This is a genomic window from Pseudomonas sp. TE12234, from assembly GCF_054061835.1.
This window is the reverse complement of the sequence record NZ_JBSSEP010000007.1, coordinates 1-110,714: the sequence shown is the minus strand read 5'-3', so window position 1 is coordinate 110,714 and position 110,714 is coordinate 1. Positions and strand designations below refer to the sequence as shown.

The following is a 110,714-nucleotide window of genomic DNA, read 5'->3' as shown; positions in this document are numbered from 1 at the left end:
ATCGTCGGTTTGCAGTCCGGGCCCAATGTCTGGATGGCGGCGCTGGGTTTCCTGGTCACCGCCGTCGGTCTGCCGGTGATCACCGTTGTCGCACTGGCCAAGGTCGGTGGTGCGATGGATGCCTTGAGCAGTCCGATCGGTAAAGTCGCTGGTGGACTGCTGGCGGCGGCGTGCTATCTGGCTGTTGGTCCGCTGTTCGCGACACCACGTACCGCGACCGTATCGTTCGAAGTGGGCCTGGCGCCGTTGACCGGCGAAAGCCCGCTGGCGCTGTTCCTGTACAGCTCGGTCTACTTCCTGCTGGTGTTCTTCATCTCCCTGTACCCGGGCCGCTTGCTGGACACGGTCGGGCGCTTCCTCGCGCCCTTGAAGATCATTGCCCTGGCGGTGCTGGGCATCGCGGCATTCGCCCTCCCGGCCGGTGACATCGGGCACGCAACGCCCGAATACGTTGCGGCGCCATTCTCCCAAGGCTTCATCAATGGTTACCTGACCATGGATACCCTGGGCGCATTGGTGTTCGGCATTGTCATCGTCAATGCCATCCGCTCCCGTGGCGTCGAATCGCCGGCCCTGATCACCCGCTACGCGATCATCGCCGGTTTGATTGCCGGTGTGGGGCTGGCGCTGGTTTATGTCAGCCTGTTCCGTCTGGGATCGGGCAGCCATGAAGTGGCGGCTGGTGCTACCAACGGTGCGGCGGTGCTGCATGCCTACGTGCAACACACCTTTGGCTCCCTCGGCAGCGGTTTCCTTGCGGTACTGATTTCTCTGGCGTGCCTGGTGACGGCGGTGGGCCTGACCTGCGCCTGTGCCGAGTACTTCAGTCGTGTACTGCCACTGTCCTATAAGGCGCTGGTCATCATCCTGGCTGCGTTTTCCCTGTTGGTGTCCAACCTGGGCCTCACCAAGTTGATCGCATTCTCGATTCCGGTGCTCACGGCGATCTACCCGCCGTGCATCGCCCTGGTGGCGCTGAGCTTCTGCAAGGACTTCTGGCACGAGCAAGGCCGCATTGTCGGCCCGGTGATGCTGGTGTCGTTCCTCTTTGGCCTGATCGACGCCCTCAAGGGCGCGGGTCTTGCGGACTGGATGCCGTCCCAACTGTCCCATTTGCCCCTGAGTGAGCAAGGGCTGGCCTGGCTGGTGCCTTCGGTGATGACTTTGGTGGTCGCCGTAGTCTGTGACCGTATGTTGGGCAAGCGCCAGGAAGCCCTGGCCTAAGCTTATCCGGCCCGTCACGAGCGGGCCGATCAAGCAGCAAACCGAAATGCCCCGTATCAATCGATACGGGGCATTTTTTTATGGTGGGATGCGGTGCCTTTTCTTCTGCGCTAACGTCGAAGGGTTGCGCAATCCACTTGCAGGAGCGAGCTTGCTCGCGAAGAACCTGAGAGCAACGCGTTTATCCAGAAAACACGCGCCATTATTCGCGTCCTTCGCGAGCAAGCTCGCTCCTGCAAGGAAACGTGTCCCTGCCACTACATCACAAGGACCTGCATGTCGTTCATCCAAGCCAACCTGATCCACATCCTCGCCGCCCTCTGGTTTGTTATCTGTTGGGGTGGCTACACCCGGTACGCGACATGGAAGGGCCGCGATACCGCGTGCCTGGCCAGCGTGCTGCACCTGTATCGTGAAGACTGGATGCGCCGCATGTTGCTGCGCGATAACCGCATTGCCGATGCCAGCGTGATTGGTAACCTGGAGCGCAATGCATCGTTTTTCGCTTCGAGTACGCTGATTATCCTGGCCGGTATTCTCACGGTACTCGGCGCTTCGGAAAGGGCGCTGTCACTGCTGGCGGATATCCCGATGGTGCAGCAGGCTTCCCAGGGGATGTCGGAAATCAAGTTGCTTTGCCTGGCGCTGGTGTTCGTCTACGCGTTCTTCACGTTCAGCTGGTGCATGCGCCAATACAACTTTGCGGCCGTTCTGGTGGGGTCGGCCCCCATGGTCGGTGAGCGCCAGGTGTCCGAACAGGAGCGCAAGGCTTTTGCGGCCCGGGCTGCCCGGGTTATTTCCATGGCGGCCAACCAGTTCAACTTTGGCCTGCGTTCTTATTATTTCGGTATGACCATGTTGGCCTGGTTCGTCAGCCCCTGGTTGTTCATGTTGATGAGTGCCGGTGTCGTGTTTGTGCTGTATCGCCGGGAGTTTCACTCCGACGTTCTCGACGTGATGGTCTATACCCCTACAGAGGCACCGTTGCCCGAGGTGAATAAAGAGGCTGCTTGATGAGTATTCCATTCTGGTGCGTGTTTATCAGTGCCTTGCTGATTTATATCGCGCGAATACCCGTGACCAAGGCCATGAAGGAGCAGGGCGGTTACAACAATCACCTGCCGCGCCAGCAGCAGGGGCAACTGACTGGCTTGGGGGCTCGTGCATTGGCGGCTCACCAGAATAGTTTTGAAGCCTTCATATTGTTTGCAGTGGGTGTGCTGATGGCGCACACCACGCAAACGGCGGGATGGCTCATTGATTGGCTGGCGATCATCTTTGTCATCTCGCGAGTGATCTATTTACTGTGTTACTGGAAAGATCTGCCATGGCAGCGCAGCCTGGTTTGGCTAGTGGGACTCGTCTGTTCGCTATTGCTGATGATTAGTCCGACTTTTCGTACGATTTTGCTCTAACGAGGTTATGGCTAATCATATTGCAGGCAAAAGAAAACCCGCACTTGGCGGGTTTTCTTTATCACGCTAAAAACCGTTTCAGTTTTTAGGCGCGGCTTCTTTTGCCGCTGCTTCGTTCGATTCAGCCTGAGCTTTGGCAGCTTCAGCGTTTTCTTTCGCAGCGTCGTTCACTTTATCCTGAGCTTTGTTCATGTATTGCTGAGCTTGCTCAGCATGTTTGGCAGCATCTTGAGCTTTGTCCTCGGATTTTTTATCGCAGGCAGCGAGACCGAGGGAAGCGGTCAACATCAAGGCAATAGCTAAAGTCTTACGCATGGGGTGTTTCTCCTTATGGAAAATATCTACTGGCCTTTCGAGCGCAGCCATCAAGGTTAAGTTCCTCAAAACGTTCAGATATATAAGTTTGTTCTAATGCGGAACTTTTGCCGGGACCGTTACTTCACTGCACGAATTTTAAATGTGAGTTTCTATCAAATGGCCGAAAACCCCGTTTTTGAGCGCGCCACACGATTCTTGTCGGCACTGCGCCATTGCCAGGTCCTTGGGCTTCGCGTTCACAGTGCCAGCAGCGAAGGGCTGACGGTGGTGCTGCCCTATAGCCCGCAAATCGTCGGAAATCAGCAAACCGGAGTCATCCATGGCGGTGCGCTGACCACACTGATGGACACCGCCTGCGGCATGTCCACCCTCTGTGTACTGCCGGAGTTCGAGGTCTGCCCGACCCTCGACCTGCGCATCGACTACATGCACGCCGCCGAGCCGAATAAAGATGTCTTCGGTTTCGCCCAGTGCTACCGCGTGACCACCGATGTGATCTTTGCCCGCGGCTTCGCCTATCAGGACGATCCGGAGCAGCCCATTGCCCACGTGGTGGGCACCTTCATGCGGATGGGCAAGGGCATCAAGGGCGCCAAAGGCTTTGGTGGTGCGATCACAGGAGGCGCAAAAAATGACTGATTCCTTCAAGGAGCAACTGCGGCTGGCTCATGAGCGGGGCGACTATGCCGTGCTGTTGCAGCGCATTCCCTATGCCACGCTGATCGGCGTTGAATGCTCGCGGGTGGGGGACGAACTGCTGTTTCGTCTGCCGGCCAACAAGGACAACATCGGCAATCCCTTATTGCCGGCCATCCACGGCGGAGTGATTGCCGGTTTCATGGAGCTTGCTGCTGCGCTGCACCTGCTGGTGTTCACCGGTTCGCCAGGTGTGCCGAAGATTATCGACTTCTCCCTCGACTACCTGCGCGCCGGGCAGTTTCGCGATACCTGGGCCCGATGCCAGGTATGCCGCCAGGGACGCCGGGTCGCCAACGTCGCAATCACCGCCTGGCAAAGTACCGAAACCGAACCCATCGCCACGGCCCGGGCACATTTCAAACTTGAGGAGCCCTTGAAATCCTGAACACCGCCCCCAACTCTGATCACATCCCGCTGCTGGCCCTCAGGGTCGCGGCTTAGCCATCTGATTGGAGTTTGATGACCATGAGTGTGGAAACTCAAAAGGAAACCCTGGGCTTCCAGACCGAGGTGAAGCAACTGCTGCACCTCATGATCCATTCGCTGTATTCCAACAAGGAAATTTTCCTTCGCGAACTGATCTCGAACGCCTCTGACGCTGTAGACAAATTACGTTTCGAAGCGCTGTCCAAGCCAGAACTGCTGGAAGGCGGCGCCGAACTGAAAATCCGTGTGAGCTTCGATAAGGACGCCAAGACCGTCACCCTCGAAGACAACGGCATCGGCATGAGCCGTGAGGATGCGATCACGCACTTGGGCACCATCGCCAAATCCGGCACCGCCGACTTCATGAAACACCTGACCGGTGACCAGAAGAAAGACTCGCACCTGATCGGTCAGTTCGGTGTCGGTTTCTACTCTGCTTTCATCGTCGCTGACAAAGTCGACGTGTACAGCCGTCGTGCCGGCAGCGCCGCCAGCGAAGGCGTGCACTGGTCTTCCAAAGGTGAAGGCGACTTCGAAGTTGCAACCATCGATAAAGCCGAGCGCGGCACCCGTATCGTCCTGCACCTGAAATCCGGTGAAGACGAGTTCGCCGATGGCTGGCGCCTGCGCAACATCATCAAGAAGTATTCCGACCACATCGCCTTGCCGATCGAGCTGCCAAAAGAAGTGGCCGCCGTCGAAGGCGAAGAGAAGCCGGCCGCCGAATGGGAAACCGTCAACCGCGCCAGCGCCCTGTGGACCCGTCCGCGTACCGAGATCAAGGACGAGGAATACCAGGAGTTCTACAAGCACATCGCTCACGACTTCGAAAACCCACTGAGCTGGAGCCACAACAAGGTCGAAGGCAAGCTGGAGTACAGCTCGCTGTTGTACGTGCCGGCCCGTGCTCCGTTCGACCTGTACCAGCGTGAAGCGCCGAAAGGCCTGAAGCTATACGTGCAGCGTGTGTTCGTCATGGACCAGGCTGAGTCGTTCCTGCCGCTGTACCTGCGCTTCATCAAGGGTGTGGTCGACTCCAATGACCTGTCGCTGAACGTGTCGCGGGAAATCCTGCAGAAAGACCCGATCATTGACTCCATGAAGTCGGCGCTGACCAAGCGCGTTCTGGACATGCTGGAAAAACTGGCGAAGAACGAGCCTGAGCAATACAAAGGCTTCTGGAAAAACTTCGGCCAGGTCATGAAAGAAGGTCCGGCAGAAGACTTCGCCAACAAAGAGAAAATCGCTGGCCTGCTGCGGTTCGCATCGACCAACGGTGACGACGGCGAGCAAGTGGTGGGTCTGGCCGATTACCTGGCTCGCGCCAAGGAAGGTCAGGACAAGATCTACTACCTGACCGGCGAAACCTACGCGCAGGTCAAGAACAGCCCGCACCTGGAAGTCTTCCGCAAGAAAGGCATCGAAGTGCTGCTGCTGACCGACCGTATCGACGAGTGGCTGATGAGCTACCTCAACGACTTCGACGGCAAGAGCTTTGTTGACGTGGCACGCGGTGACCTGGACCTGGGCAACCTGGATTCGGAAGAGGACAAAAAGGCCGCGGAAGAAGTCGCCAAGTCCAAGGAAGGTCTGGTTGAGCGTCTGAAAACTGCGCTGGGCGAATCCGTTGCCGAAGTTCGGGTTTCCCATCGCCTGACCGATTCCCCTGCGATTCTGGCCATCGGCGAGCAGGACCTGGGCCTGCAAATGCGTCAGATCCTGGAAGCCAGCGGGCAGAAGGTTCCGGATTCGAAACCGATCTTCGAATTCAACCCGGCTCACCCGCTGATCGAGAAGCTCGACAACGAGCAGAGCGACGAACGCTTCGGCGACCTGTCGCACATCCTCTTCGATCAGGCGGCCCTGGCGGCCGGCGACAGCCTGAAGGATCCGGCGGCGTACGTGCGTCGTCTGAATAAGCTATTGGTTGAGCTGTCGGCTTAACTGCGTTGTAGAAAAACCCGCTTCGGCGGGTTTTTTCATTCTGGTGTTTAACATTCAGGAGTCAGAAATGAGCCAAATCACTGTACGTTCCGTTGCCTATCAAATTGACGGTCAGCCTTACGAAAGCCGTCTGGCTTTTGACGCCGACCTTAAGGGCCCGCGTCCGGGCCTGTTGATGGCGCCGAACTGGATGGGCGTCAGCGCTGGCGCCGAGGAAATCGCCAGGTCGGTGGCGGCCAAGGGTTACGTGGTACTGATCGCTGATCTTTACGGTCAATCGGTTCGTCCACAGAACAACGATGAAGCGGGCGCGGCGATGATGCCGTTGAAGAACGACCGTCCATTGTTGCGCAAGCGTATGCAAGCAGCGTTCGAACAGCTGCAAAGCCAGGGCGAAGTGGCCGTTGATACCTCGAAGCTGGCCACGTTCGGTTTCTGCTTTGGTGGATGCTGCGCGCTGGAGTTGGCCCGTACCGGTGCGCCGGTGAAAGCGGCAGTCTCCTTCCATGGCACCCTCGACACCCCGGACGTCAATGATGCGAAAAACATCAAGGGCAAGGTGTTGGTCCTGCATGGTGCTTCCGATCCGTTGGTGCCGAAAGAACAGCTGCCGGCGTTTGAAGAGGAAATGAATGCTGCAGGCGTGGATTGGCAACTGCTCAGCTACGGCGGCGCGTTCCATTCATTCACCGATCCGCATGCAAATGTGCCGGGCATGATGATGTATAACGCCAAGGTTGCTGCTCGGGCGTTTACCTCGATGCACAACTTGCTGGATGAAGTGTTCAAGGGCTGATGTTGTCCGTCACTGGCTAATGCAGTGCCCGGGCTGGCCTCTTCGCGGGCAAGCCCGCTCCCACAGGAGCTGATGGCGTTCGCATAATTTGTGAATCACCTCGAACCCTGTGGGAGCTGGCTTGCCAGCGAAGGCGACCTGCCATGCGATACAAAACTACGGCAATTCGATCCGCTCGACTTCCCCCGGCACCGTAGGCCAATCCCCGGCCGCCCAGCGTCGGCGCGCTTCATCGATAGCCGCCGGATCGCTCGCCACAAAATTCCAGTTGATCCGTCGCGGACCATCCAGCGGGGCACCGCCAAACAACACGGCATGGCAGTCGCTTTCGGCGAACAACGTCATTTCCTCCCCTTCAGGCAATACCACCAGTGCATGGGGCTCCACAGTCTCGCCGTCCAGTTGCACCTCGCCGCTCAAGACATACAGCGCACGTTCTTCATGTTCGGTGGGGATCAGCAGCGTCGTCGCCGATTGCAGGGTCAACTCCGCATAGAGCGTCGGAGACAGTACGGGTACCGGCGATTCCAGGCAGAAGCCTGTCCCGGCAATCATGCGGATGTTCACCCCCAGGTTCTCGCTGACCGGGAGTGTGGCGGCGGGGTGATGGCTGTAATGCCCCGGACCTTGTTCATGATCCTTGGGCGAGGCCAGCCAGATCTGCAGGCCGTGCATCGTAAAGCCGTTTTCCTTGAGCGCCTCTGGCGTGCGCTCGACATGGGCAATCGCGCTGCCGGCGGTCATCCAGCTGACATCGCCGGTATCCACCACCTGATCGGAGCCGAGGCTGTCCTTGTGCTGGATCTGCCCCTGGAACAGGTAGGTGAGGGTGGAAAGACCGATGTGCGGATGTTGGCGGATGTTCATGCCTTTGCCCGGCGGGTAGCGGGTTTCCAGCATATGGTCGAAAAACACAAAGGGTCCGACGCTGCGGCATTTGGCGGACGGCAGTGGACGAAGAATCGGCTGGCCCTCGACATCTTCGGCGCGGGGGCGGATCACGAGCGGAGTGTTCATGGTGCATTCCAGGCTGGGGCGGGTGATGCGTTCGAGCATAACCCGCTTGTGCAGCCCTTGCCGCTATTGGCTGAACGCACCCTCGGACAAATGGGTTTCGATGCTGACGTCGCTGGTGGTCATCAACTTGTGAATCGGGCAGCGGTCGGCCACGCGGTGCAGTTCTTCGCGCTGGGCGTCAGTGAGTACGCCCTTGAGGGTCAGTTTGACGTGCAGTGCGTATTGGCCTTTCTGCTCCTGGCTGTTGTCGCGCTTGACCTCGACCCCGACTCCGGTCAGCGGAATGTCTTTTTTCTTCGCGTAAAGCTTCAGGGTCAGGGCCTTGCAGGCACCGAGGGCGGCGTCGAAATAATCATGGGGTTCAGGGGCCGAGCCTTCGCCGCCTGCTGAAGTTGGTACATCGGCAAAGAGCTCGTGGTCATCAATCTGGACGCTGTGACGAAAGCCTTCGCTGGAGACGGTGTTCACGGTAACTGTCATGGGAAACCTCGCAGGCAACTGGAAATTTATTCGATCAAAAAAGACCTCGAAGGTATAGAGCATTCTCGCCGATGCGTGTTCAGGTTGATTTACCGATCGTGGATTTGACGCTGAATCGTTACTGCCTGTTGAACGTAGTAGTAAGGCTTTTTGATATCACTTTTTCGTCTTACGCAAATTTTCAACAGTCCGATACCGTCTAAGAGACCAGCTGCCTGACGCAGCGCTTTTGGAAGGAACCAGGGGAATGAGTATCAGAAGTCTCAATATTGCGCCGCGCGCGAGTCTGGGTTTTGGCCTGTTGGCGTTGATGGTTTTTGGCTTGGGGGTATTTGCGCTGCTGCAAATGTCGAACATGCGGGCGCAGTCCGATCAAGTCGATGACAACTGGCTGCCCAGCGTGATGGCAGTCGGAGACATGAGTCAGGACATGTTGCGACTGCGAGCGCTGACCATGCGCTTGCTGATCAATCGCGATCCGCAGGCGCAGGCGCAGAATGTCAGCAAAATCAACGAACTTAAAAGTGTTCTCGAGCAGGCCCAGCAACGCTACGACAAGTTGATCGTGCTGCCTGAGGAGCGTGCGTTGTTCGATCGCTTCAAAGCGGCCGAGCGCAAGTATCTGCAATTTCAGAGTCAGGTGATGGCCGAAGCTACCCAGGGACGGGTGGATGAGGCGGCGGCCATTCTCAACGGCGAGATGAATCCGTTGGCCGATGAGATCACCATCGCCCTCAAGGAGCTGGTTGCACTCAACCAGAACAACGCCAATCTGGCGACAGAGGCCGGGCGTCAGGTGTTCAACCAGTCGCGGGTCTGGGTGGGGGTGATGATCGGTGTGAGCGCGCTGATCACCATTGGCCTGGCGCTCCTGTTGACTCGCAGTATCGTGTTGCCGCTGTCGCAATCGCTGAAAGTGGCCGAGGTGGTTGCTGGCGGCGATCTGACCGGTGTTATCGACATCACCGGCAAGGACGAACCCGCACGGCTGCTGCATGCGCTCAAGAGCATGCAACAGAGCCTGCGTGAAACCATTCAACGCATCTCCGATTCATCCAGCCAATTGGCCTCGGCCTCGGAGGAGCTCAGTTGCGTCACGGAAGACGCCACTCGTGGCCTGCATCAGCAGAGCCTGGAAATCGAGCAGGCGGCCACGGCGGTCAATCAGATGACCGCCGCCGTGGAGGAAGTGGCGAGCAATGCGGCGGCGACCTCGCAAGCCTCTCGCGAGTCCGATCGCATTGCCCAGCATGGTCGTGAGCAGGTGCATCAGACCGTGTTGTCGATCCAGTCGCTGGCCGAGGACGTCACCACCAATGTCACTCAGGTCGAGGATCTGGCGCAGAAGGTATATGGCATCACCAAAGTGCTGGACGTGATCCGCGCGATTGCCGAGCAGACCAATCTGCTGGCGTTGAATGCCGCGATTGAAGCCGCGCGGGCGGGGGAAGCGGGGCGCGGGTTTGCAGTGGTCGCCGATGAAGTACGGGCGCTGGCGCATCGCACCCAGCAGTCGACCCGGGAGATCGAGCAGATGATCGCGGGCATCCAGCAAGGCACCGATCTGGCTGTCAGCTCGATGCAGCACAGCAATACCCGTGCGCGCTCGACACTGGAGGCGGCGAAAGCGGCGGGCGAAGCACTGGAGGACATCGCTTCGGCATTCACCCTGATCAACGAGCGCAATATCGTGATTGCCAGCGCTTCCGAGGAGCAGGCGGCCGTGGCACGGGAAGTGGATCGAAACCTGACGAACATCCGCGATCTGGCGCTGCAAAGCTCGGCGGGGGCAAATCAGACCAGTGCCGCGAGTCAGGAGTTGTCACGCCTGGCGGTGGATCTGAATACGATGGTGGCGCGGTTTTCGGTCTAGGTGCCAGATGAAAAAAGCCCCGCGATGGCGGGGCGTGTTTGTCAGCTGGCGGAGATCAAATGTGTTGAGGGGGCTTGCCCCCCTCGCCACAGGGATCAGCTGCCTTTGACGGTCTTGCCGTTGACCTTGCCGTCCAGGAGCATGATGTTGTACTCCTTGCCGTCGGTTTCGACCTGTTGCAGACGAACCAGCAGGTAGTCCCAATCCTTGGCGAACCACATCACGGTGATGCGTTTGTTCTGTGTCGGGTCGCGCACACGTTCGACCTTGATCGCATCGATCATGCCGGCCTTGGTGTCGACTTTTTCAGTGCCCAATACGCGGAAGTCATAGGTATCGACATCACTGCCGTCGACCACCTGATAGTTCATGCTTTTCTTGCCGGCGGCGACGTCTTCCTGCAAGGCCAGCTGATAGCTGGATTTGTCGAGCATGCCACGGTTCAGCGGAACCTTGACTGCATCACCGCGATCGGTGCCGGTGATCATTTTGGCGTTCCAGTCGAAATCCAGGTCCGACTTCTTGGCCTTGCCCAGGCCGCCTCGTTCAAAGTGGTAGGACTGTGGCAGCAAGGTGTCTTTGTCCAGGGTCAGCGTACTTTCTTCGGTGAGGCTGGCGATCATCATCGAAGCCTTGAAGCTGAGCTTCCAGACACCATTCGCTTCCTGGGTCAGGCTGCGTTCGGCGGTGCCGCTCATGGGTAACTGCTTCCAGTCTGCTGTGTAGCTGGCGGAGAAAGGTTGAAGGTCCGCAGCCTGCGCGAATGGCAAGGCGAGCAGAGCACAAGCGAAGAGCAGGGCACGACGCATAAAATCTCCTAGGTTCGAATCAAGTGGCCGCTGGCCGCGAGTAACTGTCCATCCAGTAAAGCACCTTGCTCGCCGAGCGATAACCGGCCTTCGGCGAACCAGCGGACGGCCAACGGGTAGATCAGGTGTTCCTGAACATGGACCCGCTGAGCGAGGCTCTGCGGCGAGTCGTGTAACTCTACCGGTATTACTGCCTGTACGACCAGTGGTCCGCCATCGAGTTCCTCGGTGACAAAGTGTACGGAGCAGCCGTGTTCGGTATCACCGGCTTCCAGCGCTCGCTGATGAGTGTGTAACCCTTTGTATTTGGGCAGCAGCGAGGGATGGATATTGAGCAGGCGTCCTTGATAGTGGCGCACGAAGCCGGCACTGAGGATGCGCATGAAACCGGCCAGAACCACGAGTTGGGGATTGTAGGTGTCGATCAGTTCGATCAGCGCGGCATCGAAGGCCTCGCGGCCTTCGAAAGCCTTGTGATCCAGGGTGCGGGTGTCGATGCCCGCGTCCCTGGCGCGTTGCAGGCCGTAGGCGTCGGCGCGGTTGGAGATCACCGCAGCGATGCGGACCGGGCTGTCGCCGGTCCGCGTGCTGTCGATCAAGGCCTGCAAGTTACTGCCGGTGCCGGACAACAGCACCACAACATCACAGGTCTTGGGCATCAGTGAGCCTTGAGGTTCTTCAGTTCAACCTGGGCTGCGCCTTCGGCAGCAGTGGAGATCTGACCGATGACCCATGGCTGCTCGCCGGCTTCACGCAGAACCTTCAGGGCAGCTTCCACGTGCTCTTGCGCCACGCAGATGACCATGCCCACGCCGCAGTTCAGTACGCGGTGCATTTCGTTCTCGTCGACGTTGCCTTTCTCTTGCAGCCAGTCGAACACCGCCGGACGGGTCCAGCTTGCCACGTCAACCACTGCCTGAGCGCCTTTTGGCAGGACACGCGGGATGTTGTCCAGCAGGCCGCCACCGGTGATGTGAGCCATGGCTTTGACCGCGCCGGTTTCCTTGATCAGCTTGAGCAACGGCTTGACGTAGATGCGGGTAGGGGCCATCAGCAGGTCAGTCAGCGGCTTGCCGTCGAGCTGGGTGTTTTCGATGTCGGCACCGGAGACTTCGATGATCTTGCGGATCAGCGAGTAACCGTTGGAGTGCGGGCCGGACGACGGCAGGGCGAGCAGGGCATCGCCCGCCGCGACTTTGGAGCCGTCGATGATTTCGGATTTTTCCACGACGCCGACGCAGAAGCCGGCGAGGTCATAGTCTTCGCCTTCGTACATGCCAGGCATTTCAGCGGTTTCGCCGCCAACCAGGGAGCAGCCGGACAGTTCGCAGCCTGCACCGATGCCGGTCACGACCTGGGCCGCGGTGTCGACATTCAGTTTGCCGGTGGCGTAGTAGTCGAGGAAGAACAGCGGCTCGGCGCCGCACACCACCAGGTCGTTGACGCACATGGCAACCAGGTCGATGCCGATGCTGTCGTGCTTGTTCAGGTTCAGTGCCAGGCGCAGTTTGGTGCCGACGCCGTCAGTACCGGAAACCAGCACGGGCTGCTTGTAGCCAGCCGGGATTTCGCAGAGGGCGCCAAAACCGCCCAGGCCGCCCATGACTTCCGGGCGCGCAGTGCGCTTGGCGACGCTCTTGATGCGTTCGACCAATGCTTCACCGGCGTCGATGTCTACACCGGCGTCCTTGTAGCTCAGGGAGGGTTGCTTGCTCATGATCCAGGCCTTTAGGGGGGATTCAGGGGTAACGACCGAGTTCAGCGGGGCCGCCGAAATCGACGAGGGCGATTGCCTCACGCGAATTTCGAAAGTGCCCGGCTGTTGCCGGTCTGCGAAGGCGCGCGATTTTATCAGGCTTGAAGGGCAGCGGCCATCCTCAGGCCGACGGCAGGGGCATATCCGCCTAAAAAAACCGCATTTGCCCCGTGTTACTGGCATCCTTTACGCCTGCACAAGCTATCGCCATTAAGCGTCTATCGTTATGACAGTGCGAAAACTTACTCAGGACGTGTGAATGTTTTGCGCCGGGCGATGGTCACAGCCTTGCTCGATCGTCTTCATGCGGTCTGTTCCAGCCGCTCTTGTCGTCAGGAATCTTCCATGCGTTTTTGTAAATTCTTGTTTGTGGGCTGTTTGTCGCTGGTCAGTCTGGCCAGCCATGCCGAAACCGTCAAAGGCCTCTATCAGGTGCGCGAGCCCGTCAGCAGTCAGACGCAGGAGGAGCGTGATCAAGCGACTCAGCGCGCGCTGGATACGCTGGTGTTGCGCCTGACCGGCGACCCCAAGGCGGCGCAAAATCCGGGGCTGGCAGCGATTCGCAAAGACCCGCAGCAAATCATCAGTCAGTACGGATTCGATGCCGGCCCGCCGCAAGTGCTGAAAGTCGATTTCGACCCGACAACCACCGAGCAGGCGTTGCGCCGCGCCGGGCTGGCCTTGTGGGGCGCCAACCGGCCATCGATCCTCGGCTGGTGGTTGAACGACACCACGGAGGGTTCAAGCCTGGTGGGCGATGGCCAGGCCAGTGCGGCGCCCTTGCGTCGAGCCGCGCAACACCGTGGCCTGCCGTTGCGTCTGCCGCTGGCGGATTTGAACGAGCAGGTGGTCGCCACTGCGCCGAATCTGGAAAGCTCCGATCCTGCAGCGTTGCGTGCCGCCTCGGAGCGTTATAGCGCCGACGCTGTGCTGGCGGTGCATGCCCGTGAAGAGGGCGGCCAATGGCAGGCCAAATGGCATTTGTGGCTGGGCGACCAGAAAGAGGCCGGCAGCGTACAGGGTGCCGATCAGGCCGCCGTGGCGGATGCGGTGATGCTGGCGGTCAATGAACGTCTGGCGCCTCGATTCGTCGCCAGGGCCGGGGCTTCGACGCAGCAGTTGCTGGAAGTGCAGGGTATGAATCTTGAGCGCTATGCGACGCTCGGACGTTTGCTGGAACCTTTTGGCGGGCGGCCACAGAGTGTCGACGGCGACCGGATTCTGTATCGGGTCAATGGCAGTGTTGATCAATTGCGGGCGCAATTGTCGCTGGCCAAGTTGCAGGAGGTGGCCGCAGCGCCGACCCCGGTCCCGGTCGCCCCGGCCCAACCTTCGACCGGTTCGGCCCCGGCCGCGGCGCCCGCTCCGGTGGTGACGCCGCAGTTGCGTTTTCGCTGGTAGATTTTCTTTCTTTATATAGAAGCAATGGAGTGGTTCATGGCCGATACACGGCGTTGGTTCTGGTTGGGTGGCGTTGTTTTTATCTGCGCGTTTGTCTGGTTGCTGCATCCGATCCTCACGCCGTTCCTGGTGGCGTTACTGTTGGCCTACCTGTTCGATCCGCTGGTCGATCGTCTGGAAAAGGCCGGTTTGTCCCGGACCCTGGGCGTGGTCGCGGTGTTCGCACTGTTCACCCTGATCTTCACCACGTTGCTGCTGGTCCTGGTGCCGCTGCTCGCCAGGCAACTGTTCCGCTTGTATGAGCTGGCACCGCAGATGCTCGACTGGCTGCAGCACACCGCCCTGCCATGGGCGCAATCGAAGTTCGGTTTGTCGGAAGGCTTCTGGAAATTCGACAAGCTCAAGGCCGCGATCAGCGAGCACATGGGCCAGACCACCGACATCGTCGGCGTGGTGCTGAGCCAGGCCACGGCATCCGGCCTGGCATTGATTGGCTGGCTGGCGAATCTGGTTTTGATTCCGGTCGTCAGTTTCTATCTGCTGCGGGACTGGGACCTGATGATGGCCAAGATTCGCAGCCTGCTGCCGCGTGATCGTGAAGAGCGCGTGGTGTTGCTGGCTGATGAATGCCATGAAGTGCTCGGAGCGTTTGTCCGTGGCCAGTTGCTGGTGATGGTGGCGCTGGGTGTGATCTACGCCGCCGGCCTGATGCTGGTGGGGCTGGAGTTGGGGCTGTTGATCGGCCTGATTGCCGGTCTGGCGGCCATTGTGCCGTACATGGGGTTTGTCATCGGGATCGGCGCGGCGCTGATCGCGGGCCTGTTTCAGTTTGGTGGCGATCTGTACCCCATGGTCGGGATCGTCGCGGTGTTCATGGTGGGGCAGGCGCTGGAGGGAATGGTGCTGACGCCATTGCTGGTGGGAGACCGGATTGGCCTGCATCCGGTGGCGGTGATCTTCGCGATTCTGGCCGGTGGCGAGCTGTTCGGTTTTACCGGCGTGTTGCTGGCGCTGCCGGTTGCCGCGGTGATCATGGTGCTGGTGCGCCATGTGCATGATTTATATAAGGATTCTGATATGTACAGCGGCGTCGACGAGCCAGAGCTCTAGGTCTGGTCGCAGGTATCCCGGTTCGATGCCGGGCTGCCGTCTGCACCGCCAAAGAAACTGTCATAAAACCGGGGCATCAACGCAAACCTTTGATTTTGCATGTGGTCTGTCGCATTGTGCGGTCGGCTTCACGGGTATAAACTTCGCAAACTTTACACAGAGGCCACTAACGGTTCCTTTGGAACTGTTCAGTCAGCATGAAACCGATTCAGCTGCCCCTAGGTGTGCGTCTGCGTGACGACGCCACCTTTATCAACTACTACCCAGGCGCCAATGCCGCTGCACTCGGCTATGTCGAGCGGCTATGCGAAGCCGACGCCGGCTGGACCGAAAGCCTGATTTACCTCTGGGGCAAGGACGGAGTAGGGCGTACGCATCTTTTGCAGGCGGCCTGCCTGCGCTTCGAGCAGTTGGGCGAACCGGCGGTCTACCTGCCATTGGCCGAGTTGCTGGATCGCGGCATAGAAATCCTCGACAACCTTGAACAGTACGAACTGGTCTGCCTGGATGATCTGCAGGCAGTGGCCGGGAAGGCCGACTGGGAAGAAGCGCTGTTCCATCTGTTCAATCGCCTGCGCGACAGTGGCCGGCGCCTGCTGATTGCCGCATCGACATCCCCACGTGAACTGCCGGTGAAGCTGGCGGACCTCAAGTCCCGCCTGACCCTGGCGTTGATCTTTCAGATGCGTCCGCTGTCCGACGAAGACAAGTTGCGTGCCCTGCAACTGCGCGCGTCGCGTCGGGGGCTGCACCTGACCGACGAAGTCGGACATTTTATCTTGACCCGCGGCACTCGCAGCATGAGCGCGCTATTCGAGTTGCTCGAGCGACTCGATCAGGCCTCCCTCCAGGCACAGCGCAAGCTGACAATTCCCTTCTTGAAAGAGACGCTTGGCTGGTAGAAAAAAGCCGGGAATGCCAATGCTGGCGGGGCTTTCGGCATATTTCAGGCGCCAGAAAATCCGCCTTCCTACAGGGTTGTAGGCTGCGCAGGTGTCTAAATGGGGCTTAAGCGCTTAGATGTTGGCGAGAAACTGAAAAGTCACAAAAAGTTCGATTGAATTTGCAAATGAGGTTGATAGCGGGCATAGTCTCGACTTCTTTACAACTATCAGCCACGGTCGTGCCCATGCTAAAGCGCTTCGCACCCCTCGTGCCTCTCGCACTCGTCACCCTGTTGTTCGGTTGCGCTGCTCACACTCCGGTGTCCCAGCAGGACCAACAGGTTAAAAATAGTGTTACCGCCCAATCTTCCGCTCGTTATCAGGAAGCTCTTTTCCAGGAAGAGACGGCCACCGAAAAAGAACTGGCTGCCTTCGCTGATGGCAAGTCCTACAAGCTGCCGGTTCTGGCCGACAGTATCCTCGAACGTGGCATGTCCCTGATCGGTACCCGTTACCGTTTCGGCGGTACCTCTGAAGCCGGTTTCGATTGCAGTGGTTTCATCGGCTATCTGTTCCGCGAAGAAGCGGGGATGAACCTGCCACGTTCCACTCGCGAAATGATCAACGTGGACGCGCCACTGGTGGCTCGCAGCAAGCTTGAGCCTGGTGACCTGCTGTTCTTCGCGACCAACGGTCGTCGCGGTCGTGTCAGTCACGCAGGGATCTACCTGGGTGACAACCAGTTCATCCACTCCAGCAGCCGCAAAAGCGGTGGCGTGCGGATTGATAGCCTGGGCGACAGCTACTGGAGCAAGACCTTCATCGAAGCCAAGCGTGCACTCGCCATGGCACCGAATGCTGAACCGATCGTCACCGCACGCAAGTAAGCGGACATTTTGTAAGGCGAACTTAAAGTCTTACTTGAAGTTTGCTACATAAGCGCTAGAATCTGATCCATGAATGATGGCAAACCGCCTGCGTGACGCGCAGGCGGTTTTGTTTTCTGCGCCCCCAGCAGAAAAAAGCCGCAGCCAGATCAGGATGTTCTGCTTATGTCGACGTCGGCCCGCCTCACAATCATGCTTTTCGCAGCGCTGCTCAGTGCGTGTGCCAGCCGCACGCCGCCACCTGCGCCTGTGGTTCGCGCTCCCATTATTTTCGGTTCTTCCCAGGCCTTTTCTCCTGAAGCGGAGGATGTGCTGTTCCGCGCGTTGGGATTGGTGGGGACGCCTTATCGCTGGGGCGGCAACACGCCGGATTCCGGCTTTGATTGCAGTGGGCTGATCGGCTATGTGTACCGCGATGTCGCCGGCATTTCCCTGCCGCGCACCACGCGGGAGATGATCTCCATGCAAGCGGCCGATGTGGGCAAGGAAGGCCTGCAGACCGGTGATCTGATCTTCTTTGCCACCAATGGCGGTTCGCAGGTCAGTCATGCGGGCATTTACGTCGGCGAAGGCCGCTTCGTGCATGCACCTGCCACCGGCGGCACAGTCAAGCTCGACAGCTTGTCCAAGGCGTATTGGCAGAAAGCCTACCTGAGCGCCAAGCGTGTCCTGCAACCGGAACACCTGGCGCGCAACCCGTAATTGCCAGAGAGTGCTCTCATGACCGCTCGCACGCTCAATCTCGACGACTCGCTCTATCACTACCTGCTCGACGTATCCCTGCGCGAAACGCCGCTGCTCAAGCGCTTGCGCGACGAAACCCAGGCGCTGCCCATGGCGCGCTGGCAAGTGGCGCCGGAGCAGGGTCAGTTTCTTGCATTGCTGGTGAAACTCACCGGTGCCCGACGTCTGCTGGAAATCGGCACCTTCACCGGTTACAGCGCGCTGTGCATGGCCGCGGCATTGCCCGATGACGGCTCATTGATCTGCTGCGACATGCCGGGTGACTACAACGCCACCGCACGCCGTTACTGGCAGGAGGCCGGGCTGGCCGGGCGAATCGATCTGCGTCTGGCACCTGCGCTGCAAACCCTGGACGAACTGGAACGGCAAGGGCAGGACGGGCGGTTCGATCTGGTATTCATCGACGCCGACAAGGCCAATTACCCCACTTATCTCGAGCACGCGCTGCGACTGCTGCGGGTGGGTGGCTTGGCGATATTCGATAACACGCTGTGGAGCGGGCGGGTGCTGGAAGAAAATCCGCAGAGTGCAGATACCCGAGCCATCCAGGCACTCAACCGTGCCTTGAAGGATGACTCGCGGGTGGATCTGTCGTTGTTGCCGCTGGGCGATGGGCTCACGCTTTGCCGCAAACGCTGATCCCTTGTGGCTCCAGGTGGGGGCGGGCTTGACGTGTCATTATTTAGCCGCTGAAACCCGCCAAACCTTGTTCCCCACATCATCTGCCACCAACAAGTCGCCCTGCTGATCGATCACCACGCCCACCGGCCGGCCCATGGCTTTTTCTTCGTTATTGAGGAAGCCCGTGAGTACATCCACCGGCTGCCCGCTGGGTTTACCGGCGCTGAACGGTACGAAGATCACCTTGTAGCCACTGTGTGGCTTGCGGTTCCATGAGCCGTGCTGGCCGACGAAGGCGCCTTCGGTGAACGGCGCCGGCAACCGGCTGCCTTCGGCAAATGTCAGGCCCAGTGACGCCGTGTGCGGGCCGACTGCATAGTCCGGCGCGATCGCCTTGGCTACCAGGTCCGGGTTCTGCGGTTCGACGCGAACGTCGACATGCTGGCCGTAGTAGCTGAACGGCCAGCCATAGAACGCGCCGTCCTTGACTGAGGTGATGTAGTCCGGCACCAGATCACTACCGATTTCATCGCGCTCATTGACCGCTGTCCACAGTGCGCCGCTTTGCGGCTCCCAGGACAGGCCATTGGGGTTGCGCAAGCCCGAGGCAAAGATCCGGTGGTTGCCGGTGGCGCGATCCACTTCCCAGATCGCCGCGCGACCTTCTTCCTTGTCCATGCCGTTTTCGGCGACGTTGCTGTTCGAACCCACCGTGACGTACAGCTTGCTGCCGTCCTTGCTGGCGATGACGTTTTTGGTCCAGTGGTGATTCAGCGTACCGCCGGGCAGGTCGAGCACTTTGACCGGTGGCGACTTGATCGCCGTATCACCGGTTTCATAGTGAAAGCGCAGCAGGCGATCGGTGTCGGCGACGTACAGGTCATTGCCGACCAGCGTCATGCCGAAGGGCGAGTTCAGGTTTTCCAGAAACACCCTGCGGGTTTCCGCGATGCCGTCGTGGTCCCGGTCGCGCAGCAAGGTGATGCGATTCGCGCTCGGCACGCCCGCACCGGCGCGGCCCATGACTTTCTTCATGACCCATCCGCGCAGGCCTGTGCCGTCATCGGGTTTGGGTGGGGCATTGGTTTCGGCGACCAGCACGTCGCCGTTGGGTAGCACATAGAGCCAGCGCGGGTGGTCGAGGTTCTCGGCGAACGCAGCGACTTGAGTGCCGGCAGCCGCGACGGGTCTCTCGCCGTCGGGCCAGCCAATCGCCGGGGCGATGTTGATCGTCGGCAGCAGCGTCTTGTTGGGTTCTGGCAACTTGGGTGACGGGCCGGTGCCGTCGGCGACTTGCAGGCTGGAGGTTTCACCGCAAGCGGCGAGCCCTCCGGCGAGCGCGATAACGAGAACGAGCTGGGGCTTGCGCATACTGATCTTCCCTGTGAATGCAGTGACCTGATCAATAGAGAAGTTTCGTTGCGCGATGGTTCAACCGTTAGCCGCGAGCTTCCTTGAGCAGCACGGCGATACCGGGGTGGTAGTGCCCCCCTTCGTTGCGCAACTTGCGGTAGGCGTAAGGAAAGTACCAGGCGACGGCGCAGGTGTGCTCTTTTTGCAGGTCGTCGACCATGTCCTGCAGTTCTTCCGGGGTGGCGCCTTGCTGGGCTTTGTGCGGTGCCACGAACAGGCAGCCGAGTTTCAGGTCGCTGGCGTAGCTGATGCGTTTGGCGTCACTGGTGATGTCCTGCAGGGCTTGCGTCAGGTTCAGGCTGTTGACCCGTGGCCAGCGTTGCGTGGCCTGCAACCAGGCGCGTGATTCAGGCGTGGCGATAAACAGATCGGCGCGGCCGTTGCGCTCGCCTTCCTCGATGTGTTTGCGCGTGGGCGATTGTTGCAGGGTCACCATTTCGGCCATCCAGGCGGCGGCGGAAAGCAGGCCGAGATTGGCTTTTTCGTCGAGCCAGTAAGGCGTTTCGTTATCGCCGCGCACGGCGTTGTAGCGGTCGATACAGTCAAACCAGCGCTCCAGCAGCGGGCGCAGGAATTCCAGCTTCGGATTGCTGATGATGATGCCTTGCATGGGGCTTACCCTTGTTATTGTGATGTGGGTTGTGGCTCTTTGATATCATTGCCTGCAGTGTGGCACAAGATTGGCGTCAGTTTATTGATCAACGGCAGTTATTCACTCGCTCGGCCGGTCTTCATTTGACGCTCCACCCCCAACCCTCTAACCTTCGCGGCTTGTTTCAGGTGCTCTGTGGCTTGGGTCGACAGAGTGAAACAGGGAAGCCGGTGAGTGGACGCTTCGAGCACGAAGGCCGCGATCCCGGCGCTGCCCCCGCAACGGTAAATGAGTGAAGACTGTGCCTTGAGCCACTGTGCCGAGTATCGACACGGGAAGGCGCACAGTCAGGCCAACGCCGCTCATGAGCCCGGAGACCGGCCTGATCCATCCAAGCGGCGTCACGGTGGGCGATGCCAGGCTTCTTGCCGTCTTTTCTTGTGCCTGCCCGCCGTTATCCTGCCTCAACGGAGAGCTCTCCCATGACTGATACCCCTGATCGTGACGAACGTCATCTGGCGCGCATGCTGCGCAAAAAAGCCGTGATCGATGAGCGCATCGCCAACTCCCCGAACGAATGCGGCCTGCTGCTGGTACTCACCGGCAACGGCAAGGGCAAGAGCAGCTCGGCGTTCGGCATGCTGGCCCGGTCGATGGGCCATGGCATGCAGTGCGGTGTGGTTCAGTTCATCAAGGGGCGCAACAGCACGGGTGAGGAGCTGTTCTTCCGGCGCTTCCCGGAGCAGGTGCGTTTTCATGTGATGGGCGAGGGCTTCACCTGGGAAACCCAGGATCGCCAGCGCGACATCGCCGCCGCCGAAGCGGCCTGGGCGGTTTCGCAACAGTTGCTGCGCGACCCCTCCATCGGCCTGGTGGTGCTGGATGAGTTGAACATAGCCCTCAAGCACGGCTACCTCGATCTCGATCAGGTGCTCGGCGACCTGCAGGCACGCCCGCCGATGCAACATGTGGTGGTTACCGGCCGTGGCGCCAAGCCGGAGATGATCGAGCTGGCTGACACCGTCACCGAAATGGGCATGATCAAGCACGCCTTCCAGGCCGGTATCAAGGCGCAAAAAGGCGTCGAGCTGTGAGTCGTATTGTATGAATAGCCCTCGTCAATGCCCGGCGGTGCTGATTGCCGCGCCGGCCTCCGGTCAGGGCAAGACCACCGTCACCGCTGCGTTGGCCCGTTTGCATCGCAATCAGGGGAGCAAGGTTCGCGTGTTCAAATGTGGCCCGGACTTTCTCGACCCGATGATTCTGGAGCGCGCCAGCGGTGCGCCGGTGTATCAACTGGACATGTGGATGGTGGGCGAGCAGGAGAGTCGTCGGCTGTTGTGGGAGGCCGCGGGTGAAGCGGACCTGATCCTCATCGAAGGTGTCATGGGCCTGTTCGACGGCACGCCGTCCAGTGCCGACCTGGCACGGCACTTCGGTGTGCCGGTGCTGGGGGTGATCGACGGCACCGCCATGGCCCAGACCTTTGGTGCCCTGGCCCTGGGGCTGGCGCGCTATCAACCCGACTTGCCATTTGCCGGTGTCCTGGCCAACCGCGTGGGCACCCTGCGTCACGCGCAATTGCTTGAAGGCAGCCTGACCGAAGGCCTGCGTTGGTACGGCGCCTTGTCCCGTGAAACCGGAATCGAATTGCCGAGTCGTCACCTCGGACTGGTGCAGGCCAGCGAGTTGAACGATCTCGATCTGCGCCTCGATGCGGCGGCCGATGCCCTGGCCAGCAGTTGCGAGGTGGCGCTGCCGCCGGCCGTGCAATTCGCGGCCCCGGATGTCATCGCAGCCGAATCCTTGCTGGCCGGTGTGCGCATTGCCGTGGCCCGTGACGAAGCCTTTGCCTTTACCTATGGCGCAAGCCTGGATTTGCTGCGGGCCATGGGCGCCGAGCTGGCGTTTTTCTCGCCGATCCGTGACACCGGTTTGCCCGAGGCAGACAGCCTCTATCTGCCGGGTGGTTATCCCGAACTGCACCATGTGGCGTTGTCGCAAAACACCTCGATGTTGAACGCGATCCGCGCGCACCACGAAGCGGGCAAGCCGTTGCTCGCCGAATGTGGCGGCATGCTGTATCTGCTCGATTCGCTGACCGATGTCGAGGGTTCGCGTGCAGAACTGGTCGGCTTGCTGGCCGGGGATGCGGTGATGCAAAAGCGTCTGGCGGCGCTGGCGCTACAGGCTGTCGAATTGCCGGAAGGGTCGCTGCGCGGGCACACCTATCATCATTCGCTGACCACCACTGAGCTTGTACCGATTGCCCGAGGCTTGAGCCCCAATGGCGGGCGCGGGGCGGAGGCGGTTTATCGTGAGGGACGGATGACAGCCTCTTATGTGCATTTCTATTTTCCGTCCAATCCGACTGCGATTGCCGCATTGTTTGCACCCGATCTTGAGGACGCCTTCGCCGGCAAGCCGGCTCCTGCAGTTGATCACTTGAACCCTGTAGGCGCTGGCTTGCCAGCGAAGAGGCCATGACCGATAACGCCTTCACCGAAGCCGAACGCGCAGCGGTCTACCGCGCCATCGGCGAACGTCGCGACATGCGTCACTTCAGTGGCGGTACGGTCGAGCCCGAATTGCTGCGGCGGTTGCTCGAAGCCGCGCACCAGGCGCCGAGTGTCGGCTTGATGCAGCCCTGGCGGTTCATCCGCATCAGCGACCGAACCCTGCGCGGCCAGATCCAGGAACTGGTGGAGCAAGAGCGTATTCGCACCGCCGAAGCCCTCGGCGAACGCACCGACGAATTCATGCAGCTCAAGGTCGAAGGCATCAATGATTGCGCCGAGGTGTTGGTGGCGGCGCTGATGGATGATCGTGAGCGGCATATTTTCGGTCGTCGCACCTTGCCGGAAATGGACATGGCGTCGTTGTCCTGCGCGATCCAGAACCTGTGGCTGGCGGCCCGGGCCGAAGGTTTGGGCATGGGCTGGGTTTCGCTGTTCGAACCGCAAGCCCTGGCCGATTTGCTCGGCTTGCCCTCCGGGGCCAAGCCACTGGCCGTTTTGTGCCTGGGACCGGTCAAGGAATTCTACCCGGCGCCGATGCTGGTTCTGGAAGGGTGGGCGCAGGCGCGTCCGCTAAGTGAACTGCTGTATGAAAATTATTGGGGAGTGCGCCAATGAGTGTGGCGTTGTTGAGTGTCGCCGCTGTGGCGCTGGATGCGCTGCTGGGTGAACCCAAGCGCTGGCATCCGCTTGTGGCGTTCGGCCGGTTTGCCGAGCGTATCGAGCAACGTTTCAACGCGGGTGGTCGTGGCTGGCGCAGTCATGGAGTCACCGCGTGGGTGATCGCGGTGTTGCCATTGACCTTGTTGGCCACGGCATTTTCCTGGGCGCCTTATGTGGGCTGGATGGTCGAGATTCTCGCGCTGTATTGCGCCCTCGGCATGCGCAGCCTGGGCGAACACGTCGAGCCCGTGGCCAAGGCCTTGCGCTGCGATGATCTGGATGAGGCGCGTACGCGCGTCAGTTACCTGGTCAGCCGCAAGACCAGCGAACTGGATAAAACCGAAGTGGCCCGTGCGGCCACCGAATCGGTGCTGGAAAACGGCAGTGACGCGGTGTTTGCCGCACTGTTCTGGTTTGCCGTGGCCGGCGCGCCAGGCGTGGTGCTCTACCGTTTGAGCAACACCCTGGACGCCATGTGGGGCTATCGCAACGAGCGCTTCGAGCGTTTCGGCTGGGCGGCAGCCAGGATCGATGATGTGCTCAATTACATTCCTGCGCGTCTGGTGGCGTTGACCTACGCCTTGCTGGGCAAAACCCGACTGGCCCTCAAATGCTGGCGGACCCAGGGTCCGACCTGGGACAGCCCGAACGCCGGTCCGGTAATGGCCGCGGGGGCCGGTGCGCTGGGTGTCGAGTTGGGTGGGGCGGCGATCTATCACGGTGAACTGCATCAACGTCCGCAACTGGGCGAAGGCCTGCCGGCGGATGCCGACTCCATCGATCGTGGCTGGCAATTGGTCCAGCGCGGGGTATGGTTATGGCTGCTGATTCTCTGCCTGGGGGCTGAATTTTATGCTTGAGCACGGTGGACGGTTGCGCAAGGCGGCGCTCGAATACGGCATCGAGGAAGCCGATTGGCTTGACCTGTCCAGCGGCCTTGCGCCCTGGCCGTTTCCCATTCCGGATATCCCCCTGCGAGCATGGGCGCGCCTGCCGGAAACCGATGACGGGCTGGAACAGGCCGCCTGCGACTACTACGGCACTCTGCAGGTGTTGCCGGTGGCCGGTTCGCAAATGGCCATCCAGTTGCTGCCGCGCCTGCGCCGGGCCGGCAAGGTCGGCGTGCTGTCCCCCTGTTACGCCGAGCATGCCGAAGCCTGGCGGCGTAACGGCTACATCGTGCGTGAAGTGCTCGAGCAGGAAGTCGACTTTTTTGTCGACAGCCTCGATGTGCTGGTGGTGGTCAACCCGAACAATCCGACCGGTCTGAGCCTGACACCCAATCGCTTGCTCGACTGGCACTCGCGGCTGGCCCAGCGCGGTGGCTGGCTGGTGGTGGATGAAGCGTTCATGGACAACACACCGCAGCTGAGCCTGGCGCCATTTTCCCATCAGGTCGGCTTGATCGTGCTGCGTTCGTTCGGCAAGTTTTTCGGTCTGGCCGGGGTGCGGCTGGGGTTCGTTCTGGCCGAGCGCAAGTTGCTCAAGTTGCTCGCCGAGCAAGTGGGACCATGGGCTGTCAGCGGTCCGACCCGAGTAGTGGGCGAGGCCTGCCTGCGCGACACCGAAGGGCATGCGCTGCAGCGCAGACGGGCTGAAGAGGCCAGCGAACGTCTGGCGGCGTTACTGGAGCAACACGGTTTCAAACCTCAGGGTGGCTGTGCGTTGTTCCAGTGGCTGATCACCGAGCGCGCTGAAGAACTGCATGAGTTCATGGCCGGTCGGGGCATTTTGCTGCGCTTGTTCGCGCAAAACAGCAGCCTGCGTTTCGGTTTGCCTGGCGATGAGGATGACTGGTCGCGTCTTGCCACGGCGTTCGAAGCTTTTGCCAGGGAATGCCAATGACAACGCTGATGGTGCAGGGCACCACATCCGACGCCGGTAAAAGCACGCTGGTGACGGCGCTGTGCCGCTGGGTCACGCGTCAGGGCGTTAGCGTGGTGCCGTTCAAACCACAGAACATGGCGCTCAACAGTGCCGTGACGGCCGACGGTGGCGAAATCGGTCGCGCGCAGGCGGTGCAAGCGCAGGCCGCCTTCCTCGAGCCGCACACCGACATGAACCCGGTGCTGCTCAAGCCCAACAGCGATACCGGCGCCCAGGTGATTATCCATGGTCGCGCGGTCACCACCATGAATGCCGTCGCTTATCACGATTACAAAGCCATCGCCATGCAAGCGGTGCTGGCGTCCCATGCACGCTTGAGTGAGGCCTATCCGCTGGTGATGGTCGAAGGTGCGGGGTCGCCGGCCGAGATCAATCTGCGTGCTGGCGATATCGCCAACATGGGCTTTGCAGAAGCGGTGGATTGCCCGGTGCTGCTGATCGCCGACATCAATCGTGGCGGTGTGTTCGCGCATCTGGTGGGCACGCTGGAGCTGCTGTCGCCCACTGAACAGGCGCGGGTCAAGGGCTTCATCATCAATCGCTTTCGCGGCGATATCGCCTTGCTGCAACCCGGTCTCGACTGGCTGGAACAGCGCACCGGCAAACCGGTGATCGGTGTGCTGCCCTACGTGCTGGACCTGCACCTGGAGGCCGAGGACGGCATTGACCAGCGTCAGACCGACAAGGTCGATCAGGTACTGAAAGTGGTGGTGCCGGTGCTGCCGCGCATCAGCAACCACACCGATTTCGACCCGCTGCGCTTGCACCCGCAAGTGGACCTGCAATTCATCGGTCCCGGCCAGGCGATTCCGCCAGCTGATCTGATCATCCTTCCCGGCTCGAAAAGTGTGCGCAGCGACCTGGCGTATCTGCGCGCCAACGGTTGGGAACAGGCCATTTCCCGACACTTGCGCTACGGCGGCAAAGTGCTGGGCATCTGCGGCGGCCTGCAAATGCTCGGCGAGCAGGTGCACGACCCGTTGGGCCTGGAAGGCGTTCCGGGGTCCAGTGCCGGGCTGGGGTTGCTGGCGTTTGAAACCCGACTCGAAGAACACAAGCAGTTGCGCAATGTGCGCGGGCGTCTGGCGCTGGAGAATGCGGAAGTCAGCGGCTATGAAATCCATGCCGGCGTCACCACCGGCCCGGCGCTGGAAAACGCTGCCGTACAACTCGACGACGGACGCTGCGACGGCGCGCAAAGTGTCGATGGGCAGATTCTCGGCACCTACCTGCATGGTCTGTTCGAATCCCCGGCGGCCTGCAGCGCACTGTTGCGTTGGGCAGGTTTGCAGGCAGTGCGGGACGTGGATTACCACGGTTTGCGCGAGCGCGATATCGAGCGGCTGGCGGATCTGGTGGATAGGCATCTGGATACCTCGCTGCTGCGTGAGCTCTGTGGGATTTGAAGTGACTGCACAGGCCCCATCGCGGGCAAGCCCGCTCCCACAAGGATCGGGGCTGTCTACCGATTTTCGGTCTGCACACAGAACCTGTAGGAGCGGGCTTGCCCGCGATGAGGCCTGTCGCTACACCGCCAAATAAAAGGTTAAGAATATGCTCCAACTGATCCTCGGCGGCGCCCGCTCCGGCAAGAGTCGTCTGGCCGAAAAACTCGCATTGGACAGTCAGCTGCAAGTGACCTACATCGCCACCAGCCAACCGCTGGACGGTGAAATGAGCGACCGGGTCGCCCATCACCGCGCCCGTCGTCCGGCCGAATGGGCCTTGATCGAAGAGCCGCTGGAGCTTGCCCGTGTCCTGCGGGAAGCCGCCAATGCCGATCGCTGCCTGTTGGTGGATTGCCTGACGCTGTGGCTGACCAATCTGCTGATGCTCGACGATGCGCAACGCCTGGGCGCCGAGCGCGATGCCCTGCTGGAGTGCCTGGCGTCGTTGCCGGGTGAAATCATTTTTGTCAGCAACGAGACCGGAATGGGTGTCGTGCCGCTGGGCGAATTGACTCGCCGCTATGTCGATGAAGCCGGTTGGCTGCATCAAGCTTTGGCCGAGCGTTGTCAGCGAGTCATCCTGACCGTCGCCGGCCTGCCCCTGACTTTGAAAGGAACTGCGTTATGACCCAATCCTGGTGGCTGAACCCGTGCAAACCGATCGACGTCGACGTGGTCGAGCAGGCGCAGGCCCGTCAACAACAACTGACCAAGCCGGCCGGCTCTCTCGGTCAGCTCGAAGCGGTGGCGGTGCAATTGGCGGGATTGCAAGGGCAGATCAAGCCAAGGCTGGATCAGCTGTGGATCGCGATTTTTGCCGGTGACCATGGTGTGGTGGCTGAAGGCGTATCGGCATTTCCCCAGGAGGTTACCGGGCAGATGCTGCATAACTTCGTCACCGGCGGTGCAGCGATCAGCGTGCTGGCGCGGCAGTTGGGGGCTTCCCTCGAAGTGGTGGACCTGGGCACGGTGACGCCGGCATTGAACCTGTCGGGTGTGCGTCATCTGAACATCGGTCCGGGGACGGCGAATTTTGTGCAGGGTCCGGCGATGACCCAGGCTCAAGGTGAGCGAGCTCTCCAGGCCGGTCGCGACAGCGTGCAGCGCGCACTCGCGTCGGGCGCCCAGCTGTTCATCGGTGGTGAGATGGGCATCGGCAACACCACGGCGGCCAGTGCCCTGGCGTGCGCATTGCTGGAATGTCCGGTGGTGCATCTGGCCGGGCCGGGCACCGGGTTGAATGCGGCAGGCGTCAGCCATAAGGCTCAGGTGATCGAGCGCGCATTGGCCCTGCACGGCGCTCAGCGTGGCGATGCGTTGCAGACCCTGTTGAACCTTGGCGGTTTTGAAATCGCGGCCTTGGTGGGCGCTTACCTGGCCTGCGCCCAGGAAGGCATTGCGGTGCTGGTGGACGGTTTCATTTGCAGCGTCGCGGCGCTGGTCGCGGTGCGCTTGAATCCCGAGTGCCGACAGTGGCTGCTGTTCGGCCATCGAGGCGCCGAGCCGGGGCATCGCCATGTCCTGGAAACCTTGAGCGCCGAACCCTTGCTCGACCTCGGCCTGCGTCTGGGTGAGGGCAGTGGCGCTGCGCTGGCCGTGCCATTGCTGCGCCTGGCCTGCGACCTGCACGGGCAGATGGCGACGTTCGCCGAGGCGGCGGTGGCGGATCGTCCGGCATGACGTTGCGTCTGGATTTGCTGCGCCATGGCGAAACCGAACTCGGTGGCGGCTTGCGCGGCAGCCTCGACGATGCGCTGACCGAAAAAGGCTGGCAGCAAATGCGCGAGGCGGTATTGGCGCAAGGGCCCTGGGATCGTCTGGTCAGTTCGCCCCTGCAGCGTTGTGCGCGGTTCGCTGAAGAACTGGCAGGGCGATTGGGCTTGCCGGTCGAATTGCAAGCAGACCTGCAAGAACTGCATTTCGGCGCCTGGGAGGGGAAGAGCGCTGCGGCGCTGATGGAAACCGATGCCGATTCCCTGGGTTTGTTCTGGGCCGATCCCTACGCATTCACACCACCGCAAGGTGAGCCGGTGGCGGCGTTCGCCGCGCGGGTGCTGGCGGCGGTAGCGCGTTTGCATGCCACCTACGCGGGCGAGCGGGTATTGCTCGTCAGCCATGGCGGCGTCATGCGTTTGCTGCTGGCGCAGGCGCGCGGCTTGCCTCGGGAGCAGTTGCTCAACGTCGAAGTCGGTCATGGCGCACTGTTCTCGCTGTCGGTCGAATCCGGCGGATTGCTAAGGGAAGTGCACTGACCATGCTGCCGTTCTGGATCGCCTTGCAGTTTCTCAGCAGCCTGCCGATTCGTCTGCCGGGCATGCCGGCACCGCAGGAGCTGGGGCGGTCGCTGCTGTTTTATCCGCTGGTGGGCTTGTTGTTCGGCGGGATTCTATGGGGGCTCAACTGGCTCATGCTCGGCACACCGCTGCTGCTGCACGCGGCACTCCTGCTGACGGTCTGGGTGCTGCTCAGCGGCGCATTGCACCTGGATGGGCTCGCCGATAGCGCCGATGCGTGGCTGGGTGGCTTCGGCGACCGAGAACGCACGTTGACCATCATGAAAGACCCGCGCAGCGGCCCGATTGCGGTGGTTACCCTGGTATTGGTGCTACTGCTGAAATTCGCCGCGCTGCTGGCCTTGATCGAACAGCAGCAGGCCATGGCGCTGATCATCGTGCCGTTGCTCGGACGCAGCGCGTTGTTGGGGTTGTTCCTGACCACGCCTTATGTTCGAGCCGGTGGTTTGGGCCAGGCGCTGGCTGATCATCTGCCACGCTCGGCGGGCAAGCAGGTGTTGACGGTCAGTGGGTTGGTTTGCGTGCTGATTGCTGGCCTGAGTGGGTTTTTTACGGTGATGCTGGCTGTGGTGCTGTTTGTCTGGCTACGACAGGTGATGCTGCGACGGTTGGGCGGGACGACGGGCGATACAGCCGGGGCGTTGCTGGAATTACTGGAAGTTGCGATGCTGGTCGGGCTGGCCTTGATGTAACGCACTCGCGAGCGGGCTTGCTCTGTGAGTTGCCTGTAACAAAAAAATTGCTTTCATTTAACCACGGGTATATACACGCACCATGCTCGAATCCCAATGCTTATGCATCAACCTGCGTCGCGCCGCCCGTGGCGTCAGCAGGCATTACGACGGCGCTCTCGACGGTTTCGGGATCAACGTTGCGCAGTATTCTTTGCTGTGCAATCTGCAATGCCTGGATCAACCGAGTATTTCCACCCTGGCCGAGGCCATGGGGCTGGACCGCAGCACCCTGGGGCGTAATTTGCGCGTTCTGGAAGGCGAGGGCCTGGTGATGCTGGTCGAGGGCGAAGACATGCGCAATCGCATCGTCCGGCTGACGGATGCCGGGGCCGAGCGTTTGCAAGCGGCCTTGCCGGCCTGGGAAGCGGCGCAACAGCGATTGATCGATCGCCTGGGTGCCGAGAAGCGTGAAACCTTGTTGAAGCTGCTGGACGAACTGGCTTGATGCCGGTTTTTCCGACCTTAAGCGGGTATATACCCGCGATTGGAGAATAAGAATGACATCGATGTGGCGTACCTGTGGTTGGGTGTTATTGGGGAGTGCGCTGATCCTTGCGTTGTCTCTTGGCGTGCGACACGGCTTTGGCCTGTTTCTGGCGCCGATGAGTGCGGAATTTGGTTGGGGGCGGGAAGTCTTTGCCTTCGCCATCGCCCTGCAGAATCTCATCTGGGGGCTGGCGCAACCCTTTACCGGGGCGCTGGCTGACCGTTTCGGCGCGGCGAAAGTGGTGCTGATTGGTGGCGTTCTGTACGCCCTGGGCCTGGTGTGCATGGGCTTGTCGGATTCGGCAGTCACCCTGTCCTTGAGCGCTGGCCTGTTGATCGGTATCGGGCTGTCCGGTACTTCGTTTTCGGTGATCCTCGGCGTGGTCGGGCGCGCGGTACCGCCGGAGAAACGCAGCATGGGCATGGGCATTGCCAGCGCCGCCGGTTCATTCGGCCAGTTCGCCATGTTGCCCGGTACGCTGGGGTTGATCGGCTGGCTCGGCTGGTCCGCGGCGCTGCTGGCCCTGGGCTGTCTGGTGGCTTTGATCGTGCCACTGGTGAGCATGCTCAAGGACAAACCCTTGCCAGTGCTGGGCCATGAGCAGACCTTGTCCGAGGCACTGCGCGAAGCCTGTTCCCATTCGGGTTTCTGGCTGCTGGCGTTCGGTTTTTTTGTCTGCGGTTTTCAGGTGGTCTTCATTGGCGTGCACCTGCCGGCCTACCTGGTGGATCAACACCTTCCGGCGACGGTCGGCACCACGGTGCTGGCGCTGATCGGCTTGTTCAATATCTTCGGCACGTACACCGCAGGCTGGCTCGGCGGGCGCATGTCCAAGCCACGTTTGCTCACGGGACTTTACCTGTTGCGCGCGGTGGTGATCGCGCTGTTCCTGTGGGCGCCGGTGACAACGACTTCCGCCTATCTGTTCGGTATGGCCATGGGTTTCCTGTGGCTGTCGACGGTGCCGTTGACCAATGGCACGGTAGCGACCTTGTTCGGTGTACGAAATCTGTCCATGCTGGGTGGGATAGTTTTCCTGTTTCACCAGCTCGGTTCGTTCCTCGGTGGCTGGTTGGGCGGGGTGGTGTACGACCGGACCGGGAGCTACGACTTGATCTGGCAGGTAGCGATTCTGTTAAGCCTGATGGCCGCCGCCTTGAACTGGCCTGTGCGTGAAACACCGGTGGCGCGCCTGCAACCGCAAATGAGTGCAACATGAACCATCTCTGGCCGCGAATCACTGTTCTTAGTGTCTGTGCCTTGCTGCTTGTCCTGGCATGGTGGGGCTGGCATCAGGGCGGCCTGGCCCTGATGCAATTGGGGATGGGCGCTTGCTAGCGGGATGCGCGGGCGAGTAACTTCGAGGTCTGACGACTTACAAGGAAGCCCTGACATGTTGATGCGCTGGCTGGCAGTACCTGCATTATTGGTCGTGTTTACCGGGTTGGCTCAAGCGGCGCAATGCCCGACGCTGTTGGAAGGTTCGCTGCCGAAACTACGGGCCAAGGAGTCCATCGACCTGTGCCAGCGATTCGCCGGCAAACCCTTGGTGGTGGTCAATACCGCCAGTTTCTGTGGCTTCGCCCCGCAATTCAAAAGCCTTGAAGCGCTCAACCAGCGTTTCAAGGATCAGGGGTTGGAGGTGATCGGTGTGCCGTCCAATGACTTCAAGCAGGAGTCCAAAGATGGCGCGGAAACCGCCAAGGTCTGCTACGTGAACTACGGCGTGACCTTCACCATGACCGAGCCGCAGAAGGTGCGTGGCGACGATGCGACACACCTGTTCCGGGTGCTCGCCGAGCAGTCCAGCGCGCCGAAGTGGAATTTCTACAAATACGTGGTCGATCGCCAGGGCAAGGTGATCGCCAGTTTCTCCAGTCTGACCAAGCCTGATGATCCGGACTTCATCGCGGCGGTGGAGAAGGCGCTGGCTTCACCGCCTCCAGCTTCAACACCCTGATCGATGCCCAATAAAAAGCCCCGCCTCTGTGCAAGAGTGCGGGGCTTTTTTGATTCAGCTGGCGAGGGATTCAGGCTCGCCGTGAATCGTCAGAAGCGGTAGGTAGCGCCGACACCGAAACCGTTCGCACTGTTTTCGTACTTGGCGTTGTAGGACTGACCCAAGGCGTTAGCGCGATTGACAGTGACAGACTCTTCCTTGAGGTAGGAGTAGGCCACATCGATGGTCCAGTCGTCGGTTGGGCTAAAGCCTGCACCGACACTGAAGATAGTCCGGTCGCCGGTAGGAATGCGTGGCGAACGATCAGTGTTGTTGGTAGGCGACTGGTCAAAGGTGAGACCGGTACGCAGTACCCACTGCTTGTTCAACTGGTAGGAAGTACCCACGGCGTAGGCCCAGGTATCATGCCAGTTCTGCTCTTCCGTGATGGTACCCACGATCGATGGCGCGAGGGCACCACCGGTGGCTGCGGTTACGCCTTCGTTGTTGACGGTGATGTCTTTCAGGCGGCTCCAGCGAGTCCAGGTCGCACCGGCATAGAGCTTCCAGGCATCATTCATGTCCTGAGTCACGGAAAGGTCGTAGGACTCAGGTGTTTCGATCTTCAGCGAGGCATCGTAACGGTTGGATCTGAGTAGCTGAGGTGGCACACCAGCGCCGGTAGTCACATCGGTGTGGCCGTCGAGCTTGTAGTTCACTTTCGAGTGATAGGTCAGGCCCACGCGAGTGGTGTCGGTGGCTTGCACCAGGACGCCGGCGTTAAAGCCCAGGGCCGTATCGTCGCCCTTGATCTCCACATTGTTGTCGCCAGTGCGGGGGATAGGGAGGGCAATGTCCGATTCCAGGGTGCCGGAAATGCGGTTGATGGTAGGGCCAAAACCGATCGACACTTTATCGTTGAACGCGTAGCTGACGGTTGGCTGCAGAGTGACAACCTTGACTTCGCTCTTGCTGCCGAAGGCGCGGCCCTGAAAGCCGTTTTCGTAGTTGGTGATCAGCCCGAACGGAGCGTAGACACCAAGGCCAAAAGCCCATTCATCGTTGATTTTGTTTGTGTAGAAACCCATCGGTACTGTGGTGAACGGAACCATATCGCCTTTGTTGGTTCCGCTTGAACGGCCACCGGTATCGCTGATGTCGGTCGAGGCGTCGATCGATGCGATACCGCCAGTGATTTGCTGGCCTTTGAGGCGGGCCATACCGGCAGGGTTACCAAAAACTGTGCTTGCATCATCGGCAGAAGAAGATCGCCCTGCAAAACCAGTCCCCATCCCGCTGATGCTTTGTTCGTTGAGGGCAAAGCCACTTGCGAAGATCTGGGTGGATGCCATGGCAACGGCGAGGCTAATGGTGGTTTTGAGCATTACTTTTTTCATTATTAGAACTCCTGATGATCACCGGGCCGAAAATTACCAACATTTTCGTCCCAGCGCTATAGGCTGTATCGCTTGATTTAGAGCGGTTTTGTAGGACAATCCGACCAAATTCGCAGCTCGATGTGCGAACTTTGGATCCAGCGGGATCAGCAGGCTACCTGATTCAGCGGTGAAACACAGGTTTGCCAGGCGTGAGTGAAGTCTCGCAGGCGTCCCTGGGGCTGGAAGGTCTGACGCCAGATTCGCGCCATTCCCAGCAGGTCGTCCGCTTCGGGCAGGGGGGTGTTTTGTTCTTCGACCAGCAGCCAGGCAATGGCGGTGGCGTAACGCAGGTTAACGGTCAATTCGAGGTGCGGACCGCTGAGGAAAGCATGTTGACTGGCCAGGCCGCGTACCAGGCTGGCGCGTTCGGGGTCGAGTGCGAGGTAGTGGTCCCAGAGCGCCTGATGGCGTGGTTCGGCGATCCGGTAGAGACCATGGCCTCGGCGGTCGTGAAGGGCGGTGCCGAGGGCTGACTGGCTGGCGGCGATGCCCACCAACAGGGATTCGGCAGTTGCGCTGTGGCGTCCAAGATAGAGGAGTGTCGGACGGATCACATAGCGGCACAGTTCGCTGGCAGCGATACCCATAAAACCCTCGAAACACTCAATGGGGCGGCGATACCTGAATGGGCCTTGGCAGCAGTGGATCGACTCAGGCTCGCCGGAAGCGGAACAAGCCGCTTGAGTTGAAGTGTAGTGTCATATTCACGACGTAAAGGTCTGTTTTTAAAATATTTCCGGCGTCGAGTTATAACCGTTATACCGGTTAGTACTTAGTCGGCACGCCTGGATTGTGAAATTCCGGGCAACAAAAAGCCCCGCTTTCTTGGCGGGGCTCCTGGTGTTACAGCCTTGCTGGCGTATCAGGCAACCAGTGCCTGACGGGTACGCTCGATCACGGCCTGCAGCGGTTCAGCGCTGGAGTATTGATCGGGGTACAGGCGTTCGCTGTGACGAGCGATGCCGTGTTCGTTGACCAGCGTGAAGCTGAAACAGCCTTTGCGAGCAGCCATGATCAGGCAGTTCATTGGTGCAAAAGCGTTGGTTAGGGTGCGGATGGCATCCTGGGTATGGATTTGAGTAGACATAGTCATTGGTGTTCCTACAAGCGACACGGATAAGAACCGTGCAAAATTAAAACGTTCCAGTGACGACGACCACCATTGGTCGAACGAAGAACCTGACTGGAACAAAGCAGCCAGTTTGAAGCGCTGATAAAGTTGGCGCGCTTGGGCTGGCAGGTAGGTACTTAGGAGGGCAGGCAACACATCAAGGGCAAAGGTTCTGGGCCCGGGGTGAAGATCCTGATCAATTTGCAGGCTGGTTCGGTCAGAGTAAGTGAGCCTGGCAACACCCTTTGCTTTCGATTCAAAGGCTGTGTTGGCGCAAGATTTACCTGGAAACCATCGAGGTGGTCGATCCCGCTTGTTCGGTGGAGGCTTCGTTTGGGAAGGCTGTCCGGGGGGATTTGTTCGACCAGAATTGACTTTCAGCTTGGTACTAACGCCGCGGATACTAACCGATTGAATTGGAGAAGGGAAGTGTGATAGCAAAAAAGATCGCTGACGCGGCATTCAATTCCATCGCCCCAGGGCGGTTGATCGCAACTGCTACTTTCCCGATACGCCCTGAAATAGCCCTTCATCCGACCAGTGGCGGTGGAGATCCAACCAGTCAGAACCCGCTTTGGTCATGAGTTTGTCACAGTTTATCCCCAAGGGTGTTGCCAAAATGCGCCGAAAAAGCGCATCGATATAACCGTCGAGAAGGTACTTGTGCACATAAGTCGCGCAGTCTGTCACCCCACTGTCATCCAGCCTTCAACCGCAGTGGGTGCCTGTAACCAAAATTTAAGTCAATGAAAAACATCGCTTTTTTTTACTGGTGAAAAAATCGTCAGTTTGACTGCAGGCCCCATTCCACAGGGCTTTGCGAGAGTTCAGGGGCGGTTGTCCACTGAGTTATCCACAGCTTCTGTGGATTGTCCCTAGCGCTTGCTCTAGGACGGGCGTGCAGCGTTTTTTTTGACTTTACCTGTAAGAAAAAAAGAGTAGAGTGGCGCGCCTTCCGAAATGCCCCACAGTGCTTTATGAAGTTTCGTTCACAATTTCTTTCCAGCCCTGCCAAACCTTCCGCTGTTGTCCCGCCCAAGCGCTTTTCGATGCGTGTGGCCGAGTGGCTTCTGGATAGTCCGCACCTGGGCGCAAACCCGAATGTGAAACACATCGCCGGGCGTTTGCTCAAGCAACCGGCCCGTGATGGGGTCGTGGCTGCGCAAAGCCGACTCGGCCAACTGATGTGCCGGGAATGTGGCAACGCCCGGGATCGGCGGATTGGCCATGACCTTCTGCGTCAGGCCGCGCGTGCAGGCGATCTGCGCGCGCAAAAGGAACTGGGCCTGATCGAAGACTGAGCTGTCCAAGACCTGACGCCTTGGTTAACCTTCAAGCTTTATTTCAATGGCAGGAATGGCTATGGCTATGGACGTGACCAGCGCATTGCTCGGTCTGGCGGGTGCTGCACTGCCGCTACTGGTGTTGGCCTGGCAACTGCAACGCCGGGCAAGCAATGCGCAGGCGCAGGTGGCGTTGCTCGAAGAGCGCCTGGCCACGGCGCATCTGGCTCAAGATGGATTGACTGCCCAGCTTGAAGCCTGTCGCGATGAAATCGCCGATTTAAGCCAGGCCAATTCCGCCCGGCAAGCCGACCTTGCCGCCGTGCGCCGCGAAGTCGAACTGCTGCAGATCGAACGGGACGATGCCCGCGACGCCGCCCACGCCTGGAATATCGAGCGTGCCGGCAAGGACGCCGAACTGCGTCGCCTGGACGCCCAGGCCGCCGCTCTCAGCGCGGAGTTGCGCGAACAACAGGAAAGCCATCAGCAGCGCCTTGATGACCTGCAAGGCTCGCGAGACGAACTGCGAGCGCAGTTCGCCGAGCTGGCGGGGAAGATCTTCGATGAGCGTGAGCAGCGTTTTGCCGAAACCAGTCAGCAGCGCCTCGGCCAGTTGCTCGACCCGCTGAAGGAACGCATCCAGTCCTTTGAAAAACGCGTGGAGGAAAGTTACCAGGCTGAAGCCCGGGAACGTTTCTCGCTGGCCAAGGAGCTGGAGCGCCTGCAACAACTCAATCTGCGCCTGAGCGATGAAGCCACCAACCTGACCCGTGCCTTGAAAGGGCAGAAAACCCAGGGTAACTGGGGCGAACTGATTCTTGAGCGAGTGCTTGAGCATGCGGGTCTGGAGAAGGGGCGCGAATATCAGACCCAGGTCAATCTCAAAGGGCCGGATGGCGAGCGGTTTCAACCGGATGTGATCATCTACCTGCCGGGCGACAAGCAGGTGGTGGTCGATTCCAAAGTCAGTCTCACGGCGTATCAGCAGTACGTGGCCGCAGAAGACGAAGCCATCGGCCAGATCGCCATCAAGCAGCACGTGCTGTCCCTGCGCAACCACGTCAAGGGCTTGGCGGGCAAGGATTACAAGCGTCTGGACGGCCTGCACAGCCTGGATTTCGTCTTGTTGTTCGTGCCGATCGAAGCCGCATTTTCCGCCGCGCTGCAGGCTGAGCCCACGCTGTTCCAGGAGGCGTTCGACCGCAACATCGTGATCGTCAGCCCGACCACGTTGCTGGCGACACTGCGTGTCATCGACAGCCTGTGGAAACAGGAGCGCCAAAGTCAGAATGCGCGGGAGATCGCCGAGCGGGCCGGGTGGCTGTACGACAAATTCGTGCTGTTTATCCAGGATCTGGATGAGGTCGGCAATCGCCTGCAGCAGCTGGACAAGGCCTACAGTTCGGCGCGCAACAAGCTGACAGAGGGCCGTGGCAACCTGGTCAGTCGCAGTGAACAACTCAAGTTGCTGGGGGCGAGGGCAAGCAAAAGCCTGCCGGCCGATTTGCTTGAGCGGGCGATGACGGATGTGGACGGGTTGGTCGAGTTGCCGGAGTAGCGAAACCGCTTCGCGGGCAGGCTTGCTCTCACAGGGGAATGCGGCGAATGAGGGAGCGAGTCTGCTCGCGATGGCGGTAGTCGCACCACCGCGGCAGCCAGGCACTACAACGGCAAATACCGACTCAACAACGCCCGCAACGCCGCCGGTTTCACCGGTTTGGCCAGGTAATCCAGTCCGGCTGCATGCACCTGTGCCATGGTCTCGGGGCGTGCGTCGGCGCTGATCACCACGCCCGGCACCGGCTCACCCAAGCGGGTGCGCAGCCAGGCCATCAGCTCCGTGCCGGTTTCGCCGTGGTCGAGATGGAAGTCCACCAACGCCAATTGCGGACGCACTCCTTCATTGAACAATGCCACGCACTCATCGCGATTGCGTGCAGTCCAGACCTGGCAACCCCAGCGAGTCAGCAAGCTGTTCATGCCGATCAGGATGCTGTCCTCGTTGTCGATGCACAGCACCTGCGCACCACTGAGTAATTTGCCATTGAGTTCGGCAGCCTTGGCCGGCTGCGCGGTTTGCGCCCTGGCCAGCGGGACACTGACGCTGAACACGCTGCCGCGCCCCGGCCACGAGCGAACGCGCAAGGAATGCCCGAGTACGCGGCACAAACCGTCGGCAATCGCCAGGCCCAGCCCCAGGCCTTTCTCGGCACGGGTCTGATGGCTGTCGAGGCGTTTGAATTCTTCGAAAATCACCTGCTGCTTGTCTTCAGGAATGCCGGGGCCACGGTCCCAGACCTCCAGGCACAACTCGCCCTTTTGCCGGCGAACCCCCAGCAGCACCGGGCCTTTGGCATAGCGGAATGCGTTGGTCAGGAAGTTTTGCAGGATCCGACGCAACAACTTGATATCGCTGTCGATGCGCAGCGTGCTGCTCCTCACACGAAATTCCAGTCCCTGTTCCCGCGCCAGCGCCTTGAATTCGGCCCCGAGTGTGTCGAACAACTCGTTAAGCGCGAACGGCTTGGGATGGGGATTGATCTTGCCGTTTTCGAGGCGGGAAATATCCAGCAAGTCGCTGATCAGGTCTTCGGCCGAACGCAGCGAGCTGTCCAGGTGCTGGACCAGTTTCTGTGCCTCTCCGGACAGTCCCTCGTCCTGATGGGACAGGGCGGCGGAGAAGAGTCGCGCGGCATTCAAGGGTTGCATCAAGTCATGGCTGACGGCCGCCAGGAAACGGGTTTTCGACTGGTTGGCGGCCTCGGCGGTGCCCTTGGCTTCAGTCAGGGCAATGTTGAGCTGAGACAGCTCGTGGGTACGTTCGGTGACCCGTTGTTCCAGGCCTTCATTGGCTTCGGTCAAAGCCTGTTCGGCTTCGCGGAACGCGGTGATGTCGGTGAAGCTCATGACGAAACCACCGCCCGGCATCGGATTGCCAATCAGCTCGATTACCCGGCCATTGGGAAACAAACGCTCGGAGGTATGTGCACGGCCCTGGCGCATCCAGTGCAGGCGGCGGGCGACGTGCACTTCGGCTTCACCGGGACCGCACAGGCCGCGCTCGGCATTGTGGCGAATGATGTCGGCAATCGGTCGGCCGACGCTGATCAGGCCATCCGGGTAGTCGAACAGTTCCAGGTAGCGCCGGTTCCAGGCCACCAGTTTCAGCGACTGGTCGACCACGCTGATGCCCTGGGTGATGTTCTCGATCGCGCCTTGTAGCAGTGCGCGGTTGAATTGCAGCACCTCCGAGGCTTCGTCGGCGATGCGTACGACGTCCTCCAGTTGCATCTCCCGACCTTCGATGGCGGCTTTTACTACCGCACGCGTTGAAGAGGCGCCGAGCACGCCGGCCAGCAAGCGTTCAGTGTGGGCGATCCATTCGCCGTCGGCATTCTGGTTCGGGTTGAAGCCTTTGCCCTGGCGGTAGGCAAAGCGAATGAAACTCTGGCGCGCACGTTCCTCGCCGACAAAGCGTGCCGCCAATTGCAGCAAGTCGTCGATCTGTACCGCCAGCATCGAGCGTGCGCTGGGGCGGGCACTGATTTCCTGGCCGATGAAGCGACCGGCTTGCCAATGTTCCGAAACCCGCGTGCGAGACAGTACCGAGACCCAGGCGAACAGGGTGAAGTTGCCGGCGAGGGACAGCACCACACCCTGGGTCAGCGGTGTGATCGGCAGGTGCAGCGGGTTACTGTGCAGCCACGCCAGGCCGGGGAAGCTGCTCAGCGACCAGCCCAGGCTAAGGGCGGTAATCGGCAGGATCAGGGTGTAGAACCACAGGAACGTACCGGCGGCGAGGCCGGCGAACACGCCACGGCGATTGGCCTGTTTCCAGTACAGCGCGCCAAGCATGGCCGGAGCCAGTTGGGTCACCGCCGCAAAGGCGATCTGGCCGATGGTCGCCAGGCTTGCGGTCGAGCCCAGCAAGCGATAGCTGACGTAGGCCAGCAGCAAAATGACCACGATACTCACCCGGCGTACCGAGAGCATCCATTGACGGAACACTTCGAAAGGGCGCTCGGCGTTGTTGCGGCGTAGCAACCATGGCAACAGCATGTCATTGGAGACCATGGTCGACAGCGCCACGCTGGCCACGATCACCATGCCGGTCGCCGCCGATGCGCCGCCGATAAACGCCAGCAGGGCCAAGGCGGGATGCGCCTGGGCCAGGGGCAGGCTGATAACGAAGGAGTCCGGCAGCACTGAACTTGGCAACAGCATCTGACCCGCCAGCGCAATGGGCACGACGAACATTGCCGCCAATGCCAGGTAGGCCGGAAAAACCCATTTAGCCAGGCGCAAGTCCTGCGGATCGATGTTTTCCACCACGGTCACATGGAACTGCCGTGGCAGGCAGATGATCGCCATCATCGCCACACCGGTCTGCACCACCATCGATGGCCAGTTGACCGTTTCCTTCCAGTATTCTTCGAGTCGGGGGGCGAGCATGGCCTGGTTAAACAGGTCGTCGAAACCGTCATAGAGGCCGTAGGTCACATATGCACCGACTGCCAGAAAGGCGAACAGCTTCACCAGCGATTCGAACGCAATGGCCAGCACCATGCCGCGGTGGTGCTCCGTGGCATCGAGGTTGCGAGTGCCGAAAACGATGGTGAACAGCGCCAGCACCAGCGACACGATCAATGCGGTGTCCTGCGCACGTACGCCCATGGCGTCGGCGCCGGCACCGATCAGCAGGTTCACCCCGAGCACGATGCCCTTTAGCTGCAGGGCGATGTAGGGCAACACGCCGACCAGGCAGATCAAAGCGACCACCACCGCCAGCGATTGGGATTTGCCGTAGCGGGCGGCGATGAAGTCGGCGATGGAAGTGATGTTCTCCTGCTTGCTGATCATCACCATTTTTTGCAGCACCCACGGTGCCCCGACCAGCAGCAGGATCGGCCCGAGGTAGATCGGCACGAATGACCAAAGCTGTTCCGCAGCCTGGCCCACCGCGCCAAAGAAGGTCCAGCTGGTGCAATAGACCGCGAGCGAAAGGCTGTACACCCAGGCACGCACCCGCGGCGGCAGCGGCGCACTGCGTCGGTCACCGTAAAAGGCGATGGTGAACATGATGGCCATATAGGCCAGGGCGACGGCGGCAATCAGCCCGCTGGACAGCGACATGGGAACTCCCGGCAACCAAAGACACCCGGGCCTCCCGCCCGGACAGACAGTCTCGCACGACCGCCCCGGTTAGTCAGTGTCGACCAAGGTCGTGGCGTGGCGGGGTGTCGCAGCGTGGCGGGCAGCTGGTTTTTTGCGGTTTGTGCCTGCCCCATCGCGAGCTGGCTCGCGATGGTGGCCTTACTGACTCAACGCAATTTCGATCAGCTGATGCAGTTCCTCGACTTGCAACGGTGCCTCGGAGAACAGAATGCGAAACACGATGGGCGCAGCCACCAGGTTGATCAGACGGTCGACGCTGGGGCGGGGCTGATCCGGATAGCGATCCAGAATCGCCTGTAACTGTCCGCCAATGATTGTCGCGCAATAGCTCGGCTTGAGGCTCGATTGCACGTCGCGCAGCATGTGGCGGCCGGGGGCGGAGCTCATTTCGTCGAGGTACTGTTCCGCCCAGGCACACACGTCGCCGCGCAGGCTGCCGGTATTGGCCGACTCGGTTTCCGGTTGCATGCGGGCGAGGGCTACATCCGCCAGCAGCGCCGACAGATCACCCCAGCGTCGATAAATGGTCGAGGGCGTGACGCCCGCGCGAGCGGCGATTTGCGGCACGGTCACGCTGGCCCGATCCTGCTCTTCGAGCAGTTCGCGCACGGCCTTGTGTATGGATTCCTGCACCCGGGCACTGCGGCCGCCGGGACGTAAAGTCGGAGCTGTCATCACACTTTTCCTGTCTCGCGTCGAAGCCTGCCAGCCAGCAATCGCCTCGATCCTGAAAATGCTGTATCGGACCTTAACACAAAGAATTTGCTTTAAGCGCCAGGCGGTAGCACACTCCGCAAAAGCAAAAAATTAGCTTTTGCGGAGTGTGCCCATGTCCAATACCCATTCAAACCGCGCAAGTCTGTGGTTTCTGGCCATCACCTTGCTCAGTTTTCTCGCCGCCTCCACGGCACCCACGCCGTTGTATCACCTGTACCAGGAACAGCTGCGGTTTTCGGCCGCCATTCTGACGCTGATTTTCGCGGTGTACGCCCTCAGCCTGCTGGTCGCGCTACTGACGGTCGGCTCGCTGTCGGATCACCTTGGACGCAAGCCGGTGATTTTCACGGCGGTGCTGCTGAACATTGTCGCGATGCTGCTGTTTATCCAGGCTGACAGCGTCGCCTGGCTGATCAGTGCACGGGTGCTGCAAGGCTTTGCCACCGGCATGGCGACGGCAGTATTGAGCGCTACGCTGCTCGATACCGATCGCCAGCAGGGGGCGCTGATCAACAGCGTCGCACCCTTGATCGGCATGGCGCTGGGTGGGATGGGGTGCGGTTTGCTGGCTGAATTTGCCCCGGCTCCGTTGCACTTGACCTATTGGGTACTGCTCGTGTTGTTCGTGATGCAGGGGGTGTACGTCTGGCGTTTGCCGGAAAGTGTCTCGCGTCAGCCGGGAGCGTGGGCTTCATTGCGACCCACCCTGCATGTGCCGGTTCAGGCGCGTTCGACCTTGTGCCGGGTACTGCCGCTCAATACCGCAACCTGGGCGCTCGGTGGGTTTTACGCGTCTCTGGCGCCTTCGTTGGTACGCACGGCGACGGGGTCAACCTCGAACCTGATTGGTGGCGCGACCGTCGCCGTGCTGACGTTGACCGGTGCCTCGATGATTTTCATCCTGCGCAATCGGCCTGCCGGCAACGCGCTACAGTTGGGGGCCGGTTGCCTGGCGACGGGCGTTGCCCTGATTCTCCTGGGTGCGCATGACGCCAGTCTGCCGCTGTTTTTCCTTGGCACGCTGGTCGCCGGTTGTGGTTTTGGTGCCGGTTTTCTTGGGGCTTTGCGCAGCGTAGTACCGTTGGCCTTGCCCCATGAGCGCGCCGGTTTGATGTCGGCGTACTACGTGCTCAGTTACCTGGCCTTTTGCCTGCCGTCACTGCTGGCCGGTAACCTGGCGCGCACCTTTGGGCTGGTGATGACCACCGATGGTTATGGTGTCGTGCTGATCCTCCTGGCCCTGGGGGCTTGGCTGGCGCACCGTCTTCGTCGCTCTTCCGGGGTTTGCAGCGCTACCGGGCAGTCGTGAAAAAACGCACCCGAGCCGCCAGTTCACTGAGGGCGGCTCGAATTATGGTGATCCAGGCGGAAGGCAATGCCTGATTGCTTATCTGTAAAATAGATAACTCTTAGAGAAATTACCCGTTATATAGATATTCGATCCGGTTCTATGATGGATTCCACCTCACCCGAGGACAGGAGTTCAGACATGACATGCCCCAACACGATCAAGCCCGGTATCAAGCCGTTCAGCCACCTGCAGCACCCCCGCGAAGTCATTCGCCAGTTCACTCCGAACTGGTTTGCCGCCACCATGGGCACCGGAGTGCTGGCGTTGGCGCTGGCACAATTGCCCGTCGTCACTCCCGGTTTGCGCGCTATCGCCGAAGCGCTCTGGCTGTTTAACATCTTTCTGTTCGTGTTGTTCACCGCCCTGTACGCGGCGCGGTGGGTGCTGTTTTTCAATGAGGCCCGGCGGATTTTTGGTCACTCCACGGTTTCGATGTTTTTCGGCACGATCCCCATGGGCCTGGCGACCATCATCAACGGTTTTCTGGTGTTTGGCCTGCCGCGCTTTGGCGAAGGCATGATCCACGTGGCCGAAGTGTTGTGGTGGCTGGATGTGGCGATGTCGCTGGCGTGCGGCGTACTGATTCCCTACATGATGTTCACCCGCCAGGAACACAGCATCGACCAGATGACCGCGGTTTGGCTGTTGCCGGTGGTGGCGGCGGAAGTGGCGGCCGCCAGTGGTGGCCTGCTGGCGCCACACCTGGTCGATGCTCACTCGCAATTGGTGGTGCTGGTGACCAGCTACGTGCTTTGGGCTTTTTCCCTGCCCGTGGCGTTCAGCATTCTGACGATTCTGTTGCTGCGCATGGCGCTGCATAAACTGCCTCACGAAAACATGGCCGCTTCGAGTTGGCTGGCGCTCGGGCCGATTGGTACGGGGGCACTGGGCATGTTGCTGTTGGGTGCCGATGCGCCGGCCATCTTCGCCGCCAATGGGCTGCCGGGTATCGGTGAAATCGCTGCCGGGCTGGGGCTGGTCGCCGGGATCACGCTGTGGGGCTTTGGCCTGTGGTGGATGCTGATGGCCGTGCTGATCACTCTGCGTTATCTGCGCGGCGGCATTCCCTTCAATCTCGGCTGGTGGGGCTTCACCTTTCCGTTGGGCGTCTATTCCCTGGCAACGCTGAAACTGGCCAGCACCTTGCACCTGACGTTTTTCAGTGTATTCGGTTGTGTGCTGGTGAGTTTGCTGGCCGTGATGTGGCTGATCGTCGCCAAACGCACCGTGCAGGGTGCCTGGCGCGGTGAACTGTTTGTCTCGCCGTGCATTGCCGGATTGAAGAAATAACCGGCAAAGATTAGGTAATGTGTGGCCTGGATCGCCGTGCGACATTCCAATAAATGTATCCACGCCACTCACACCTGAATCAGGGACACGGAAGATGAGTCACCCCTCACAGTTCACCTTGCTGCGCACCCGACGTTTCCTGCCTTTTTTCGTGACACAGTCCCTCGGGGCATTCAACGATAACGTCTTCAAGCAGTCGTTGATCCTCGCCATCCTGTACAAGTTGACCATCGACGGTGATCGTTCGATCTGGGTCAACCTGTGTGCGCTGTTGTTCATCCTGCCGTTCTTTCTGTTTTCGGCCCTGGCCGGGCAGTTCGGCGAGAAGTTCGCCAAGGACGCGCTGATCCGCCTGATCAAGCTCGGCGAAATCGTCATCATGGCGATCGGCGCGGTGGGTTTCCTGTTCGATCATTTGTCGCTGATGCTGGTAGCACTATTTGCCATGGGTACGCATTCGGCGCTGTTCGGACCAGTGAAATACTCGATCCTGCCCCAGGCGCTGCATGAAGATGAACTGGTGGGTGGCAACGGTCTGGTGGAAATGGGCACTTTCCTGGCGATCCTGGCCGGGACCATCGGTGCCGGAATCATGATGTCGTCCAGTCACTATGCGCCCATCGTTTCCACGGCCATCGTCGGGATTGCCGTGCTGGGCTACCTGGCCAGCCGCGGCATTCCACGGGCCGCGGCGGCGTCGCCGCAGATGCGCCTGAACTGGAACATTTTCAGTCAGTCCTGGGCCACCTTGAAACTCGGCCTGGGGCAAACTCCGGCGGTGTCGCGCTCGATTGTCGGCAACTCGTGGTTCTGGTTTGTCGGGGCGATCTATCTGACGCAAATCCCGGCCTATGCCAAGGAATGGATGCACGGCGACGAGACCGTGGTGACCTTGATTCTGACGGTGTTCTCGGTGGGTATCGCACTGGGCTCGATGCTGTGTGAGAAATTGTCCGGACGCAAAGTCGAAATCGGCCTGGTGCCATTCGGTTCTTTCGGGTTGACCGTATTCGGCTTGTTGCTGTGGTGGCATTCCGGCGGGATTCCGGACAGCGTCGAAGGCCATGGCTGGGTCGAGACTCTCGGCTTTGGCCACACTTGGCTGGTCTTGATCGACATCCTGGGCCTGGGTGTTTTCGGCGGTTTCTACATCGTCCCGCTGTACGCACTGATCCAGTCGCGCACCGCCGAAAACGAGCGGGCGCGGGTCATTGCCGCCAACAACATTCTCAATGCGCTGTTCATGGTGGTGTCGGCGATTGTCTCGATCATCCTGCTGAGCATGGTCAAACTGTCGATCCCGCAACTGTTCCTGGTGGTGTCGCTGCTGAACATCGGCGTCAATGCCTACATTTTCAAAATCGTCCCCGAATTCACCATGCGTTTCATGATCTGGCTGCTCAGCCATTCGATGTACCGTGTGGAGCATCGCAATCTGGATTTGATACCCGACGAAGGCGCGGCGCTGCTGGTATGCAACCACGTGTCGTTCGTCGATGCCCTGTTGATTGGCGGTGCGGTGCGTCGGCCGATTCGCTTCGTGATGTATTACAAAATCTACAACCTGCCGGTGTTGAATTTTATCTTTCGCACGGCCGGGACGATTCCGATAGCGGGGCGCCAGGAAGACATCCAGATCTACGAAAAGGCCTTCACGCGCATTGCGCAGTATCTGAAGGAGGGTGAGCTGGTATGCATCTTCCCCGAGGGCAAATTGACCGCTGATGGCGAGATCAACGAGTTCAAGGGTGGACTGAAACGGATTCTCGAAGAGACGCCGGTGCCGGTGATTCCATTGGCATTGCAGGGGTTGTGGGGAAGTTTCTTCAGTCGCGATCCGAATAAAGGATTGTTTCGCCGATTGTGGTCGCGGGTGACATTGGTGGCCGGGCCTGCGGTGGCGGTCGAAGTGGCTGAGCCGGCCAGATTGCAGGCGTTGGTCGGGGAGTTGCGCGGGGCCGTTAGATAAAAGTTGTTCGTGCGTGCCTCATCGCGGGCAAGCCCGCTCCCACAAGGATTGGTGATGTGCCTGCTATGTTTGGCACAAAACAAACCCTGTGGGAGCGGGCTTGCCCGCGATGGCGTCAGAGGCTTATGCGCTGACCTTGAGCCCAACCAGTCCGGTGATGATCAACGCCACACTGGCCAGCCTCACCAGCGCCATGGACTCGCCAAACAGAATGATCCCGGCGATCACCGTGCCGACGGCACCGACACCGGTCCAGATCGCATAGGCCGTGCCCAGCGGCAGTTCCTTCATGGCAAGGCCCAACAGGCCAAGACTGACGCCCATGGCTGCAACGGTCAGTGCGGTGGGGAGAGGGCGACTGAAGCCGTCGGTGTATTTCAGGCCGACAGCCCAGCCGACTTCGAACAGGCCGGCGAAAAACAGAATGATCCAGGACATCGAAGACCTCCATCGATTGACGGGGTCGTCCCCAGATTAATGACTCGATTGAGCCGCGAGGTCGTCCTCGCGTTGCGCAATAGAGTGCCCAGCATTAACCCGGGGATCAAGTTTGCGGATTAATCGGCGGCTTGCCGAGCCGCCATTTCCCGATCTTGCTTCTCGCTCATGCGACGGAAATACGTCGAGAGCAACGCCCCGGAAATATTGTGCCAGACGCTGAACAGCGCACTGGGCACCGCCGCCAGGGGCGAGAAATGCGCGCTGGCCAGGGCTGCGCCCAATCCCGAGTTCTGCATGCCGACCTCCAGCGCCAGGGATTTGCGCTGAGCCAAGGGCAGTTTGAACAAACGCCCGGTGAAGTAGCCCAGCAGGTAGCCGAAGCTGTTGTGCAACATGACCACGGCCATGATCAACAGGCCGGACTCGGCAATCTTCGCCTGGCTGGCGGCCACCACCGCCGTGACAATGATCACGATGCTGACCACCGACACCAGTGGCAGTACCTCGACCGCGTGACGAACCCGATTGCCGAGCAGGCGCTGGGCTACGACGCCGAGCACGATCGGCAGCAGCACCACTTGCAGGATCGACCAGAACAGCTCCATGAAGGACACCGGCAACCAGGCCGAGGCCAGCAACCAGATCAGGGCCGGAGTCAGCAGCGGGGCGAGGAGGGTGGTGACGGCGGCAATGGCCACCGACAGCGCCAGATCGCCGCGTGCCAGCCAGGTCATCACGTTCGACGAGGTGCCGCTTGGGCAGCAGCCGACGAGGATCACGCCAACGGCGATTTCGGGCGGTAGATGAAACGCCTGGCAGAGCAACCACGCCACACCGGGCATGATCACGAAATGTGCGACCACGCCCAGGGCCACGCGCCATGGATGGCGAGCCACTTCGGCGAAGTCTTCGAGCTTGAGGGTCAGGCCCATGCCGAACATCACCAGCCCCAGCAGCGGCACGATGGCGCCCTTGAGGCCGATGAACCACGTCGGTTGCAGAAATGCCACGACGGCGAAAATCAGTACCCAGTAAGCGAAGGAGTTGCCGACAAAACGACTTAAAGCAGCCAGTGCGCGCATGACCTGATCCTTTTTATTAAGTAGCAGCACAAGACCCCTGTAGGAGCGAGCCTGCTCGCGATGGAGTGTCAGACAAAAAGGGGGGACTGACACTCCATCGCATGCAAGCTTGCTCCTGCATTAGAGATCACAAGGCTTCAGATCCCCTGCGGAGTCTCTTCTCCGCCCAATGCCTCGACCAGCGCCGGCAGGAAGTCGCCAAAGGTGAGCATCATCAGGGTAAAGCTGGCATCCAGTTGGCCGAGGGCTTCGTCGCCACCGTCCTGTTCCGCCTGGTCTTGCAGCAGATCCTCGAACTTCAGGCGCTTGACCACCATCTTGTCGTCGAGGACGAAGGACAGTTTGTCCTGCCAGGCCAGCGACAACTGAGTGACCACCTTGCCGGTGCTCAAGTGCAGCTGGATTTCTTCGCTGGTCAGGTCCTGACGCTTGCAACGCACGATGCCGCCGTCTTCGTGGGTGTCGCGCAGTTCGCACTCGTCCAGCACAAAGAAATCGTCCGCGGCTTTCTGGGTGGTGACCCACTCGGTCATGGTCGCGGTCGGAGACATTTTTACCGTCAGCGGGCGCACCGGCAGGGTACCGATCACTTCACGCAGGGTGGACAGCAGGTCCTCGGCGCGTTTCGGGCTGGCCGAGTTCACCAGGATCAGGCCTTGCTTCGGCGCGATGGCGGCGAAGGTCGACGAGCGACGGATGAAGGCGCGCGGCAGGAACGCCTGGATGATTTCATCCTTGATCTGATCGCGTTCTTTCTTATAGACCTTGCGCATTTGCTCGGCTTCGATCTCTTCGACCTTTTCCTTGACCGCATCACGCACTACGCTGCCAGGCAGAATTCGTTCTTCCTTGCGGGCGCTGATCAGCAGGAAGTCACCACTGACGTGCACCAGCGGTGCATCTTCGCCCTTGCCGAACGGCGCGACGAAACCGTAGGTGGTCAACTCCTGGCTTGCACATGGACGCGCCAGTTTGGTGGCCAGTGCAGTTTCCAACGCCTCGGCATCAACAGGCAGATCTTGGGTCAGGCGATAGATAAGCAGGTTCTTGAACCACATGGGGTGAGTCTCTCCTTTATACAAAGGGGGGCATTATTGACTTCGCGGTGCCATAGGCCAACCCTTCTCTAAGCCTTTGGAAGGCATGAAAAAATTAATTAAAAAAGTGCTTGCCAGAGGTGGGGTCGCTCCGTAGAATGCGCGCCACACCGAACGTGAAGGGTGATTAGCTCAGCTGGGAGAGCGTCTGCCTTACAAGCAGAATGTCGGCGGTTCGATCCCGTCATCACCCACCATTCGCATTCAGTGTTACGCGCAGCGGTAGTTCAGTCGGTTAGAATACCGGCCTGTCACGCCGGGGGTCGCGGGTTCGAGTCCCGTCCGCTGCGCCATATTCGGTAACCTGGAACACTGAACGCCAGGTCACCACGGAAAAGCCCGCTGAAGCGGGTTTTTTTCTGCCCCAAGTTTGTATGTTGTTCCTGCGGGTTGCATCGTTTCACCGGTTTTTAGATTTTTTTGAAAAAAACTTCAATTAAATCAACACTTTATAAAAACCTGTGGCATAATGTGTCCCGCAACGAAGGTAAAGGGTGATTAGCTCAGCTGGGAGAGCGTCTGCCTTACAAGCAGAATGTCGGCGGTTCGATCCCGTCATCACCCACCACTTTCAACGCTACGCGCAGCGGTAGTTCAGTCGGTTAGAATACCGGCCTGTCACGCCGGGGGTCGCGGGTTCGAGTCCCGTCCGCTGCGCCATATTCGGTAACCTGGAACACTGAACGCCAGGTCACCACAGAAAGCCCGCTCAATGCGGGCTTTTTGCTGTCTGGAATTTGGCTATTCCTGCAGCGAGTCGGTCCTTCCATGGTAAGAGCGAACGTGCTCCGGGCGCCGTTCCGACGATGGTCGTCAAGGATAGCGCTGCAAATCCGCCCCTCCGTGGTGTTCTCGGTTTTTTTCGCGAGCTGGCTCGCTCCTACTGTTCGGCGTTGCGGGAGTGTCGGTAATCGCTGACGGCTTCGTAAACGGCTTTGCGCAACCGGTTGATGCCGCCGATAGGGCGATGAGCCTCGAGTCCAAACCACGGGTTGAACGACAGGTTATCGCATTGCAGGTTCAGCGCAGGCGTATCGAAGTCCTGGGCGGGCACCTTGATTCGTGCCACGGTCTGGAAGGGCGCATCGTTCTCGCTCCACTCTATGCTGGTGTCTTCGATCGGCATGTACTTGTTGGCGTCCTGGCGCTGGATCTGCAAGACGAAACACGCAGGTACCCGATCGGTCGACAGCTGCTGATTCAGCGCATTGCGCAGGAAGTTCGGCAATTTCCGGTTTTGCGCCGGCAAGTTGTAGGGCGGGCAGCTTTGCGGGTCGGGCATCACACGAAACTTGGCGTTGGCTTCACCGAATTTGTACGGAGAAACTGAAAAGTAGCTGGTCTGGGTCGGACTGGGCGGCGCGGGTGACAAGGTCGCCAATGCAATGAACAGGTGACGAACCTGCCAGGTGCGCGGATCCCAGCCTGGAAAAAAGGCCATGATTTTTTTGCCATCTGCCTGCGCGGCAACGTTCTGACGATACTCGGCGACATTACTGACGAAAAAGTTCGGGTGGCTGAACATCACGAAGTCTTGTTCGCTTCGCTGCGTTTGATCGCTCAGCAGTTGTTTGCCCGGCACGTCGAGTAGCTTGATCGCCATGCCCCGGGCATCGCGGATGCTGTCGAACTGTGGATAGGCATTGCCGTTGGACAGGCGCATCGTCGCTTGCCAGGTTTTGCCAGGCTCGTTGAACACGCCCTGACGCAAGTCGCTCGCCAGGTCTGGCAGCACCTGGACTTCAGCCTGTACGCATCCGTGGGCCTTGGCATGGGCGTCGCGCAGATAGCGGGTGCTTTCACGGTGTTGGTCGACGATGCGCACGGCCGTCTGAATGATGTCCTGAGTCATCGCTGCTTCACCGTCCGGAATCTGCTCTTGCGCCGATACCGGACCGCCGTGTTGCCAGGCGAACCACGCCGAGGCCAAGGCCCAGGCAAGCAACCCAAGGCCCAATAGCCAGAGCAGAGTCTTGCCGAGAAAAGCGGCCAGGCGCAGCCAGAGGGTCATGAGCATGGGAAATTCCTTTTGCAAATGGCGAGGGTCATGGCAATTGCGACTCCAGCGGGCCGCCCAACACCTTCAGATACTCCAGCAGCGCCCAGCGCTCCTGTGGTTGCAGCAGACGTCCGATCACGCCGTTGCCCAGTTTGCCGGCACGGAACTCGTGACCGCTGTTGTGGTTGCCGGTGATGCGCGTGTCGAACAGAAAGGCATTGGTAAAGGCTTCGGTGCGATAGCCCAGGTGCTTCGGGTCGTACTCGAACGTGCCTTTGTAGAAGGTGGTTGAGCGTTCATCCTGAGGCGAGAGCAATTGATAAAGGCTTGGCACCGAGCCGTTGTGCAGGAACGGCGGTGTCGCCCACACGCCCGCCAACGGACGGGCCTTGTAGGCGCGTAACTCGCGCACACCGATCGGCAAGCCGAACCCGTCCATTTCAGGCCGTTCGGCGGGTGTGATGCCCGCCTCGCGATAGGCCCGGTTCGCCACAAACGCCGTGACATAGGCCAGCCCTTTGGCCACCGACATCTGGCTCAGATCAAGGGGGTGCGTGGGTTTGGGTTCGACATCCAGTTGACCGAGCTCCGCCGGATTCCATTGCAGTGCCGTCAAGTCGTAGCGGTGATCGGCGATATTGTTGGCCGCGCCGGGGTCGGTGCCGATGTATTCCACGGGGAGCATTTTCAGGTGTTGGACGTATCGTCCTTCGCCTTGGGTCGTCCGCGGTACGTGACAGCCTGCGCAGTTTTCGCTGAACAGTGCGCGACCCTTTGCCGCCAAGGATTTGTCGATGGGCCCCAGCAGTTCTTCGGGCCAGGCAGGCGGAGCGAGCCGTTGCAGGGTTGCTTCGATCAGATGGAGATCGCGCACCCGGACGCTGGAGGGGTAACGATCGTCGCCCTTGAAGGGCTGGCCATCGCGGTCGAAGAAATTCAGCGTGGCGCCGACACCCAGGGCTTCACCGATATTGCGCGCCATGGGCTGCTGCGCCGAGCCGTTCCACTGCACCCAGTCGAAGGTCCACATGTCCCACAACTGCGGGTAGTCCACCGGGGCATTGGCCACGCGATAATTGTCGGGAGAAATGGCATCGCCGAAGCTGGCGTTGGCGATACGACCGAAGGCATCGGTACGCCCGGGCCCTTCCTCAGTCGGGTAGAGCCCGCGATGGGTATCGTTCCAGGCCACTTTCAGAAAGGTATCGAGCGAAGCCTTGAATTCGTTGCGCAGTTGCTGGCGCCGGGAGTCGTAATCCCCGGCCAGTACCTGGCGTGCGAAACGTTCGAATTTCCAGGGGTTGTAATAAGTTGCGGCCAGGCTCGCTACCAAGGCTTGTCCGAAACTGCCACCTCGCAGTGTAGGAACGCTGGAGGGCAACACATGCTGTGCCGAACCGCCATCGATGCGCACGGCTTGACCGTTGAAACGCAGTTCTCCGGTATGGCAGGCGGCACAGGTAATATCCAGAAACGTATCCGCACTCCCGGGATTTTGGTGCCGGGCAAAGCCCACCGGAAGATTTCCAGGGTTGTTCGGGGTGGGTTTCTGGCTGGGGTCGATCAGAAAGCCGAAGCGTGCGAGGTATTCAGGGGAAGAGAATCGTTGTTGCGAAAAGGGCAATTCAAGGGCCGTGAACCAGTCGTAGTGCAGGCCCTTGACCTGCGTACCCTGAGGCGTGAAGTAGTATGTCTGGCGGTCGGCATCGTCCCATTGGTCGAGATAATGCACCTGTTGTGCGGGTGACCAGAGCGGTAGCTTGGGGTTGGCAACGTAGTACAGAACCACGGCCAGAGCCACTCCCAGCAGGATTGCGATCGCCATGAGCAAGCGGAATAAGAGGCGCAAGATGAACATCCCTGTCGATTAATATTTCGTTATGCCTTAGCCTCAGATCAGCGGCAAGTGGCCATTACGCCAGAGATTGTGGGATACGGGATCTGTCTCGGTATGAGTCGGATGACAGATGTTTCATCATCTACACTGCGAAAAGCGTTTAAACACCTGAACTTATCCGAAATTTCCGGCTCTCATGCCGGTAGCCATTGGTCGTGGCCGCCTGATAAGCTCGCGGCTTTACTCGATTGCCCTTTAGGCGCATGAACAAGGAAATAGCATGAAACAGCATCGGTTGGCGGCGGCGGTGGCCCTGGTTAGCCTGGTACTTGCGGGTTGCGACTCGCAGACCAGCGTAGAGCTGAAAACCCCGGCGCAAAAAGCTTCCTACGGAATTGGCCTGAACATGGGCAAAAGTCTGGCTCAGGAAGGCATGGATGACCTGGACTCCAAAGCCGTAGCCCAGGGCATCGAAGATGCCGTCGGCAAGAAAGAACAGAAACTCAAAGATGAAGAGCTGGTTGAAGCCTTCGCCGCGCTGCAAAAGCGTGCCGAAGAGCGTATGGCCAAGATGAGCGAAGAGTCGGCAGCCGCTGGCAAGAAATTCCTCGAAGAAAACGCCAAGAAAGCTGGCGTAGTGACCACCGCTTCGGGCTTGCAGTACGAAGTGATCAAGAAAGCCGATGGCGCTCAGCCAAAGCCGACTGATGTAGTGACCGTCCACTACACCGGCAAGCTGACCAATGGCACCGTTTTCGACAGCTCCGTCGAGCGCGGCAGTCCGATTGATCTGCCGGTTAGCGGTGTGATTCCGGGTTGGGTCGAAGGCCTGCAACTGATGCACGTAGGCGAGAAGTACAAGTTGTACATTCCTAGCGAGCTGGCTTACGGCGCGCAAAGCCCAAGCCCGGCGATCCCGGCCAATTCGGTGCTGGTGTTCGACCTGGAACTGCTGGCGATCAAGGATCCGGCAAAAGAAGACGCTGCCAAGTAATCAGCGTCTGCTCTTAGAACAACGCCTCGCTTTTGCGGGGCGTTGTTGCATCTGGTGTCTGGTGCGGGTAAACAAAGCGAACAGATGCTGCAGGCTGGAGTCATAGCCATTGTAGGTGTGGTGCTAACCGCGCCAGAGCGCCAAGTCAATGAAATCTTGGGTTTTTTTAGATGGGCAAAAAACGCCCGATCTGAGTTCGGCCCTTGTGCAGCGGGGCTTTCAGCCTTGAAAAGTCGCTCTGTTCACAAGGTTATCCACAATTTGTGTGGATAACATTTACATGGGAGGAATGATGAAAGCGCCCTGGAATTTTGCTCGTTTCCTGCCTCTGGCTGGACGACTGCTCGCTCGCGGACGTTTGCCAACGCTGTTGTTTGCAGTGGCCAGCAAAGGTGCCAGCCAAGGCAATCGCCTGGGCAAGTTCAAGGATGATCTGCGCCTGTTGCAGGCACTTTGCCTGGCCTACTGGCGCGGTGAGTATCGGGCCATCAGCCCCAAGGCGCTGGTCTCGGTCGTGGCGGGCCTGATGTATTTCCTCAGTCCGGTGGATGCGATTCCGGATTTCATTCCGGTATTCGGCATGCTGGACGACATTGCGGTCCTGGCCTGGTTGATGAAAGTCTTCGATGACGAACTCAACGCGTTTCGCGTCTGGCGCCAACGCCAGATGCCAGAGAAGCTCGCAGTGGTCGAGCGCCTGCCCGATACCCTTGAGCAACTCCAGCTTCAGGGACCGAAAAAACCCTGATCTGTTCCCATCTTGCCCGCAGATAGATGCCCCCCGCGACCTTAGCCGCTGTTAGGATTACACTTCTAGGGAAAAGTGCCGACTCGCTAAGTGTTTTTGTCCTACGGGGTAGTCATGGATATTCAGATAATTACACGCGAAGGCGAGCCCGAATATGCGGTTCTGCCATGGGCTCAGTATCAGGCTCTACTGAAAGCAGCAGGCATCAACGAAGCACCGTCGCGTCCGGCCGCAGCGCCGCTTGCGACACCCCAGGACCCGATTCTTCCAGGTCTTGATCAACTACGCAGTTTGCGCGAAGGGAAGGGCATCGCCATCGAGGCGCTGGCCCGCACGGTAGGCATCAGCCCGTCTTATCTGGCCATGATCGAAAGTGGTGAACGTCTGCCCGACGCTGCCATTCGCCGAAGCCTGGCCTGGGAATTGACGGTGCCAGGGTGGAGGGATGAATCGTGAGCGTACGCATCAGTCGTCAACATTGGGACGGGTTGCTGGGCGAGCTGGATCAGGCTCGCCGTCAGCGTCATCTACTGACTTATCGGGCACTGCTGGAGCGTTTACAGCTTCCCACGCCCGCCATGCAAACCTTGACTGCCGCGCTTGAGCATCTGGCGGCGCTGGACGCCAAGGCAGAACAGCCGCTGCGCAGTTCGCTGGTGATCAGCCAGGGCGCCAGCCGTCTGCCTCGCACCGGCTTCTTTGAATGTGTCGAGCGCCTCGGGCGATTCTCCGGACCATCCGATGGCGTCGCCGCCGCATCCTGGCACGCCTCGGAAGTGGTGCGCGTGTTTGAGTACGAGTACCCCGAGTCGGCGGAGGCTTGAGTGTTTTTTCGACTCAAGGCGCAGGTCAGTTACTGGCTGGCACGCAGGCTTTTTCACTGGCAATGGTTCGTGCGACAGCCGCGTGGCTGGAGCTGGCTTGAAGGCCAGTTCGCCCGTATGGCTAACTTGGGCGATGTCGACGCTCAGAGCTTCTATGGCCACATCCTGACCTTTCGCGGTGTCGGTCTGGGCGCTCGCGAAGAGGGCCTTCGCCTGCTGCGCCTGGCGGCATTGGCCGGCGATGGCAAAGCGGCCTATCAGGTCGGGGTGATCAGCCTCGCCGGGACGCCGAGCAAGGCGCCGGATCCGACTGAAGCGGCACGCTTCTGGAGCATTGCAGCGAAGGCCGGGCATCCGTTGGCCGAGCTCAAGCTAAAAGAGCTGGCGGCTCGAGATGATGGGCTATAGCCCAGAATGGTGTTGTTCCGGCGGGTGCCATCGCGAGCAGGCTCGCTCCCACAATGGATCTGTTGAAGACGCACAATTCGTGTGACTCAGCATTCCCCTGTGGGACGCGATGGCCTCAGGCCATTCATCGATGCCCGGCCAGCAGCACATCCTCTTTCTCCGGCGCCGCCAGACTATCGATCACATGCACGCTGTATCCCTGCACATTCTTCGCATGGTGTTTGGCCTGGGACGCCATCTCGGCCAATTGACTGGCGTCGAGTTGATCGCAGGCCTGTGGATGCAAATGCACCACGCCGATGGACAGGGACAGCAAGGGAAACTCCTGGCGCACGCCCTGGCGATTGGGCGCGATGAAACAGCCGGCTTCGAGGTGTTCGCTGCGGTAGAAGCGTCGGCACTGGCTCTGGAAGTCATCCAGTAACTGGTTCAAACGTTTGCGCCAGTCTTCCGGGCCGAGCACCAGCAGGAAATCATCGCCGCCGATATGGCCGACGAAGTCGCGGGATGGGTCGACGCGGTCGTTCAGACATTGCGCCAGGCAGAGCAGGACTTCATCACCACGGCCGTAGCCATAGATGTCGTTGAAGGGTTTGAAGCTGTCGATGTCGACGTAGCAGATCACCGATTCCCGTTGCTGTTGCAGCAGCCGCGTCAGGCATTGCTGGATCGGCACGTTGCCTGGCAGCAGGGTCAGGGGATTGGCGTAGCGCGCTTGCTGGATCTTCAGTTCGGTAATCAGCTTGAGCACATCGATGACCCGGCCCAGGCCCAGATAACTGCCGTTGAGGGTGATGATGAAGTCTTCTTCGATACGTTGGCGGGCGCGACTGGTGATCAGGCGACTGACCTGCTGCAGCGACTGACTCATTTCGACGGCCAGGAAGTCATCGTTCATCAAGCGGCTGATGGGTTTGCGGGCGAACAGGTCGGTGGCAAACGGCTTGAGCAGGGCATCGGAAAGCGAATGCCGGTGGACGATGCCACACGGCTGGCCGTGCTCATCCAGCACCGCCAGCGAATTCAGATTGGCCTGGCGGCGGAAGGCTTCCAGTACCGTGGCAGTCGGCGTGTCACGCGCTACCGCCGGTTGCTCGTTGAGCAGGGCGCTGAGGTCGCTGCCTTCATCATTGAGCACCACAACGGCATTGTCCTGACGCGGCATCAGGGAGCGGGCATCCCGGGGCGGATGTTCTTGCGGTCGGCAGAGCAAATAGCCCTGAATCAGATCGACCCCCATTTCCGTCAGCACCGCGAGTTCTTCCGGCAATTCGATGCCTTCGGCGATCACCTGTGCCCGCGAGGCCTTGGCAATCTGCAGGATCGAGCCGACGAATTCGCGCTTGAGGGCATCCTGGTGTATGCCATCGATAAAGTGCCGGTCGATCTTCACATAGTCCGGTCGCAACTCGGACCACAGACGCAAACTCGAATAACCCGCACCCAAGTCATCCAGGGCAATGGAAAAACCCATCGCCCGATAGTGATGCAGGGCGGTTTGCAACAGCTGGAAGTCGTCGGTCGGAGTTTGCTCGGTAAGTTCGATCACCACCTGGCTCGGCGGGATGCCGAAATCCTCCAGCAGTTGCAGGGTGCGGCCGGGTTGGTGCGCGGCTTCGAGCAGGGATTCCGGGGACACGTTGAGGAACAGCTTGCCGGGCAGTTGGTGTTCGTTGAAGCGTCGACAGGCGCTTTCACGGCAAGCGATTTCGAGTTCGCTCAAGCGCCCGGCCTGGCGGGCGACGGCAAACAACGCAATAGGGGAGTGCAGCGGGCTGTTGGAGGGGCCGCGACTGAGGGCTTCATAGCCGAGAATCCGTCGTTCAGAAAGACAAATGATCGGTTGGAACAGGCTGTGCAAACCGCTTTGAGTCAGGATTGAACTCAACGCACTCAGCTGTTCTGTCGTGGTCATGGCGATCTCTGGCGATAAAAAAAGGACCGGGCGTGCTCTTGGTAAGAGAGCACGCCCAGTCCTCTATTTCACGACAGAATGATGACTGTTTGATGACGCTCCGGGGAGCGTCAGCATTAAATTGCCATCATCTTAGTGCTTGGCTACCGCGGTGTTGAGCTTGAGGTAGTCCAGCAGAATGCGCCCGGTCTCGCTCAGGTAGGCGTCGTCTTCTGGCTTGGTCTTGTCCGGCTCGGCCGCAATGGCGTCTTCGTCTTCTTTCTTCAGCTCTTTGAGTGGCTCTTCGCCCTTGGCCTTGCGACGAATGTTCTCCATGGCCAGTTGCTTGGCTTCGATATCGGCGTGTTGCGCACGACGGTCGGCTTCATTGAGGCTGACGGTTTTTTCTGCCATCAGTTTCTGCGCCAGGGCCAGCTTGTCGCGAATGAACACGAACTCCGCGTCCTTGGCCGTACGCACGTCATGCTCGGATTTGAGCTGGCTGATATACGGTTTGAACGGGTCGACCGCAGGCTTGATGGCCGCCTTGATGGTGTCCCACGGCATGGCTTCCGGCAGGGCGCTCTCGCCGATTTCCTTGGTGTCGATGATCGACGGGTAATCGATGTCCGGCAGTACACCCTGATGCTGGGTGCTCTGGCCGGAAACCCGGTAGAACTTGGCCAGGGTCAGCTTCAGTTCGCCATGGTTCAGCGGCTGGATGGTCTGCACGGTGCCTTTACCGAAGGTCTGGCCGCCGATGATCAACGCGCGGTGGTAGTCCTGCATGGCGCCGGCAAAAATCTCCGAGGCCGAGGCGGACAGGCGGTTGACCAGCAACGCCATCGGGCCCTTGTAGAACGCACCCGGATTTTCATCTTCCAGTACATCGACTCGTCCGTCGGCGTTGCGCACCAGCACGGTCGGACCTTTGTCGATGAACAGGCTGGTCAGCTCAGTGGCTTCCTGAAGGGAGCCGCCGCCGTTGTTGCGCAGGTCGATGACCACGCCGTCGACCTTGTCTTTCTGCAACTCGGTCAGCAGTTTCTTGACGTCGCGGGTGGTGCTCTTGTAATCCGGATCGCCGGCACGGAATGCCTTGAAGTCCAGGTAGAACGCCGGGATCTCGATGACACCGAGCTTGTAGTCCTTGCCATCCTGCTTCAGGTTGAGGACCGATTTTTTCACCGCCTGATCTTCAAGCTTCACCGCTTCGCGAGTGATCGGCACGATCTTGCTGGTCTGGTCGTTCGGCGCATTGCTGGCCGGAATCACTTCCAGGCGCACCACGGTGCCTTTCGGGCCGCGGATCAGCTTGACCACTTCGTCCAGGCGCCAGCCGACCACGTCGACCATCTCTTTATTGCCCTGGGCAACGCCGATGATCTTGTCGGCCGGTGCAACCTGCTTGGTCTTGTCCGCCGGACCTGCCGGCACCAGGCGCACGACTTTCACTTGATCGTTATCGCTCTGCAACACGGCGCCGATGCCCTCCAGGGACAGGCTCATGTTGATGTCGAAGTTTTCCGCGTTATCCGGCGACAGATAGTTGGTGTGCGGGTCGTAGGACATGGCGAAGGTGTTGATGTACGCCTGGAAGATGTCTTCCGCACGGGTCTGGTCCAGGCGCGCCAATTGGTTCTTGTAGCGCTTGGTCAGGGTTTCCTGGATTTGTTTGGAGTCCTTGCCGGCGATCTTCTGCCGCAACACTTCGTCCTTGACGCGCTTGCGCCACAGGTCGTCGAGTTCAGCGGTGGATTTGAGCCAAGGGGCGTCCTTGCGATCGACCAGCAAGGTTTCCTTGGTGGTGAAGTCCATCTTGTCGACGCCCTTGCCCAACTCTGCAAGGGCGAAGTCCAGACGCGATTTGACGCGGTCCAGATAGCGCTTGTAGATGGTAAACCCGGCGTTCAGGTCGCCGCTTTTGAGGAAGTCGTCGAACTGGGTCTTCCACTTGTCGAATTCGGCGATGTCGCTGGCCATGAAGTAGCTGCGCGACGGATCCAGCAGCTTGAGGTAGCTGTCGTAGATGATCACCGAGCGCGCGTCATCGAGCGGCGGCTTGCTGTAATGATGACGCTTGAGCAACTCCACGACGTTCAGACTGGCGATGACTTCGTCACGGTCAGGTTGAAGGTTGTCCCAGCTGTTGGCTGCGAAAGAACTGCTCGACATCGGCAACAGGCCGATACCGATGAATAGGGCGAGGGCGGTGCTGGGGAACAAACGCTTCATGTTGATTCGACGCGGGGACAATTGATAACGCATATTAGGCCGTCTTTGAAGTCGCCGGTTCCACAAGGGCCGGTCGCATGATGCAAAAAGCCCGGCGCTACAGCTTCGGGCTCAGTCCAGACTCACTATGGAGGCACTGTGAAAGCATTGCAAGGCGTTGACGGTCAAGTGGAGTGGGTTGAAGAGCCAAGTCCGGCATGTGATGTCGGCCAAGTTCGGATCCGAGTGGCGGCAGCAGGTCTCAATCGTGCCGATTTGTTGCAGAAAGCAGGTTTGTATCCGCCGCCGCCGGGGGCCAGCCAGGTGCTCGGTCTAGAGTGTTCGGGGGTGATCAGCGAGGTCGGGCCGGGCTCGTCCTGGCAATTGGGGGATCGGGTCTGCGCCTTGCTGGCCGGGGGCGGGATGGCCGAAGAGGTGGTTGTCGACGGACGGCATGTGTTGCCGGTTCCCGACGGAATGTCATTGGTCGAAGCCGCCGCGTTGCCGGAAGTGTATGCGACCGTTTGGTTGAACTTGTTTCAACTTGCAGCGCTCAAGCCAGGTGAAAAAGTTCTGCTGCACGCCGGCGCCAGTGGAATTGGTTCAGCTGCCATTCAGTTGTGCAAGGCGTTTGGTAACCCGTGCTGGGTCAGCGTGGGGTCTGCCGAGCGTCTGGCGTATTGCGAAGCGCTCGGAGCCCAGGGTGGCGTGGTGCGCACCACCGACCTGGAGAGCTTGAGCGACCTGGGACCGTTCAATGTCATCCTCGACCCGGTGGGCGGTAATTATTCGGCGTTGAACCTCAAGCTGCTGGCGCAGGACGGACGCTGGGTGCTGATTGGCCTGATGGGTGGCCGCGAGGCGAAGCTGGACCTGGCTCAAGTACTGGCCAAGCGCGTGCAGTTGCTGGGGTCGACCCTGCGCAGCCGCGACGAGCAGTTCAAGGCCGATCTTTTCAGTGATCTGAGCCAGCATGTGTGGCCGCTGTTTGCCGAAGGGCGGTTGAGCCCGCAATTGGCCAGGACCTTTGCGATCAAGGACGCCGAAGCGGCGTTCGCGGAGCTGGCGAGCAACAAGGTAGCGGGGAAGGTGGTATTGGTGATCGACGAAAGCTTGAGCTGAATCCCGAGGGAGCGTGGCTTGCCCGCGATGAACGATGACGCGGTTTGACAGCTAAACCGCGTCGCCTGAATCGCGAGCAAGCTCCCACAGGGGATCGTTGTTATTTCCAGAGGTGGATCGGCCAGCCTGCTTTCTCGGCGTGCCCAAGGAGCACCGGATCCGGATTGACCACATGCGGGAAATCCACCTTCAACAGCAACGGCAAATCGTTGCGTGAGTCGGAGTAGAAACTCGCCCCTTCCAGGTTTTCCTCTTCCGCATCCAGCCACTCCAGCAGCCGGGTGATCTTGCCTTCGCGGTAGGTCAGAGTGCCCACGGTTTGGCCGGTGTAGACACCGTGAGCCACTTCCAGCTCGATGCCGAGAATCTCGTCGATGCCCAGGCGTTCGGCAATCGGTCGCACCAGGTGCGTGCCCGAGGCGGAGATCACCAGAATGCGATCGCCGAGCTTGCGGTGCTCGGCAATGGCGCGGGTGGCGCCGCTGAAGATGATCGGTTCGATGATCTCCTCCACCCATGGACTGACCAAGTGCTCGATCTCTTCCGGCGTGCGCCCGATCAACGGTTCGAGACTGAAGGCCATGTAGTCTTCCATGGCCAGGTGGCCCCGGCCGTAGGCGTCCATCAATTCCCTGTCGCGGCGCAGGAAGGATTCGCCGTCGACCCAGTTGAGACGGGCCATTTGCTCGCTCCACAGCGAGGCGCAATCGCCGTGGATCAGGGTTTCGTCCAGATCAAAAATTGCCAGGGCCATCAGTGCAGTTCTCTCTTCAACATCAACAAGGGCATCAGGCTACCTCACACAGCGCCGTCGGATCGATGGAAAGCGCGAGGCGCTGACCATCGGGGTGCAGATCGGACGTCGAGCGGTTGAGCACATCCACCACCAACTCCACGCCGCGTGCTTCGATGCGGTAACGGATCACGTTGCCCAACAGACTGTGGCTGCGCACCTGCGCGTCCAGCTCGCCGTCGAGACTCAGCTCGATGGCCTCCGGGCGAATGGCGATGCGATGGCTGATCGGCCGCTGCAGCAGCTTCGAGGCGGCGTCGGCGTCCAGCAGATTGTAGTTGCCGATGAAACCGGCGGCGAACACATCCACTGGCGCCGTGTACAGGGTCTCGGCGTCACCGCTTTGTACGATTTTTCCCTGATTCATCAGGAAAATGCGGTCAGACATGGTCAGCGCTTCTTCCTGATCGTGGGTGACGAAGATCGTGGTCAGGCCCAGTTCGCGCTGGATCTGACGGATCTGTTCGCGCAAGTGTTTACGAATTCGCGCGTCAAGCGCCGACAGCGGTTCATCCAGCAGCAACAGGCGTGGTCGCGTGACGAGCGAGCGGGCGAGGGCCACGCGCTGGCATTGGCCGCCAGACAGTTGATGCGGGTAGCGCGAGGCAAAGTCGTTCAACTCGACCAGTTTCAGCACTTCGGCAACGCGCTTGTGGCTGTCGTCGGCGTTGACCTTTTGCATGCGCAGACCGAAGGCGACGTTCTGCTCCACGGTCATGTTGGGGAACAAGGCGTAGCTCTGGAACACCATGCCGATTCCGCGTTTTTGCGGGCTCAAAGGGACGATATCAACACCATCGAGCAGGATCTTGCCACCATCTACCGAGGTCAGGCCGGCGATGCAGCGCAGCAGCGTCGACTTGCCGCAACCGGACGGGCCGAGCAGGGTGACGAACTCGCCTTTCTGGATTTCGCAGTTGATGTCGCTGAACACCGTGGTGCCCGCGTAATTCTTTTGAAGATGTTGGACGCTGACATAGCTCATTCGCTTTTGTCCTTGTTCAAGATATTGGCCGCCCAGGTCAGAACCAGCACAAAGAAGAAGTAGGAGATCACCAGCGCACTGGTGAAGTGGCCGCTGCTGTTTCGCATGTTGTTGAGGTAGACCTGCAGGGTTTCGTAACGGGTGCCGACGAGGATGTTGGCGAACACGAACTCACCGAACAGGAACGAGAACGACAGCAGCAACGCCACCATCAAGCCCTTGCGCAGGTTCGGCAGCACCACCAGGAACGCCGCTTGAAAGGTGCTGGCGCCGAGCAGTTGCGCGGCGTCCATCAGGTCGCGCAGGTTGATCGCTTGCAGGTTGTTGGTGATCGCCCGATACATGAACGGTAACGCGACGGTGAAGTAGCAACCGATCAGAATCCAGGGCGTGCCGACCATCGCAAACGGTCCGGAACCGTAGAGCTGCAACAAACCCACCGAGGACACCACGGGCGGTACGGCGAACGGCAGCAGGATCAGGATGTTCATCAGCGCGTCGAGTTTCGGGAAGTGGTAATGCACCACGAACAGCAGCGGCAGAATCAGCACCACCGAGAGAATCAGCGCGCCGATGCAGACCAGCAGCGATTGGCCGAAGGCACTGAGAAACCGTGGATCGCTCCACAGCTGCGCATACCATTTGATACTGAAACCGCTGGGCAGAATCGTGGCCGACCAACTGCTGGAAATCGAATAGATAAACGTACCGAGCAACGGTAACAACAGGATCGCAAACAGCAGGTACACCACCACCCGATGGTAAATGCCCACGGGGCCCAATTCAGCGCGAGACATGGTAGCTCCTCTTCAACAGCAGCTGATGCACGATGGTCACCAGGGTCATCAAGGCCACCAGCACCACGGCCAGGGCACTGGCCAGGTTCGGATCGAGGGAGATGTCCCCCGAGACCATCGCCGCGATACGGATCGGCAGCACGTTGAAGTTGCCGGTGGTCAGGGCGTACACCGTGGCGTAGGCGCCGAGGGCGTTGGCCAGCAGAATCACGAAGGTGCCGAGCAGTGCCGGTGTCAGTACCGGCAAACCGATGTGGCGCCAGAACTGCCAGCCGTTCGCCCCGAGCAGTTCCGCGGACTCGCGCCAGTCTTCGCGCAGGGCGTCGAAAGCGGGGTAGAGCAGCAGTACGCCGAGGGGAATCTGGAAGTAGGTGTAGAGAATGATCAGCCCGGTTTTCGAGTACAGGTTGAAATCCTGAATGATCCCCGCCTGCTTGAGCATGATGGTGAAGCTGCCGTTGAAGCCCAGCAGGATGATGAACGCAAAGGCCAGGGGCACGCCGGCAAAGTTGCTGGTCATGTTGGCGAACGCGTTGACGAAGTTGCGCAGTTTCGAGTCGACCCGCCGCAGCGAATACGCGCCGAGCACGGCGATGATGATCCCGAATACGCTGGACCAGAAACTGATCTCGAGGCTGTACTGGATCGCCTGCAGGTAGAACTTCGAGTTGAAGATTTTGCTGAAGTTGGCCAGGCCCCAGCCGAACTCTTCCGAATCCAGGCTGTTGATCATCACCCATGCCAGCGGGGCGATTTCGAACACGATAAAGAACAGTGCGAAGGGCACCAGGCACAAGGCTGCCAGCCATTTGCCGCGAGTCATGGCATTCACTTGAGCAACTCCCGGCACACGGGTTTGTCATGGGGCACGCCCAGCAGCTCGCAGACCGTGCCGCAAATGTCCGTCTGTTTCGGTGCCGCGTCGGCATTGAAACTGAAGGCATCGCCGAGCACGAACAGCGGTACTTCGCGTTCTTCTGGCAACAGGCCGTTATGGGAACGGTCGTTGTTCATGCCGTGATCCGCCGTCACCAGTACCTGGTAACCGGCGTCGAGCCAGCCTTGCAGGTAGTCGGCGATGATGATGTCGGCCGAACGGGCGCTGTTGCGGTACTGCGGGGTGTCGAGACCGTGCTTGTGCCCGGCATCGTCGATGTTCATGGGGTGGATCAACAGAAAATTCGGCGCATGGCGCAAGCGCAGGTTTTCCGCGTCGGCGAACAGGTGCGAGTCGGGGTAGTGATCGTTCCAGTAGAAGTGGCCGTACTGGATAGGCAGATCCGGGTCGTCGGTATGGCGATCCCGGGCAGGCACGAACGGTGAACGGTTGTACAGCTCGCTGACCCAGTGATAGGCCGCCGCGGCGGTCTTCAGGCCGGCATCCCTGGCGTAGTGGTAGATGCTGCGCTGGCTGGACAGGCGCGAGACGTTGTTGTGCACGATGCCGCTGTCGATCGGCGTGACACCGGTCAGGATGCATTCGTAGAGCGGTCGGGACAGGGCCGGCAGCTCGCACTCCAGTTTGTAGAGCGCTGCGCGTCCTGCGCCGACATAAGCCTGCAGGTGCCCCATGGCGTGCCGGGCAACCTCGTAGCTGAGGCCGTCGAGCACGACAAGGATGACGTTGTGCTTCATAGGGGCAATGACTCCGTGAAACGGGAATTCGGAACTCACTCGGTCCACTGTGGGAGCGAGCCTGATCGCGAAGGCGCCCTGCCAGTCAACAAGTGTGCTGAATGCAAGTGCGCTATCGCGAGCAGGCTCGCTCCCATAGGGATTTCCATTGGCCCGTCAATTGGCGGGGTACAGCATCACTTCATTTCGACAATGACTTCTTCGTTCCACTTCTGCGGCAGTGCCTTGGAAGTCTTCTCCCACGCATCCGCGTCCTTGATCGGCGTGACGTTCTTGTACTGCTCGTTAGGCAGCAGCTTGGCCTTCACGTCATCCGGCAGTTTCACGTGTTCGGCGCGGATCGGACGGGCGTTGCCGCGCGCCAGGTTGGTTTGGCCGGCATCGCTGAAGATGTACTCGCGGGTCAGCTTGGCGGCGTTCGGGTTCTTGGCGTATTTGTTGATGATGGTGGTGTAGCCGGAAATCACCGAGCCATCGGACGGGATCAGCACCACGTAGTCATCCGGATTGGCCATCTTGGCTTTGTAGCTAAGGCCGTTGAAATCCCAGACCACGCCGACTTCGATTTCGCCTTTTTCCATGGTGGCGATGGTCGGGTTAGCCATCGACAGGCGGCCCTGTTTGGCGATATCGGCAAACATCAGCAAGGCAGGTTGCAGGTTTTTCTCGTCACCACCATTGGCCAGTGCGGCTGCCAGTACGCCGTTGGCGGCCTGGGCGGCGGTGCTCACGTCACCGATGGAAACCTTGTATTTGCCGTCCTTGAGGTCGGACCACTTGGTCGGTACATCGGAACCGTGCAGCAACTTCTTGTTGACGATAAAGGCGATGGAACCGGTGTAGGCCAGTGCCCAGTTGCCGTCCTTGTCCTTGGCCCAGTCAGGCACTTGGTCCCAGGTCGAAGGTTTGTACGGTTGCACCACGCCTTGCTTGACCGCGATCGGGCCGAAGGCGGCACCGACGTCGCCGATGTCGGCGCTGGCATTGTCTTTTTCGGCGGCGAACTTGGCGATTTCCTGCGCCGAGCTCATGTCGGTGTCGATGTGCTTGAGGCCATAAGTCTTGGCCAGGTCGTCCCAGGTGCCTTTCCAGTTAGCCCAGTCATCGGGCATGCCGACGCTATTGACTGCGCCTTCCGCTTTCGCAGCGGCTTCCAGGGTTTTCAAATCATCAGCCGCCATGGCGGCGGTGCACATGGCAATGGTCGAGCCTAACAGTGATGCCAGGAAAAGCTGTTTCATTCCGAAGCTCCTATGGGCGTTTTCAACGCTGCGATTGCGGTTGTGTTGGTCTAGGTCAGCAATACCTGAGCCAATTTAAGGGGACTCGATGACACTTTGATGTCGTTCGTCGCCCGACAAGACTTTTATGTGGCCGATATTGGAGGGTGCCCGGTAAGCGTAGACCATGGGCAAAGACCCGCTAGACAGGGCACTTGGCCGGTGAATTGCAGGTTTTCAATCGACCCTTGGATAACGTTCGGAATGACCGTTCGGTAGGTTGTCATCTCTCAGTCATCTGCACTGCCTACGCTTGCAGAACGTTGATCGAGCCGATTTGTCGTGCGGTTCCGCCCCGAAACAGTGCTGGTCTAGTCCAGATAGGTAACATTGATGCGCGATGAGGCAGTAAAAGCGGTGACAGCCATTGGCCAGGTGCTTCAGGAGCAGCTCGACCATGGGCTGTTGGCTCCCGGCAGCAAGTTGCCGGCCGAGCGCAAGCTCAGTGAGCTGTTTGGCACCACGCGGATCACTGTGCGTGAGGCCTTGTTGCAACTGGAAGCCCAGGGGCAGATTTATCGTGAAGAGCGACGTGGCTGGTTCGTCTCGCCACCGCGCCTGGCCTATAACCTGATGCAGCGCAGCCACTTTCACGCGATGGTCAGCGCCCAGGGGCGGGTGCCATCTACCGAGGTGATTTCGGCGCGATTGCAACCGGCGTCAGCGGCGGTCTGTGCCTGGTTGCAACTGCCGGCATTGTCGAGCGTGATTCAGATTTGTCGCTCGCGGCGTATCGATGGGCGGTTGGTACTGTACGTGGAGCACTACCTCAACCCGCAGTATTTTCCGGGGATTCTGGCGTTCGATTTGAATCAGTCGATCACTGAGTTGTACGCGCGACACTACGATTTGCACTACGGCCGGGTGCGCTTCGAGATTGTGCCCACCGCGTTGTCGGCCGATGCGGCGGCGGCTTTGCGCGTTTCGGTGGGCAGCCCGGGCTTGAGTATCGCGCGGGTCAATTACGATCAGCATGAACGCCTGATCGACTGCGATCTGGAGTTCTGGCGACATGATGCGATTCATGTCGGTGTGGATGTGGTCTGAGACGTTGGGGGCTATTCCTTCTGCGGGCCGCCGCCAGCCGTGATGACTTGCACGCTCATTCGCGGTGTCGCCAGGTCCATGCCCGCTTCATCCAGATGGCGTTTGAGTGACAGGTTGAAGGCACGCGAAACCTCCCACTGCTTGATCGGCGCGGTCTTGAACCGGGCGCGCAGAATCGCGTTGCCGGACTCGAAACTTTCCACGCCCTGAATTTCCAGTGGCGACCAGATGTTGCGCCGTTGCAGCGGATCGGTGCGCATTTTCTGCCCGACGTCGCGCATCAGTTTGATCGCGTTGTCGATGTCCATGCTGGCAGGCACCGCGACCCGGAAGATCGCGTAGCCGAATTCCCGGGAATAGTTCTTGATGCTTTTGATTTCGCTGAACGGAATGGTGTGGACGATGCCATCGATATCCCGCAGGCGCACGGTTCGAATGGTCAGGCCTTCGACGGTACCCAGGTGACCGCCGACGTCAACGTAGTCATCGATGGCCAGGGAGTCTTCGATGATGATGAACAGCCCGGTGATCAGGTCGGCCACCAGCGACTGGGCGCCGAAACCGATCGCCAGGCCGATCACACCGGCACCGGCCAGCAGCGGCGTGACGTTCATGCCCATGTTCGCCAGGGCGACGATCAGCGCAATGATGAAAATCGCCACGAACAACACGTTGCGGATCAGCGGCATCATCGTCTGTGCACGGGCATTGGCCGGGCCTTTGCGCGAGCGGGTGAGGGCGTGATGCACGGCGGTATCGCTGAGAATCCAGATCAGCCAGGCAAAGATCAGGGTGCCGCCGAGGCTGAACAGTTTGACGCTGACCTCATGCCCGTCGCCTTCGGTGAAGCGGATCAGCGACATGCCCCAGACCCGCAGACCCAGTTCGATGAACGCCAGCCACACCAGCAGGTGGGCGAGGGTATAGCAGAAGCTTTTCAAGCGTTCCGAGTACAGTGCGTGACGCTTGCCCCCGCGCTGCGGCTTGAGGGCATGGCGGCGCACCAGCCCGTTGATGACCATGCACAACACCAGCAGCACGGTACAGATCAGCGATTGTCGCAGCGCGGTGCTGGTGTCGCCGGCCGAGACGAAGGTGGCGAACAGGGAAATCCCCACCAGCACCAGCGCCGGCACGTACCAGAAGGTGCCAAGGATATCGATGGTATCGCTGAGGGCACGGCGGGTCAGGCGCCGGGACAGTGGCTGATTGCGGATCAAGTGGGCAATCGGCCGGCGGAAACGCAGGATGAACAACCCGGTGGACAGCGCCGCCAATACGTTGGCCACGGTCGCGGCGGTATGCGCCAGGTGTACGCCAAGGCCGTCGATCAGGCGTGGGTCGTTCAACGCCTCGCCAAACGCGGCGAAGCTGCCAATCAGCCATAACGGCCGAAAGGCCTGATGCCGGAGGATGTACAAGGCGCGGTGGCGGTGGGGACCGTCGAGCAAGGAAAAGGCGATCACACAGATCGCCGAAAAACAGGTGCCGACCACCAGCGCATACGCCAGCACCATGGCCAGGCTCTTGCCCAACGACGAAGGCAGCGCGTAGCTCATGTACACCGTGATGACCAGGGCTATCAGCCACGGCCCCAGTTTGCGCAGGGCGAAACGCAACATGTCCAGGGCCCTGGGGTGTTGCGGCAGTTCTTCGGTCAGGCCGAAGCGCATGCGCACCCGATGGCTGACCCAGATCAGCGCCGCCGCCAACAGGCTCCAGACCATCAGGATCATGGCGAAGGCGAAGACCATCGGCAGCCACTCACTGGCCGGCAGCACCAGTGCAGTCAGTTCGTCCTTGGCCAGGTCGAACTCGTCGGACCAGCGAGTGATCGGGCTGTCGACGCCGGAAAACTGTTTTTCGAAACTGGCCAGGGTCCCGCCAATCAGCCCCAGCACGCCTTCTTCCGCGGTGGGTTGTGCCTTTTTCGTGGCATCGCGCAGCTTCTTCAGGTCTGCCAGCAACTGGGTGCGCTGTTGATCGTTCTCCAGTGACTTGATCACTTCGTCCAGGGATTGCCCCAAGGGCACTTGCGCCTCGGGCTGGGTCTTCCCCGAGCTGTTGAGCAGGCCCGGCAAACCGACCGCCTGGGCAGGCGCCATCGGCAGCAGCGTCATGAGGCAGACAAGGAACAGGCACGGTAGGGCGAACAGGCGAGCGAACACTAGGCGGTCAACCTCGGGATGAGCGGGTCGATCGAGTGTACGAGCCCGTGAAAATCAATGCGAGTCGGGGTGAGGATTTATTCGTTGAGTTTGGCGAGGATCTTGAACACCACGGTGGCGAGGATGGTGAGCATGCCGATCCACATGGCGAACACGCCGAGATTCTTGTCGCGAAAATTGAAACCGATGGCCAGCAGGATCATTCCGACCAGAATCGGGACCAGCATGGCGTGGAACGAGGAGAGCGAGATCATGGCGACTGCCTTGTCGAAAGGGATGGTTAAAGTTTAGGCGGCTTTTGATGGGGTGCAGTGAGGTGTATCAGAAATGCATCACTGCAATCATGAACTTTGCGTTGAATTGGCTGATGTCATTGCGGGCAAGCCCGCTTCCACAGGTTAATGCGAATCCCTGTGGAAGCGGGCTTGCCCGCGATGTTTTTCAAGGGTTACGGCAGCTCGCGGCTGGCGTAGAACGCGCTCAGTACCTTGACCAGGTGCGCCAGGTCATGGCTGCCGCACAGCTCACGGATCGAGTGCATGGCGAAGGTCGGCAGGCCGATGTCCACGGTGCGTACGCCCAGATGACTGGCGGTGATCGGACCGATGGTCGAGCCGCAGCCCATGTCGCTGCGCACCACAAAGCTTTGCACCGGCACTTCTTCAGCCATGCACAGGTGGCGGAAGAACCCGGCGGTTTCGCTGTTGGTGGCGTAACGCTGGTTGCTGTTGACCTTGATCACCGGGCCGGCATTGAGTTTCGGGCCGTGGTTGGCGTCGTGTTTGTCGGCGTAGTTGGGGTGTACGCCGTGGGCGTTGTCGGCCGAAACCAGCAGGGATTTCTGAATGGTCCGTACGAATTCATCACCTTCGGGCAACAGGCGGCGCAGCGTCTGCTCCAGCATCGGGCCATCCGCGCCGCAGGCCGAACAGGAACCGACTTCTTCGTGATCGTTGCAGACCAATACGCAGGTTTCTTCGGTGTCGGCATTTAGCAGCGCTTGCAGGCCGGCGTAGCACGACAGCAGGTTGTCCAGGCGCGCGCCGGCAATGAAGTCGCCGTGCAGGCCGATCACGGCAGCGCTTTGGGTGTCGTAGAAGCTCAACTCGTAATCGAGCACGACGTCGGCGTTCAGCCCGTGTTCGCGGGCGAGTTGGTCGGTGAGCACGGCGCGGAAATCCACGCGTTCGTCGCCGGCAAATTGCGCGAGCACAGGTGGCAGCTCGGTCTGGGCATTGATCGCCCAGCCCATGTTGGCTTCGCGATTGAGATGAATGGCCAGGTTCGGGATGATCGCAATCGGTGCCTTGAAGTCGATCAACTGGCTTTCGACCTTGCCGTCGCGGCGGAACGTCACGCGGCCAGCCAGGGACAGGTCGCGGTCGAACCAGGGGGCCAGCAGTGCGCCGCCATAGACTTCGACACCCAGCTGCCAGAAACCCTGGCGCTGCAGTTCCGGCTGCGGCTTGACCCGCAGGCACGGGCTGTCCGTGTGGGCGCCAACCAGGCGAATACCGCCATGCAGCGGCGAATGACGGCCCATTTTGACCGCGACGATCGAGGAGTCGTTACGGGTGACGTAGTAGCGGCCATTGGCCTCGGTGTTCCATGGCTCGCGCTCGTCGAGGCGCTGATAGCCCGCCGCTTCCAGGCGCTGAACCAGGCTGGCGGTGGCATGAAAGGGGGTGGGGGAGGCCTTGAGGAAGTCGATCAGGCCTTGGTTCAACTCTTCGCGCATGTGTTAACTCCAGACAGCAATGGCGCCAGTTTAACGTATTGGCCTGGTAAATGGCGCCGCACTGATGGTTGAGGCGGGCGCAGATATTGAATCTGGAGGAGAACCCTGTGGGAGCTTGCTCGCGATGATGGAGTGTCAGCCAGCATCCCGCTGGATGTGCCGGCCTCATCGCGAGCAAGCTCGCCCACAGGTTTTGCGCCCGTGGATTAGAACGGTGCCGGGCACTCGAAGCGCAGGCGTTCGCCCGTTTGGGGATGGGTGAAACTGAGCATGCTGGCATGCAGGCACAGTCGCGGCCAGGCGGCGAGTGCCTGTTCGTGGGCGTAGAGCCCGTCGCCCAGCAGCGGATGTCCGATGGACAGCATGTGCACGCGCAGTTGATGCGAGCGACCGGTGATCGGCGTCAGTTCGACGCGGCACCAGTCACCGCAACGTTCCAGCAAGCGCCAGAACGTCAGGGCATGTTTGCCGAATTCATGGTCGACCACATGGCGTGGCTTGGTCGGCGGGTCGTAGCGCAGCGGCAAGTCAATGCTGCCGCTGTCGAGTTCCGGCTGACCCCAGCACAGTGCGGTGTAGGCTTTTTCGGTCTCGCGGTCGTGAAACTGCCGAGACAATTCGCGATGCGTGTCCGGGTCGCGGGCCAACAGAATGATGCCGGACGTTTCCCAATCCAGTCGGTGGACGATTCGCGCTTCCGGGTAGCCATTTTCTTGCAGGCGGGTGATCAGGCAGTCCTTGTTGTCGTCGGCCCGGCCGGGGACGGAAAGCAACAGGGTCGGCTTGTTCACCACCAGCACGGCGGCGTCCTGATGAATGATATGGATATTGGACAACGGCATTAAACAGCCTCGTTACAAACGCCAACGGCGGTTCGATCATTCATACGCCCCTCTCTGTAGGAGCTGGCTTGCTGGCGATGCAGGCAACGCGGTCTGACTGTCACAACGCGTTGATGCTATCGCTGGCAAGCCAGCTCCCACAGGGAAGGCGTTTCGAATGATCGAGCCGCCGTGGCTCCTGCCGGATCGACTCAGCGATCGGGCAGGGTGATGTTGAGTTCCAGAATCGAGCAGCTGCCCTGGCTTTCCAGTGCGACGTGCACGTCATCGGACCCGATATTGACGTACTTGCGGATCACCTCGACCAGTTCCTTCTGCAAGGCCGGCAGGTAGTCCGGGGTGCTGCGTTGGCCGCGTTCGTGCGCCACGATGATCTGTAGACGCTCTTTCGCTACCGACGCGGTGCTTTGCTTTTTGTTGGCACGAAAGAAGTCAAAAAGGTTCATTGCTTAGTTGCCTCCAAACAGGCGCTCGAAGAATCCCTTCTTCTTTTCATCGAGGAAACGATGTTCCACGGTCTTGCCCAACAGGCGGTCAACGGTATCGCTGTAGGCCTGGCCGGCATCGCTCTGGTCGTCGAGAATGACCGGAATACCCTGGTTGGATGCCTTGAGCACCGCCTGGGATTCCGGGATCACACCGAGCAGGGTCACCGAGAGGATTTCCTTGACGTCTTCTACGCCGAGCATTTCGCCTTTGCTGACACGCTCCGGGTGGTAACGGGTAATCAGCAGGTGCTCCTTGATCGGATCCTGGCCCTGTTCGGCACGACGGGACTTGCTGGCCAGCAGGCCGAGCATGCGGTCGGAGTCACGAACCGAGGACACTTCCGGGTTGGTCACGACAATCGCTTCGTCAGCGAAGTACATGGCCAGGTGGGCGCCCTTTTCGATGCCGGCCGGGGAGTCGCAGACCACGAACTCAAAGTCTTCCTTGAGTTGCATCAGGACTTTTTCCACGCCTTCAACGGTCAGCGCGTCTTTGTCGCGGGTCTGGCTGGCGGCCAGCACGTAGAGGTTTTCCAGGCGCTTGTCTTTGATCAGGGCCTGTTGCAGGTTGGCTTCGCCGTTGACGACGTTGACGAAGTCATACACCACGCGGCGCTCGCAACCCATGATCAAGTCGAGGTTACGCAAGCCGACGTCGAAGTCGACGATAACTGTTTTGTGACCGCGCAAAGCGAGGCCGGTACCGATAGCGGCGCTGGTGGTGGTCTTACCCACACCACCCTTGCCGGATGTAACCACGAGAATCTTGGCCAAGGTGTTTCACCCCTAAGGAAAAAGGACTTTTAGCCCCTGAAAAACATCTCTTGAAAACTACTGCAGTCGGACAGCCTTGGCTGGAACCCGGTCCCTGGCGGCGTTTACCCCCGGTAAACACTGCTTTCGACCTTTTTCCTACTTCGTTTGAGCCGTTTTCGCTACGTTTTAGAGATGCTTGGAAAATGCGGCAGTATCCGTTAAAGCCGAATGATGTTCAACACATCGCCCGACAGGCTCACCTGTACGCCCGAACCCCATAGAGGATCGCGACGCAGGTCTTCGGAAACCTTGTAATGACCGGCGATGGAAACCAGTTCAGCGCTCATTTGCTGACAGAAAATCCTGGCTTTCGTGTCGCCTTTGACCCCGGCCAGCACACGGCCACGCATCGGGCCGTATACATGGATGTTGCCATCGGCGAGAAGTTCCGCCCCCGGGCTGACCGACGAGATCACTACCAGGTCGCTGCCCTGGGCATAGATCTGCTGACCGCCGCGCACCGGTGAGGTGATGATTTTCGTCGGCTTGATGGTCGGCTCCGGTGGTTTTTCCGGTTTTTTCGCTACCACCCCTTCGTTCAGCTCCAGCGGACGCTCGCGGGCACCGGAGGGCGGCAACACCGGCAGATCGACGGCAATCGCGGCCGCGATGTCTTCGATGCGGCTGGCGCGGATCGCCAGGGTGCGCAAACCATGTTGGCGGCAAACGCGCATCAGGCCGGGCAGGTCGACCGCGCCTTCGGTGGCCGGCAGTTTGTCCAGGGCCAGTACCAGCGGCGCGTTGCTGAAGAAGTTCGGCGCCTGGGCGACCTTGGCGGCCAGTTGCCGGTCAAGGCTTTCGAGGTCGTTACGGGCCAGTTCCATCACCGTAATGGCGAGCATGCTGCCCTTCAGCTGGAACACGGGATCTTGGTCTAGCGGTTCGGTTTGGCTCATGGTTGGCATACAGCGACTTGTCACTAAAAGTGCCGAGACTTATAACGAGAACGCCCGCAGGCCGCAAGCCGGGTCGAACGATGTAGAATGCGCGGCCATTGTCATTTCGGAACCTTTAATGGATCGCCCGCGTTTTCGAACAACCTTTCTTTCTCCGCGCTTCTGGCCGCTGTGGTGCGGCCTGGGGCTGTTGTGGCTGATTGTGCAGTTGCCGTATCCGGCATTGCTGTGGATCGGTCGTGCGCTGGGTGCCTTGATGTATCGCGTGGCCGGCGACCGACGGCGCATTGCCAAGCGCAATCTGGAACTGTGTTTCCCCGAAAAAACCGCTGCCGAGCGCAAGCGCCTGCTCAAGGAAAACTTCGCCTCCACCGGCATCGCCTTTTTTGAAATGGCCATGAGCTGGTGGTGGTCGCGCAAGCGCCTGGCGAAACTGGCCCACGTCGAAGGGCTGGAGCATTTGAAGCAGGCCCAGCGCGAGGGCAAGGGCGTGATCCTGATGGCGCTGCATTTCACCACGCTGGAAATCGGCGCGGCGCTGCTCGGCCAGCAACACACCATCGACGGCATGTACCGCGAACACAAAAACCCGTTGTTCGATTACGTTCAGCGCCGTGGCCGCGAGCGGCACAACCTCGATTCGCTGGCGGTCGAGCGCGAGGACGTGCGCGGCATGCTCAAATTGCTGCGCTCAGGCCGGGCGATCTGGTATGCGCCGGATCAGGACTACGGCGCCAAGCAAAGTATCTTTGTGCCGTTGTTCGGCATCCAGGCGGCCACGGTCACTGCCACCAGCAAGTTCGCACGGCTGGGCAAGGCATGGGTGGTGCCCTTCACCCAGGAGCGCCTGGCGGACGGCAGCGGTTATCGCCTGGTGATTCACGCGCCGCTTGAAGGCTTTCCCGGCGAAACCGAAGAGGCCGACTGCCTGCGTATCAACCAGTGGATCGAAGGCGTTTTGCGCGAACACCCTGAGCAATACCTCTGGGCCCATCGCCGCTTCAAGAGCCGTCCACCCGGTGAGCCCAAGCTGTACGCCAAACGCGGTTGAACCACGATCCCTCGTAGGAGCGAGCCTGCTCGCGAAAAACCCGAGAGCGCCGTGGAATGTCAGACTCCTGGCGTTACCGTTGACGACCTTCGTCGGAGCGCCGCCCGGAGCCGGCTCGCTTCTACAGTGACATCCCATCAAGCACCATGGAGCGTTGTGCATGAGTCCAAAGGAACCGGTTACAGGGTTGATTCTTTCCGGCGGCGGGGCGCGGGCGGCTTATCAGGTCGGCGTCCTGGCGGCGATTGCCGAGCTGTTGCCGTTGGGCGCGGACAATCCGTTTCCGGTGATCGTCGGCACTTCCGCCGGGGCAATCAACGCCGTCAGTCTGGCCAGTGGAGCGACGGATTTTCGCGCGGCCATCGAGCGTCTGACCGCGTTCTGGCAAGGTTTTCGCAGCCACCTGGTGTTGCGCAGCGACTGGCCGGGGGTGATCCACCAGGCCAGCCGCTTTGTCAGCCACAGCTTGCTCGGACTGGGCGCCCGGGTCCCGGTGGCGCTGGTCAATAGCTCACCGTTGCGCAGGCTGCTCAACAGCAAATTGCAGATGAACGGCATCGCCGAAGCCATCGCGCAAAAGCAGTTGCATGCGGTAGCCGTCACCGCGTTCGGATACGAGTCGGGTCAGGCCGTCACCTTCTATCAAGGGGGCGGCACGATTGACGCCTGGCTGCGTCATCGAAGAATCGGCATTCCAACCCAATTGTCCGTTGAACATTTGCTCGCCAGTTCGGCGATTCCGCTGCTGTTCGCCCCGGTGAAAATCGGCGAGGAGTATTTCGGCGATGGTGCGGTGCGCCAATCGGCGCCGATCAGCCCGGCGCTGCACCTGGGGGCCAGTCGAGTGCTGGTGGTGGGGGTCAGCGGCAACCCGCGGGGTTTCGACCCGGAGCAGCCACTGCAACGCGCCTACACCGGTCAGCAACCGTCCCTGGCGCAGATCGGCGGGCATCTGCTCAACAGTACGTTCATTGATAGCCTGGAAGGTGACATCGAGCTGCTGCAGCGTCTGAACCAGTTCAGCCACCTGTTGCCCGACGGTACGCCAACCCGGGCTTTGGGCGTGGCGCCGGTGGAAGTGCTGGTGATTTCACCCAGTCAGCCCATCGATGAAATTGCCGCGCGTCATCGCCAGGAACTGCCGGCGGCACTGCGCCTGTTCCTGCGCGGGCCGGGCGCGACCAAGACCAGCGGGGCGGGGGTGCTGAGTTATCTGTTGTTCGAGGCGGGGTATTGCAGCGAATTGATCGAATTGGGGCGGCGGGACGCGCTGGCCAAGAAGGAAGAGCTGTGCCGGTTTCTGGGGTTGGCGCAACCTGCGGTTTCGGCTTGAGGCCGGCGGCGCGGCCATCGTCGGAATGCCGGCCGGAGCAAGGCGGGCTCCCACAGGTTTTGTGTCTTTCGCCAGATGTGAACGACACAGAAACCTGTGGGAGCGTGGCTTGCCCGCGATGGCGTCCTTACAAACGCCGTCAGATCAGAAGTGGTACTTCACCAGCAGGCTGGTCGCGCTCTGATCGGTCTTGAAGGACTCGCTGTCTTCAATCCCGTACTTGTTTTTCCAGTAATCGTACTCGACGCCCACATATAGCTGCTTCGCACCGATATTCAGCGCTTTGCCCAGGTCGTACTTGATCTGCGGATTGAAGTGCAGGTTGGCGTGGTAGGTGCCCTTGGCATTGGTGTCGTTGTCGACCACCCAGTCCATGAAGCCGTCGATCAGGATGCTCGAATCGCCCACGGGAATGGTGTAGGACCAGACTGGCGTGATCTGCCAGATGTTGTCGCCCGGACGACTGCCTTCGGTGTGGCGGTTGTAGAAGTTCAACTGGAAGTAGTCGAAGCCGGGGATCGCCAGGTCAAAACCAGGACCGATCAGGTAGGACTCGGTATCGTTTTCACCGAACTCGTAAGTCATGGCGAGCAATACGTCCTTGACCGGACCGAACTCGAGCTTCTTGTCGAAGATTTTGCCGAACGACAGCCGCGGGCTGATTTCACCGTAGTAGGTGTTCGAGCCGGCGTAGGCGTCGCCCTTTCCGTTGTAGAAAATCTTGTCGACGAACATGAAGTTGTCGCCGTATTTCCAGGCATCGGCGTGTTCGAAGGTCACCGTCTGTTGAATGGTCGGGTTGACCCGGAAGTCCCTGCCATACAGATAAGTCAGGCTGTTGTTCTGCCATTGCAGCAGATCGCCGGCCATGGCCTGGCCCCCTGCCAGCATCATCCCCGCCAGCATCAGGCTAGTGCACGTACGTTTCATTCGGTTGCTCCCAAAAAAGTAGGTGGTTCCACGTCATTTTTTTAAGGTCGGCGCTCTGGTGTGGCGCCTTTTTCTGTTGCGATAAAAAATCATCCATTCGGTCAGCTTTAGTGCTGTTAGCAAGAGCTGCGCCAAGGCATTCGAAAAGCAAAAAAACTCCCGCTCGGCTGCTCAAGAACAGTCGATTGAGAGGGGTTTGGGGATGCCTTGGTACCGTCCAGAGCCGGGATAAGTTGGCTTTCTGGTCAGGAATTAAATCCGGGCTTTTTTTTAAAGCGGATTCAGGCGGCCGCGGAGAATACTGACTCCTCGGCCAGGTCTCAAGTGCCCCGCAACAGCGCACCGACGACAGGTTTGGGGCACGGTTGCGGGTCATCTTAGAAATGCACCTTCACCAGCAGGCTGGTGGTGTTTTCATCGGTGTCGAGATTGGCGTTGTTTGAGATGCCGTATTTGTCTTTCCAGTAGCTGTACTCGACGCCGACATACACCTGTTTTTCGCGCCAGCCCAGGGCTTTGCCCAGGTCGTACTTGATCTGCGGGTTGAAGTGCAGGTTGGCGTGATAGGTGCCGTGTGAGTTCTGGTCGTTGTCCACCACCCAATCGATGTAGCCATCGATCAGCAGGCTCGAACGCCCCAGTGGAAAGGTGTAGGACCACGCCGGCGTGATTTGCCAGACGTCATCGCCGGGACGCGAGCCTTCGGTGTGGCGGTTATAGAAGTTCAAGGTGAAAAAATTGAAGCCCGGTACCGCGAGGTCGAAACCTGGGCCGATCAGATAGGCCTCGCTGTTGTCTTCGCCATTCTCGTAGGTCATGGCCAGCAGCACGTCTTTGATCGGGCCGAATTCGAAACGGCGATCGAGTATTTTGCCGAAAGAGAGGCGAGGGCTGAACTCGCCGTAATAGGCATGAACGCCTTTGTTTCGATCCCCCTTGCCGTTGTAGTAGGTACTGTCGACAAACAGGAAGTTGTCACCGTACTTCCAGCGGTCGGCGTGCTCGAAGGTCACCGTCTGCTGGATCGGCGGATTGACCGCGAAATCCTTGCCGTACAGATAGCTCAGGCTGTTGGTTTGCCACAGCAGTAAATCGCCAGCCATGGCTTGAGTGGCGGCCATCAGACCGCCTCCCAACAACAGGTTTGTGTGTGTGCGGATCATCTGTTGCTCCTTCTTGTTCTTATTGTTTAAGGCGCAGGCAACCCCTGCCCTGTAGGCGCGAGCCTTCTCGCGATGGTCGTCAACGATTACGCGTGTTACCTGGATAAACGCGGTGTCTCGAGTCCATCGCGAGCGGGCTCGCTCCTACAGGGGGGATGGTTACCTGTCAGTGAGCGTGGCAGTCGTTAATGGCTGCGCGTTCGGCGCCGCCGAGGATGTTGAACAGCAGGTTCAAGGTCAGCGCGCTGAGCGTGGCCATGGCGATACCGCTGTGGGTGATCGGGCTCATCCACACCGGCAGGTGGGCAAAAAACTCCGGACGCACCACCGGGATCAGGCCCATGCCGATGCTGACCGCCACCAGCAACTGGTTGCGCCGGTCGCCGATATCGGCTTCCTGGAGAATCTTGATGCCGGTCGCGGCGACCATGCCGAACATGGCAATGGCGGCACCGCCGAGCACCGCTGGCGGAATCGAGGCCACCAGGAACGCGGCTTTCGGCAACAGGCTGAGGACGATCAGCAAGCCGCCGGCCACGATGGTCACCGAGCGGCAGCGCACGCCGGTCATCTGCACCAGGCCAATGTTCTGGGCGAAGGAGGAGTGGGTGAAGGTGTTGAAGAAACCGGCGACAAACGAGGCGCCGGCATCGCACAACAAGCCGCGCCGCAGCATGCGCGGGCAGACTTCCTGGCCGGTGATCTTGCCCAGGGCCAGGAACATCCCGGTGGACTCGACGAAGATGATCACCACCACCAGGCACATCGACAGGATCGGCGCGAGTTCGAATTTCGGCAGGCCGAAATGCAGGGGGGTGACGAACTGCAGCCACGGCGCCTGGGCCATGCCACTGAGGTCGACCATGCCAAGCAGGCCGCAGAGCACATAGCCCAGGCACATGCCGATCAGCACGGAAATATTGACCCAGAAGCCGCGCATGAAGCGATGCACCAGCAAAATGGTGCCCAGCACCAGTGCGGCGATGGTCAGGTAAATCGGCGAGCCGAATTGACTGGCGGCAGCACCGCCACCGGCCCAGTTCACGGCCACGGGGAACAGCGATAAACCGATCGAGGTGATGACCGTGCCAGTCACCAGCGGCGGGAAGAAGCGTACAACCTTGGACATGAATGGGGCGATGATCATGCCGAAGAACCCGGCGGCGATGGTGGCGCCGAAGATTCCTTGCAAACCGATACCGGGCATGCCGGCCATGGCGACCATGCTGCCGACGGCGGCGAAACTGGCGCCCATCATCACGGGCATGCGAATGCCCACGGGGCCGATGCCGAGTGACTGAACGATGGTGGCAATGCCAGCCACCAGCAGGTCGGCGTTAATCAGAAAGGCAATTTCTTCACGACTCAGGCCAGCGGCCTGTCCGATGATCAGCGGCACCGCGATGGCACCACCGTACATCAGCAGAACATGTTGCAGACCGACCAGGATCAGTTGCAAAAGGGGCAAACGCTGAATGGCGGGTGCGTCGGGGATGCGCGCTTTGGAGAGCTCGGACATGCAACACCTCGGATCTTTTTTATTCTTGTGATTTTGTGCATCAGGGTGACCTGTGGCGAGGGAGCTTGCTCCCGCTGGGCTGCGAAGCGGCCCCAAAAAACGGGAGCGCTACGCACTCCAGCGGGAGCAAGCTCCCTCGCCACAAAAAAAGCCTGCTCATCACAGGCTTTCGCATTGCTTAATTGGTCTGGGCTCCCTGAACAATCCAGGCACCGATCAGGTCACGTTCCTGCTGGGTCATCTTGGTGATGTTGCCCAGGGGCATGATCTGGCTGGCGACGGCCTGAGCCTGGATCCGCGCAGCGTTCTGGCGGATCTGCTCGGGGGTGTCGAACATCACACCGGCCGGAGCCGCGCTGAACAGCGGGCTGGTCGGTTTGGCCGAGTGGCAAACCGCGCAACGTTCCTGAATCACACTGTGCACCTTGTCGAAGCCAGGACCTGCATTCGATGCTTGTGCCGGAGCGGCAGCAGGCGTCTCGGCGGGTTTTGCTTCAGCGGGTTTCAAACCACCACCCAATGCCGTTTCCGGCAGCGGTTGGTATTCGATCTTCGCAGGCGCCTTGGCCACGTCCGGGCTGGTCATCGGTGCAGGGCCGGTGACGTAGGCCAGGCTGATCATGCCGACCGCTGCCACGGGCAAGGTCCAGGCAAACTTGTGGCTGTCGTGACGGGTGTTGAAGTAGTGACGAACCAACACCGCCAGTACCGCGATCCCGGCCAGGATCAGCCAGTTGTATTGGCTGCCGTAGGTGCTCGGGAAGTGGTTGCTGATCATGATGAACAGCACTGGCAAGGTGAAGTAGTTGTTGTGACGCGAACGCAGCAAGCCTTTGGCTGGCAGCGCCGGATCCGGCGTGCGGTTCTCGGCAATCGCCGCCACCAGTGCCCGTTGCGCCGGCATGATGATGCGGAACACGTTGCCGACCATGATGGTGCCGATGACTGCGCCGACGTGCAGGTACGCACCACGACCGCTGAACACCTTGCTGAAGCCGTAAGCGGCGCCAATGATCAACACGAACAGGATGAAGCCGAGCAGGGCAGGGCGTTTGCCCAGGGCCGAGTCGCACAGGAAGGAGTAGACGAACCAGCCGATGAACAGCGAGCCGATACCGATGGCGACGCCTTCAGGACCGCTCAGGGTGCTGCCGGGAGCCAGCAGGTAGAGCGTCGGGTTGGAGTAGAACACCACGCACAGCAGCGCGATCCCCGACATCCAGGTGAAGTAGGCTTCCCATTTGAACCAGTGCAGGTTGTCCGGCATGGTCGGTGGGGCCAGTTTGTATTTTTCCAGGTGGTAGATACCGCCGCCGTGGATCGCCCACAAATCACCGGCCAGGCCACTTTTCGGGTTGACCCGATTGAGGTTGTTTTCCAGCCAGACGAAGTAGAACGATGCGCCGATCCAGGCCACACCAGTAATCATATGAACCCAGCGCACGCTCAGGTTCAGCCATTCCAACAGATGTGCTTCCACAGTCTTTACCTCTCGCCTGTCACTCTGTTGTCGAGTGATCAGACCTTCTCTTATTGGTGGGGGGCGAGGATCAAACGCTCATCCTCTTTGAAAAAATGCTCATCGCAGTTATTGCCTGTGCCACTGCGATCAACCACCAGGAAGTCATCCCGCTTTTCGATCGTCAGCACCGGGTGGTGCCAGACGCCGCGATGGTAATTGATGCCCTGCCTGCCGTTGGTAACGAAGGCGCGGACCAAGCCTGATACAGGTACATCGCCAAGTGGCGCGACCACGATCAGAAAGGGGTTGCCGAGCAGCGGAATGAAAGCCTGGCTGCCCAGCGGATGGCGCTCCAGCATGCTGACGGTCAGCGGCATGTCCTGCGCGTCGGCGCGGAAGATGCTGATGATCGCCTTGTCTTCTGGCGTGGCGGTTTCCACCGTCGCCAGTTTGTGAAAGCGCATGGTCGAACCGTTGTTGATCATGAAGTGATCGCTGCCGTCGGTTTCGATCACGTCACCGAAAGGGGCGAAGGCTTCTTTGGTCAAAGGTTCAATCGTCAGTGTGCGCATGCTGTTCTTATCCGAATTCTGTGTTGTTGGTTCTATCGTCATCGCTGGCAAGCCAGCTCCCACAGGTTGTGTGTACACCACAATTCCTTGTGGGAGCGGGCTTGCCCGCGATTAGGGGCGACGCTTATTTCGCGACCTTGCCCAGAACACGCAGGCGGCTCACACCACCATCCGGGAATACGTTCAGGCGGATGTGGGTGATCGGGCCCAGTGCCTTGATCTGCTCGGCGAAGGTGTGCTCGGCGTGCATTTCCAGCTTCTGGCTTGGCAGCAGTTCGCGCCAGAACAGCGATTGGGTTTCGATCTGGCTGTCGGTACCGCCCTTGACGAAGGCGCCCTGGATCGAGCAGCTGTCCGGGTAGTTGCCCTTGAAGTGCAGGGTATCGACGATGATTTTCTCGATTTCGCCCGGGTGGCCCAGTGCGACGATCACCCAGTCATTGCCCGGTGTACGGCGACGCGCGGTTTCCCAGCCGTCGCCCATGTTGATGCCACGGCCCGGGTTGAGGATGTTGCTCATGCGGCCGAAGTGTTCGTCGGAGCAGGCGAGGGCGCGGCCACCGTTGAGGGCTGCAGCCAGGTCGACTTGCTCGTTGTCGCCCACAGCGGACCAGTCGCGGAACGGAATGCCGTACACGCGCAGACGGGCAACGCCGCCGTCCGGGTAGATGTTGAAGCGCAGGTGGCTGAAGGCCTGGTCGTTGTTGATTTCGTGGTAGTGGTGACTGTTGCCTTGCAGCTCCACGGCGGACAGCACTTCAGTCCACTGGGTGTTTTCGTTCGGCTCGCCTTCGGCCAGGAAGCAGGCTTCCAGGGAGGCCGACGGCGGGAAGTTACCGGTGAAGAATGAAGTGTCGATGTCGACGCCTTTGATCGAGCCAGGCACGCCCAGGCGGATCACTGCGCTGTCGTAGCCTTCAAAGCGCTTGCGGCGCGATTCCCAGCCGTCCATCCACTTGCCGTTGTCATCGAACACGCCCTCCTTCCAGACGGCCGGAGTCGGTTGGAACAGACGATTGGCGTCTGCGAACCAGTCATCGGTGACCGAGATGATTTTGGTGCCCAGGCGGGCGTCGGCCAGGTTGACGAACTTCTCGAAAGGTACGGCGTAAGCTTTCATTCTTCTTGTCTGCCTTTAATAAGTTGGCTTGGGATGCTCTCAGGGCCCTGGGCGATTTGTGCGTTCAGTTACGCTCGGGCCAAGGTCGCTATAGGGTCAGTAAACGGAACAGGGCGATCTTGTTGATCTCCGCCAGCGCGCACTTGAATTCGGTGTCGACCGAGTTGTGAATGCGCGTTTCGAACGCCGCGAGGATCTGATGCCGGTTGCTGCCTTTTACCGCCATGATGAAGGGAAACTTGAACTTGGCTTTGTAGGCGTCGTTCAGCTCGGTGAAGCGCTGGAACTCTTCGGCCGTGCATTGGTGAATACCGGCGCCAGCCTGTTCATTAGTGCTGGCTTCGGTCAACTCGCCCTGGACGGCGGCTTTGCCGGCCAGGTCCGGGTGAGCATTGATCAGGGCCAGTTGGCTTTGCTGATCAGCACTCAACAGGATGTCGCTCATGCGCTGGTGCAGGGTTTCGATCTCGTCGATCGAAGCGTCCTGGCCCAGCTCGAAGGCTTTTTCGGCCACCCATGGCGAATGTTCGTAGATATCGGCGAACGCGCTGACGAAAGCGTCGCGGCTCAGGGTCGATGGCTTGATGGATTGAAAGGTGCTCATTTGGCAGCCCCTTGGTACGGGTGGGTTGCTTGCCAGTGGCGTGCAATGTCGACGCGACGGCTGAACCACACCTGTTCATGACTTTTAGCGTATTCGATAAAGCGCTTGAGCGAGGCCAGACGCGCCGGACGGCCAATCAGACGGCAGTGCAAGCCAATCGACAGCATCTTCGGTGCTTCGGCGCCTTCGGCGTACAGGACGTCGAACGCGTCTTTGAGGTATTCGAAGAAATCGTCGCCCTTGTTGAAACCCTGGACCTGGGTAAAGCGCATGTCGTTGGTGTCCAGGGTGTACGGGATCACCAGGTGCGGCTTGCCGGTCGGGTTGTTCGGTTCCCAGTAGGGCAGGTCGTCGTCGTAGGTGTCGCAGTCGTAGAGGAAACCGCCTTCTTCCATCACCAGGCGACGGGTGTTCGGGCCGGTGCGGCCGGTGTACCAGCCCAATGGGCGTTCGCCGGTGATTTCGGTGAGGATGCGGATCGCTTCGAGCATGTGCTCGCGTTCCTGGGTTTCATCCATGTACTGGTAGTCGATCCAGCGGTAGCCGTGGCTGCAGATCTCGTGGCCGGCTTCGACCATGGCGCGGATCACGTCCGGGTGACGCTGGGCGGCCATGGCGACGGCGAAGATGGTCAGCGGAATGTCGAATTCCTTGAACAGTTTCAGAATCCGCCAGACACCGGCACGGCTGCCATACTCGTAAAGCGATTCCATGCTCATGTTGCGCGCGCCTTGCAGCGGCTGCGCCGAGACCATTTCAGACAGGAAGGCTTCGGATTCCTTGTCGCCGTGCAGGATGTTGCGCTCGCCGCCTTCTTCGTAATTGAGTACGAACGACAGGGCGATGCGGGCATTGCCCGGCCAGTGTGGGTGAGGAGGGTTACTGCCGTAACCGACCAGGTCGCGTGGGTAGTCAGCGCTCACTGCAGGCTTCCTTCTTATTCGATGATGACGGTTGGTGCGACGCAGCTGAAAAACTCGATGGCAGGCTGGCGTCACAGCGATGGACTGATTGTATACAACTTTATATTCAATTTGTAAGCCTGATTTTTTGCATTTTTCTTTAACGGTCATCTTTTCGTGCGCTTGACCCGGTCCTGCAAGAAACCTGCCTGATAGGTCAGCTAATGGCTGGAGGGTTCAACAAGTCCGCGGTTCAGCCGTTAATCGCCGGGAAATCCGTGGATGGCGCTGGTCGCGGTAAAAATGTCGTTTTTATTGTGTACAATTTTTTTGAAAAGTGTCTTAATCAGTCGCTCGCCGCAGCTTTTCGTGCTCCGAAACGGTGCGGTCTCCTTTTCAACTGACTTCGGGAGGCGCGAGGTCTGACTGCTTCATGCAGGCAGGCGCGCAGAATCAATGGGACGTTTGACTACACATGTTTTGGACGCTGCACATGGCTGCCCGGGTAGCTCGATCAAGGTCGAGTTGTACCGTGTTGAAGGTTCGCAGCTGGAATTGGTCGCCAGCGCGATAACCAACAGCGATGGCCGTGTCGATGCACCGTTGTTGCAAGGTGATGACTACCGTACCGGGGTCTATCAGGTTCAGTTTCATGCGGGCGATTACTACCGCGCCCGTGGCGTTCAACTGCCGGAACCGGCGTTCCTGGATGTGGTGGTGCTGCGTTTTGGCATTTCTGCGGAGCAGGACCACTATCACGTGCCCTTGCTGATTTCGCCGTACAGCTACTCCACGTATCGCGGCAGCTGATCCCCCAAGCAGCTGCCTCAACCTGGAAGCGACTGCGCATATAGCTTCTTTGGTCTTTCGCCCGCTCACACTGCGGGCTTTTTTTCGCCTGGAGAAAAGTGGTGCCTGCGCTGGCGCTTTCGCCGGCAAGCCGGCTCCTACAAGGTGATTCGCACGACCTGTGGGAGCTGGCTTGCCAGCGAAGCTCTTAACGGCTGAGCAGGGACGCTGCCCCGGCTCCACTGAACAACCCGGCACTGATCCGGTTGAACCAGCTCTGCCCCTTGCCACTGCGCAGATACCGCGCCGCGCCATGGGCACCCAGCCCGTAAGCCAATTTGCACATCAGGTCCAGCACGGTCCAGGTGGCAATCATCACCAGCAACTGCGGGAGGAACGGCTGTTCGGCGCTCAGGAACTGCGGGAGGAAGGCGGCGAAGAACAGAATGTCTTTCGGGTTGCTCGCACCCAGCATGAAGGCGCGCCCGAACAGGGCACGAAAGCGTGGCGCCGGGGCCGCTTGAGGCACTTCGGCGCCATGGGCCGGTTGACGCGATTGCTGCCAGCTCTGCCAGGCGAGGTAGAACAGGTACAGCGCACCGACGATCTTCAATGCGCTGAACAATTGCTCCGACGCCAGCAGCAGCGCGCCCAGACCCAGCGCCGAAGCGCTCAGCAGGCAAATCGAGGCAATCACGCCACCGAGAAAGGCCGGGTAGGAACGCACCAGACCGTAATTCAAACTGTTGCTGATCATCAGCAAAGACAGTGGCCCCGGGATCAGGATCACCACCAGCGCAGCGCCGCTGAACAGCAGCCAGGTTTCCAGACTCATCACTTTCCTCCATTTGCACAAAAGCCTCACCCGACGGGGTGAGGCTGGTTTGAAGCGCGTACCGCGTAAGGTTTACAAGAAGATGAACTTGGCGATGAAGATCGCGCAGAGCACCCACAGACTCGCGGAAATTTCCTTGTACTTGCCAGTGCCGGCCTTCAGGACCACATAGGTGATGAAGCCCAGCGCGATTCCGTCGGCGACCGAAAAGGTCAGGGGCATCATGATGGCGGTGACGATCGCCGGAATGCTGTCGGTCGCTTCGTCCCACTCGATGTGCTTCATGCCACCCATCATCAACATGGCCACGTAAATCAGTGCGCCTGCGGTGGCGTAGGCGGGAATCATGCCGGCCAGCGGAGCGAAGAACATGGCTGCAATAAATAGCACACCTACGGTCACTGCGGTAAGACCAGTCCGACCACCCGCCGCTACACCCGCGGCACTTTCCACATAGCTGGTGACAGGAGGAACACCGACGATCGCGCCGAATACACTGGAGGCACTGTCGGCTTTCATGGCGCGGGAGAGGTTTTCGATGCGGCCGTCAGCGTTGACCAGATTGGCGCGCTGCGCCACGCCCATCAAGGTGCCGGCGGTGTCGAACATGTGCACGAAGAGGAAGGCCAGCACCACGCTGATCATGCTGACGTTGAACACGCCAGCAAGGTTCATCGCCATCCAGGTCGGGGCCAGGCTCGGCGGTGCCGACATGATCCCTTCGTAATGCACCAGGCCCAGGCCCCAGCCGGCCAGGGTTACGGTGATGATGCTGATGAGGATGGCGCCAAAGACCTTGTGGTAGCTGAGTACGGCGATCATCAGGAAGCAGATGGCGGCCAGCAGCGGAGCTGGCTCGCGCAGGGAGCCCAGTTTGATCAAGGTGGCCGGACTGTCGACGATGATGCCGGCGGTTTTCAAACCGATCAGGCCCAGGAACAGGCCCACACCCGCACCCATGGCGAAGCGCAGGCTCACCGGAATGCTGTTGAGCAGCCATTCGCGGACGCGAGAGAAGGTCAGGATCATGAACAGCACACCGGACACGAACACCGCACCGAGGGCGGTCTCCCAGTTGTAGCCCATGGTGCCGACCACGGTATAGGTGAAGAAGGCGTTCAGGCCCATGCCCGGCGCCAGGCCGACCGGCCAGTTGGCGTACAGGCCCATCAGCAGGCAACCCAGTGCGGCGGCGATGCAGGTGGCGACGAACGCCGCACCGTGATCGATCCCGGCGTCCGCCATGATGTTGGGGTTGACGAAGATGATGTAGGCCATGGTGATGAAGGTTGTCAGACCGGCAATCAACTCGGTCTTCACCGTGGTGCCATGCAAGCTGAGTTTAAAGATGCGCTCCAGCCAGCCATTGCGTAAAGGCGGCGAGAGATCCAGCGTCGATGCTTCGGATTTGCGGCTTTCCACAGCGAATACTCCTCAAGAGTTTTATTGTTATTTCCAGGGCCGGACCCGAGAGGGTGGCAGCGGCCCTTTGAGGCACTTGCGATTTTGTTGACCGCTTGGTCAGGAACTCGCACGAGGTGGATTATGCTTTTGTGTACAAATAAAGCAAATATTGTTTTTTGTTTTGTTTACGAAAATTCAGGCGATAGTGATATATCGCCAGTCAAGTCGCCTTCGCGAGCAGGCTCGCTCCCACATCCGACCGAGTTTTCCTGTGGGAGCGAGCCTGCTCGCGAAATTGCCGGAGTCATCAATCAATAGCTGCCTGACTTTTCCCCAGCGCCAGATTCACCGCCAACCACCCATTCACCGCCGTTTCCCCGGCCTCGGCAAACACCCGCTCCAGCAATCTCACCTGCTCACGACGCAGCGCCTGCTCGAGGCGCGCCCCCTCGTCGGTCAGCTCCAGCAGGCGTTTACGCTTGTCGGTCTCGGACGCAATGCTGTTCACCAGATGCATTTCCAGCAATTGGCGCAGTGGCATGTTCAGGGCTTGCTTGCTTACGCCCAGCAAGGCCAGCAACTCTTTCACACTCAAGTTCGGGTAACGGGCGATGAAAAACACGATGCGTTGGTGCACACGGCTCAAGCCTCGGCGTTCAAGCATTTCATCGGCCTTGGCGGTGAAGGCCTGGTAGCCGAAGAAAAACGCTTCCATGGCTTGTTGCTGGGATGTCGGGTTTTTAAGGTCAAGCATATTGACGTATCCGCTCGGGCTGACGTAATTTCGGTCAACAAGTTTGACTCATTTTCCTCTGGCCTCGCTACCGGTGATCCCCATGGCTTTTTCCGAACGTGTTTCGCGCCTTAAAAGTTCTCTGATCCGTGAAATCCTTGCCGCTGCCCAGCGCCCGCAAGTGATGTCGTTCGCCGGCGGGTTACCGGCCGAAGCCATGTTGCCAAAGGTCGAATGGGATCAGATGCCGCTGACCATGGGCCAATACGGCATGAGTGAGGGCGAACCGGTGTTGCGCGAGATGTTGGCAGCCGAGGCCCGGGCGCTGGGCGTGCCCTGCGAGGCGAGTCAGGTGTTGGTGGTCAGTGGTTCGCAACAGACCCTCGATCTGGCGGCCAAGCTCTACATCGACAAGGGCACCGAGATCCTGCTCGAAGCGCCGACCTACCTGGCGGCACTGCAAATCTTCCAGCTGTTCGGTGCCGAATGCCTGACCGTGCCGCTGCAAGCCGATGGCCCGGACCTGGCGCAATTGCGCGTACGCCTGGAAAAACACCGTCCGGCGTTCATCTACCTGATCCCGACGTTCCAGAATCCATCGGCCGTGCGGTATAGCGAAGCCAAGCGCGATGCAGTGGCGGCGTTGCTCGACGAGTTCGGCGTGACCCTGATCGAAGACGAGCCTTACCGCGAACTGACCTTCGACGGTGGCAGTGCGACACCTATTGTCAGTCGCTTGAAAAAATCCAGCTGGATCTACACTGGCACCGTGTCGAAAACCTTGCTGCCGGGTTTGCGCGTCGGTTATCTGATAGCCAGCGCGGATCTGTTTCCGCATTTGTTGAAACTCAAGCAATCGGCGGATCTGCACACCAACCGCGTCGGCCAGTGGCAAGCCCAGCAGTGGATTGGCAGCGAAAAATTCCGGGAGCATTTGAGTGAATTGCGCGACTTCTACCGGGGGCGTCGCGACGCGTTTCAATCGGCCCTGGAGACGCATTTTGCCGACCTGGCGGATTGGCAGGTGCCGCAAGGCGGGCTGTTTTTCTGGCTCAGCCTCAAGCAGCCATTGGATACCCGAACCTTGCTGCACACGGCGTTGGCCAATGATGTGGCGTTCATGCCGGGCGAGCCGTTCTTCCCGGATCCGGACAACAACCCCGGTCATCTGCGGTTGAATTTCAGCCACATCGATCCGGCGCGGCTGGATGAGGGGCTCAAGCGGTTGGCGGCGGTGGTGCGTCAGGCGCAAGCGGCGCAAGCCGCCTGAAAACAGATAAACCGGCGCAAGGGCCGGTTTATTTTTGCCTGAAGATGTGTGGTGACTGTAGCGGCCCCGCTGAAGTTTTTCAGGCCGCAGCGAAGCGCTTGTCCAGATAATCAATGATCACCTTGGACTCATACATCCAGGTGGTCTGGCCATTCTCTTCGATGCGCAGGCACGGCACCTTGATCTTGCCGCCTTGCTCCAGCAGGGTCTGGCGATCCTGTTCGTTGTTCTTCGCATCGCGCAAGGCCACCGGCACATTCAGGCGGCGCAGGGTGCGGCGGGTTTTCACGCAAAACGGGCAGGCGTGGAATTGATACAGGGTCAGGTCCTTGGCGGCGCTGTTGACCTGGGCCTGAGCCTCGGCCGGGCGCTGCTTTTTGCCTGGGCGGGTGATGAAGTCGATGAAGATGATCAGTTGGCCAAGGCCGACACGAAGCGCTTTTACGAACACGTTGAAAGCCTCACGGAGCGAAAAATGAAGGGCGCGCAGCTTACCTGATTTTCTCGGACGAAAAAAAACCGGCGATGAATGCCGGTTTTCTTCGTGCTGCAAATTACTTGATGAGGCTGAGGAATTCACTGCGAGTCGCAGCGTTCTCGCGGAACTCGCCGAGCATCACCGAGGTGATCATCGACGAGTTCTGCTTTTCCACACCGCGCATCATCATGCACATGTGCTTGGCCTCGATCACCACTGCAACGCCCAGGGCGCCGGTGACTTGCTGGACCGCGTCGGCGATCTGGCGGCTGAGGTTTTCCTGGATCTGCAGGCGGCGGGCGTACATATCGACGATCCGCGCAACTTTCGACAGCCCCAGGACCTTGCCGCTCGGGATGTAGGCGACGTGGGCCTTGCCGATGAACGGCAGCAGGTGGTGCTCGCACAACGAGTACAGCTCGATGTCCTTGACCAGCACCATTTCACTGTTGTCGGAGCTGAACAAGGCACCGTTGGTGACTTCTTCGAGCGTCTGTTCATACCCGCGGCAGAGGTACTGCATGGCTTTGGCGGCACGTTTTGGCGTGTCGAGCAGGCCCTCGCGGGAGACGTCCTCGCCCAGTTGGCCGAGAATCGCGGTGTAATTCTGTTCCAGGGACATGAAACTACCTGTGGGATTTTACGCAAAGGGCAAGGGTACGGTGGCGGACACGTCGCTGCAAGCATGACGCATCAGCTTTACTCGTCCCGACCTTCCATCATGGTTCGTTTGAGCATCACATAAACGGCGCCGGCACCGCCGTGCCTGGCCTGGCACGAGGTGAAGCCCAGTACCTGCGAATGCTGGCGCAACCACGTGTTGACGTGGCTTTTGATCATCGGCCGCTTGCCGTCCAGGCGCACGGCCTTGCCGTGGGTGACGCGCACGCAGCGAATTTCGAATTTGGTGGCTTCAGCCAGAAAGGCCCAGAGGGTTTCCCGGGCCTTTTCCACGCTCATGCCATGCAGGTCGAGGCTGCCTTCGAACGGAATCTGACCGATCTTGAGCTTGCGCATCTGGCTTTCCTGCACACCGTCGCGCGCCCACATCAGCTCGTCTTCCGGACCGACATCAATGACAAATTGATCCGACAGCCCGTCTACGGTGGTGGCGTCGGTGCGCACGGTGGCGGCCTGACGCAGCTTGGCGATCTGCGCGCGGTCAGCCTTGGGTTTGCCGGTTTCGGCGCGATCGTGCTTGATCGGCTTGACGCCTTGGATCGCGCTTTTGAACAGGGAAAAATCGTCGTCTTGCATGTCAGCCTCCGCGAAGGGCGGCCAGTTTACCCAACTCGAAGCGAATGGGCGCGCGACAAAACGCGCGACCTTCGGCTCAGTCGTGTTTTTTCATCAAATGCGGGGACATGGCCAGCTCCCGCGACTGGCGTGCGCGACGACGGCAGCGCCGCCACAACCAGACACCGACGTACAGCACGACCAGGCCAATCGCCAGAATCACCGCGGCGCCAGCGCGGTTGGTGTTCATTTCGCCCAGGGCGGGTGCGTGGCCGAGGAGGCTGGCAATGCCGGCCATGATCAGCAGCACGCCAGACATGGCCAGCAACGCGGCAATCGTCGCGCCGATTCGAAAACGCCAGTTGCTTCGGCCTTTGGGCCGCAAGCGGCGAGCGTCAAAACCATCGGATAACTTCATTCCGACCTTCCTCAATGGGTATCGGCCCTTCGACCGGGAGTTGACCGGGATGTTCCTGAGGCTAAGACAATTACGGCTAACGAGAGGCTTTTGCGGATGAGCGGCGCTTTAGACCGCTCATTGAACGTCGATCAGATCAGATCTCGAGTCAGCGCGAGGGTGGCGAAGTTGTCCGCCATGATCGCCATTTCGGTCTGCTGGACGTGCTCGGCGCTCAGGACGCCGCCCTTGTAGGGCAAGTCGCGGGTGGCACAGGCGTCTTCCACCAGGGTGCAACGGAAGCCCAGGTTCTTCGCGGCGCGTACGGTGGTGCTGACGCTGGAATGGCTCATGAAACCGCAGACGATCAGGTCGAGGGCGCCAAGATCCTGCAGGCGTTTTTCAAGTGGGGTGCCGTGGAACGCGCTCGGCAGCAATTTGCCGATGATGGTTTCGTCGCCCTGTGGTTCGAGCCCCGGGATGAATTCACCGCGCTCGCCTTGTGGGTCGAACAGGCCACCGACGGTGCCGAGGTGGCGTACATGCACGATCGGGCGGCCGACGGCACGGGCCGCGGCCAGCAATTGCTTGATGTTCGCGACGGCAGCGTCCATGCCGCTCAGGGCCAATGGACCGCTGAGGTATTCTTTCTGGGCATCGATGATCACAAGTGTCGCGTGGCTCAGATTGGCTGCTGCGTAACCGCGGCCGCTGAGTTGAAACATCGTTTTTGGAACGGACATTCTGGGGCTCCTTTGAGTGGGGCTTTTGCGACATTCTCCTCTGGCTGAGCGCTTCTGTGAATCGCTACCATCGCAGGCACCGTCGTTACTGGCGTGCAGCCTTGTCAAGTGGGCCGTTTTGTTCAACCCCAAGCGGAAAAAAGAGAAGGGTCCTACATTTGCACCGGTGGTTTTCCTGCGTCGTCGCGACGGCGTTTGGCTGATAGAATCGCCCGTCGATTTTTCTGGAGTTTGCCGTCGTGATCACTTCCCGCCTTCGTACCCTGCGTGACCATATCCGTTGGGCCGTCAGTCGCTTCCATGGGGAGGATCTGTTTTTCGGCCATGGCACTGACAATGCCTGGGACGAAGCCCGTCAACTGGTGTTGGGCGCGCTGCATCTGCCGTGGGAAATCTCCGATAGCTACCTCGACTGCAATCTGGAGGAAGACGAAGTCGTTCATCTGCAGCACCTGCTCAAGCGCCGGATCGAAAAACGCGTGCCGACTGCTTACCTGCTGGGTGAAGCCTGGTTCTGCGGCATGTCATTCATTGTCGATGAGCGCGTGCTGATCCCGCGTTCGCCGATTGGCGAGCTGATCGAAAACCGCTTCACTCCCTGGCTTGCCAACGAGCCTGCGCGAATTCTCGACCTGTGCACCGGCTCCGGTTGCATCGGTATCGCCTGCGCCTACGAGTTCCAGAATGCCGAAGTGGTACTGGCCGACCTGTCGTTCGAAGCGCTGGAGGTGGCGAACCAGAACATCGAGCGTCACGGTGTCGATGAACGGGTCTACACCGTGCAGGGTGATGGTTTCGACGGTTTGCCGGGGCAGCGTTTCGACCTGATCGTGTCAAACCCGCCTTATGTCGATGCCGAAGACTTCGCCGACATGCCTGACGAATACCAGCATGAACCGGAGCTGGGCCTGGCCTGCGGCGAGGATGGTTTGAATCTGGTACGGCGCATGCTCGCCGAAGCGGCCGATCACCTGACCGAGAAGGGGTTGTTGATCGTCGAGGTGGGCAACAGCCAGGTACACGTCGAGGCGTTGTACCCTGAAGTCGATTTCGCCTGGCTGGAATTCGAGCGCGGCGGGCATGGGGTGTTCATGCTGTCGGCAGAACAGTGCCGGGATCATCAGGCGCTATTCGCCTCCCGCGTCTGACCGCAATCACTGTGGCGAGGGAGCTTGCTCCCGTTGGGCTGCGTAGCAGCCCCCAAACCTGCCGACTTGGTGTACCAGAATCTCAACGAGGGAAAGGTTTACGACGGCTTCGCCGCCGAACGGGAGCAAGCTCCCTCGCCACAAAAGCGTCTCACCACCGACTGATTTCGGCGCTTACCGGTGCGTCGCAATCCAGATCAACAAGCCCGCCTGGAACACCGCAAACGCCACCAGGCAAGTGATGGTGAAACGCAGCCCGGCGTCTTCGCGCTTGTACTTGCTGACTTTTTCTTCGTGTTTCTTGAGTTTGACTTCCTGCTCGGCCAGGTTGTGCTCGGCTTGCTGGAGCATCTGCGCTGCCTCGAGAATTTCCACAACCTGCAGTTTTTCCGTGTTCCAGTCACCCGACAGGTCGCCGACCTGGACTGCCTTGACGCTGCCCTTCAAATGCTGGGCGTCGGCGTAGACCACATCGAAACCGTGCACGCGCAAAAAATGGTCGCGACGCAGGCGGGTGTCTTCGTTCAGCGCATCTTTGTTGTTCAGGTCGGTGCCGTCGACGGTGTAGCCCGGCCATCTCTTCTTCGCCCAGGTAATGCCCTGGGCCGCCATGAAACGACCGATACCGCGGTTCAGCGGTTCGATTTGCAGGCCGCTGTCGGGCCCGAAATGCACACGCTTTTCGCTGTGGTCGACCCACACGTCGAGCTGATTCTGTTCCTTGCGCACGCGTTGGCCGGGCAGGGTGATGTTCATGCGCATCAGGCTGCGCTGCTTGTCGTTGCGTTCGGCATAACCGAACTCGACAAAGCGCAGGGGGCGCCCGCCGGTATTGCGGTCGGTCTGCAACGGCGCCAGACGGAGCATCTTGTGGTGCTCGACGCGGACGTCCGCCCAAGGCAGCTCGACCACTGGCGGTGTGTCTTGTTCAGCGGTGGTGTCGGGTGAAGTCTGGGTATCAGTCATAACGGCGAGATCCTGTCCAAGCTCTGCTTGTCGCCAGCCAGTGCGCTGGCGACAAAGGCTTATCGGCCGTTTTTTTCAGGACTGGAGGGCCAGGGGGCGTTCTCGACCGGTTTTCACGCCACGTTGTCGCCTAAAGCGCTCAACTGGCGCGAAGTCCGTCAATAAACCCGAGGATTCGAGTGCTCAGTTCTGCCGCCAGGGGCAATTGCGGATCCTTATAGGAAGCCAATTGCCGTTTCACATCGTTGGGCACGATGCGCATGACGTGGTTCATGCCTTCGATCACTGCCAGTTCGGCGTCCGGTTTGGCGGCCTTGAGCATTCTGGCGTCATTGACGCCGACCTGGATATCGTTGCTGCCCTGGATGATCAGCGCCGGCATTTTCAACTTCGCAAATGCCGCCGCAGGGTCCTGGCGGAACAGCGAAATCAGGTACGGCTGCACGCTCGGGCGAAATATTGCCTGCAAGGGCGGTGGCACGTTGTCGTCGGTCTTCCCGGCCTTGAGGCTGTCGAGCAGTTCGTTACTGCGCAGCATCAGTTGCGGTGGCAGGTGATTGCTCAGTTGTTGGCGCACCACTTGATCGATCGGCCGTGCGCTGCCGGACAAGGAAATCACCGCGGCCGCATCGACACTCGGTGCGGCGAGGCTGGCGATCAAGGCACCCTCGCTGTGCCCCAGCAAAATCAGCTCGCCGAAGCGTGGATCGGCCTTGAGCTTCTGGCCCCAGGCTTGAGCATCGGAAACATAGGCCTCCAGCGTCAGATTGCGTTCATCGGGGGTCGCCGCCAGGCTCGCCGCAACGCCGCGTTTGTCGTAACGCACACTGGCGATGTTGTGTTTGGCCAGCACCCAGGCCAAGCGTTTCAGGCTGTCGTTGCGCCCGCCGTCGGGGTTGTTGCCGTCACGATCGGTTGGGCCGGAGCCGGAAATGATCAGGACAACTGGTACAGGAGTGTCGGACTTGGGCAGCAACAGCGAGCCGAAAAGCTCGCCGTTGCCGGTATCCAGCGTGATCGGCCGTTGCAGGACGGAGGCCTGGACGAAACCGGTAAACAGGGTAAGGCTCAAGGCTAGAACTCGCAGCATCATCACGCCATCATGAACGAAGATGCCGTTTGGACTCGCCGGCACCCGGAAGGTTCGAGGATGAACTACTTGGGTAGCCTGCGTATACTGGCGCGCATTACGTATTCAGGTTCATTTCACGGAGCGTCCTGCATGTCCGGCAATACCTACGGCAAGCTGTTCACTGTCACCACCGCTGGCGAAAGCCATGGTCCGGCGTTGGTCGCCATTGTCGACGGCTGCCCGCCGGGCCTTGAGCTTTCGCTGGAAGATCTGCAGCGCGATCTCGACCGGCGCAAGCCTGGCACCAGTCGCCACACCACCCAGCGCCAGGAAGCCGACGAAGTCGAAATCCTCTCCGGCGTGTTCGAAGGTCGTACCACCGGTTGCTCGATCGGTCTGCTGATCCGCAACACCGACCAGAAATCCAAGGACTACTCGGCGATCAAGGACCTGTTCCGCCCGGCCCACGCCGACTACACCTACCACCATAAATACGGCGAGCGCGATTACCGTGGCGGTGGCCGCAGTTCGGCCCGTGAAACCGCCATGCGCGTAGCCGCTGGCGCGATCGCGAAAAAATACCTGGCGACCCAGGGCATCGTCATTCGCGGCTACATGAGCCAGCTCGGTCCGATCGAAATCCCGTTCAAGACCTGGGACTCGGTCGAGCAGAACGCTTTCTTCAGCCCGGACCCGGACAAAGTGCCAGAGCTGGAAGCCTATATGGACCAGTTGCGCCGCGACCAGGATTCGGTCGGCGCCAAGATCACCGTGGTCGCCGAAGGCGTGATGCCGGGTCTGGGCGAGCCGATTTTCGATCGCCTCGACGCGGAACTGGCCCATGCGCTGATGAGCATCAATGCGGTCAAGGGCGTGGAAATCGGCGCCGGTTTCGCCAGCGTCGCCCAGCGTGGCACCGAGCATCGCGATGAAATGACCCCGCAAGGTTTCCTCAGCAACAACGCTGGCGGCATTCTCGGTGGCATCTCCTCCGGTCAGCCGATCGTCGCGCACCTGGCCCTGAAGCCAACGTCCAGCATCACCACGCCGGGCCGTTCGATCGACATCCATGGCAACCCGGTGGACGTTATCACCAAGGGCCGTCACGATCCGTGCGTCGGCATTCGCGCCACGCCGATTGCCGAAGCGATGATGGCCATCGTGTTGATGGATCACCTGCTGCGTCACCGTGGGCAGAACGCCGATGTGCGCGTGAGCACCCCGGTGCTGGGTCAGCTTTAATGGCTGACCTGATAGCCGCTGCAGTCTGATGGCTGCGGCGGCGCTGCCGTACTGGCGGCTTTCCAGTTTCTATCTGTTCTATTTCGCCTTGCTCGGTTCGACGGCGCCGTTCCTGGCGCTGTACTTCAATCACCTGGGGTTTTCCGCTGCGCGCATCGGCGAGCTGGTGGCGATCCCGATGCTGATGCGATGCGTGGCGCCGAACATCTGGGGCTGGCTGGGGGATTACACCGGCCGGCGGCTGGCCATCGTACGATTCGGCGCGGTCTGCACGCTGCTGACCTTTTCGCTGATTTTCGTCAGCAAGACCTACGCCTGGCTGGCGATGGTCATGGCCTTGCATGCGTTCTTCTGGCACGCGGTGTTGCCGCAATTCGAGGTCATCACCCTCGCACATCTGCAGGGCCAGACGTCGCGCTACAGCCAGATTCGCCTGTGGGGCTCCATCGGTTTCATCATCACCGTGGTCGCGCTGGGCCGGTTGTTCGAATGGCTGAGTCTGGACATCTACCCGGCGGCGCTGGTGCTGATCATGGCCGGGATCGTGCTCAGCAGCCTGTGGGTGCCGAACGCGCAACCGGCGCCGGGCCACCGGGTGGCGGGGGAGGGATTCCTCAAGCAGCTGCGCAGCCCCGGCGTGCTGGCCTTTTACGCGTGCGTGGCGCTGATGCAGATGAGCCATGGTCCGTACTACACGTTTCTGACCTTGCACCTCGAGCGATTGGGTTACAGCCGCGGGGTGATCGGCATGCTCTGGGCTGTCGGTGTGGTGGCCGAGGTGCTGATGTTCATGGCCATGAGCAGGATCCTCGCGCGCTACTCGTTGCGCCGGGTGCTGCTGGCGAGTTTTCTGCTGGCGGCGTTGCGATGGTTGTTGCTGGGTTCGTTGGCCGAGTTCCTCTGGGTGTTGTTGTTTGCCCAGGTACTGCACGCGGCGACATTCGGCAGCTTTCACGCCGCTGCCATTTCATTCGTGCAACGTAGCTTCGGTGCGCGCCAACAAGGCCAGGGCCAGGCGTTGTACGCTGCGTTGGCCGGGACTGGCGGCGCCCTGGGCGCGTTGTACTCCGGCTACAGCTGGAACGTCCTGGGCGCCGCATTGACCTTTAGTATTGCCAGCCTCGCAGCCCTGGCGGCTGCCGTTATCATTGCCACGTGCATGCAAGAGGACAGGCCATGAGCCTTACCCGTGAACACCTCGCCCGGGAAATCATCGACGCCGGACGTTTTCTGTATGGCCGCGGCTGGTCGCCCGCCACCAGCAGCAATTATTCGACCCGCCTGTCGCCAACCGAAGTGCTGTTGACGGTGTCGGGCAAGCACAAGGGCCAATTGGGCCTGGACGATGTGCTGGCCACGGATCTGTCGGGCAACAGCCTGGAGCCCGGCAAGAAGCCGTCCGCCGAAACCCTGCTGCACACTCAGCTCTACAGCTGGCGCCCGGAGATCGGCGCGGTGTTGCACACTCATTCGGTGAACGCCACGGTGCTGTCGCGCCTGACGCCTGAAGACTTCATCGATTTCGAAGATTACGAACTGCAAAAAGCCTTCAGTGGCGTGACCACCCACGAGACGCGGGTGCGGGTGCCGATTTTCGATAACGATCAGGACATTGCGCGCCTCGCCGCCAAGGTGCAGCCTTGGCTCGACGCTCATCCCGATTGTGTCGGCTACCTGATTCGCGGCCATGGCCTCTACACCTGGGGCGCGCGCATGAGCGACGCCCTGCGGCAGATCGAGGCCTTTGAATTCTTGTTCGAGTGCGAGTTGAAAACCCGCTCGCTCTCTAACCGTAAAGCATGAACCGTTTAGGAGTTGCCTGATGAGCAGCCTGTCCGTCTACCACGTCTCAAGCCCTGACATTCCAAACAAGGTGCTGACCCATTTCGAAGACATCGCCTCGACCCTGGCCGAGCAGGGCGTGCGGTTTGATCGCTGGCAAGCGGCGGCGAAGATCCAGCCGGGCGCCAGTCAGGAAGAAGTGATCGGCGCTTATCAAGAGCAGATTGACCGGCTGATGACCGAGCGCGGTTACATCACAGTCGACGTAATCAGCCTGAACAGCGATCACCCGCAAAAAGCCGAATTGCGCGCCAAATTCCTTGATGAGCACCGTCATGCCGAGGATGAAGTGCGCTTTTTCGTCGCCGGCCGTGGCTTGTTCACCCTGCACATCGACGATTACGTCTACGCCGTGCTCTGCGAGAAAAACGACCTGATCTCGGTGCCCGCCGGTACCAGGCACTGGTTCGACATGGGCGAGCATCCGCATTTCGTCGCGATTCGCCTGTTCAACAACCCGGAAGGCTGGGTGGCCAATTTCACCGGCGATGACATCGCTGGCCGCTTCCCGCGTCTTGAGGATTGAAACGATGCCGATCAAAGCAATTCTCACCGACATCGAAGGCACCACCAGCGCGGTGAGTTTTGTGTTTGACGTGCTGTTCCCCTATGCCGCGAAACACCTGCCCGATTTTGTCCGTCAGAACGCCGGGCGCAACGACGTCGCCGAACAACTGGCCAGCGTGCGCCGCGACAGCGACGAGCCGGATGCCGACGTCGAGCGGGTGATCGGGATTCTGCTGAGCTGGATTGCCGAAGACCGCAAGGCCACGCCGCTCAAGGCCTTGCAAGGGATGGTGTGGGCGCAGGGTTATCAGGCAGGTCAGTTGAAAGGTCATGTGTACCCGGATGCCGTCGAAGCGCTGAAACGCTGGCATCAGGATGGCTATCAACTGTTTGTGTATTCCTCGGGCTCGATCCAGGCCCAGCGCCTGATTTTCGGTTGCTCGGAGGCAGGGGATTTGACGCCGCTGTTCAGCGGCTACTTCGACACCACATCAGGACCCAAGCGCGAAGCGCAGTCCTATACCCGCATCACCCAGGCCATTGGCGTGCAAGCCTCGCAGGTTCTGTTTCTGTCGGATATCGTCGAAGAGCTGAATGCGGCGCGCACAGCGGGGATGGCCACATGCGGACTGGCCCGTGAGGGCGGGGCGTTGGCGGGGCATGTCACGGTGGACAGTTTTGCGCGGATCGATCCCGCTTCGTTCCGGGCCACACATAACCCGTAGGAGCCAGCCTGCTGGCGATGGACCGGAGTGCCCGCGTTTAACCAGGCCACAGGCGTCATCGTTGACGACCATCGCGAGCAGGCTCGCTCCTACAGTTGTTTCAGGCTTTACAGCGAATGATAGGTGGGCAAGGCAAACCGCTGCTGGCTCTGGAGCATCGAGATTTGCGGCAATTCGCTGGCCTGTTCGGCGAGGTCTCGGCGAATCGCGCTGATGACCCACGACAGTTGATCGCCGTTGTGCAATTGCTGGTAGGAAATCGAGCGCTTGAACACTTTGTCTTCGCCACCGCGCAGGGTCAGCAGAATCCCGCCGTCAGGTCGTGCCTGGGTGGTGACTTCGAAGTTGGAGAACAAGGACGAAAATTTTTCTTGGATCAGGCTCATGTCTTTCGGCTCCGTTAGCTCTGGAATGGCAAGCATGAGGAGGTAGTTGCAGTGATTGTGCCAGTACGCCCATTAACTAAAATTCTATATAAATCAGTAAGTTAATATTTTTACTGATTTATTCTTCCGTGCAATTTGCATGAATGGCCATCGTGCATCCTGCATTTTGCGTGGTCGTCGGCGATTCGATGGAACCATTGCGCGCGCAGATGCTCATGATTTCCAACATCGCTGTGGCGGATACAAAACATTTCAAAAACCGCGTGTACAGCTCAAGAACCGTTGACGTATTTTCGGGCTCAATCAACGCCGCCCGACAATAAGAAGACAGAACGGGAGCAATCATGAGCCGCACGCCAAGCGACACGATCACCTGGGGCATGATGCTCCGCAAGCTGCCGACCATTGCCAAAGCCATTCCACGGGTGGTGAAGGGGATGAAGGTGGCTAACGTCAAGGACCCGACCCAAGCGTGTGGCCTGGGCTGGAGTTTCGAACAAGCCACCTTGCGCAATCCCCAGGGCCCGGCCTTGCTGTTCGGCGAGGTGGTGCTGACTTATGCACAGGTCAACGAGTGGGCCAATCGCATCGCCCATCACTTGATTGCCCAAGGCATCGGCAAGGGCGATGTGGTGGCGGTATTCATCGAGAACCGTCCGGAGCTGCTGGTGACGATATTGGCGGTGGCCAAGGTCGGTGCGATCAGCGCCTTGCTCAATACCTCGCAGACCCGCGATACCCTGGTGCATAGCCTGAATCTGGTCGCGCCGGCGGCCATCGTCGTCGGCGAAGAATTGGTCGCGGCGTATTTGGCGGTGCGCGAGCGGGTTTCGATTGCGCGGCCTCGCACCTGGTTTGTCGCTGATCGGGATACCTACAGCCATCCTGGCATTGCTCCCGAGGGTTTCATCAACCTGATGACCGCCAGCATCGACAGCCCCGGCGACAACCCCGTCAACACTCAGCAGGTGTTTTGCGACGACCCCTGTTTCTATATCTACACCTCGGGTACCACCGGGCTGCCCAAGGCCGGAGTGTTCAAGCATGGGCGCTGGATGCGCAGCTCGGCGAGCTTCGGCATGATCGCGCTGGACATGCGCCCGGACGATATCGTCTATTGCAGCTTGCCGCTCTATCACGCCACCGGGCTTTGTGTGTGCTGGGGCTCGGCCATCAGCGGTGCCTCGGGATTCGCCATCCGCCGCAAGTTCAGCGCCAGTCAGTTCTGGAACGATGTGCGCAAATACCGCGCGACCACCCTCGGTTACGTCGGCGAATTGTGCCGTTATCTGGTCGATCAACCGCGCAGTGCCGACGACCGCAAGCACGCTGTCACCAAAATGATCGGCAACGGCCTGCGCCCTGGCGCATGGGGCGAATTCAAGACACGTTTCGGCGTGCGTCACATTTGCGAGCTGTACGCCGCCAGTGACGGCAACATCGGTTTCACCAACATTCTGAATTTCGACAACACCGTCGGTTTTTCCCTGATGTCCTGGGAGTTGGCGGTTTACGATCACGACAGCGGCGCGCCGATTCGCCAGGCCAACGGCTTCATGCGCAAGGTCGGCAAGGGTGAGCAGGGTTTGTTGCTGGCCAAAATAGACGACAAGGCGCCGCTGGACGGTTACACCGATCCGCAAAAGACTGAAAAAGTCGTGCTCCACGACGTGTTCGTCAAGGGCGACCGCTACTTCAATACGGGCGATCTGCTGCGCAACATTGGGTTTGGCCATGCGCAGTTTGTTGATCGACTGGGCGATACCTATCGCTGGAAGGGGGAAAACGTTTCGACCACCGAGGTCGAGAACATCCTCCTGCGACACCCGCAAATCTCCGAAGCCGTGGCCTATGGCGTGGAAGTCCGTGATACCAATGGTCGCGCCGGGATGGCCGCCATCACGCCGGCCGAATCCCTGGCCACCCTGGATTTCACCGAACTGCTGGCCTTTGCCCGGCAACAGATGCCGGCCTACGCCGTGCCGTTATTCCTGCGGGTGAAAGTGAAGATGGAGACCACCGGGACGTTCAAATACCAGAAAACCCGGCTCAAGGATGAAGCGTTCGACCCGGCCCGGACCGGCGCTGACCCGATCTACGCCTGGCTGCCGGGAACCGAAACGTACGTGCAGGTGACCGAGCAGGTGCTGAAGGATATTCACGGCGGTCGATATCGATATTGAGTGTGCCTATGGCCTCGTTTCAGAAAAAAGAAGTGACAGTGCCGGGGCTGCTCGGGAAACTGTCGGCTTTGCGAATAACTGAAAGTGGAGCGTTCAATGTCCGACAAAAGCCGCCAGATGACCCCCGAAGAAGCGGCCGAATTTGCCGAGCAGGTATTCAACAAGGCACGCGAGGGCGATGCGGCCATGATGGCTGCGCTGCTGACCAAGGGCCTGCCGCCGAACCTGCGCAATCACAAGGGCGACACCTTGCTGATGCTCGCCGCTTACCATGGTCATCTGGACACGGTAAAAGTCTTGCTCGAACACAAGGCCGATCCGGAAATCCGCAACGACAACGGCCAGAGCCCGATTGCCGGTGCCGCCTTCAAGGGTGACCTGGCAGTAGTCACGGCGTTGGTGGAAGGTGGGGCGCAAGTCGAAGGCTCGTCTTTCGATGGCCGTACCGCGCTGATGATGGCGGCGATGTTCAACCGCGTCGCCATCGTCGACTACCTGATCAGCAAGGGCGCCGACCCGAAAGCCAAGGACGCCAATGGCATCACCGCGCTGGAGGCCGCCAGGACCATGGGGGCGGTCGATACCGTTGCGCAACTGGAAAAACTGCCGGGCTGACGCTGTTCTTCTGTGGCGAGGGAGCCAGTTCCCTCGCCACACTGTCATCTTGAATGCGTTATCCTTCGCGCCCTCAAAATTCCCTCGCTACAGGATCTGCCCCCATGAAAGCCGCACTCGTCGAACTCATCAGCAAAATCAGCTCCGGGTGCATGGGCGATGACGAAATCCTCAAGGTCGCTGACGAGGCGGCCCAGGCATACGCGGACCCAGAGGCTTTTCTGGCGGCCAACCCTGACATCAATTACGACGACACCTTCCCGATCCCGCTGGGCGAATGGGTAGTGGTCGGCAGCCTGCCGGAGACCGTGCTGTTCCAGGCCGACACCTACATGGACCTGTTTGCGCAGATCGTTGCTTCGTTCGGGCCGGGTGTCGAATTCAATCTCAAGCCCAAACAACTGGCCAAGACCGAAGCCCTGACCGCGCTCAATCGCATCCAGGTGCAAATGAGCAGCCTGAACAAGGAAAACGGTGGCTATGTACTGATGAACTTCAGCCAGTTGCTCGACGACGAACTGCAAGTGGTTCTGGTCTATGGCAACGACGTGCCTCGGGTGCTTGAGTTGTGCGCCGAAGTGGGGATCGCCGCTGCACCGTCCCTGGAAGCCTTGAAAGTCGCCATCCACGTCTGAAACGCCAAAGCTGTCAATAAAAACGGAACCCTGGCCTTGGGCAGCTATCCTAAGAGGGCCAATCACTCTTCAGGAGCGTCACCATGGGTTCCACGTTCAACAGCCTGGTAGGCCTGATCATCCTTGCCCTGGACATCTGGGCCATCATCAACGTACTGAAAAGTGGCGCCGAAACCGGGATGAAAGTCCTCTGGGTGCTGTTGATCCTGTTGCTGCCGGTTTTGGGGCTGATCATCTGGGCGATCGCCGGGCCACGGGGTAACGTACGGATCTGAAGTCATTCTCCCAAGCGACATAAAACCTGTGGGAGCGAGCCTGCTCGCGATGACGGCGGCACATTCAGAATTAATGTGGCGGACAAATCGCTATCGCGAGCAGGCTCGCTCCCACAAGGCATTCTGGCGAGCCATCGAGTGAGGTTCGACCTGTCATCTTCCGCGACGTAAAATGCGCGCCTTTCCCGGGCAATCGAGCCGATCGATTGGCCATCATGGGCGGGTAACCGTCCGTTGCCACCCGCAATCATCGGAGCGCTTCCCATGAGCACCACCCCGACCAACGATTACCTGGAAACCCTCTACGAAGGCTATGGCCAGCGTTTTCGCATGGAAAAACTGCTGCACGAAGTTCGCACCGAACACCAGCACCTGGTGATTTTCGAGAACTCGCGCATGGGCCGGGTCATGGCGCTGGACGGCGTGATCCAGACCACCGAAGCCGACGAATTCATCTACCACGAAATGCTCACCCACGTGCCGATCCTCGCCCATGGCACCGCCAAGCGCGTGTTGATCATCGGTGGTGGCGACGGCGGCATGTTGCGTGAAGTGGCCAGGCACCGCAGCGTCGAGCACATCACCATGGTCGAGATCGACGGTACCGTGGTCGACATGTGCAAGGAATTCCTGCCGAATCACTCCAAGGGCGCGTTCGACGATCCACGCCTGAACCTGGTCATCGACGACGGCATGCGTTTCGTCGCCACCACCACTGAAAAGTTCGACGTGATCATTTCCGACTCCACCGACCCGATCGGGCCAGGCGAAGTGCTGTTCTCGGAAAACTTCTATCAGGCGTGCCACCGTTGCCTGAACGAAGGCGGCATCCTGGTCACGCAGAACGGCACGCCGTTCATGCAGATCGAAGAGGTCAAGACCACCGCCGGTCGCCTTCGCAGCCTGTTCCCGGACTGGCACTTCTATCAGGCCGCCGTGCCGACTTACATCGGCGGGGCGATGACCTTCGCCTGGGGCGCGACCAATACCGCTTATCGCAAATTGTCCCGCGAAACCCTGCAACAGCGTTTTGCCGGCAGTGGCATCATCACCCGCTACTACAATCCGGAAATCCACATCGGCGCCTTTGCCTTGCCGCAATACGTATTGCAGGCGGTGAACAAGCCCAGCAACGACTGATGATGCACCCATGCGGGAGTGAGCAAGCTCGCTCCTGCAGATCGATCGTGTGGATTGGCGGAACGATTAGCCAGCTATCAAGGTCGAGATGGATAGAGGCCCATCCATGGGTTTTATCGAGGAGGCACTGATGCAAAAGTGGAAAATCACTTTCGTGGATGATCACGGTGAAACTGTCGACGAAGTCTTTGAGTGCGACGAGTGCCCGGATAACGAACACGCGGCCAAACTCATCAAGGCCCGATTGCTCCCCGTCGCCGCCGAACTGGATCTGAACGATCTGGAAGGGCGAACCGCCGATGCGACTGTCAAAAGTCTCAGGGCCCAGAACAGCATTCAAATCCTCGGCATCACGCCAATCTGAATATCTCTTGTTACATTCTCAACCAGGCCTTGGCAGCGGCTCTATCTTGGGGCTAATCTGCAAGCGAGATCAGCGAATGGATCGCTAAGGTCTGGTCTTGTCAGCTCCATGCTTGTTTCCCGTCGGCACACCGGATGCCGTCGTTCGCACCGTTCGGTTGCGCACGCTGGGAGTACGGAAAGTCTATCCATCAGTTTGAGGAGGACGTTTCATGAGCACAGCCTATCAAGAAGATATCAGCAGCAGCGTTCTGCGCCGCATGAAAGAAGGCGGTTTCGACTTTTCACGGTTCCATCCCATCGAGTTCTACGCCATTTTCCCGGACGAGGAGCGGGCACGCAGGGCGGCAGGTCATTACCGTGGTGAATCCCTGAATGCGCAAATCAGTGTGCGCGATGACGGCGCATGGGCACTTGAACTGAGCAAGGTCATGTACGCCACTTACGATGACATCGGCGATTTCGAACAGGGTTTCGAAGCTGTGGTCGAGCCATTGGGCGGCATCATTGAAGGCTGGGGTGTCAAACAGGAGGTACGAGGGCGACTCGCATAAGCTTATGAACAGCAGCAAGCATCACTAACGGCTGACCCTCGGGTTGGCCGTTTTCGTTTGAGCGGATCGGAAGTTGAATACAAGGCGCTGCGGTGCGGCGATCCGACTTGCCAGCGAAGGCGTCCCCGAGCGCACCACATGACTAAAAAACACTTCGCCGGCAAGCCGCAACCTACCGACTATGCTGGTGACAGGCGTCAACAACGCCTTGCAATGAAGCGGAGGCGATCGGGTTGGGGCATTTGCCGCACAGGATTGGTGCGGTGCGTGCGGGGTGATTATCCAACTGATTGATATCAAAGCGTTTCTGCCGATGGCACGGGCCTTGCGAAGGCCTGTATGTCCGGGTGACAAGGAGTACGGCATGATCCGCACCTATTTTGATGAGATGTACGATGCCGGCGGCCAGGTCCGCCCGCATTATCGGGAGTTTGCCCGTTGGCTGGCCGAAACGCCTGACGAGCTTTTGGCACAACGGCGACGCGAGGCCGATCTGTTGTTTCATCGCGCCGGGATTACTTTCACGCTCTACGGTGATGAGCAAGGGACAGAGCGACTGATTCCCTTCGACACCATTCCCCGCAGCATTCCCGCCAGTGAATGGCGCATTGTCGAGCGCGGCTGCATCCAGCGGGTCAAGGCGTTGAACATGTTTCTCGCCGACCTCTATCACGAGCAACGCATCATCAAGGCCGGCATCATTCCGGCCGAGCAGGTGCTGGCCAACGAGCAATACCAGTTGGCAATGCAAGGGCTGGATCTGCACCGCGATATCTACTCGCATATCTCGGGCGTCGATCTGGTGCGCGACGGCGACGGCACCTATTACGTGCTTGAAGACAATCTGCGAACGCCGAGCGGCGTCAGCTACATGCTCGAAGACCGCAAGATGATGATGCGACTGTTCCCCGAACTGTTCGCGGCACAACGCATCGCCCCCATCGACCACTACCCGAACCTGCTGCTCGATACCCTGAAAAGCTCCAGCCCGATCGACAACCCGAGCGTTGTTGTGCTGACGCCGGGGCGTTTCAACAGCGCGTTTTTCGAACATGCGTTCCTGGCACGGGAAATGGGCGTGGAGCTGGTGGAGGGCGCGGACCTGTTCGTACGTGACGACAAGGTGTTCATGCGCACCACTGACGGGCCTAAAGCCGTCGATGTGATCTACCGTCGCCTCGACGACGCCTTCCTCGACCCGCTGGCGTTCAATCCGGATTCGATGCTCGGCGTGCCAGGGCTGCTGTCGTCTTACCGATCCGGCAATGTCGTGTTGGCCAATGCCATCGGCACCGGGGTGGCGGACGACAAGTCGGTGTACCCGTTCGTCACCGACATGATCCGTTTCTATCTGGATGAAGAACCGATCCTGAAGAACGTACCGACCTGGCAGTGCCGTAACCCCTCGGAACTTTCCCACGTACTGGCCCATTTGCCGGAACTGGTGGTCAAGGAAACCCAGGGCTCCGGCGGCTACGGAATGCTGGTGGGGCCGGCGGCGACGGCAGCGGAAATCGAAGCCTTCCGCGCGCGGATCATTGCCAAGCCCCATGCCTATATCGCGCAACCGACGCTGTCGTTGTCGACCTGTCCGACCTTTGTCGAAAGCGGCATCGCGCCACGTCACATCGACTTGCGTCCGTTTGTATTGTCTGGTCGCGAAACCCGGGTCGTGCCCGGTGGTTTGACCCGTGTCGCCCTGCGCGAAGGCTCCCTGGTGGTGAACTCCTCCCAGGGCGGCGGAACCAAGGACACCTGGGTGGTCGAGGATTGAAGGAAGCCTGTCATGTTAAGTAGAACTGCCTCGGATCTGTATTGGATGTCGCGTTACCTGGAGCGGGCGGAAAATCTCGCACGGATGCTCGACATCAGTTATTCGCTGTCGCTGATGCCACAGGATGGACGCGGTGACGGCCTGCACGAACTGGCCATGCCGCTGCTGATCACCGGCACCCTGGACGATTACCTCGAACGCCACGGCGAATTGCACGCCGAACGACTGCTGCATTTTTTCGCCCTGGATGCGGCCAATCCGGCCAGCATCTACAGCTGCCTCGGTGCCGCGCGGGCCAGTGCTCACGCGGTACGTGGCCGAATCACCGCCGACATGTGGGAAAACATCAACGCGACCTGGCTGGAAATTCGCGGTATTGCCGAGCAAGGCTTGAGTCGCTACGGCATGAGCCGTTTCTGCGAGTGGATCAAGGAACGGTCCCACCTGTTCCGGGGCGCGTCCTACGGCACGATCATGCGTAACGATGCGTTCCGCTTCATTCGCCTGGGGACCTTCATTGAGCGCGCCGACAACACGCTGCGCCTGCTCGATGCCCGCTACGAGATGGCGGGTGATCAGGCCGAAGCGGTCAGCGATGGCACGGCCCACGCGTACTATCAGTGGAGTGCCTTGCTGCGGGCCTTGTCGTCATTCGAGGCCTACACCGAAATTTATCGCGACGCCCCCGGCGCCCGGCATGTGGCCGAGTTGCTGTTGCTGCGTGCGGATGTGCCGCGCTCCCTGCGGGCGTGCACCGAAGAAATCGACCAGATCCTTGCCCAGTTGCCAGGGGCCAACGGCCGTCCCGCGCAGCGCCTGGCGGCGGAAATGGACGCGCGACTGCGCTACACCGGCATCAACGAAATTCTCGACGAAGGCCTGCACGCCTGGCTCACCGAGTTCATCCCACTGGTGCGCCAGCTGGGTAACGCGATTCACAGTTCTTATCTGGAGGCTGCATGAGACTTTCGATTAGCCACGAGACCACCTATCACTACGAAGATCAGGTGCGGGCGAGCATCCAGTACCTGCGACTGACCCCCCATGACAGCGAGCGTCAGCACGTGCTCAGTTGGCAGCTTGACCTGCCGCGGCCGGTGCGCGCGCAACTCGATCCGTTCGGCAACATCCTGCACGTGCTGACGATGGACGAACCGCACGAAGCGATCATCATCGGCGCCCGTGGTCAGGTCGACATCGACGAGTTGCGCGAAGCCGAGCACGAAAGCCAGTCAGCGCTGCCGTTCCTGCGCTTCACGCGCCTGACCGAAGCCGACGCAGCCCTGCGCGCGTTTGCCGAAAAGGAGTGCAAGCAACGTCGGGATCGCACAGCGCTGATCGACTTGATGCATGGCCTGAACCAGCACATGACCTACACGCCCGGCGCCACCGAAGTGGACACCAGCGCGGCCCAGGCCTTCGCCGGTCGTTCGGGCGTGTGCCAGGACCACACCCACGCGTTCCTCGCCTGTGCCCGCAGCCTGGGGATTCCGGCGCGGTATGTCTCGGGCTACCTGTACAGCGAAAACAGCGAACACCTGGCCAGCCATGCCTGGGCCGAAGCCTGGCTCGATGACGCCTGGTACAGTTTTGACGTGACCAATGAACTGGCCCGGCCTGAGCGCCACTTGAAACTGGCGGTGGGCCTGGATTATCTGGATGCGTGCCCGGTGCGCGGGATGCGCCGTGGCGGCGGCTGTGAACAGATGCATGCCAAGGTGTTTGTTTCACCGACGCCGGTGCTGGCGCCGGTTATCTCAGTGCAACAACAATAAATAGCAACAGCGCACATCTCTGTAGATACTCTGTTCCCGGTCAAGCTTTCAGCAGGTGCTTATCGCTGAAAAGCTTGGCCGTGTCGAAATCCTCTCCCGAGCGCATGCACGCCC

At 59.9% G+C, this 110,714-nt stretch carries 112 protein-coding genes, 4 tRNA genes, 1 pseudogene and 1 riboswitch (1 of these 118 running past the window's edge); of the genes and pseudogenes, 64 read left to right on the top strand and 53 right to left on the bottom strand.

Annotated elements, in window-relative coordinates; translation table 11 throughout:
* The 3 genes from brnQ to ACVWYU_RS13355 all read left to right on the top strand — a co-directional run.
* Positions 1–1,224 carry the 3' portion of a branched-chain amino acid transport system II carrier protein gene (gene brnQ / locus ACVWYU_RS13365; RefSeq protein WP_457372884.1) on the top strand. It extends 90 nt beyond the left edge of the window, so only the last 1,224 of its 1,314 coding nucleotides appear in the window; its start codon lies beyond the left edge, outside the window; the stop codon is at positions 1,222–1,224.
* A 276-nt stretch (positions 1,225–1,500) separates the two neighbouring features.
* Positions 1,501–2,238 carry a DUF599 domain-containing protein gene (locus ACVWYU_RS13360; RefSeq protein WP_090324172.1) on the top strand — a complete coding sequence of 246 codons (738 nt, stop codon included), beginning with the start codon at positions 1,501–1,503 and terminating at the stop codon, positions 2,236–2,238.
* On the top strand, positions 2,238–2,639 hold the full coding sequence (locus tag ACVWYU_RS13355; protein WP_247257560.1) for an MAPEG family protein: 402 nt from the start codon (positions 2,238–2,240) through the stop codon (positions 2,637–2,639). Before ACVWYU_RS13360 ends, ACVWYU_RS13355 begins: the two co-directional genes overlap by 1 nt.
* Before the next feature lie 78 nt (positions 2,640–2,717).
* Here ACVWYU_RS13355 and ACVWYU_RS13350 read toward each other — a convergent pair whose 3' ends face one another.
* On the bottom strand, positions 2,718–2,954 hold the full coding sequence (locus ACVWYU_RS13350; protein WP_457372883.1) for a hypothetical protein: 237 nt from the start codon (positions 2,952–2,954) through the stop codon (positions 2,718–2,720).
* Positions 2,955–3,113: 159 nt separating this feature from the next.
* On the opposite strand from ACVWYU_RS13350, the gene ACVWYU_RS13345 reads away from it, so the two are divergent.
* From ACVWYU_RS13345 to ACVWYU_RS13330, 4 genes are all read left to right on the top strand, one after another.
* Positions 3,114–3,596, top strand: coding sequence for a PaaI family thioesterase (locus ACVWYU_RS13345; protein WP_457372928.1), 483 nt, complete (start codon positions 3,114–3,116; stop codon positions 3,594–3,596).
* On the top strand, positions 3,589–4,041 hold the full coding sequence (locus tag ACVWYU_RS13340; protein ID WP_090324169.1) for a PaaI family thioesterase: 453 nt from the start codon (positions 3,589–3,591) through the stop codon (positions 4,039–4,041). Before ACVWYU_RS13345 ends, ACVWYU_RS13340 begins: the two co-directional genes overlap by 8 nt.
* An 80-nt stretch (positions 4,042–4,121) precedes the next feature.
* Positions 4,122–6,026, top strand: a complete 1,905-nt coding sequence (htpG, locus tag ACVWYU_RS13335; RefSeq protein ID WP_390956918.1) for a molecular chaperone HtpG — start codon at positions 4,122–4,124, stop codon at positions 6,024–6,026.
* 67 nt (positions 6,027–6,093) lie between these two features.
* Positions 6,094–6,822: a dienelactone hydrolase family protein gene (locus tag ACVWYU_RS13330; protein WP_247257558.1), complete on the top strand. Its 729-nt coding sequence runs from the start codon at positions 6,094–6,096 to the stop codon at positions 6,820–6,822.
* 156 nt (positions 6,823–6,978) lie between these two features.
* Here ACVWYU_RS13330 and ACVWYU_RS13325 read toward each other — a convergent pair whose 3' ends face one another.
* Positions 6,979–7,839: a pirin family protein gene (locus ACVWYU_RS13325; RefSeq protein ID WP_457372882.1), complete on the bottom strand. Its 861-nt coding sequence runs from the start codon at positions 7,837–7,839 to the stop codon at positions 6,979–6,981.
* Positions 7,840–7,902: 63 nt separating this feature from the next.
* Positions 7,903–8,319, bottom strand: a complete 417-nt coding sequence (locus tag ACVWYU_RS13320; RefSeq protein WP_247257556.1) for an OsmC family protein — start codon at positions 8,317–8,319, stop codon at positions 7,903–7,905.
* Positions 8,320–8,566: 247 nt separating this feature from the next.
* On the opposite strand from ACVWYU_RS13320, the gene ACVWYU_RS13315 reads away from it, so the two are divergent.
* Positions 8,567–10,192, top strand: coding sequence for a methyl-accepting chemotaxis protein (locus tag ACVWYU_RS13315; protein WP_457372881.1), 1,626 nt, complete (start codon positions 8,567–8,569; stop codon positions 10,190–10,192).
* Positions 10,193–10,287: 95 nt separating this feature from the next.
* Here ACVWYU_RS13315 and ACVWYU_RS13310 read toward each other — a convergent pair whose 3' ends face one another.
* From ACVWYU_RS13310 to purM, 3 genes are read right to left on the bottom strand one after another with little or no spacing between them, the layout of a single operon-like run.
* Positions 10,288–11,001: a DUF3108 domain-containing protein gene (locus ACVWYU_RS13310; RefSeq protein WP_390956915.1), complete on the bottom strand. Its 714-nt coding sequence runs from the start codon at positions 10,999–11,001 to the stop codon at positions 10,288–10,290.
* A gap of 8 nt (positions 11,002–11,009) precedes the next feature.
* The gene (gene purN, locus ACVWYU_RS13305; protein WP_457372880.1) at positions 11,010–11,660 is read right to left on the bottom strand and encodes a phosphoribosylglycinamide formyltransferase; all 651 of its coding nucleotides are present in this window, start codon (positions 11,658–11,660) and stop codon (positions 11,010–11,012) included.
* The gene (purM, locus tag ACVWYU_RS13300; RefSeq protein WP_090324158.1) at positions 11,660–12,718 is read right to left on the bottom strand and encodes a phosphoribosylformylglycinamidine cyclo-ligase; all 1,059 of its coding nucleotides are present in this window, start codon (positions 12,716–12,718) and stop codon (positions 11,660–11,662) included. The genes purN and purM overlap by 1 nt, the downstream gene beginning before the upstream one ends.
* A gap of 384 nt (positions 12,719–13,102) precedes the next feature.
* Between purM and ACVWYU_RS13295 the strand changes: the two genes are divergently transcribed.
* From ACVWYU_RS13295 to ACVWYU_RS13270, 6 genes are all read left to right on the top strand, one after another.
* Positions 13,103–14,158 (top strand): DUF2066 domain-containing protein, encoded by a 1,056-nt coding sequence (locus ACVWYU_RS13295; RefSeq protein WP_457372879.1) that lies wholly within the window; start codon positions 13,103–13,105, stop codon positions 14,156–14,158.
* Positions 14,159–14,194: 36 nt separating this feature from the next.
* Complete coding sequence (locus tag ACVWYU_RS13290) at positions 14,195–15,268, top strand: AI-2E family transporter (RefSeq protein ID WP_247257553.1); 1,074 nt, start codon at positions 14,195–14,197, stop codon at positions 15,266–15,268.
* 197 nt (positions 15,269–15,465) lie between these two features.
* Positions 15,466–16,170 carry a DnaA regulatory inactivator Hda gene (gene hda, locus ACVWYU_RS13285; RefSeq protein WP_007898944.1) on the top strand — a complete coding sequence of 235 codons (705 nt, stop codon included), beginning with the start codon at positions 15,466–15,468 and terminating at the stop codon, positions 16,168–16,170.
* Between the two features lie 227 nt (positions 16,171–16,397).
* The gene (locus ACVWYU_RS13280; protein WP_090324152.1) at positions 16,398–17,039 is read left to right on the top strand and encodes a C40 family peptidase; all 642 of its coding nucleotides are present in this window, start codon (positions 16,398–16,400) and stop codon (positions 17,037–17,039) included.
* Positions 17,040–17,204: 165 nt separating this feature from the next.
* Positions 17,205–17,741 carry a C40 family peptidase gene (locus tag ACVWYU_RS13275; protein ID WP_090324150.1) on the top strand — a complete coding sequence of 179 codons (537 nt, stop codon included), beginning with the start codon at positions 17,205–17,207 and terminating at the stop codon, positions 17,739–17,741.
* Positions 17,742–17,759: 18 nt separating this feature from the next.
* The gene (locus ACVWYU_RS13270) at positions 17,760–18,422 is read left to right on the top strand and encodes a class I SAM-dependent methyltransferase (RefSeq protein WP_090324148.1); all 663 of its coding nucleotides are present in this window, start codon (positions 17,760–17,762) and stop codon (positions 18,420–18,422) included.
* Positions 18,423–18,461: 39 nt separating this feature from the next.
* Here the strand turns inward: ACVWYU_RS13270 and ACVWYU_RS13265 are convergent, their stop codons facing one another.
* Together ACVWYU_RS13265 and ACVWYU_RS13260 are read right to left on the bottom strand one after the other, a co-directional pair.
* Positions 18,462–19,775, bottom strand: coding sequence for a PQQ-dependent sugar dehydrogenase (locus tag ACVWYU_RS13265; RefSeq protein WP_457372878.1), 1,314 nt, complete (start codon positions 19,773–19,775; stop codon positions 18,462–18,464).
* A gap of 67 nt (positions 19,776–19,842) precedes the next feature.
* A complete protein-coding gene (locus ACVWYU_RS13260; protein ID WP_248914761.1) occupies positions 19,843–20,427 on the bottom strand; it encodes a hypothetical protein in 585 nt (194 codons plus the stop codon).
* A gap of 151 nt (positions 20,428–20,578) precedes the next feature.
* Positions 20,579–20,809: riboswitch (cobalamin riboswitch) on the top strand.
* Positions 20,810–20,891: 82 nt separating this feature from the next.
* On the opposite strand from ACVWYU_RS13260, the gene cobO reads away from it, so the two are divergent.
* The 14 genes from cobO (at position 20,892) to ACVWYU_RS13190 (ending at position 32,398) form a co-directional block, all read left to right on the top strand.
* Positions 20,892–21,503 carry a cob(I)yrinic acid a,c-diamide adenosyltransferase gene (gene cobO, locus ACVWYU_RS13255; RefSeq protein ID WP_247257549.1) on the top strand — a complete coding sequence of 204 codons (612 nt, stop codon included), beginning with the start codon at positions 20,892–20,894 and terminating at the stop codon, positions 21,501–21,503.
* Positions 21,504–21,513: 10 nt separating this feature from the next.
* Complete coding sequence (locus ACVWYU_RS13250; RefSeq protein WP_457372877.1) at positions 21,514–22,896, top strand: cobyrinate a,c-diamide synthase; 1,383 nt, start codon at positions 21,514–21,516, stop codon at positions 22,894–22,896.
* A complete protein-coding gene (gene bluB, locus ACVWYU_RS13245) occupies positions 22,893–23,543 on the top strand; it encodes a 5,6-dimethylbenzimidazole synthase (protein WP_090324139.1) in 651 nt (216 codons plus the stop codon). Before ACVWYU_RS13250 ends, bluB begins: the two co-directional genes overlap by 4 nt.
* Positions 23,540–24,448: an adenosylcobinamide-phosphate synthase CbiB gene (cbiB, locus tag ACVWYU_RS13240; RefSeq protein WP_457372876.1), complete on the top strand. Its 909-nt coding sequence runs from the start codon at positions 23,540–23,542 to the stop codon at positions 24,446–24,448. The genes bluB and cbiB overlap by 4 nt, the downstream gene beginning before the upstream one ends.
* A complete protein-coding gene (gene cobD / locus ACVWYU_RS13235) occupies positions 24,441–25,433 on the top strand; it encodes a threonine-phosphate decarboxylase CobD (protein WP_457372875.1) in 993 nt (330 codons plus the stop codon). Before cbiB ends, cobD begins: the two co-directional genes overlap by 8 nt.
* Positions 25,430–26,881, top strand: a complete 1,452-nt coding sequence (locus ACVWYU_RS13230; RefSeq protein ID WP_457372874.1) for a cobyric acid synthase — start codon at positions 25,430–25,432, stop codon at positions 26,879–26,881. The genes cobD and ACVWYU_RS13230 overlap by 4 nt, the downstream gene beginning before the upstream one ends.
* A gap of 148 nt (positions 26,882–27,029) precedes the next feature.
* Positions 27,030–27,551, top strand: a complete 522-nt coding sequence (cobU, locus tag ACVWYU_RS13225; protein ID WP_457372873.1) for a bifunctional adenosylcobinamide kinase/adenosylcobinamide-phosphate guanylyltransferase — start codon at positions 27,030–27,032, stop codon at positions 27,549–27,551.
* Positions 27,548–28,603, top strand: coding sequence for a nicotinate-nucleotide--dimethylbenzimidazole phosphoribosyltransferase (gene cobT, locus ACVWYU_RS13220; RefSeq protein WP_457372872.1), 1,056 nt, complete (start codon positions 27,548–27,550; stop codon positions 28,601–28,603). The genes cobU and cobT overlap by 4 nt, the downstream gene beginning before the upstream one ends.
* The gene (gene cobC / locus ACVWYU_RS13215) at positions 28,600–29,175 is read left to right on the top strand and encodes an alpha-ribazole phosphatase family protein (protein ID WP_457372871.1); all 576 of its coding nucleotides are present in this window, start codon (positions 28,600–28,602) and stop codon (positions 29,173–29,175) included. The genes cobT and cobC overlap by 4 nt, the downstream gene beginning before the upstream one ends.
* A gap of 2 nt (positions 29,176–29,177) precedes the next feature.
* Positions 29,178–29,909: an adenosylcobinamide-GDP ribazoletransferase gene (locus ACVWYU_RS13210; RefSeq protein ID WP_457372870.1), complete on the top strand. Its 732-nt coding sequence runs from the start codon at positions 29,178–29,180 to the stop codon at positions 29,907–29,909.
* A gap of 82 nt (positions 29,910–29,991) precedes the next feature.
* Positions 29,992–30,396, top strand: a complete 405-nt coding sequence (locus tag ACVWYU_RS13205) for a MarR family winged helix-turn-helix transcriptional regulator (RefSeq protein WP_457372869.1) — start codon at positions 29,992–29,994, stop codon at positions 30,394–30,396.
* A 52-nt stretch (positions 30,397–30,448) separates the two neighbouring features.
* Positions 30,449–31,657 carry an MFS transporter gene (locus tag ACVWYU_RS13200; RefSeq protein ID WP_457372868.1) on the top strand — a complete coding sequence of 403 codons (1,209 nt, stop codon included), beginning with the start codon at positions 30,449–30,451 and terminating at the stop codon, positions 31,655–31,657.
* The gene (locus ACVWYU_RS13195) at positions 31,654–31,776 is read left to right on the top strand and encodes a hypothetical protein (RefSeq protein ID WP_457372867.1); all 123 of its coding nucleotides are present in this window, start codon (positions 31,654–31,656) and stop codon (positions 31,774–31,776) included. The genes ACVWYU_RS13200 and ACVWYU_RS13195 overlap by 4 nt, the downstream gene beginning before the upstream one ends.
* A 55-nt stretch (positions 31,777–31,831) precedes the next feature.
* On the top strand, positions 31,832–32,398 hold the full coding sequence (locus tag ACVWYU_RS13190; protein ID WP_457372866.1) for a glutathione peroxidase: 567 nt from the start codon (positions 31,832–31,834) through the stop codon (positions 32,396–32,398).
* Between the two features lie 89 nt (positions 32,399–32,487).
* Here ACVWYU_RS13190 and ACVWYU_RS13185 read toward each other — a convergent pair whose 3' ends face one another.
* From ACVWYU_RS13185 to ACVWYU_RS13175, 3 genes are all read right to left on the bottom strand, one after another.
* Positions 32,488–33,774: an OmpP1/FadL family transporter gene (locus ACVWYU_RS13185; RefSeq protein ID WP_457372865.1), complete on the bottom strand. Its 1,287-nt coding sequence runs from the start codon at positions 33,772–33,774 to the stop codon at positions 32,488–32,490.
* A gap of 146 nt (positions 33,775–33,920) precedes the next feature.
* Positions 33,921–34,403: a hypothetical protein gene (locus ACVWYU_RS13180; protein WP_090324121.1), complete on the bottom strand. Its 483-nt coding sequence runs from the start codon at positions 34,401–34,403 to the stop codon at positions 33,921–33,923.
* 275 nt (positions 34,404–34,678) lie between these two features.
* On the bottom strand, positions 34,679–34,903 hold the full coding sequence (locus tag ACVWYU_RS13175) for a hypothetical protein (RefSeq protein WP_007898912.1): 225 nt from the start codon (positions 34,901–34,903) through the stop codon (positions 34,679–34,681).
* Between the two features lie 1,001 nt (positions 34,904–35,904).
* Here ACVWYU_RS13175 and ACVWYU_RS13170 point away from each other — a divergent pair.
* Complete coding sequence (locus tag ACVWYU_RS13170; protein ID WP_090324119.1) at positions 35,905–36,228, top strand: SEL1-like repeat protein; 324 nt, start codon at positions 35,905–35,907, stop codon at positions 36,226–36,228.
* Positions 36,229–36,403: 175 nt separating this feature from the next.
* On the top strand, positions 36,404–37,768 hold the full coding sequence (gene rmuC, locus ACVWYU_RS13165; protein WP_247257584.1) for a DNA recombination protein RmuC: 1,365 nt from the start codon (positions 36,404–36,406) through the stop codon (positions 37,766–37,768).
* 104 nt (positions 37,769–37,872) lie between these two features.
* Here the strand turns inward: rmuC and ACVWYU_RS13160 are convergent, their stop codons facing one another.
* Both ACVWYU_RS13160 and ACVWYU_RS13155 read right to left on the bottom strand, forming a co-directional pair.
* Positions 37,873–41,343, bottom strand: a complete 3,471-nt coding sequence (locus ACVWYU_RS13160; protein ID WP_457372864.1) for a hybrid sensor histidine kinase/response regulator — start codon at positions 41,341–41,343, stop codon at positions 37,873–37,875.
* A 180-nt stretch (positions 41,344–41,523) separates the two neighbouring features.
* Positions 41,524–42,060, bottom strand: a complete 537-nt coding sequence (locus ACVWYU_RS13155; protein ID WP_247257536.1) for a TetR/AcrR family transcriptional regulator — start codon at positions 42,058–42,060, stop codon at positions 41,524–41,526.
* Between the two features lie 154 nt (positions 42,061–42,214).
* Between ACVWYU_RS13155 and ACVWYU_RS13150 the strand changes: the two genes are divergently transcribed.
* The 3 genes from ACVWYU_RS13150 to ACVWYU_RS13140 all read left to right on the top strand — a co-directional run bounded on the left by ACVWYU_RS13150 (position 42,215) and on the right by ACVWYU_RS13140 (position 46,712).
* On the top strand, positions 42,215–43,411 hold the full coding sequence (locus ACVWYU_RS13150; RefSeq protein WP_457372863.1) for an MFS transporter: 1,197 nt from the start codon (positions 42,215–42,217) through the stop codon (positions 43,409–43,411).
* Positions 43,412–43,591: 180 nt separating this feature from the next.
* Positions 43,592–44,743: a TDT family transporter gene (locus tag ACVWYU_RS13145; RefSeq protein ID WP_457372862.1), complete on the top strand. Its 1,152-nt coding sequence runs from the start codon at positions 43,592–43,594 to the stop codon at positions 44,741–44,743.
* A gap of 94 nt (positions 44,744–44,837) precedes the next feature.
* Positions 44,838–46,712: an MFS transporter gene (locus ACVWYU_RS13140; protein WP_457372861.1), complete on the top strand. Its 1,875-nt coding sequence runs from the start codon at positions 44,838–44,840 to the stop codon at positions 46,710–46,712.
* Positions 46,713–46,835: 123 nt separating this feature from the next.
* On the opposite strand, the gene sugE is transcribed toward ACVWYU_RS13140, so the two are convergent.
* From sugE to rdgC, 3 genes are all read right to left on the bottom strand, one after another.
* Positions 46,836–47,150 (bottom strand): quaternary ammonium compound efflux SMR transporter SugE, encoded by a 315-nt coding sequence (gene sugE, locus ACVWYU_RS13135; RefSeq protein ID WP_090324109.1) that lies wholly within the window; start codon positions 47,148–47,150, stop codon positions 46,836–46,838.
* A 119-nt stretch (positions 47,151–47,269) separates the two neighbouring features.
* On the bottom strand, positions 47,270–48,235 hold the full coding sequence (locus ACVWYU_RS13130) for a bile acid:sodium symporter family protein (RefSeq protein WP_457372860.1): 966 nt from the start codon (positions 48,233–48,235) through the stop codon (positions 47,270–47,272).
* 137 nt (positions 48,236–48,372) lie between these two features.
* Positions 48,373–49,293, bottom strand: coding sequence for a recombination-associated protein RdgC (gene rdgC, locus ACVWYU_RS13125; protein ID WP_008060875.1), 921 nt, complete (start codon positions 49,291–49,293; stop codon positions 48,373–48,375).
* 160 nt (positions 49,294–49,453) lie between these two features.
* On the opposite strand from rdgC, the gene ACVWYU_RS13120 reads away from it, so the two are divergent.
* The 4 genes from ACVWYU_RS13120 to ACVWYU_RS13105 all read left to right on the top strand — a co-directional run bounded on the left by ACVWYU_RS13120 (position 49,454) and on the right by ACVWYU_RS13105 (position 49,992).
* Positions 49,454–49,529, top strand: a tRNA-Val gene (locus ACVWYU_RS13120).
* A gap of 19 nt (positions 49,530–49,548) precedes the next feature.
* Positions 49,549–49,625 (top strand) — tRNA-Asp (locus tag ACVWYU_RS13115).
* A gap of 199 nt (positions 49,626–49,824) precedes the next feature.
* Positions 49,825–49,900: transfer RNA gene (locus tag ACVWYU_RS13110), tRNA-Val, on the top strand.
* Positions 49,901–49,915: 15 nt separating this feature from the next.
* A tRNA-Asp gene (locus ACVWYU_RS13105) sits at positions 49,916–49,992 on the top strand.
* A 220-nt stretch (positions 49,993–50,212) separates the two neighbouring features.
* Here the strand turns inward: ACVWYU_RS13105 and ACVWYU_RS13100 are convergent.
* Both ACVWYU_RS13100 and ACVWYU_RS13095 read right to left on the bottom strand, forming a co-directional pair.
* On the bottom strand, positions 50,213–51,349 hold the full coding sequence (locus ACVWYU_RS13100; RefSeq protein WP_457372859.1) for a catalase family protein: 1,137 nt from the start codon (positions 51,347–51,349) through the stop codon (positions 50,213–50,215).
* 28 nt (positions 51,350–51,377) lie between these two features.
* Positions 51,378–53,180 (bottom strand): di-heme-cytochrome C peroxidase, encoded by a 1,803-nt coding sequence (locus ACVWYU_RS13095; RefSeq protein ID WP_457372858.1) that lies wholly within the window; start codon positions 53,178–53,180, stop codon positions 51,378–51,380.
* 268 nt (positions 53,181–53,448) lie between these two features.
* Between ACVWYU_RS13095 and ACVWYU_RS13090 the strand changes: the two genes are divergently transcribed.
* The 5 genes from ACVWYU_RS13090 (at position 53,449) to ACVWYU_RS13070 (ending at position 56,142) form a co-directional block, all read left to right on the top strand.
* Positions 53,449–54,162 (top strand): FKBP-type peptidyl-prolyl cis-trans isomerase, encoded by a 714-nt coding sequence (locus ACVWYU_RS13090; RefSeq protein ID WP_090324103.1) that lies wholly within the window; start codon positions 53,449–53,451, stop codon positions 54,160–54,162.
* Positions 54,163–54,454: 292 nt separating this feature from the next.
* Positions 54,455–54,910 (top strand): YkvA family protein, encoded by a 456-nt coding sequence (locus tag ACVWYU_RS13085; RefSeq protein WP_247257529.1) that lies wholly within the window; start codon positions 54,455–54,457, stop codon positions 54,908–54,910.
* A 114-nt stretch (positions 54,911–55,024) separates the two neighbouring features.
* Positions 55,025–55,366: a helix-turn-helix domain-containing protein gene (locus ACVWYU_RS13080; RefSeq protein ID WP_090324100.1), complete on the top strand. Its 342-nt coding sequence runs from the start codon at positions 55,025–55,027 to the stop codon at positions 55,364–55,366.
* Entirely contained in the window at positions 55,363–55,734 is a 372-nt protein-coding gene (locus tag ACVWYU_RS13075; RefSeq protein WP_003223109.1) for a hypothetical protein, read from the top strand. Before ACVWYU_RS13080 ends, ACVWYU_RS13075 begins: the two co-directional genes overlap by 4 nt.
* Positions 55,735–56,142 carry an SEL1-like repeat protein gene (locus tag ACVWYU_RS13070; RefSeq protein ID WP_390956891.1) on the top strand — a complete coding sequence of 136 codons (408 nt, stop codon included), beginning with the start codon at positions 55,735–55,737 and terminating at the stop codon, positions 56,140–56,142. It begins immediately after the preceding gene.
* Positions 56,143–56,266: 124 nt separating this feature from the next.
* Here ACVWYU_RS13070 and ACVWYU_RS13065 read toward each other — a convergent pair whose 3' ends face one another.
* Both ACVWYU_RS13065 and ACVWYU_RS13060 read right to left on the bottom strand, forming a co-directional pair.
* Positions 56,267–58,057, bottom strand: a complete 1,791-nt coding sequence (locus tag ACVWYU_RS13065) for a bifunctional diguanylate cyclase/phosphodiesterase (protein ID WP_457372857.1) — start codon at positions 58,055–58,057, stop codon at positions 56,267–56,269.
* A 132-nt stretch (positions 58,058–58,189) separates the two neighbouring features.
* The gene (locus tag ACVWYU_RS13060) at positions 58,190–60,271 is read right to left on the bottom strand and encodes a carboxy terminal-processing peptidase (protein ID WP_390956889.1); all 2,082 of its coding nucleotides are present in this window, start codon (positions 60,269–60,271) and stop codon (positions 58,190–58,192) included.
* Positions 60,272–60,409: 138 nt separating this feature from the next.
* On the opposite strand from ACVWYU_RS13060, the gene ACVWYU_RS13055 reads away from it, so the two are divergent.
* A complete protein-coding gene (locus ACVWYU_RS13055) occupies positions 60,410–61,372 on the top strand; it encodes an NAD(P)H-quinone oxidoreductase (RefSeq protein ID WP_390956888.1) in 963 nt (320 codons plus the stop codon).
* A 100-nt stretch (positions 61,373–61,472) separates the two neighbouring features.
* Here the strand turns inward: ACVWYU_RS13055 and ACVWYU_RS13050 are convergent, their stop codons facing one another.
* The 6 genes from ACVWYU_RS13050 to ACVWYU_RS13025 all read right to left on the bottom strand — a co-directional run bounded on the left by ACVWYU_RS13050 (position 61,473) and on the right by ACVWYU_RS13025 (position 66,823).
* Positions 61,473–62,126: an HAD family hydrolase gene (locus ACVWYU_RS13050; RefSeq protein WP_457372856.1), complete on the bottom strand. Its 654-nt coding sequence runs from the start codon at positions 62,124–62,126 to the stop codon at positions 61,473–61,475.
* A gap of 34 nt (positions 62,127–62,160) precedes the next feature.
* The gene (locus tag ACVWYU_RS13045) at positions 62,161–63,150 is read right to left on the bottom strand and encodes an ABC transporter ATP-binding protein (protein WP_090324090.1); all 990 of its coding nucleotides are present in this window, start codon (positions 63,148–63,150) and stop codon (positions 62,161–62,163) included.
* A complete protein-coding gene (locus tag ACVWYU_RS13040) occupies positions 63,147–63,947 on the bottom strand; it encodes an ABC transporter permease (protein WP_090324088.1) in 801 nt (266 codons plus the stop codon). Before ACVWYU_RS13040 ends, ACVWYU_RS13045 begins: the two co-directional genes overlap by 4 nt.
* Positions 63,934–64,770 (bottom strand): ABC transporter permease, encoded by an 837-nt coding sequence (locus ACVWYU_RS13035; protein ID WP_457372927.1) that lies wholly within the window; start codon positions 64,768–64,770, stop codon positions 63,934–63,936. Before ACVWYU_RS13035 ends, ACVWYU_RS13040 begins: the two co-directional genes overlap by 14 nt.
* Positions 64,771–64,775: 5 nt before the next feature.
* A complete protein-coding gene (locus tag ACVWYU_RS13030) occupies positions 64,776–65,582 on the bottom strand; it encodes an alkaline phosphatase family protein (protein ID WP_457372855.1) in 807 nt (268 codons plus the stop codon).
* Between the two features lie 176 nt (positions 65,583–65,758).
* The gene (locus tag ACVWYU_RS13025; RefSeq protein WP_090324082.1) at positions 65,759–66,823 is read right to left on the bottom strand and encodes an ABC transporter substrate-binding protein; all 1,065 of its coding nucleotides are present in this window, start codon (positions 66,821–66,823) and stop codon (positions 65,759–65,761) included.
* Between the two features lie 372 nt (positions 66,824–67,195).
* Between ACVWYU_RS13025 and ACVWYU_RS13020 the strand changes: the two genes are divergently transcribed.
* Positions 67,196–67,909: a UTRA domain-containing protein gene (locus ACVWYU_RS13020; RefSeq protein ID WP_457372854.1), complete on the top strand. Its 714-nt coding sequence runs from the start codon at positions 67,196–67,198 to the stop codon at positions 67,907–67,909.
* A gap of 11 nt (positions 67,910–67,920) precedes the next feature.
* Here the strand turns inward: ACVWYU_RS13020 and ACVWYU_RS13015 are convergent, their stop codons facing one another.
* The 7 genes from ACVWYU_RS13015 to minC all read right to left on the bottom strand — a co-directional run bounded on the left by ACVWYU_RS13015 (position 67,921) and on the right by minC (position 74,857).
* Positions 67,921–70,077 (bottom strand): mechanosensitive ion channel family protein, encoded by a 2,157-nt coding sequence (locus tag ACVWYU_RS13015; protein ID WP_457372853.1) that lies wholly within the window; start codon positions 70,075–70,077, stop codon positions 67,921–67,923.
* A gap of 77 nt (positions 70,078–70,154) precedes the next feature.
* Positions 70,155–70,331: a hypothetical protein gene (locus tag ACVWYU_RS13010; RefSeq protein ID WP_162842378.1), complete on the bottom strand. Its 177-nt coding sequence runs from the start codon at positions 70,329–70,331 to the stop codon at positions 70,155–70,157.
* Positions 70,332–70,525: 194 nt separating this feature from the next.
* Positions 70,526–71,815 carry a M18 family aminopeptidase gene (locus ACVWYU_RS13005; RefSeq protein WP_090324075.1) on the bottom strand — a complete coding sequence of 430 codons (1,290 nt, stop codon included), beginning with the start codon at positions 71,813–71,815 and terminating at the stop codon, positions 70,526–70,528.
* Positions 71,816–72,021: 206 nt separating this feature from the next.
* On the bottom strand, positions 72,022–72,657 hold the full coding sequence (locus ACVWYU_RS13000) for an RluA family pseudouridine synthase (protein WP_457372852.1): 636 nt from the start codon (positions 72,655–72,657) through the stop codon (positions 72,022–72,024).
* A gap of 191 nt (positions 72,658–72,848) precedes the next feature.
* A complete protein-coding gene (gene minE / locus ACVWYU_RS12995; RefSeq protein WP_007974947.1) occupies positions 72,849–73,103 on the bottom strand; it encodes a cell division topological specificity factor MinE in 255 nt (84 codons plus the stop codon).
* 3 nt (positions 73,104–73,106) lie between these two features.
* Positions 73,107–73,919, bottom strand: coding sequence for a septum site-determining protein MinD (minD, locus tag ACVWYU_RS12990; RefSeq protein WP_090324072.1), 813 nt, complete (start codon positions 73,917–73,919; stop codon positions 73,107–73,109).
* 200 nt (positions 73,920–74,119) lie between these two features.
* Positions 74,120–74,857, bottom strand: a complete 738-nt coding sequence (minC, locus tag ACVWYU_RS12985) for a septum site-determining protein MinC (RefSeq protein ID WP_457372851.1) — start codon at positions 74,855–74,857, stop codon at positions 74,120–74,122.
* A gap of 118 nt (positions 74,858–74,975) precedes the next feature.
* Here minC and ACVWYU_RS12980 point away from each other — a divergent pair, with 118 nt between their 5' ends.
* Both ACVWYU_RS12980 and ACVWYU_RS12975 read left to right on the top strand, forming a co-directional pair.
* Positions 74,976–75,908, top strand: coding sequence for a lipid A biosynthesis lauroyl acyltransferase (locus ACVWYU_RS12980; RefSeq protein WP_090324071.1), 933 nt, complete (start codon positions 74,976–74,978; stop codon positions 75,906–75,908).
* Between the two features lie 160 nt (positions 75,909–76,068).
* Positions 76,069–77,241 carry a patatin-like phospholipase family protein gene (locus ACVWYU_RS12975; RefSeq protein ID WP_457372850.1) on the top strand — a complete coding sequence of 391 codons (1,173 nt, stop codon included), beginning with the start codon at positions 76,069–76,071 and terminating at the stop codon, positions 77,239–77,241.
* Between the two features lie 144 nt (positions 77,242–77,385).
* Here ACVWYU_RS12975 and ACVWYU_RS12970 read toward each other — a convergent pair whose 3' ends face one another.
* The 8 genes from ACVWYU_RS12970 to puuE form a co-directional block, all read right to left on the bottom strand.
* The gene (locus tag ACVWYU_RS12970) at positions 77,386–78,171 is read right to left on the bottom strand and encodes an outer membrane protein OmpK (RefSeq protein ID WP_390956881.1); all 786 of its coding nucleotides are present in this window, start codon (positions 78,169–78,171) and stop codon (positions 77,386–77,388) included.
* A 377-nt stretch (positions 78,172–78,548) separates the two neighbouring features.
* Complete coding sequence (locus ACVWYU_RS12965) at positions 78,549–79,334, bottom strand: outer membrane protein OmpK (RefSeq protein ID WP_390956880.1); 786 nt, start codon at positions 79,332–79,334, stop codon at positions 78,549–78,551.
* A gap of 166 nt (positions 79,335–79,500) precedes the next feature.
* Positions 79,501–80,853, bottom strand: coding sequence for a nucleobase:cation symporter-2 family protein (locus ACVWYU_RS12960; RefSeq protein WP_090324063.1), 1,353 nt, complete (start codon positions 80,851–80,853; stop codon positions 79,501–79,503).
* 178 nt (positions 80,854–81,031) lie between these two features.
* Positions 81,032–82,333, bottom strand: coding sequence for a urate hydroxylase PuuD (locus ACVWYU_RS12955; protein WP_457372849.1), 1,302 nt, complete (start codon positions 82,331–82,333; stop codon positions 81,032–81,034).
* 50 nt (positions 82,334–82,383) lie between these two features.
* Complete coding sequence (locus ACVWYU_RS12950; RefSeq protein WP_085716886.1) at positions 82,384–82,887, bottom strand: ureidoglycolate lyase; 504 nt, start codon at positions 82,885–82,887, stop codon at positions 82,384–82,386.
* Between the two features lie 124 nt (positions 82,888–83,011).
* Positions 83,012–84,007, bottom strand: a complete 996-nt coding sequence (alc, locus tag ACVWYU_RS12945; protein ID WP_090324060.1) for an allantoicase — start codon at positions 84,005–84,007, stop codon at positions 83,012–83,014.
* Positions 84,008–84,095: 88 nt separating this feature from the next.
* Positions 84,096–84,611, bottom strand: coding sequence for a 2-oxo-4-hydroxy-4-carboxy-5-ureidoimidazoline decarboxylase (gene uraD, locus ACVWYU_RS12940; protein ID WP_090324058.1), 516 nt, complete (start codon positions 84,609–84,611; stop codon positions 84,096–84,098).
* Positions 84,608–85,534 carry an allantoinase PuuE gene (gene puuE / locus ACVWYU_RS12935; protein ID WP_090324056.1) on the bottom strand — a complete coding sequence of 309 codons (927 nt, stop codon included), beginning with the start codon at positions 85,532–85,534 and terminating at the stop codon, positions 84,608–84,610. The genes uraD and puuE overlap by 4 nt, the downstream gene beginning before the upstream one ends.
* Positions 85,535–85,969: 435 nt before the next feature.
* Between puuE and uraH the strand changes: the two genes are divergently transcribed.
* Positions 85,970–86,323 carry a hydroxyisourate hydrolase gene (gene uraH / locus ACVWYU_RS12930; protein WP_008031462.1) on the top strand — a complete coding sequence of 118 codons (354 nt, stop codon included), beginning with the start codon at positions 85,970–85,972 and terminating at the stop codon, positions 86,321–86,323.
* 187 nt (positions 86,324–86,510) lie between these two features.
* On the opposite strand, the gene ACVWYU_RS12925 is transcribed toward uraH, so the two are convergent.
* The 3 genes from ACVWYU_RS12925 to ACVWYU_RS12915 form a co-directional block, all read right to left on the bottom strand.
* Positions 86,511–87,137: a LysE family translocator gene (locus ACVWYU_RS12925; RefSeq protein WP_457372848.1), complete on the bottom strand. Its 627-nt coding sequence runs from the start codon at positions 87,135–87,137 to the stop codon at positions 86,511–86,513.
* Between the two features lie 72 nt (positions 87,138–87,209).
* Positions 87,210–88,559 (bottom strand): NCS2 family permease, encoded by a 1,350-nt coding sequence (locus tag ACVWYU_RS12920; protein ID WP_090324053.1) that lies wholly within the window; start codon positions 88,557–88,559, stop codon positions 87,210–87,212.
* A gap of 289 nt (positions 88,560–88,848) precedes the next feature.
* On the bottom strand, positions 88,849–89,295 hold the full coding sequence (locus tag ACVWYU_RS12915) for a MarR family winged helix-turn-helix transcriptional regulator (protein ID WP_247256147.1): 447 nt from the start codon (positions 89,293–89,295) through the stop codon (positions 88,849–88,851).
* 82 nt (positions 89,296–89,377) lie between these two features.
* Between ACVWYU_RS12915 and ACVWYU_RS12910 the strand changes: the two genes are divergently transcribed.
* Positions 89,378–90,544, top strand: coding sequence for an aminotransferase-like domain-containing protein (locus tag ACVWYU_RS12910; RefSeq protein ID WP_457372847.1), 1,167 nt, complete (start codon positions 89,378–89,380; stop codon positions 90,542–90,544).
* A 79-nt stretch (positions 90,545–90,623) separates the two neighbouring features.
* On the opposite strand, the gene ACVWYU_RS12905 is transcribed toward ACVWYU_RS12910, so the two are convergent.
* From ACVWYU_RS12905 to ACVWYU_RS12885, 5 genes are all read right to left on the bottom strand, one after another.
* Entirely contained in the window at positions 90,624–90,995 is a 372-nt protein-coding gene (locus ACVWYU_RS12905; protein WP_090324048.1) for a glutathione S-transferase N-terminal domain-containing protein, read from the bottom strand.
* Between the two features lie 103 nt (positions 90,996–91,098).
* Positions 91,099–91,644, bottom strand: a complete 546-nt coding sequence (folE, locus tag ACVWYU_RS12900; protein WP_003204506.1) for a GTP cyclohydrolase I FolE — start codon at positions 91,642–91,644, stop codon at positions 91,099–91,101.
* 77 nt (positions 91,645–91,721) lie between these two features.
* On the bottom strand, positions 91,722–92,279 hold the full coding sequence (locus ACVWYU_RS12895) for a Smr/MutS family protein (protein WP_017339764.1): 558 nt from the start codon (positions 92,277–92,279) through the stop codon (positions 91,722–91,724).
* Between the two features lie 76 nt (positions 92,280–92,355).
* Positions 92,356–92,676: a hypothetical protein gene (locus ACVWYU_RS12890; protein WP_247256145.1), complete on the bottom strand. Its 321-nt coding sequence runs from the start codon at positions 92,674–92,676 to the stop codon at positions 92,356–92,358.
* Positions 92,677–92,807: 131 nt separating this feature from the next.
* The gene (locus ACVWYU_RS12885) at positions 92,808–93,398 is read right to left on the bottom strand and encodes a cysteine hydrolase family protein (RefSeq protein ID WP_457372846.1); all 591 of its coding nucleotides are present in this window, start codon (positions 93,396–93,398) and stop codon (positions 92,808–92,810) included.
* A gap of 239 nt (positions 93,399–93,637) precedes the next feature.
* Between ACVWYU_RS12885 and prmB the strand changes: the two genes are divergently transcribed.
* Positions 93,638–94,546: a 50S ribosomal protein L3 N(5)-glutamine methyltransferase gene (gene prmB / locus ACVWYU_RS12880; RefSeq protein WP_247256144.1), complete on the top strand. Its 909-nt coding sequence runs from the start codon at positions 93,638–93,640 to the stop codon at positions 94,544–94,546.
* Between the two features lie 174 nt (positions 94,547–94,720).
* Here the strand turns inward: prmB and ACVWYU_RS12875 are convergent, their stop codons facing one another.
* Positions 94,721–95,512: a hypothetical protein gene (locus ACVWYU_RS12875; RefSeq protein WP_090324041.1), complete on the bottom strand. Its 792-nt coding sequence runs from the start codon at positions 95,510–95,512 to the stop codon at positions 94,721–94,723.
* Between the two features lie 139 nt (positions 95,513–95,651).
* Positions 95,652–96,648 (bottom strand): annotated as a pseudogene (locus tag ACVWYU_RS12870) (alpha/beta hydrolase); the annotation flags it as partial.
* Positions 96,649–96,734: 86 nt separating this feature from the next.
* On the opposite strand from ACVWYU_RS12870, the gene aroC reads away from it, so the two are divergent.
* From aroC to mtnC, 5 genes are read left to right on the top strand one after another with little or no spacing between them, the layout of a single operon-like run.
* Positions 96,735–97,826, top strand: coding sequence for a chorismate synthase (gene aroC, locus ACVWYU_RS12865; RefSeq protein WP_457372845.1), 1,092 nt, complete (start codon positions 96,735–96,737; stop codon positions 97,824–97,826).
* A gap of 28 nt (positions 97,827–97,854) precedes the next feature.
* Positions 97,855–99,006 carry an MFS transporter gene (locus ACVWYU_RS12860; RefSeq protein WP_457372844.1) on the top strand — a complete coding sequence of 384 codons (1,152 nt, stop codon included), beginning with the start codon at positions 97,855–97,857 and terminating at the stop codon, positions 99,004–99,006.
* Positions 99,003–99,629: a methylthioribulose 1-phosphate dehydratase gene (locus ACVWYU_RS12855; RefSeq protein WP_457372843.1), complete on the top strand. Its 627-nt coding sequence runs from the start codon at positions 99,003–99,005 to the stop codon at positions 99,627–99,629. The genes ACVWYU_RS12860 and ACVWYU_RS12855 overlap by 4 nt, the downstream gene beginning before the upstream one ends.
* A gap of 19 nt (positions 99,630–99,648) precedes the next feature.
* Positions 99,649–100,194 carry a 1,2-dihydroxy-3-keto-5-methylthiopentene dioxygenase gene (locus ACVWYU_RS12850; RefSeq protein ID WP_248914732.1) on the top strand — a complete coding sequence of 182 codons (546 nt, stop codon included), beginning with the start codon at positions 99,649–99,651 and terminating at the stop codon, positions 100,192–100,194.
* Between the two features lie 4 nt (positions 100,195–100,198).
* Entirely contained in the window at positions 100,199–100,900 is a 702-nt protein-coding gene (gene mtnC, locus ACVWYU_RS12845) for an acireductone synthase (protein WP_457372842.1), read from the top strand.
* 107 nt (positions 100,901–101,007) lie between these two features.
* Here the strand turns inward: mtnC and ACVWYU_RS12840 are convergent, their stop codons facing one another.
* Positions 101,008–101,286 carry a DUF3509 domain-containing protein gene (locus ACVWYU_RS12840; protein ID WP_090324029.1) on the bottom strand — a complete coding sequence of 93 codons (279 nt, stop codon included), beginning with the start codon at positions 101,284–101,286 and terminating at the stop codon, positions 101,008–101,010.
* 118 nt (positions 101,287–101,404) lie between these two features.
* Entirely contained in the window at positions 101,405–101,668 is a 264-nt protein-coding gene (locus ACVWYU_RS12835) for a hypothetical protein (RefSeq protein WP_248914730.1), read from the bottom strand.
* On the opposite strand from ACVWYU_RS12835, the gene ACVWYU_RS12830 reads away from it, so the two are divergent.
* The 10 genes from ACVWYU_RS12830 to ACVWYU_RS12785 all read left to right on the top strand — a co-directional run bounded on the left by ACVWYU_RS12830 (position 101,631) and on the right by ACVWYU_RS12785 (position 110,600).
* Positions 101,631–103,469, top strand: coding sequence for a long-chain-acyl-CoA synthetase (locus ACVWYU_RS12830; protein WP_457372841.1), 1,839 nt, complete (start codon positions 101,631–101,633; stop codon positions 103,467–103,469). The two genes, ACVWYU_RS12835 and ACVWYU_RS12830, sit on opposite strands and share 38 nt — an antisense overlap.
* A gap of 96 nt (positions 103,470–103,565) precedes the next feature.
* Positions 103,566–104,084, top strand: coding sequence for an ankyrin repeat domain-containing protein (locus tag ACVWYU_RS12825; protein ID WP_090324024.1), 519 nt, complete (start codon positions 103,566–103,568; stop codon positions 104,082–104,084).
* A 104-nt stretch (positions 104,085–104,188) separates the two neighbouring features.
* Entirely contained in the window at positions 104,189–104,719 is a 531-nt protein-coding gene (locus ACVWYU_RS12820; RefSeq protein ID WP_247256138.1) for a hypothetical protein, read from the top strand.
* 83 nt (positions 104,720–104,802) lie between these two features.
* Positions 104,803–104,994, top strand: coding sequence for a PLDc N-terminal domain-containing protein (locus ACVWYU_RS12815; protein WP_047531608.1), 192 nt, complete (start codon positions 104,803–104,805; stop codon positions 104,992–104,994).
* Positions 104,995–105,258: 264 nt separating this feature from the next.
* Positions 105,259–106,134: a polyamine aminopropyltransferase gene (gene speE, locus ACVWYU_RS12810; RefSeq protein WP_247256137.1), complete on the top strand. Its 876-nt coding sequence runs from the start codon at positions 105,259–105,261 to the stop codon at positions 106,132–106,134.
* Positions 106,135–106,264: 130 nt separating this feature from the next.
* Positions 106,265–106,498, top strand: coding sequence for a hypothetical protein (locus ACVWYU_RS12805; RefSeq protein WP_090327478.1), 234 nt, complete (start codon positions 106,265–106,267; stop codon positions 106,496–106,498).
* A gap of 211 nt (positions 106,499–106,709) precedes the next feature.
* Complete coding sequence (locus tag ACVWYU_RS12800; protein WP_060541568.1) at positions 106,710–107,051, top strand: ribonuclease E inhibitor RraB; 342 nt, start codon at positions 106,710–106,712, stop codon at positions 107,049–107,051.
* Between the two features lie 364 nt (positions 107,052–107,415).
* Positions 107,416–108,825, top strand: coding sequence for a circularly permuted type 2 ATP-grasp protein (locus ACVWYU_RS12795; RefSeq protein ID WP_090324017.1), 1,410 nt, complete (start codon positions 107,416–107,418; stop codon positions 108,823–108,825).
* 12 nt (positions 108,826–108,837) lie between these two features.
* Positions 108,838–109,788 carry an alpha-E domain-containing protein gene (locus ACVWYU_RS12790; RefSeq protein WP_047531601.1) on the top strand — a complete coding sequence of 317 codons (951 nt, stop codon included), beginning with the start codon at positions 108,838–108,840 and terminating at the stop codon, positions 109,786–109,788.
* On the top strand, positions 109,785–110,600 hold the full coding sequence (locus ACVWYU_RS12785; protein ID WP_247256136.1) for a transglutaminase family protein: 816 nt from the start codon (positions 109,785–109,787) through the stop codon (positions 110,598–110,600). Before ACVWYU_RS12790 ends, ACVWYU_RS12785 begins: the two co-directional genes overlap by 4 nt.
* Positions 110,601–110,714 lie beyond the last annotated feature (114 nt).

Coding starts and splice junctions, on each gene's coding strand:
- ACVWYU_RS13360 (WP_090324172.1), top strand. CDS start 1,501: ATGTCGTTCATCCAAGCCAACCTGATCCACATCCTCGCCGCCCTCTGG.
- ACVWYU_RS13355 (WP_247257560.1), top strand. CDS start 2,238: ATGAGTATTCCATTCTGGTGCGTGTTTATCAGTGCCTTGCTGATTTAT.
- ACVWYU_RS13350 (WP_457372883.1), bottom strand. CDS start 2,954: ATGCGTAAGACTTTAGCTATTGCCTTGATGTTGACCGCTTCCCTCGGT.
- ACVWYU_RS13345 (WP_457372928.1), top strand. CDS start 3,114: ATGGCCGAAAACCCCGTTTTTGAGCGCGCCACACGATTCTTGTCGGCA.
- ACVWYU_RS13340 (WP_090324169.1), top strand. CDS start 3,589: ATGACTGATTCCTTCAAGGAGCAACTGCGGCTGGCTCATGAGCGGGGC.
- htpG (WP_390956918.1), top strand. CDS start 4,122: ATGAGTGTGGAAACTCAAAAGGAAACCCTGGGCTTCCAGACCGAGGTG.
- ACVWYU_RS13330 (WP_247257558.1), top strand. CDS start 6,094: ATGAGCCAAATCACTGTACGTTCCGTTGCCTATCAAATTGACGGTCAG.
- ACVWYU_RS13325 (WP_457372882.1), bottom strand. CDS start 7,839: ATGAACACTCCGCTCGTGATCCGCCCCCGCGCCGAAGATGTCGAGGGC.
- ACVWYU_RS13320 (WP_247257556.1), bottom strand. CDS start 8,319: ATGACAGTTACCGTGAACACCGTCTCCAGCGAAGGCTTTCGTCACAGC.
- ACVWYU_RS13315 (WP_457372881.1), top strand. CDS start 8,567: ATGAGTATCAGAAGTCTCAATATTGCGCCGCGCGCGAGTCTGGGTTTT.
- ACVWYU_RS13310 (WP_390956915.1), bottom strand. CDS start 11,001: ATGCGTCGTGCCCTGCTCTTCGCTTGTGCTCTGCTCGCCTTGCCATTC.
- purN (WP_457372880.1), bottom strand. CDS start 11,660: ATGCCCAAGACCTGTGATGTTGTGGTGCTGTTGTCCGGCACCGGCAGT.
- purM (WP_090324158.1), bottom strand. CDS start 12,718: ATGAGCAAGCAACCCTCCCTGAGCTACAAGGACGCCGGTGTAGACATC.
- ACVWYU_RS13295 (WP_457372879.1), top strand. CDS start 13,103: ATGCGTTTTTGTAAATTCTTGTTTGTGGGCTGTTTGTCGCTGGTCAGT.
- ACVWYU_RS13290 (WP_247257553.1), top strand. CDS start 14,195: ATGGCCGATACACGGCGTTGGTTCTGGTTGGGTGGCGTTGTTTTTATC.
- hda (WP_007898944.1), top strand. CDS start 15,466: ATGAAACCGATTCAGCTGCCCCTAGGTGTGCGTCTGCGTGACGACGCC.
- ACVWYU_RS13280 (WP_090324152.1), top strand. CDS start 16,398: ATGCTAAAGCGCTTCGCACCCCTCGTGCCTCTCGCACTCGTCACCCTG.
- ACVWYU_RS13275 (WP_090324150.1), top strand. CDS start 17,205: ATGTCGACGTCGGCCCGCCTCACAATCATGCTTTTCGCAGCGCTGCTC.
- ACVWYU_RS13270 (WP_090324148.1), top strand. CDS start 17,760: ATGACCGCTCGCACGCTCAATCTCGACGACTCGCTCTATCACTACCTG.
- ACVWYU_RS13265 (WP_457372878.1), bottom strand. CDS start 19,775: ATGCGCAAGCCCCAGCTCGTTCTCGTTATCGCGCTCGCCGGAGGGCTC.
- ACVWYU_RS13260 (WP_248914761.1), bottom strand. CDS start 20,427: ATGCAAGGCATCATCATCAGCAATCCGAAGCTGGAATTCCTGCGCCCG.
- cobO (WP_247257549.1), top strand. CDS start 20,892: ATGACTGATACCCCTGATCGTGACGAACGTCATCTGGCGCGCATGCTG.
- ACVWYU_RS13250 (WP_457372877.1), top strand. CDS start 21,514: ATGAATAGCCCTCGTCAATGCCCGGCGGTGCTGATTGCCGCGCCGGCC.
- bluB (WP_090324139.1), top strand. CDS start 22,893: ATGACCGATAACGCCTTCACCGAAGCCGAACGCGCAGCGGTCTACCGC.
- cbiB (WP_457372876.1), top strand. CDS start 23,540: ATGAGTGTGGCGTTGTTGAGTGTCGCCGCTGTGGCGCTGGATGCGCTG.
- cobD (WP_457372875.1), top strand. CDS start 24,441: ATGCTTGAGCACGGTGGACGGTTGCGCAAGGCGGCGCTCGAATACGGC.
- ACVWYU_RS13230 (WP_457372874.1), top strand. CDS start 25,430: ATGACAACGCTGATGGTGCAGGGCACCACATCCGACGCCGGTAAAAGC.
- cobU (WP_457372873.1), top strand. CDS start 27,030: ATGCTCCAACTGATCCTCGGCGGCGCCCGCTCCGGCAAGAGTCGTCTG.
- cobT (WP_457372872.1), top strand. CDS start 27,548: ATGACCCAATCCTGGTGGCTGAACCCGTGCAAACCGATCGACGTCGAC.
- cobC (WP_457372871.1), top strand. CDS start 28,600: ATGACGTTGCGTCTGGATTTGCTGCGCCATGGCGAAACCGAACTCGGT.
- ACVWYU_RS13210 (WP_457372870.1), top strand. CDS start 29,178: ATGCTGCCGTTCTGGATCGCCTTGCAGTTTCTCAGCAGCCTGCCGATT.
- ACVWYU_RS13205 (WP_457372869.1), top strand. CDS start 29,992: ATGCTCGAATCCCAATGCTTATGCATCAACCTGCGTCGCGCCGCCCGT.
- ACVWYU_RS13200 (WP_457372868.1), top strand. CDS start 30,449: ATGACATCGATGTGGCGTACCTGTGGTTGGGTGTTATTGGGGAGTGCG.
- ACVWYU_RS13195 (WP_457372867.1), top strand. CDS start 31,654: ATGAACCATCTCTGGCCGCGAATCACTGTTCTTAGTGTCTGTGCCTTG.
- ACVWYU_RS13190 (WP_457372866.1), top strand. CDS start 31,832: ATGTTGATGCGCTGGCTGGCAGTACCTGCATTATTGGTCGTGTTTACC.
- ACVWYU_RS13185 (WP_457372865.1), bottom strand. CDS start 33,774: ATGAAAAAAGTAATGCTCAAAACCACCATTAGCCTCGCCGTTGCCATG.
- ACVWYU_RS13180 (WP_090324121.1), bottom strand. CDS start 34,403: ATGGGTATCGCTGCCAGCGAACTGTGCCGCTATGTGATCCGTCCGACA.
- ACVWYU_RS13175 (WP_007898912.1), bottom strand. CDS start 34,903: ATGTCTACTCAAATCCATACCCAGGATGCCATCCGCACCCTAACCAAC.
- ACVWYU_RS13170 (WP_090324119.1), top strand. CDS start 35,905: ATGAAGTTTCGTTCACAATTTCTTTCCAGCCCTGCCAAACCTTCCGCT.
- ACVWYU_RS13160 (WP_457372864.1), bottom strand. CDS start 41,343: ATGTCGCTGTCCAGCGGGCTGATTGCCGCCGTCGCCCTGGCCTATATG.
- ACVWYU_RS13155 (WP_247257536.1), bottom strand. CDS start 42,060: ATGACAGCTCCGACTTTACGTCCCGGCGGCCGCAGTGCCCGGGTGCAG.
- ACVWYU_RS13150 (WP_457372863.1), top strand. CDS start 42,215: ATGTCCAATACCCATTCAAACCGCGCAAGTCTGTGGTTTCTGGCCATC.
- ACVWYU_RS13145 (WP_457372862.1), top strand. CDS start 43,592: ATGACATGCCCCAACACGATCAAGCCCGGTATCAAGCCGTTCAGCCAC.
- ACVWYU_RS13140 (WP_457372861.1), top strand. CDS start 44,838: ATGAGTCACCCCTCACAGTTCACCTTGCTGCGCACCCGACGTTTCCTG.
- sugE (WP_090324109.1), bottom strand. CDS start 47,150: ATGTCCTGGATCATTCTGTTTTTCGCCGGCCTGTTCGAAGTCGGCTGG.
- ACVWYU_RS13130 (WP_457372860.1), bottom strand. CDS start 48,235: ATGCGCGCACTGGCTGCTTTAAGTCGTTTTGTCGGCAACTCCTTCGCT.
- rdgC (WP_008060875.1), bottom strand. CDS start 49,293: ATGTGGTTCAAGAACCTGCTTATCTATCGCCTGACCCAAGATCTGCCT.
- ACVWYU_RS13100 (WP_457372859.1), bottom strand. CDS start 51,349: ATGCTCATGACCCTCTGGCTGCGCCTGGCCGCTTTTCTCGGCAAGACT.
- ACVWYU_RS13090 (WP_090324103.1), top strand. CDS start 53,449: ATGAAACAGCATCGGTTGGCGGCGGCGGTGGCCCTGGTTAGCCTGGTA.
- ACVWYU_RS13085 (WP_247257529.1), top strand. CDS start 54,455: ATGAAAGCGCCCTGGAATTTTGCTCGTTTCCTGCCTCTGGCTGGACGA.
- ACVWYU_RS13080 (WP_090324100.1), top strand. CDS start 55,025: ATGGATATTCAGATAATTACACGCGAAGGCGAGCCCGAATATGCGGTT.
- ACVWYU_RS13065 (WP_457372857.1), bottom strand. CDS start 58,057: ATGACCACGACAGAACAGCTGAGTGCGTTGAGTTCAATCCTGACTCAA.
- ACVWYU_RS13060 (WP_390956889.1), bottom strand. CDS start 60,271: ATGAAGCGTTTGTTCCCCAGCACCGCCCTCGCCCTATTCATCGGTATC.
- ACVWYU_RS13050 (WP_457372856.1), bottom strand. CDS start 62,126: ATGGCCCTGGCAATTTTTGATCTGGACGAAACCCTGATCCACGGCGAT.
- ACVWYU_RS13045 (WP_090324090.1), bottom strand. CDS start 63,150: ATGAGCTATGTCAGCGTCCAACATCTTCAAAAGAATTACGCGGGCACC.
- ACVWYU_RS13040 (WP_090324088.1), bottom strand. CDS start 63,947: ATGTCTCGCGCTGAATTGGGCCCCGTGGGCATTTACCATCGGGTGGTG.
- ACVWYU_RS13035 (WP_457372927.1), bottom strand. CDS start 64,770: ATGACTCGCGGCAAATGGCTGGCAGCCTTGTGCCTGGTGCCCTTCGCA.
- ACVWYU_RS13030 (WP_457372855.1), bottom strand. CDS start 65,582: ATGAAGCACAACGTCATCCTTGTCGTGCTCGACGGCCTCAGCTACGAG.
- ACVWYU_RS13025 (WP_090324082.1), bottom strand. CDS start 66,823: ATGAAACAGCTTTTCCTGGCATCACTGTTAGGCTCGACCATTGCCATG.
- ACVWYU_RS13020 (WP_457372854.1), top strand. CDS start 67,196: ATGCGCGATGAGGCAGTAAAAGCGGTGACAGCCATTGGCCAGGTGCTT.
- ACVWYU_RS13010 (WP_162842378.1), bottom strand. CDS start 70,331: ATGATCTCGCTCTCCTCGTTCCACGCCATGCTGGTCCCGATTCTGGTC.
- ACVWYU_RS13005 (WP_090324075.1), bottom strand. CDS start 71,815: ATGCGCGAAGAGTTGAACCAAGGCCTGATCGACTTCCTCAAGGCCTCC.
- ACVWYU_RS13000 (WP_457372852.1), bottom strand. CDS start 72,657: ATGCCGTTGTCCAATATCCATATCATTCATCAGGACGCCGCCGTGCTG.
- minE (WP_007974947.1), bottom strand. CDS start 73,103: ATGAACCTTTTTGACTTCTTTCGTGCCAACAAAAAGCAAAGCACCGCG.
- minC (WP_457372851.1), bottom strand. CDS start 74,857: ATGAGCCAAACCGAACCGCTAGACCAAGATCCCGTGTTCCAGCTGAAG.
- ACVWYU_RS12980 (WP_090324071.1), top strand. CDS start 74,976: ATGGATCGCCCGCGTTTTCGAACAACCTTTCTTTCTCCGCGCTTCTGG.
- ACVWYU_RS12975 (WP_457372850.1), top strand. CDS start 76,069: ATGAGTCCAAAGGAACCGGTTACAGGGTTGATTCTTTCCGGCGGCGGG.
- ACVWYU_RS12970 (WP_390956881.1), bottom strand. CDS start 78,171: ATGAAACGTACGTGCACTAGCCTGATGCTGGCGGGGATGATGCTGGCA.
- ACVWYU_RS12965 (WP_390956880.1), bottom strand. CDS start 79,334: ATGATCCGCACACACACAAACCTGTTGTTGGGAGGCGGTCTGATGGCC.
- ACVWYU_RS12960 (WP_090324063.1), bottom strand. CDS start 80,853: ATGTCCGAGCTCTCCAAAGCGCGCATCCCCGACGCACCCGCCATTCAG.
- ACVWYU_RS12950 (WP_085716886.1), bottom strand. CDS start 82,887: ATGCGCACACTGACGATTGAACCTTTGACCAAAGAAGCCTTCGCCCCT.
- alc (WP_090324060.1), bottom strand. CDS start 84,007: ATGAAAGCTTACGCCGTACCTTTCGAGAAGTTCGTCAACCTGGCCGAC.
- uraD (WP_090324058.1), bottom strand. CDS start 84,611: ATGAGCACCTTTCAATCCATCAAGCCATCGACCCTGAGCCGCGACGCT.
- uraH (WP_008031462.1), top strand. CDS start 85,970: ATGGGACGTTTGACTACACATGTTTTGGACGCTGCACATGGCTGCCCG.
- ACVWYU_RS12925 (WP_457372848.1), bottom strand. CDS start 87,137: ATGAGTCTGGAAACCTGGCTGCTGTTCAGCGGCGCTGCGCTGGTGGTG.
- ACVWYU_RS12915 (WP_247256147.1), bottom strand. CDS start 89,295: ATGCTTGACCTTAAAAACCCGACATCCCAGCAACAAGCCATGGAAGCG.
- ACVWYU_RS12910 (WP_457372847.1), top strand. CDS start 89,378: ATGGCTTTTTCCGAACGTGTTTCGCGCCTTAAAAGTTCTCTGATCCGT.
- folE (WP_003204506.1), bottom strand. CDS start 91,644: ATGTCCCTGGAACAGAATTACACCGCGATTCTCGGCCAACTGGGCGAG.
- ACVWYU_RS12895 (WP_017339764.1), bottom strand. CDS start 92,279: ATGCAAGACGACGATTTTTCCCTGTTCAAAAGCGCGATCCAAGGCGTC.
- ACVWYU_RS12890 (WP_247256145.1), bottom strand. CDS start 92,676: ATGAAGTTATCCGATGGTTTTGACGCTCGCCGCTTGCGGCCCAAAGGC.
- ACVWYU_RS12885 (WP_457372846.1), bottom strand. CDS start 93,398: ATGTCCGTTCCAAAAACGATGTTTCAACTCAGCGGCCGCGGTTACGCA.
- ACVWYU_RS12875 (WP_090324041.1), bottom strand. CDS start 95,512: ATGACTGATACCCAGACTTCACCCGACACCACCGCTGAACAAGACACA.
- aroC (WP_457372845.1), top strand. CDS start 96,735: ATGTCCGGCAATACCTACGGCAAGCTGTTCACTGTCACCACCGCTGGC.
- ACVWYU_RS12860 (WP_457372844.1), top strand. CDS start 97,855: ATGGCTGCGGCGGCGCTGCCGTACTGGCGGCTTTCCAGTTTCTATCTG.
- ACVWYU_RS12855 (WP_457372843.1), top strand. CDS start 99,003: ATGAGCCTTACCCGTGAACACCTCGCCCGGGAAATCATCGACGCCGGA.
- ACVWYU_RS12850 (WP_248914732.1), top strand. CDS start 99,649: ATGAGCAGCCTGTCCGTCTACCACGTCTCAAGCCCTGACATTCCAAAC.
- mtnC (WP_457372842.1), top strand. CDS start 100,199: ATGCCGATCAAAGCAATTCTCACCGACATCGAAGGCACCACCAGCGCG.
- ACVWYU_RS12840 (WP_090324029.1), bottom strand. CDS start 101,286: ATGAGCCTGATCCAAGAAAAATTTTCGTCCTTGTTCTCCAACTTCGAA.
- ACVWYU_RS12830 (WP_457372841.1), top strand. CDS start 101,631: ATGAGCCGCACGCCAAGCGACACGATCACCTGGGGCATGATGCTCCGC.
- ACVWYU_RS12835 (WP_248914730.1), bottom strand. CDS start 101,668: ATGCCCCAGGTGATCGTGTCGCTTGGCGTGCGGCTCATGATTGCTCCC.
- ACVWYU_RS12825 (WP_090324024.1), top strand. CDS start 103,566: ATGTCCGACAAAAGCCGCCAGATGACCCCCGAAGAAGCGGCCGAATTT.
- ACVWYU_RS12820 (WP_247256138.1), top strand. CDS start 104,189: ATGAAAGCCGCACTCGTCGAACTCATCAGCAAAATCAGCTCCGGGTGC.
- ACVWYU_RS12815 (WP_047531608.1), top strand. CDS start 104,803: ATGGGTTCCACGTTCAACAGCCTGGTAGGCCTGATCATCCTTGCCCTG.
- speE (WP_247256137.1), top strand. CDS start 105,259: ATGAGCACCACCCCGACCAACGATTACCTGGAAACCCTCTACGAAGGC.
- ACVWYU_RS12805 (WP_090327478.1), top strand. CDS start 106,265: ATGCAAAAGTGGAAAATCACTTTCGTGGATGATCACGGTGAAACTGTC.
- ACVWYU_RS12800 (WP_060541568.1), top strand. CDS start 106,710: ATGAGCACAGCCTATCAAGAAGATATCAGCAGCAGCGTTCTGCGCCGC.
- ACVWYU_RS12795 (WP_090324017.1), top strand. CDS start 107,416: ATGATCCGCACCTATTTTGATGAGATGTACGATGCCGGCGGCCAGGTC.
- ACVWYU_RS12790 (WP_047531601.1), top strand. CDS start 108,838: ATGTTAAGTAGAACTGCCTCGGATCTGTATTGGATGTCGCGTTACCTG.
- ACVWYU_RS12785 (WP_247256136.1), top strand. CDS start 109,785: ATGAGACTTTCGATTAGCCACGAGACCACCTATCACTACGAAGATCAG.